Genomic DNA, 115,343 nt, shown 5'->3' on the forward strand with positions numbered 1-115,343 from the left:
CGCAACACTGTCGCCATCAGCGTCTTTTCCCTGAAAATTGTACATGGCTTTTTGGTTAACCGGAACCGTCAGACTACTGAGGGCTGGTCCCTGAAAAACCGGAAGCGTATTGACAACTGCTGCCGAAAACGTAGTTTCCAGATAGAGGGGTACGGTAAGCGCATTAGGCAGATTGCTGAGTTCAGACCGATTGCGAAGTTGCGTGGAAACCGTATACGTTCCCGAGCCCGTTCCACTGTACGTATGCGTAACTTTATAGACATTTAAACTAATCCCGTTCTCAAGCAGGGTTCTGGAATACCGCGGAATTTCCAAATCGCCGGAACCGTCGCCGGTACAAAACGAAATTGGATTACTCTGATCAACAGCCGTTCTACCATATACCTCATCCATGTACACCTGAACCGAAAACTCGAAGGTAAGCGAAGCCGAAACCCGTCTGACCTGAATATACCCCCCGATCAGGTGGGTACCGAATACGGGTAAGGTGCTCAAAACCAGCAAAAGTGTAGTGATCTTTTTCATACGGGCGGGGAAAAGGAAGGATAGGATGATACCAGCAGTTGATCATTTATTTTGAAACGGAGAAGGCAATTTTGTAGTATTACAACTGGCAACTATTCACGATCTTTTACGATTGATATACAATGCTTTATACCCCCGAGCAAACCGCCGGTTTTTCAGCCCATTCATTTCAGCATTTGCTGACGAATCTGGATGATCACGTGCTGACCCTGACGCTCAATCGCCCTGAAAAGAAAAATGCGCTGAACCCCACGCTGCTGAACGAGCTGGCATTTGCACTGGCTTATGCTCACTACGAAAAAGACGTTTGGCTGGTGGTGCTGGCGGCTACGGGCGATGTTTTCTGCGCGGGCATGGATCTGAAAAGCCTGTCGTCCAGCGAGCCAAACCCGCAAACCGTTCCTCGGCCCTCCGGCCCGGTGCGGCTGGGTGAGTTGCTGGCGGGTCTGCATAAACCGTGTATTGCCAGGGTGCAGGGAGCGGTGTATGCCGGCGGTTTTCTGCTGGTGGGCGGCAGTACGCACGTTGTGGCCGTCGATACCGCTGCGTTCAGCTTACCGGAAGTAAAACGCGGTCTGTTTCCGTTTCAGGTCATGGCGGTTCTGCTCGACATCATGCCCGGACGGACAGCTCTGGATCTGTGTCTCCGCGCCCGGACGCTGTCGGCAGCCGAAGCCCGGGAAGTGGGTTTGGTAACGGAAGTCGTTTCGACGGCTCAACTGGACGAAACCGTTCAAAAAGTGGTGAACGAATTGAAACAGTATTCCCCAACGGCGATGCAGTTTGGTTTACGGGCTTATCAACAGCTAAAAAATATTCCTCAAGATCAGCATCAGGCATTTCTGCACGAGCAATTTCAGCAGATTCAACAAACCGCCGATGCGAAGGAAGGCATGGCGGCTTTTTTAGAGAAGCGATTGCCAAGTTGGGGGAAAGAAAAGTAATTTCAAATGCAAAATGAGTAATGAAAAATGTAAAAGTATTTCAAAAGCGCCTGGCAACTTTTACATTTTTCATTACTCATTTTGCATTTGAAATTAACTTTTTACAAATCCGGACAGCCTTCCCGTCGCCGGGTATCAATAATGGCCTGGATTTTCCAACCGCCGTTCAGTTTCACCAGCGTAAAAACATTGACGCCACAGTGACTTTTCTGGCCGTTGAAGTAGAAAACATACGGCGTCCAGGCGATGGCCAGTTCAGCATCGATCCTGACTTCATAGGCCGAAAGCCGCTCGTCGAGTGCCCCCGGTTTCTGTTTGCCAACCGACGCAATAAAGTTGGGAATCGATTCACTCCGCACACTGACCGCCCCCTCTTTGTTTTTAGCAATACTTTGAAGCGATGCTGTGGGCACAAAAACCGCTTTGAAGAGAGTCGTGTCGGCCTTCCGCATTCCGTCGAATAGCTGGGATATGGCGGCACGGACGGCTTTTTCGTCGTCGGACTGCGCCAAAGCGGATAATGAAACCAGGCTGCATACAATCAGTAGTGCTTTTCTCATCGGATAAAGTAGCTGCATTTAACCTAAATATACTGATTCCGAATCATTTCATACAACACACGCGAATCCGCTCACCGCTGTTGTGAAACAAATCCGGTTCAAAGTCCGCTTTTCGAAAGAGATGCCAGGGGTTGATAGGCATTATTCGGCAAAATGGCCTCTGGGGAATGAGGTAACGGATCATAAAAAAGCCGGAAGTTGGAGACAACTTCCGGCTTTACATCCCTACGGATTTGAGTCCGAAGACAGTTATAAGGTGCTAAAATCAAATCCTTCCAAAAACGAAGTCGTAAACTGACCCGACTGGAACTTGGGGTCGTCCATCAGTTTGATGTGGAACGGAATGGTGGTTTTGATGCCTTCGATCACCACTTCCTGCAACGCCCGTTTCATGCGGGTAATGACCTCCTCGCGCGATTGACCCGACACGATGAGCTTCGCGATCATCGAGTCGTAGTTCGGCGGAATGGTGTAGCCACTGTAGACGTGGCTGTCGATCCGAATTCCGTGCCCACCCGGAAAGTGCAGGTTCGTGATCTTGCCCGGTGAAGGCCGAAAACCATTGGCGGGATCTTCCGCATTGATGCGGCATTCCATCGCGTAAATTTTCGGTGTATAGTTTTTTCCGGAAATCGGCGTTCCGGCAGCGACTTTAATTTGCTCCTTAATCAGGTCAAAATCCGTCACTTCTTCCGTTATGGGGTGTTCCACCTGAATCCGGGTGTTCATCTCCATAAAGTAGAAATCGCCGTGTTTGTCCACCAGAAACTCGACCGTTCCGGCGCCTTCATACCCGATGGCCGACGCGCCTTTGATGGCCGCTTCCCCCATTCGTTCCCGCAGTTCGGAACTAACCACCGGCGAAGGCGTTTCTTCGACCAATTTCTGGTGCCGACGCTGAATGGAACAATCGCGCTCCGAGAGATGGCAGACTTTGCCGTATTGATCCCCAACGATCTGGATTTCAATGTGGCGGGGTTCTTCCACGAATTTCTCCAGATACAGGCCGTCGTTGCCAAAGGCAGCCCCGGATTCCATCTTGGCGTCGAGCCAGGCTTTTTCAAATTCCAGCTCGCTTTTGATGATCCGCATCCCGCGACCACCGCCCCCGGCGGTAGCTTTGATGATCACCGGATAGCCAATTCCGGCCGCCAGCCGCTTGCCTTCTTCTACTGACTCCAGCAGTCCTTCCGACCCCGGAATAATCGGCACCCCGGCAGCTTTCATGGTCGCTTTGGCCGTCGCCTTATCGCCCATTGCGTTGATTTGCTCGGCCGTCGCTCCAATGAACTTGATACCGTAATCGGCGCAGATTTGCGAAAACTCCGCATTTTCAGACAGAAAACCGTAGCCCGGATGAATGGCATCGGCACTGGTTACTTCGGCAGCAGAAATAATGCTGGGAATATTCAGATAGGATTGGCGGCTCGGCGGAGGACCGATGCAAACGGCCTCGTCGGCAAACCGCACATGCAGGCTATCGCGGTCGGCGGTCGAATAAACCGCCACCGTCTTGATGCCCATCTCGCGGCACGTCCGGATGATCCGCAACGCAATTTCGCCCCGATTGGCGATTAGGATTTTCTTGAACATATATTTTTGAATGAGCGAATGAGCGAATGAGTGAATGAGTGAATAGCTTCGCCAATTACCTGCATTCTGCGAAGCTATTCACTCATTCACTCATTCGCTCATTCACTCATTGATTAAATAGGTTCGACTAGGAACAACGGTTGATCGTATTCGACCGGCGTAGCGTTTTCGACCAGGACTTTGACAATCCGGCCCGCCACTTCAGACTCGATCTCGTTGAAGAGTTTCATGGCTTCGATGATGCAAACCGTTTTCCCCGGTTTCACCTCGTCGCCTATTTCCACGAATGACGGAGAGTCCGGACCCGCTGAGCGGTAGAAGGTTCCGATCATGGGCGATTTGATGGTCAGGTAGTTGTTCGCTTCTGCTTTGGGAGCCGGAGTGGGCGCAGGGGTCGAAACCGCCTGTGGAGCAGCGGGAGCCGGTTGTTGCAGGACGGGTTGCGCAAGCGGCTGAGCCGAAGAAACCGGAGTCTGACCGTATCGTTTTACGTTCAGTTTCAGCTCGTTGGTTTCAATACTGACCTCATCCAGTCCCGATTGGGCGATGAAATCAATAAGATTCTGAATGTCTTTCGTGTCCATGTTTTTCTAAATGATGAAGGATGAATGATGAGCGATGAATGAAAAGACTGGAAACCATTCATCGTTCATCGTTCTTCATTCATCATTCTTTTTATTTAACTCGTTCTACGTAATCGCGGGTACGGGTATCGACTCGGATTTTGTCACCCTGTTCGATAAACAGCGGTACCATAATGGTGGCACCGGTCGACACGTCTACTTTCTTTTTGGCGCTGTTGGCCGTATCGCCCCGGATTCCCGGTTCTGAATAGGTCACTTCCAATTCCACAAAAGGCGGTAATTCGCACGTCAACGGCGTATCGGTTTCGGCGTTGATCAATATTTCAACTTCCTGGCCTTCTTTCATCAAATCAGCCCCCTCAACAATTTTATCCGTCAGATTGATCTGATCGAACGTTTCATTGTCCATGAAATTATAGCCTGCCTCATCTTTATACAGGAACTGAAATTTCCGGCGTTCTACCCGTACCGGATAAATCGTCACCCCGGCGTTGAACGTATTGTCGAGTACTTTACCCGACGTTAAACTTTTCAGTTTGGTACGGACAAAAGCGCCACCTTTTCCGGGCTTAACATGTTGAAATTCAGTAATCTGGAACAGGTCGTGGTTAAATTGAATAACGAGTCCGTTCCGAATGTCTGCGGTCGTTGCCATGGTTTTGAACTATGATTATACTGATTATACTGATTAACCTGAACCGGACTATGCTAATTTTAATGATTACGCAATTTTTAAATCATAGTTAATCAGTGTAATCCGGGTTCAGACAATCAAATTGCCCACTTCAGGTAAATTGCTCCCCAGGTAAATCCGCCACCAAAAGCGGCCAGAATCAAATTATCGCCCTTGTTCAACTGCGATTCGTAGTCGAACAGGCAAAGCGGGATGGTTGCTGCGGTGGTATTGCCGTATTTATGAATATTGAGCATGACCCGGTCCATGCCCAGGCCCATGCGGTTTGCGGTGGCTTCAATAATGCGTTTGTTCGCCTGATGCGGTACCAGCCAGGCGACATCGCTGCCTTTCAGGTGGTTGCGCTCCATGATTTCGGCGGATACGTCGGCCATATTCTTGACCGCAAATTTAAACACCGACGGTCCGTCCTGGTAGACGTAGTGCCAGCGTTTATCGATGGTCTCGTGGGTGGGTGGGTAACGGCTTCCGCCGGCTTTCTGAACCAGATGGTTCTGGCCGGAACCATCGGAGCGAATGATGGAATCGATGATGCCGTTGTCTTCCGTTGTGGGTTCCAGCAAAACCGCACCGGCACCGTCGCCAAACAACACGCAGGTGGTTCGGTCGGTATAGTCGACAATGGCCGACATTTTATCGGCACCCACCACAACCACTTTCTTGTATTTTCCAGTTTCGATGAACTGAGAACCAATCGTTAGCGCATACAGAAAGCCCGAACAGGCGGCCTGAATATCGAAGCTCCCGACGGCCCGGATGCCGGTCATGTCACAAATCAGATTGGCCGTCGACGGAAAAACGTAATCCGGTGTGGTGGTGGCACAGATCAGCAGTTCAATTTCTGCGGGTTCCGTACCGGTTTTAGCCAGCAGGCCTTCCACGGCTTTGGCCGCCATGTGCGACGTGCCCAGGCCTTCACCTTTCAAGATATGCCGTTCTTTGATACCGGTGCGGCTGGTGATCCATTCGTCACTGGTATCCACCATTTTCTCCAACTCCGCGTTGGTCAGGATGTAGTCCGGTACATAGCCGTATACGCCCGTAATTGCCGCTTTACTGTTCATACTCGGGGGTGCAATCAATTTTACAGACAAGAGAGGATAGACATGAGACAAGAGAATTCGATCGTACTTGTGCCGGAATCTTTTGTCTCATGTCTGTCCTCTTTTGTCTCATTTTAACTTAAAGCCTGTGCGATTTTCGTATAAGCGTTGGATTCTACCTGCTTTTTTGCCAGACTAAGCATATTTTTAATGGCCAACGGCGACGAGATCCCGTGGGCAATAATGACATTTCCATTAACACCCACAATCGGACTACCACCCACTGATTCATAGTTGGTTTTGTCCGTAAACTCGTGGCTCAGGCCCAGTTCTTTGGTCATTTCGTAAATCGACTCGCCCATTTTGAACAGGATATTGCCCGTAAAACCGTCGGTTACGATCACGTCCGCTTTGTCGCGGAAGAAATCGCCCCCTTCCATATTACCGACAAAATTGATTTTCCGGCTGTCTTTCAGCAACTGATACGCGGCCTGGGCAATCAGCGATCCTTTTTGTTCTTCCTCACCGATGTTCATCAATGCCACGCGGGGTTTGTCGATCCCGAACGTGTACTGGGCGTAGATAGAGCCAATTTCGCCAAATTGCAGCAGCATTTCCGGTTTGCAGTCGGCGTTGGCACCAATATCGACAATAACGGCAAAACCGCCACTAAGCTGGGGAACAAAACCGGCAATGGCGGGTCGCATGACGCCTTCGATCGCTTTGATACTGAACAGGGCTCCCACGTGCATGGCACCGGTATTGCCCGCACTGCAAAAGGCATCGACTAACTTGTCACGTAAAAGTTTAAACCCAACTCCGATGCTGGAATTGGGTTTTTGCGAGAGTGCCTTGGTGGGGTGCTCTCCCATTTCAACCACATCTTCCGCATGAACAATTTCCACGCTGGAACCTGCGTACTTATATCGTTGAAGAAGGTCTTCAATTACCCGTTGCTTGCCCACCAATACGATGGTAACGTCACTCGGTAAATCTTTAGCGGCCATCACGACTCCTTCCACAATTGCGTCCGGAGCGAAATCGCCACCCATAGCGTCGACTGCGATTCTCATTGAACCAGGTTTGGGTGCGCTGAATTGGTAAACGAACGTGTAAAAATAGTAGTTGCCCGGCAATAAAAAAGTATTTCACGTTCATCCGGTGCAGATTCCTGTGAAATACTTTTTACCCCCAACCCCGCAAAAGAGGTTTTCGATACGCTGAAAAAAGCCCCTGCGTGGGGTTGGGGGCTAGAATGTCAGGCGGTTGGTGCGTAATTTTCAATCATCACCTTGCCTTTGTAATACAGGTTGCCTTCGAAAACGTGCGCTTTGTGACGAATGTGAATCTCGCCCGTCGTCGCATCGAAAGAGAGCGCCTTCGGGGTCAGTTTATCGTGCGTTCTACGCTTGTCCCGGCGGGTGGTTGAATGTCTGCGTTTGGGATGTGCCATAATTGTATCTTGTCAATTGTCAGTAAGTCTTGCCATTCTCCCACCGCCGGAACGGTTGCTGGAGTGATAACAAATTGTATTAATTATTATTCAGTTTTCGTAATGCTTCCCAACGGGGGTCAACGGGCGGCTCAGGGGTTTCGTCATCGGGCCCCGGAGCGTCCGACCGGTATACCACCTTGCCTTCCTGCTCCTCATCCTCGTCGTTTTCTTCCTGCCGGAACCGGGGATGCAGTTTTTTCATCGGCAACGACAGCACGATAAAATCGAAAAGGTAGCGCGCAATGTTAATTTGCTGCGTCTCCCACAGAATCAGTTCGATTTCGTCGGTCAGTTCCTCCACGCGATCCGAAAATTTCAGAAACAGTTGTTCCTCAATATCAATCGGCTCGTCGAACGGATCCAGGCTGCGGTCACAGATGAGCCCCACCGTTCCCTGGATATGGAAATTCAAGTGAATCATCGACGACGACTTGGTCAGAACCAAATGCGTCTTGAATGACCCGCTTTGAATCAGTTCCTGATCCATGGCCTCGAAAAACGCATCGCCGGATTCAAAGTCAAACTCGTACGATTTGTCTTCAAGACTGCTAATGGGGATGGTGTATTTTTGCAACTCCTTCACTATCGTCTCAAAATAGTCCGCAAAGTTACGAACTATTTCTGAATCCTAAAAGACTAACTATCAATTTACAGTCTCTTTGTTGAGACGGGTGGGGCCGACCGGTGGTAGAGGACGTAACTTTTCATCGAAACCGAAACGGGTTGATAGCCGGCAGCGGTCAATTGCGGATGCTGGGCATCCCGGCACGTCGCGTCAGCCAGGAAATAGGCCGGCTTTTTCGCCAGCGTCGTCATTTCAAGGCGGTGGTAGCGTTGCAGATATGAATGGAGCAAGACACTGGCCATCATTTCCGGGCAAACCCCCAGTCTGGTATTCGACGGAACGACCGATCCGATGGTGTGAACGTCGGCCAGAATGGCCCGGTGGCTTTGGTAGGGCGTTCCGGCAATGCTGATTCCGTAGAGCCCGGAGCCGAGACACGCCATCCAGCCCAGCGCCAGGAAGATCCTCAGACCGGTTTTCGGCAACCGAAACGTGAGTTTTACCAGTTGCGGCCCTATCCACGCTCCTAACCCCAGCGCCATATACGGAAGTGCAGGGACGATGTAATATTCGATCTGTTTGGTGGTAGCCATAATGGGTAGCGTCGAAGCCAGCCCCAAAGCCATATAAAACCGAATTATCCCCGAAAGCGGACGAATCGCTTCCCGTGATTTCAACCAGAACCGGTTCAGAAGCCACAAAACCGCCAGAAGCACCAGGGCCGGTGCCAGGTTGGTCAGCAAAACTTTCACAATGAATGTTCGACCCAAGGAGCCTGAGGTATCACCGTAGACCTCGCGTTTTCCGTTCAGGGCCGCCCACACCTGCTGGTTAAAGTAGGTATGCAGGAAAATCCGGGCCGGTTCATACAGCAACAAGAGCGACAGCAGCAGCGCAAAACCACCGATCAGCAAAAACGTCCAGCGGGTTGCCTTCGCGAGTTCCGGGGTTGGGCGGCAAAATAATCCGTATAGCCCCGGAACCGCCAGCACATGCAGACTCACCGGGCCTTTGGTAAGAAAAGCCGCCAGCAAGGCCAAAATGGCCACCGTAGCCATTAGAAACCATTTTTTGGGATTTTGCCAGCCTTCAATCGTATATTTGACGGTCAGCAGACAGAACAGGCTCATCGTTACGTCCAGGTAATTTTGCGCATAGGTCCACTCTGTGAGCGGAAACGTAAACAGGAGAAAAACCGGTAACCATTCCCAGCGGTACAATGGATGGTCGGTCGGAACGAGTTGCCGCCACAACTGAACCATCAGGACAAGGATCAGTAGAAGCACGACGAAACAATAGACCCGTTCGGTGACGTAAGTATCGCCGAGAAGTCTGAAAAACCAGGACTGGATGTAAAACAACAGGGGAGGATGTTCGTAAAACGTTTCGGTCCGGTTAAACGGCAGCCAGAACGAACTGGCAAAAACCGGCGACCAGAATGACCCTTTTCCGATGGCCATATTACGGGAAAGTGCCGCGTAGGTGAGGCCGTCGGCCCACATGCCTTCGCGCAGCAAACGGCGAAAAACAATAAAAGCACCCCAGGCAACCGTAAAAAGCCAGCCAATCCGGCGATAGGCGACTGTCGTGGGCAATATGGAAACAAAACCAGGCAATGAAACAGGACCCATATAACGCCGAGTGTAAAACCGCATCAAGATACTTTCTAATTCATCTTTTTTCACACCGTTCCCTTATTTCTGCCCGTTAATACCGCTATTTATGGAAATTGTATCCAGAAATCGTTCTTTTTTCATAGTCTACTTCCTTTGCCTGGCAACAGTCAGTGTGTTGATGCTGCTCTATAGCAAGACTGAGCTTATGCAATGGGTGAATGGACACCACGCGCCCCTGGCCGATCTTTTTTTTCAGAATGTCACGTACCTGGGCGATGGCGCCTTCTCCGTTCTGATCATCATCATTCTCCTGTTCCGGTCGTTCCGGTTTGCCCTGATGGGGGCGGCCTCGTTTCTGCTGTCGACCCTGATTACCCGCGTACTGAAGCAGCTCGTTTTCTCGGATTCGTTGCGTCCGTTGAAATATTTCGAACATTCGCCCTGGCAATACCGGATCATCGACGGCCTCGACATTCACAGTTACAACAGTTTTCCGTCGGGCCACTCGACCACTGCTTTTGCGGTTTTTTGTCTGTTAGCCCTGCTCGACGATCGCAAAAGCCGGGGCTGGTTTTTTGCCGCGCTGGCGGTCATCACGGCCTATTCGCGGGTATACCTCTTTCAACACTTTGTGGAAGATGTCTACGTCGGCTCGCTGATCGGCACCGTTTCCTCCATTTTCGTTTTCTGGCTCCTGAGCCGCCACTGGGACCAAAACCCACAAAGCTGGCACGATCGGCGGTTGCGGTTTTAAGCCAAAAAATTGCACATACAAAAATAGTCCCGAAATAATCACATCGAATCGGTAAATAGTTCGATTGTTTGCCTTTTACGTATATACCTGCCTCTGCGGGTTTCAGAAATACCTTGTACATCCAGCTTTCCGATTTGGCAAAACAACCTATTTCCCAAAAAATAGGTTGTACAAATGGGTTTATATCAATAATTATTTGGTATTTATCAAATATTCAGCTTAAAAATAATCTCAGTTATCAACAAAACGTATCTCTTTTCGTAATTTCAGCTTGAAATCCAAGGTTCTCCATTATTATGCTTCAAACGCCATCCATTGCTGATCCAACCACCACAGCCTTAGGTCGGGGTATTCAGCACATTGGTTTCGGCAAGTTGGGCCGCCGACCCCTACCACCTGCTTTGATGGAAGAATGCCGACAGGAGTTGGTGTCAGGCCACGCTGATCCGTTGCAAAAGGGTGCTTTTTTGGGGGCTCTGCTGGCAAAAGGGCCGATGCCGGAAGAACAGTCACTGGAGCAGGTTTTCGGGAAAGGGGCTTTTTTGAACCCAACGTATTTTATCAATAAAGTATGCCCTGATCTGCCCACAAACCTCTTTCCCATTGCCACCAAACTTCTGAAAGGCCATATTCTCCGCGCCAGCGAAGCGCATCAGTTGGGAAACTTTCTGTTTTTGAATGACGATTGTGAAACATTCAAAGGCATGGCTATCAACATTTTGCGTATCCGCATCGAATCCAACGACGAATACAAAGGCTTCTATAATGCCGCTATGGAAACCATCACGCCCGGTTTTCGGCAACTAAGCTGTGTCGATCGTCCGCTGGTTCAACTGGCCGAACCGTTCGATGGCGTGGAGCATACGTACCTGATTACCCCGCTGCTGGCCCATTTTTTCGAACAGCGCGGCTACGGCGCCCTATCAGTCGTTGGCCGAACGCCGGGGCCGAAATATACCCTCAATGCCCACGATCTGTATCTCTACCTGGGGTGTCAGATGTTGCAGAGCAACCACGAAATCAACACGCCACCGGAACCATTCGGCTGGGTGCTCGATCAGAAAGCCCTCTCGCCTGCCCTGAACCGCTGGGTCGACCGCCGTCGGCTCATGCTCAAACGCCCCTTTCTAGCAACGCTCGAAAAAATCCTGAACCCGTGCAGCGCCCGGATTCTGGTAACGCCGGTTTTTCAGGTTCCCTTTCAGATGAAAATGGCGGAACTGGCACTCATGGCCGGTTTTGATGCTGTCATTGTGATGAAACGCGGTCTGGAAGGCAGTCTTTCGCCGTCGACCAGCCGGAGCAGCGGCATTCTGTGCGCCGTCCGAACCGCCCGCGGTCACCTGTTCTACCAGCATTTCGATGCCGACTTGCCCGCCTTTGCCGAATACCGCACAGCCAGTGACGAAATCGTGATGAACCTGCAGGTTAACGACAATGCCCGGCTCATCCGCGATTTCATGAATGAAGGCGAAACCGCCAACGACGACTTCGACAACCGCGTCCGCTTTACGCAGGCCTTGCTAAGCCGGGGCATGGACTGGATCGAAGGGCAACTGGATGGGCGGACCATGAAAGACGTCCGGTTGAGCTAATCAGGTCGATTTGGGCCGAAATACCTTCATAACGTCCGGGTTGGTCGTCAGAAACGGGCCGCCAATCAAATCGATGCAATACGGAATGGCTGGAAAAACCACCGACAGACATTGCTCAATCGCCGTCGGTTTTCCGGGCAAATTCAGCATCAGCGTCTGGTTGCGAATCCCGGCGGTTTGGCGCGACAGAATGGCCGTCGGCACGTATTTCAGACTTTCCTGCCGCATCAGTTCACCAAATCCCGGCATCATTTTCTGACAAACTGCCTCGGTTGCTTCCGGTGTCACGTCGCGCAGTGCCGGGCCGGTACCGCCGGTGGTCACCACCAGACAGCAGCCTTCCGCGTCGGCGAGTTCGATCATCGTGGCTTCCAGTTGGGGTTGCTCGTCGGGAATTACCCGATACACCGGCTCCCAGTCACAAGTCAGGTATTTTGTCAACAAACTCACCACGGCTTTGCCGGGAATGTCTTCGTAAATGCCCGCGCTGGCCCGGTCAGACACATTGATTACACCGATACGAATTGGAGTTGCCATGGAAAGCCTTTTAGAATGATGGCGCAAAGATACGCGCAAGCGCGCGACGGAACGGCTAGTTTCTGTACTTTTGCGAAATCAATCCCAACGCTATGCCCCGAATTCCGTCCCGTTTTATTCCCGTATTGCTGGTTCTGGCCGGAGCGTTGTTCTATTTCCCGTTTCTGGGCCGCGTTCACCTCTTCGACTGGGACGAAATCAATTTTGCCGAGTCGGCGCGGGAAATGATCGTGACGGGCAACTACACCCGGGTTCAGATCAACTTTCAGCCGTTTTGGGAAAAACCACCCCTGTTTTTCTGGCTGCAGGTGCTGGCCATGAAGGCGTTCGGCATCAACGAGTTTGCCGCCCGGTTTCCCAATGCCGTCATGGGTATTGTTACGCTGCTGGTTCTGTATTTCGTGGGAAAAAAGAGTGTCGATGAGCGGTTTGGTCTCCTATGGGCGCTGGCGTATTTCGGTTCCTTAACGCCCCATCTGTATTTCAAATCCGGCATTATCGATCCAACCTTCAACCTGTTTATCTTCCTGAGTGTCTGGCTCATCGCCCAGGCGGTGTCGGCTTACGGCACGTCCAAAGCCACCCGGCTGGCGGCTTTTTCGGGGCTGTTCGTCGGGCTGGCGGTGTTAACCAAAGGCCCCGTGGGCGGTTTGCTGGTCGGTCTGACGTTTCTGATTTACTGGGCCATTCAGCGGTTTCGTCCGATCCTCAGCTTTCTAAACGGTTTGTTGTTTTTTGGTTGCGGGCTGGCCGTAGCCTCGGTCTGGTTTGGTCTGGAACTGGTCAAGAACGGTTTCTGGTTTTTTGAAGAATTTTTCCGCTACCAGATCCGGTTGTTCTCCACGCCCGACGCCGGGCACCAACAGCCGTTTTATTATCATTTTGTGGTGGTTTTGCTAGGCTGTTTTCCCATGTCACTGCTGGCGATTCGCGGTTTTTTTTCGGGTGCTCGTCCAGATTTTAACGGTCCGGCGTTCCGGCGCTGGATGATCATTCTGTTTTGGGTCGTGATGATCTTATTCTCCATCGTCAAAACCAAAATCGTTCACTATTCTTCGATGGCCTGGTTTCCGGTTTCCTACCTGGCCGCTACGGTTTTGTACCAGTATCTGAATGGGGCTTTGAAATGGAACCGCTGGCTAACCATCGGCATTGCCGTCATTGGTGGCGTATTGGCCCTCCTGATTACGGCCTTGCCGCTGGTCGGGATGAATGCCGCTGACCTGATTCCGTACATCAAAGACCGGTTTGCGGCCGCCAACCTGACCGCCCCCGTCGAATGGCAGGGCTGGGAATGGATCATCGGGACGGTTTATGGGCTGATCATTTTGGGGTTGTTAGTGCTGCGGCAAAAACGGCCCGTCGGCAGTGTGGTGACGTTGTTTCTGGCCACACCGGTTTTGTTGTGGTTTGTATTACCGGCGATTGTTCCCAAAATTGAACGGTATACGCAGGGCGCGGTCATTGATTTTTACGAAGCCAAACAGGGGCAGGATGTTTATATCGAACCCATTGGTTACAAAAGCTATGCGCACCTGTTTTATTTCCGGAAACAACCGCCAACCAATCCCAACAGCTACCGGGAAGACTGGCTGATCAACGGCCTAGTCGATAAACCGGCATTTTTCGTCACCCGCAACATCAACATTGATCAATACCGCTATCATCCGAATCTGGAAATTATTCGGGAGGAAGCCGGTTTTGTTTTTCTGCGGAGAAAACCGGCGTTCAAGTAATTGAAGGTCGTAGCCCGTTTTGCCAACAAACGGGTCAGTTTATTACTGCGCAGCAAAAACGATCAGGTGGTTTGATACCGATCTTTCAGGTATTTCACCGAATTCTGCACCATTTGGCCCAGGACTTCCGTGTCAATATCCTCCAGTTTTTGGATGTAAATGCAGCCTTTCCCGGTTTTGTGCTTGCCGAATCGTTGTAACAATGGCTCTTTCTGGTCGAAATCGGAAGCCATGTACAAGGTAATGGCATTGGCACGGGAAGCAAGCCCAATCAGCGGGGCGTCACCTTCATGTCCGCTCTCATATTTGTAATGGTAACTACCGAATCCGACGATGCCCGCGCCCCACATTTTAGGTTCAAGCTCGGTTTGTGCGGTGATGAAGGCAACCAGTTCCGTGCAATCGCTGCGTCGTTTCTCATGTGCAATCGCATTCAGATAAGCGGATACGCTATGCTCGGTTTCCGTTGTTTTATTTTTTGCCATGATCGTCGGTTTATCGCAGTCAGCTACCTTCTAAAAATAGTAAAAACGGCTCATATCGTGCCAGAAAATTGAACGACAGGTTGAATTTATAGTAGCTAAAAGACAGATTCAGCCAGAAATTTTAAAGATGGGCGAAATGCTTTAACTTGTAACTATGAAACAACTCTTCTTCGTGGCAGTTTGGCTTTTGGTGGCTCAGGCCGCGTTTGCCCAACCGACCAACAACACTGGTGCACCGAAGTTGCCCCGCATCGCCATCGCCGGGTTAGGCATCGAATCCAGCACGTTTTCTCCGGCGGTTACCCACGAAGAAGCTTTTCACGCCCGCTACGGCGGGGAGATCTACAACGCTTACCCGTTTATGATGCCGATTTCGCCCCTGCGCAAACAGGCGGTTTGGGTTCCCACCATCGTCGGCAAATCGCTGCCGGGCGGAGCCGTGACGCGGGAAGCCTACGAATCGCTGGTCAGCAAAACGCTGGATTCGCTCAAAAAATACGGCCCCTACGACGGGTTGTATTTTGATATTCACGGAGCCATGAGCGTCAAGGGGCTGGATGACCCTGAAGGCGATTTCATTACCCGAATCCGCAAAGTAATCGGCTATAAAACCCTCATTTCTACGTCGATGGATTTGCACGGCAACGTGTCGTGGCGGCTCGCCCAAAATACGGATTTGATGACCTGTTACCGGATGGCTCCGCACGAGGACGCCATGCAAACCAAAGAACGGGCCGTGGTCAACCTGCTGGAGCGCATCAAAAGCGGCAAGGGAAAACCGGCCTACAAAGCCTGGATTCCGATCCCGATTTTGTTGCCGGGCGAAAAAACGAGTACGCGCATCGAACCCGGCAAAAGTCTGTATCAACAGGTGGCTCCCCTGGCCGACCACCAGACTGGCATTGTCGATGCGGCCATCTGGATTGGTTATGCCTGGGCGGATGAACCCCGTAACCATGCCGTGGTGATGTCGGTCGGTGATGACAAAACCAAGGTTATTCAAACGGCCGAGAAACTGGCGCAGGCGTTCTGGAAAGTCCGGAATCAATTCGATTTCGTTGCCCCGACGGGTAAACTGGAAGACGTTCTAGCCAAAGCCCTGGTCAGTCAGAAGCATCCTTTTTTCATCAGCGATACCGGCGACAACCCGACGGCGGGTGGTGCGGGTGATGTCACCTGGACGCTTACGCAGATTCTGAAGCGTCCGGAATTTCAGCGGGCGGATGGCCCGTCATTGATCTACGCGTCGATTCCCGATCCGGAACTGGTGAAAAAGGCGATGGCTGCGGGCATTGGTGGACAGGTAGAAGGCGTTGCGGGTGCGCGGGTAGATGCCCGGTTTGCGCCACCGGTTCCGCTGAAGGGCACCGTCGAAGCCATTGTAAAAGGCGATATCAACGCAGAAGTTGAGGTGGTCGTGAAAGTAGGCAGCGTGCATGTCATCGTTACCCAAAAACGAAAACCGTATCACAAGGAAATCGACTTCACCCGCTTAGGCCTGAATCCCCGCCAATCGGACATTGTCGTCGTCAAAATCGGTTATCTCGAACCGGAACTGTATGCTATGCAGGCCGACTGGATCATGGCGCTGACACCCGGCGGTGTCGATCAGGATTTGGCGCGATTACCCTACAAACGGATCAAACGACCGATGTTTCCCTTCGATGCCGCGATGAAAACTCCGGATTTGTCGGCGAAACTGGTGCCGTTGTCGGGGGAATGACGGCAGATCCCTTTCCGGTCTAATATTTCACCCCAATTCCCTCAAAATAAGCATCCAGATGCTCCAGATCGCATTCCGATGTGATGGCAGCGACGGACGGACGGGCGATGGTCAAACGGGACGTTTGCTCCGGCTCACAACGGGCATTGGTTCCTACAGCACGAATCGCCAGGGCCACGCAATCACCCAGTTGCCAGCTTTCGCTCTCCAGAACCAGGCGCTTCGCATTGCGCTGGTCGCACAAGGCAAGGCGCCTGGTCGGTCTCTTTTGGCCTTTGCCGTATTGCGCAACGAAAACCGTTTGCAACGGCTCATCGAACTCGCAGGTAATCCGATACAGGCGGTTTTCGTGAAAGACCAGAAATAACGCAGCAATCGTAATTCCCTGCAATTCAACAGTATCAGCTTTGAAAACGCGAATATTCGTGCAGGGCAGGGCAAGCGTTCCCTTGACGACCACCAGCTCCTGTTCCTGAAAACTGGGCTGGTGCAAAGAATCTGGCGTCATGATCCCAATTCGAAACGGCCCCAATCCGACCCCATTCGACTGGCTGTAGAGTGGATACGAAAGGAGAAACAGGAACAGAAGAAGATATTTCATGGATGGCAATTTCGTGGAAACAGGCCAAATCGCAAGAAACCGGGCTTATTTCCCCAACCCCAACTGCAAAAAAGCGGTCAGTTCCATGAGCCAGGCCACGCCCAGGTGAATGATAATACCGCCCCAGATGCTGCGGGTTTGGAGCGCAATGACGCCCAGAATGTAGCCGCCAAAAATGGAGCTGACCGTTTCGCCAGGCGGTTTTCCGAAGTGAATGAAGGCATACGTAATCACCATTGGGAAAACCGCGCCCCGGCCCAAAATCCGCGCCATGCCGATCACCAGAAAACCGCGAAACATCAACTCCGTCGGTACAAAATCCCAGCCGTAGGCCAGTTCATACACCAAAGCCGTTACCCATTCCGGCACGTTGAAAAACTCGTTGGCGTTGGTGTCGCGGTAGGTTGGATACGATTCCAGAAAAGACGGCTGGAAAGATGCGTAGGTAATCAACGGCACCATACACAACAGCAGAACGAAGTAAATTTTCAGCCCTTTCCACTTCGGCCGCATGCCGTAAAACCCGTTCGATTCTTTTTCGACGAAGTTGTAAAATAAAATCAGTGGCAACAAAACCGTCAGCAGCGACTGCCAGTTGCGCAGGCAATAGAACGCAAACTGGTAAATCTGACCGTCAAAAACCGTGTGACTCCAGTCATTGAATCCGTAAAAACCGGCGTACCAGCTATAGATCGTCAGACCCGTCAGACTATACACCCAGAAATCCCGCCGTCGCCAGATGTCCAGCCGCTGGTGAAAGCGCGTCCATAACCACACCCCGGAATAATAGGCAAACGCATACAGCAGAAAATAGAACAGAATCCGGATGTTTTCGCCCCGATACGCGTCGATGTAACTATCCTCAAAATCCAGGTAATAATTGATGCTGATGCAAACCGCCAGAAACACAGCGGCTGCGGCATATAAGTCGGCGCGAAAGTCGGCTTTCAGGTGTTCGCGGAGGGATCGGATCAGGGTACGCATGGTGGTCCAAAGGTGGTGGAAAGCCGCCGGCAAAACAAAGCCGTTCTGGTGGGAAAGTCAGGATGTCCGGATGAATCGGAACGGATGGAACATGAATTGTTCCAGCTACTTTTCCTCGGCTAGCTTGGTCACCATCGCCGGGACTTCTGGTTCACCTTTGAAAAACGCGCCTTTTTTGCCCTGCGTCAGCGCCCAGCGGTGCATCCACGAAATCCCGCCTTTGCCAATGTAACCATCTTTCGAACGGTAGGCTCCGTCGTTCAGGGCTTCTTCCAGCGAAATAAAGGTGTAACCGCTCTGACTCAGCCGTTTCAGTAAATCGCCCATATAAACCGCATTGATCGTGTTGGCGTGCGTCAACAGCGTCTGCGGAATGGGTCGGCCAAAAAGCGAATCCGACTGCGCTTCGTAGTAGCGAACATAGGCCGTCATGTAGTCCAGATACTGCCGACCGACCTCGGCCGCCGACGCGGTATCGCCTTTCAATAGTGCATTGTCGTAGGCGTGGGAAAACAGAAAATCATAATTATCGACTGTTACAGGAGCTTCACGGTAGTTGTGTTGCACAAGAAACCGCTCCAGGGAATCTTTTTTAGCGGGCGTTTCTCCCTTGCGGAGGAACGGATGCCGAAAAAACCGGAACGGTTTTCCGCGTTGTTCCACCAGTGGTTTGACGATTTTCTCCCCGCCCATTACTTCGTCCAGGTAGTCCGGGATCGTAATAACCGTGTAGTCTTTGTGCGAAAACGTATGATTTCCGAGTTCCAGCCCGGCATCGAGCCACAATTTTAGTACATTGACCTGATTTGGATCGGGAGCACCATTGCGGTATAACCACTGAGAAACCACAAACCCGATGGCCGGCACACGGTGCGTCTGAAAATGCCGGACCAGTTTTTGATTCATGATCAGCCGACCGTCGGGGGTTCGGTAATAGCTGGTCACCCCCGGCAGATCATCGACGGTGATCACGATTTTTTTCTGCGCCCAGAGTTGGGAAGTCAGTAACCAAAAACCGATAAAAAGCCGGAAACGCAGCTTGAAAGCCTGATTTGTAGATCCGATTATGATGTTGTTATTCGCCCTTACTTTAACTACCGTTGCCATTCTTGTTCGCATTGTATCGAGCCCTTTATCGAATGTTTTCCAGAAACAACTCACCCAACGCGCTGCCGAACCCCTGTTTGTCTCCTCCGCAACCTATGGCTTTTTGAGCATATTAACAATCCCGTTCTGGTCTGAACTGGAGTTGGCCGAGCTACCCCCCGCATTCTGGTGGGATGTGCTCGTTTTCAACCTGATCGGCGTCCTGGGAAATGTTCTCCTGATCAAAGCCATCCGAACCGGCGAGTTATCCGTTCTCGGCCCGGTCAATGCCTACAAATCCGTCGTCAGCCTGGTGCTCGGCATTCTGTTACTCAACGAAATACCCAGTTGGATGGGTGTGGTGGGCGTTCTGCTGATTGTTGCCGGGAGTTACGTGGTTTTGGGTTCCGGCCAGCGCAGACGCGGTTTCTCGCTGGACATTCTGAAAAAACCGGAAATTCAGTTTCGCCTGATCGCACTGGTTTGCTCCGCCATCGAAGCGGTTTTCATCAAACGCGCCATGCTCTTGTCCACGCCCATGACCACCTTCGTGCTCTGGTGCGTGCTCGGTTTTCTGTTCTCCTTCGGTTGGGTACTGCTGACGTTGCGCAGTCGCTGGAACGAACAGATCCGGGTCTTTTCTACCTACAAAGGGACCTATGCCGCGCTGTTTGTTGCAACGGGACTGATGCAGTTTTCGACCAATACGGCGTTTGGTGGCATGCAGGTTGGGTATGTACTCGCCCTGTTCCAAACCTCGGCCCTGCTCAACGTCCTGTTTGGCTACCAGTTTTTTAAAGAACAGAACATCGTCCAGAAACTCATCGGCGCGGTTATTATGGTGACCGGGGCGGTTTTGATTGTCGTTTTTAACTAGATATAACCCATGAAAGCCGTCCTCTGCCATCAGTATGGCCCGCCCGAAACCCTGACTGTGGAAGAAACCGCGTCGCCGAAAGCATCCCCGGGCAAGTTGGTAATTCAGATGAAAGCCTGCGGGGTGAACTTTCCCGACACCCTGATGATTCAGGGGAAATACCAGTTCAAGCCACCGTTTCCGTTCTCGCCCGGTGGCGAAGTGGCCGGGGTGGTCAAAGAAGTGGGCGAAGGCATCACGCACCTGAAACCGGGTGATAACGTCTTTGCACTCACCGGCTGGGGCGGTTTTGCCGAAGAGGTGCTGGCCGACGGTTTCAAGACCTTTCCGATTCCGCCGGACATGGATTTTGTCACGGCGGCCTCGCTCATGTACACCTACGGCACGTCATACCACGCGCTGAAAGACCGGGCCAACCTCCAACCCGGCGAAACCCTGCTGGTGCTGGGAGCCGCCGGGGGGGTTGGCCTGGCCGCCGTTGAACTGGGCCGGATCATGGGCGCAAAGGTGATTGCGGCCGCTTCGACCGACGAAAAGCTGGAGCTCTGCCGCCAAACCGGCGCGAGCGATACCATCAACTACAGCCGCGAAGGCCTCCGCGAACGACTTAAGGAAATTACCGGCGGCCCCGGCGTCGATGTCGTGTATGATCCTGTTGGTGGTAGCCTCACCGAAGCGGCTTTGCGCTCCGTCAGTTGGCGCGGGCGGTATCTGGTCGTGGGCTTTGCGGCTGGTCAGATTCCGGCTATTCCGCTCAATTTGCCTCTCCTGAAAGGCTGTTCGGTGGTTGGCGTGTTCTGGGGCGCGTTTGCCGAAAAACAACCGAAAGACAATTTTAAAAATGTTCAGGAGTTATTGGCGTTTTATGAACAGGGACAGATGAAGCCCCACATCCAGGCGGAATACCCGCTCGATAAAGTACCGCAGGCGCTAACTGAAATGATGAACCGCCAGGTGATGGGAAAATTAGTCATTACGCCAAAAAACTTTCACCCCTAAATCCCCTAAAGGGGACTTGGACACAGAATTTCCAGATTCAAAAGTCCCCTTTAGGGGATTTAGGGGTGAATCCAGACAGAAAAACAGAGATTATATATTTAACCACTTCACAACATGTCATCCTCCACACTCGACCTATCCGGACTGAATTTTAACCTGACTGAAGAACACCTGGCCGTGCAGGAAGCCGCCCGGGATTTTGCGCAGACCGAACTGCTGCCCGGCGTGATCGAGCGCGACACGGCCGCCAAATTTCCCACCGAACAGGTTCGGCGCATGGGCGAGCTGGGATTTCTGGGCATGATGGTGTCGCCCGACTACGGCGGTGGCGGGATGGATACGGTTTCGTACGTAATTGCGATGGAAGAAATTTCCAAAGTCGATGCCTCGTGTTCCGTTGTTATGTCGGTCAATAACTCGCTGGTTTGCTGGGGATTGGAAGCCTTCGGCACGGAAGAACAAAAACAGAAATACCTGACGCGGCTGGCTGCGGGCGAAATCATCGGGGCATTTTGCCTTTCGGAACCGGAAGCGGGGTCGGATGCAACGTCCCAACACACCACGGCGATCGACCACGGTGGTCATTATATTCTGAACGGCACCAAAAACTGGATTACCAACGGCGGTTCGGCGGGTGCTTACCTGGTGATGGCGCAAACCGATGTAGAAAAAAAACACCGGGGCATTAATTGCCTGATTGTCGAAAAAGGGCTGGACGGTTTCGTCGTCGGGAAAAAAGAAGATAAAATGGGCATCCGGGCGTCTGACACCCATTCGCTGATGTTTACGGATGTACACGTGCCGAAAGAAAACCGGATTGGCGACGACGGTTTTGGTTTCAAATTTGCCATGTCAACCCTGAACGGCGGCCGCATCGGCATTGCCGCCCAGGCCCTCGGCATTGCGTCCGGTGCCTATGAGCTGGCGTTGGCGTATTCGCAGGAACGACAGTCGTTTGGAAAGAAAATCTTTGAGCATCAGGCCATTCAGTTTAAACTCGCCGAAATGGCGACGAAAATCGAAGCCGCCCGCTTGCTGGTCTACAAAGCCGCCCGCTTGAAGGACGAACACAAGGATTATGTGCAGGCAGCGGCCATGGCCAAACTGTTTGCGTCGGATGTCGCGATGTGGGCCACCACCGAAGCCGTCCAGATTCACGGCGGTTATGGCTACGTAAAAGAGTATCACGTGGAGCGGCTGATGCGAGACGCCAAGATCACCCAGATTTATGAAGGTACGTCCGAAATCCAAAAATTAGTAATCGCCCGGGAACTGCTTAAATAGAACTTTTTTACCGTTAGCACAATTTTTTTAAAAAACACGCGCGCTACTTTATTGGTATCGCGCTATTTTTTTTATCTTTTCGCAAGAACGAATGTTGTATTAGATTTGTACAATTTATTAGTTTTGTGCAACTTTGCAATTATTATCATGTAGATACATCACTTTCCCCATATGGAAGACTATAATAAGATTATCGAATCGCTGGGTGTGAAGTTCATCAAGGCCCGCAACATCCGCATTTTACAGCCCATAACCATCAAAAACTATTACGATGTCGAAAATACGTTGACCGTTCTGTATAACGGCGAGGTATCGTTCGGCGAAGAAAAAGTGAAGGTGGAAACCGGCGACATGCTTTTTATTCCGGGCGGCAAGCACATTACCGTGACCTACGGCGACGCTTCGCAACCCAAAACGGTCTCCAACGAAGAATTTATGATTCATCGGGAGCTATATTTTGAAGCCAACCGCGATCCGCAGAAAATCGCCAACATGCCAAACTCCTTCGGCTACGTGTCGTTCGAAGCCAAGGTGTTCGACTCGGTGAACTTCTTCAACTCGCTCGACGTGCCGCCGTTTATCATCAAACGGGAAGATGCGCTGGTGCAGACGATCAACCAGATTCTGGCTGAAGAAATGCTGGATACGGCGGGTAAAGGCCGGATCATCAAGATCAAGACCGAAGAAATTGTTATCGAAGTCATTCGGTACATTCTGAAAAACCGCCTGTTCGTCGAGCAGTTGGTGACCAACAGCACGTATTTCAAAGATCCGCGCCTGATCGACATCTTCGCCTACATCAAAGACAACCTGGGCGGAGACCTGTCGAACAAGGTACTGGCCAACGTGGCCAACGTGTCGGAAGATTACGTCGGGCAGTATTTCAAAATGTTGACCGGGATCAATCCGCAGGATTACATCGAATACCAGCGGATGGAAGCCGCCGTCGGGCTGCTCCGGACGTCGAAGAAAAGCATCCGGGCCATCGGCGCCGAAGTGGGGTACAAAGATACCGCCTATTTCTGCCGCCGGTTCAAGATGATGTTCGGGATTCCGGCCGGTAAAATGCGCCGTCGGGAGTCACTGATGAATGTGTAAAGAAGGAAAAAGGGAAAAAAGGAGGAAAGGAGGAGGGGAAGAAGGGACGAGCGGGATTTAAACCCCTTTTTCCTTTCTTCCCCTCCTCCTTTCTTCCCCTCCTCCTTTCTTCCCTTTCTCTATACCAATTGCCGGTTCATTTCCTGAACCGCAGCCGCAATTTCCGGTAGCAAATCCGGGTTTTTCTCAATGCCGTTGCCCACAACGATGACATCGGCACCGGCTTGCAGAGCCGCCTGAGCCCGTTCTACGGAATTGATTCCTCCCCCGACAATGATGGGCGTATCGACGCAACTGCGTACGGCGGCAATCATCTCCGGTGAAACCGGGCGACGGGCTCCACTGCCGGCGTCCATGTAAATCAACTTCAGGCCGAGCATTTCGCCCGCCATCGCCGTACAGGCCGCAACGCCCGGTTTGTCGTGGGGCAACGGCGTTGTGTTGCTAATATAGGATACGGTGGTTTGCACCCCGCTATCGACCAGCATATAGCCGGTGGGCAGGATTTCCAGACCACTTTTCTTCAAAAGCGGAGCGGCAATCACGTGCTGACCGATCAAAAACTCCGGATTTCGGCCCGAAATCAGCGAAAGCAGCAGAATGGCATCGGCGCTGGGCTCAATATGAAGGCTATTACCGGGGAAGAGAATCGCCGGAATAGGGGTATAGGTTCGAATGGTTTCAATGACTTCGCGGAGAATGAAGTTGGTAATCAGACTACCGCCCACAAAAAAGAAGTCAACCCGGTTTTCAACACTCCGAATCAGCAGGTCCTTAAACGAATCTTGCTCGATCTTATCCGGGTCGAGCAAGACGGCAAATGACTTTTGCCCTGTTTCCTTGCGGCTATTCAGGGTATTTAATACGTTACGGGTACTGGCCTGGTTCTGGTTGTGTGGTTGCATTATTCTGACGTAAACGCGAAATAAAATCAGTAACCTGCTGCCGGGCGAGATTCGTCAGAATAGACGTCACAATCCCGGTGATAGCACCACCGATTGCCGATCGGGCAGGAGCTTCCTCTGCAGCTTTAGCGGCCCGTCGCACATGCGCCCGGGTGCTGCCACCGGCATAGTCATCAGCCTCCTCGTAGTCGTCATCATCGTATTCCAGATCCGGTTTATCAGACTTTGGCAACACAATGCTGGCAACCACATAGACGGCCAGACAAACTCCAGCCACCAACGCCACGGTTTTGCCGACTTCTGCGGCATCCTCTTTTAGTGCCTTGACGTTGGACTCAATCGAACTTTTATACTGCTCGGTGGCTTCCATCAACTCAGCCCGTCGGGCCGAGGTATCTGAAAAGGGCACATTCGTATCCATAAAAAAGAGCGTTCTAAAATTAGTAAAAAAATGGATTGACTTATGATAAAGCTCTCTACTTAGTTAGTATTCGAGGGTAAATAAACGTTTTATTCCTTCATCGGCCCACTCTCGTTGAGCGATTCCCGCGTTTGATCCATCAAATCCTGGATGGTTTCGGCCCGTTCCTCCGCTTTTTTCTCCTGAGCATTTTTAAGCATCGTGTAGGTCATCTTCCGCAGCATCCCCTCCACCGGCCCTTTGGCAAAAGCCCAGATCAGCGTCAGCAGCAGAAAAAAACCGGCCACAATCAGAAATCCCTGATAGCGACTATCCAGTACTTCATTGAGATAAGCCGCTAATAGTGAGAATAGAAAGATGGTTGTGATGGTCGCTAAAAAACCCAGTACAATGCCGTGTACCGCATTCAGGGCAATGTTTTCAACCTGGTTGCGCGTTTCCAGCTTAAATAACTCAATCCGCGCTTCCAGGTACTTAAAGATGCCTTCCCTGATTTCTTCTAATTTCTCTAACATAGCGGTTTGGTAGTAATGACTGCTCTAGTAGTTACCAATTATAGCCTATTTTGTTTGGAAAATTTTCTGGGAGAACCGGTTTTTTAGGCAGTGTCTGTTTATTGGACGAAAAAATACAGAATAGTCATCAGCGCTATTAAAAAAAAACCGCTTCATTCGTGAAGCGGGTGATGTATGAGGGATTCTGTCCTGACGTATGTTGAGCAGAACTACGTCCGTTTCAGTTTTGCTTCGATCGTCTGTTGGGTGTGTGGAACGGCGCGCAGCCGTTCTTTCGGAATCAGCCGGCCGGTATCGATGCAAATGCCGTAGGTTCCGTTTTTGATCCGCACCAAAGCCGATTCCAGTTGCTGAATAAATTTCTGCTGACGGGCCGCCAGTTGACTCAGGTTTTCGCGCTCACTGGTGTCGGCACCGTCTTCCAGCAATTTGGAAGTGCCCGATGTATTATCAGTGCCACTGTCGTTGCGCTTGCTCAGCGTTTCCTTGATGTAATTCAGCTCGTTCCGGGATGCTTCTAACTTCTGGCTAATCAGCACCTCAAACTCTTTTAGCTCCTCCTCCGAGTACCTTTTCTTGTCTTCCTGAACCATAGTACTGATCAGCTAGTTAAGTGGGTGAAAATTTCTCCGTCGATGAAATAACAAAATTACAACTCTATTGATTCTTTTTCAATCAATAGAGCCTACCGTTTAAAAAAAAGTTCAAAAAATAGTCATCGGTAAATACCCGAAAACACCAAGTAATATTTGGTTATCGAACGGCTTGTTTATGACGATGTTTGGTATAAAACAGGTGGCGTAATACATGATTTCGAAACGGAAAATTAGATTAAATCACGAAAAAATAGTTCTTAAGATGCATCGTTATCTTTTTTGGTAAGTTTGCTGTGGCACCACATCAGAATTGCCAACTAAAAAAATAGGAATATGGCTTACATAGAACCAGCCCCCATAAAAGATAAAGAAAACCCGCTCGAATCCATGATGTCGCGGTTCGATGCCGCAGCGCAAATGCTGGGTATTACGGAAGAAATGTACTACATCCTGAAGGTTCCGGCACGTCAGGTCATGGTGGGTTTGCCCATCACGATGGACAACGGATCGATCAAGGTTTTTGAAGGTCACCGCGTCATTCACTCCACCATCCTCGGCCCGTCGAAAGGCGGTATTCGGCTCGATCCGGGCGTTACGCTCGACGAAGTTCGCGCTCTTGCCGCCTGGATGACCTGGAAATGCGCCGTGGTCGATATTCCCTACGGTGGCGCCAAAGGCGGTATTGCCTGCAACCCGCGCGAAATGTCGGCGGGTGAAATTGAACGATTGATTCGGGCCTATACCGTCGCCATGCTCGATGTTTTCGGCCCCGACCGCGACATTCCGGCCCCCGACATGGGAACCGGTCCGCGCGAAATGGCGTGGCTCATGGACGAATATTCGAAATCCCGTGGTATGACCGTCAATGCCGTCGTTACCGGAAAACCGCTCGTGCTGGGCGGTTCGCTGGGCCGGACGGAAGCCACCGGACGCGGGGTGACCGTAGCCGCGCTGTCGGCGATGGACAAACTCCGGATGAACCCCTACCGGTCTTCGGCGGCCATTCAGGGTTTTGGCAATGTCGGTTCGTTTGCGGCCGAGTTGCTGCACGAACGGGGTGTAACGGTGATGGCAATCAGCGATGTGACGGGCGGGTATTACAATAACCGGGGCATCGACATCAGCGCGGCCCTCGCCTACCGCAACGCCAACAAAGGCACCCTCGAAGGATTCAATGGGGCCGAACGCATCACGAACGAAGAACTGCTGGCGTTGCCGGTCGACGTACTGGTACCGGCGGCCAAAGAAGATGTTATTACGGCCGAAAACGCGGATTCGATTCAGGCAAAAATGATCGTGGAAGGCGCCAACGGTCCGACCTCAGCGAGTGCCGACGACATCATCAACGAAAAAGGCATCATGGTGGTGCCCGATATTCTGGCCAATGCAGGGGGGGTTACGGTTTCGTATTTTGAGTGGGTGCAAAACCGCATCGGCTACAAATGGACGCTTGACCGGATCAACCGCCGGGCCGACCGCAACATGAAAGATGCCTTCGACCGCGTGTTCGAGACATCGCAGAAGTACAAGGTTTCGATGCGACTGGCGGCTTACATCGTCGCCATCGACAAGGTAGCCAGCACCTACAAATTCCGGGGGGGCTATTGATTGGCAGGCAGATACGGTTTTCGGATTATGTTTGGTGGCGGCCTCAACTCTCCCCAAATGTAGTCTGAAAACCGTATGGGTATATGGATGGAATGTCGCCAACAAATTGGAGCCAATGCGGTTTGTTTCGTACCTTCACCGCTCTAGCCCATCTTTTTAGACGCAACTGATTTTCCAATCGTATGACCATCCACAAGGAAGGATATCAAATTTTGTTCTGGACAGCCCTGATTCTGTTAGGAGTCAACATTTTATCCATCTTCTACTTGTTTACTGGCAACCAAACCGCCAGTACACTTATTCTCATTGTTAGTCTGGTGTTGTTTTTCCTGGTATTGCAATTTTTCCGGAAACCGCGCCGAACCACGCCCCTGAACGACAAGCACATCATTTCGCCCTGCGACGGCACGGTGGTGGTAATCGAAGAAGTGAACGAACCGGAATACTTTAAAGGACAACGTCGGCAGGTCTCCATCTTTATGTCACCGTTGAATGTGCACATCAATTTCCATCCCGTCACCGGCACCGTCAAATACGTAAAATATTACCCCGGGAAATACTTAGTGGCCTGGCATCCGAAATCGAGCACCGAAAACGAGCGGACTTCCGTCGTCATCAAGGCGAAAAACGGCGCCGAAATTCTCCTCCGCCAGATTGCCGGTGCCTTGGCCCGGCGGATTGTCTGGTATGCCAAAGAAGGGCAGCAGGTTGAGCAGGGCCACGAACTCGGTTTCATCAAGTTCGGTTCCCGCGTCGATTTGTTCCTGCCGCTGGATGCGGAGGTGAAAGTGAAGATTGGCGAGAAGACGAAAGGTGGGGTGACGGTGGTGGCGGATTTGTAAACTTTCCTTTGCATGAATACCATACAGGAAGCCAGACGCTACTTAGATGAAGCCAGAGATATTCTCCGGGAGAAAGCCAACAAAGAAGATGGCTACTACCTGAATACAAAATACGTCAAGATGGCTGGACATACCGCTTACGCGGGTGTTTTAGTAGCTTTGGATGGTTTTCTAGGGAAGAAAGGCAAAGGACGAAAGGATGTGGATTGGTACAAACAGCAACTCGCCCCTTTCGATAAGAAGCTGCGGAATGCGTTCGTCGGAGCTTATTATACGTTGAATTTGTCTATGTCTTATGATGGCAATCCTAGCGTTAGTATAGCAGAAGCTGGTTTAGCTGAGGCTGAAAACGTTATCAACTGGGTTGAAAGCTGGATGGCTGAAGAGTTAAAGATCTCTTGATAGTTTTTTTAAAGCTTGAAAAAACATCTTCACTTTATAATCTTTTTTAATACCTCTTGATGAAGCTTCTTTAAATGAGGAGAAATCTGTTTGTTTATTTTATCTTCTTTCATAGATTTTGCAGCCTTTTGAGCATATGTAACAAAGTTCGCAGTTAAATATTTGCTCTTTGAAGCCTTATTACTACCCTGTTGAATTTTAAATATATAATCGCTATTCCTTATTAAAAGTTTCTTTTTAAAGACGATTTTATTTAACGCTGTAGTTCTCTCAGCTCTCTTCTTTGCCATTCTAACCCTCATCTTCATTCTACGATAATAGCGAGCTAGAGAAGATGATCGAATGAAGCAATTCTTACCATTGAATTCAAAACCTAAATATTGAGCGTTTCTACGTATATTCCCTTCAAAATCTTTAAATGCCCTTAAAGAGCCATCATCCGACAGCTTGATATAAGTAACTTCTGTTTTATCAGTATTAATTTCTAACTTAAGTTGATTAGAAATTTCGCATTTTATCCAATTTTCAATTTCTCTCTGCTGTTGAGTTGAACAGACAACTATTATATCATCACTATAGCGCCTATACAAACCATTTTGCTTTTCGAAAATTTCTTGATATGCCATTTTATCAAAATTTAGCATATATAAATTTGAAAGAAGACCGCTCATTGGTGCACCTTGTGGTATACCTTTACCTTCTTTATTAGGTACTATAAACCCTTTTTTTCTAACTACATCTCTAAATTGCTCAGCCGTACAAAGTCTCTTTATTTTTTCTTGTTTATCTTCAATTTTAAACTCTTCATGTAGGATCTTTCTTGATACTTTAGAATAGCGGGTAATAGATTTAAAAACGTTATAATGATCTTCCGGCAAATTATCTACACCTAAAATATCCTTCCAAGATTTTAACAATAATTTATGATCTAAATTCGTGTAAAAATTACTAATATCAAAGGCCAGTATTACGCATTCACCTTTTTCTTTAACTGCTTCAAATAACTCATGAGCAAAATGGATATTACATTTACCTTTTCCAGATTCATCTTTGAATTTACGATAAGCGAGAATAAATTTTGAGTAGGCTTCTTCTTTTATTTTTTCCTCATAAGCAAGCTCTAAGAGAATATTGTAATAGGAATAAATATGAGCGTCCATGTGTGATGCATACATTACTGATCGTTCTTTCGTATCCTTTTTTCTCTCACCGGAATCTTTATCCTTTTTATAACGAGGGGTAAGAATTATTTTTTCAATGAAAGGATAAAAGTGATGGCCCGCAATCTCTTGTGGATTACTTACTACTTTACATACATTTACTAAATTAGGTTTTTGGTCAAAATGGATGTAACCACGTTTCTTATTAGCGCGAAGCTGCTGAGCTTTTTCAGACCAAATTTTTATAGCTTGATTTAACATACACAGTTAAAGGGTTGGGCCTGGTCGGCGGAACCATTAGCCCTCCCCGCACAACTAATTTTAGAGAAATACTTCACAGTATTTCTCAGACCGCCTTAGATTTAACTTAATAACCACAACTACAATGAAATGGGAATCAATTGTAACTGCTTTAGTGTTCTCTGTCCGGCTCAGCCTTTGTTTCGGCGAACTGAATGAGCTTCTGAACATAGTTCTGGGTGCTGGTAACGTTACCGGCACCAGAACGGTTGTCCCGATTCTAAACACTCTCCCTTCCAGCCTAAATCTAGAAGCAATGCAAATGTATCTTTTAAATTTACTTCACCAAAAATAATTGAGTATTTTTTCTTGTAAAAATACTCAATTATTTATCTCTGTATTTATTACTTCGTTTTCAAGACCCAAAAATCTGAGCAAAAAGCAAAAAAGCCCCCGCCTGACACCAGACGAGGGCTTTCCCATTTTTTCTATTCAAAAATTTACGACGCCGTCTCCGTCTCCACCGCTTCCTGCGCATATTCCTCTACCGGCAAACACGCACAGACCAGATTCCGGTCTCCGTACGCATTATCGATCCGGCTGACACTCGGCCAGAATTTGCGGGCTTTCACGTACGGCAACGGGAACGCAGCTTTTTCGCGGCTGTAAGGGCGGTTCCAATCATCAGCGATGAACACGTTGACCGTGTGGGGGGCGTTTTTGAGAACGTTGTTGGCTTTGTCGGCTTTGCCTTCTTCGACCTCCCGGATTTCGGCCCGGATGCTGATGAGGGCTTCACAAAACCGGTCGAGTTCGTCTTTCGATTCGGATTCCGTCGGCTCGATCATCATTGTGCCCGGCACCGGAAAAGAAACCGTCGGCGCGTGAAAACCGTAGTCCATCAGGCGCTTCGCAATGTCTTCCACTTCAACGCCAAACGCTTTGAACGGCCGGCAATCGACGATCATTTCGTGGGCGCAACGACCATTTTTACCGGTATACAAAATCGGATAATGTTCTTCCAGCTTCGCTTTCAGGTAGTTGGCGTTCACAATGGCGGTTTTGGTCGCATTCGTCAACCCTTCTCCTCCCATCATGGCAATGTAGGCATATGAAATCGTCAGGATGCTGGCTGACCCGTAGGGAGCCGCCGAAACCGCGTGAATCGCCTGATTGCCGCCCGTTTCCACCACGGCATGACCCGGCAGGAAAGGCATCAAATGTTCAACGACCCCAATCGGCCCCATGCCCGGCCCACCACCGCCGTGCGGAATGCAGAACGTCTTGTGCAGGTTCAGGTGACAAACATCGGCACCAATGGCCGCCGGACTCGTCAGGCCCACCTGCGCGTTCATGTTCGCGCCGTCCATGTACACCTGGCCGCCGTGCTCGTGGATGACATCGCAAATTTCTTTGATCGTTTCTTCAAAAACGCCGTGCGTCGATGGATAGGTCACCATCAGACACGACAGGTCGCTGCTGTACTGCTCGGCTTTTGCCCGCAGATCGGCCACGTCGATGTTGCCCCGTTCGTCACACTTCACAATCACGACTTTCATCCCGGCCATCACCGCGCTGGCGGGGTTCGTGCCGTGGGCCGACGACGGAATCAGCGACACATTCCGGTGGCCGTCGTTGCGACTCTCGTGGTAGGCCCGAATCACCATCAGACCGGCGTATTCGCCCTGCGCCCCGGAGTTCGGTTGCAGCGACATGCCGGCAAAACCGGTTATTTCGCTCAGCCATTTGCTCAAATCATCGACCATTTTTTGGTAGCCCATCACCTGATCTTTCGGCGCGAACGGGTGCAATCCACCGAATTCGGGCCAGGTAACCGGAATCATTTCAGCGGTTGCGTTCAGTTTCATCGTACAACTGCCGAGTGAAATCATCGAATGCACCAGCGAAAGGTCTTTTTCTTCCAGTGATTTCAAATACCGCAGCATTTGGTGCTCGGTGTGGTGCGTATTGAACACCGGATGCGTCAGATACGCCGATTGACGGATCAGTCGCTCCGGCCAGTTGATTGCCAGGGTTTCGATGGCGGCATCCATATCGGCGCATATCCCAAAGACATCCAGCAACTGAACCACATCATCAACGGTTTTCACTTCATCAAACGAAACGCAAACCCGTTCGTCGTCCAGATACCGCAGGTTGATTCCCGCCGTCCGGGCCGATTTCCGCAACGATTCCACATCATCCACCTCGACCGTAACGGTATCGAAATAATTCTGCGTCTGAATTTTATAGCCATTCCAGCGTAAAACCGTCACAAACAGCTTGGTCATGCCGTGGATGCGTTCGGCAATGGCCCGAAGCCGTTGCGGACCGTGGTAGACCGCGTAACTGCCCGCCATAACCGCCAGCAGCACCTGTGCCGTACAGATATTGGACGTCGCTTTTTCCCGGCGAATGTGTTGTTCGCGGGTTTGCAATGCCATCCGCAGGGCTGGATTTCCTTCGGCATCGATGGAAACGCCAATAATCCGACCCGGAATCTGCCGTTTGAAGGCATCTTTGGTCGCGAAGAAAGCCGCGTGCGGGCCACCGTAGCCCATCGGAACGCCAAACCGTTGTGAAGAACCCACGACGATATCCGCCCCCATTTCACCCGGAGGGGTCAACAGCGTCAGGCTCAGGAGATCAGCGGCAACGGCCACAAAGATATTTTGCTCATGAGCCGCCGTAATGAGATCGGTATAATCAAACACCTCGCCGTCGGACGCCGGATATTGCAGCAGCATCCCGAATAAATCGTCGGACGTGATGTTTACTTGCCGGTGATCGCCCACCTGAACGGTGATGTTCAGGGGCGTGGCACGGGTTTTGATGACGTCAATGGTCTGCGGATGGCAGCTTTCCGACACAAAAAAGGTCGTAGCATTCTTTTTGGCGACCGGACGCTGGGCATACAGCACGTGCATGGCTTCGGCCGCAGCCGTGCCCTCATCGAGCAGCGACGCATTGGCGATTTCCATCCCGGTCAAATCGATGATGACGGTTTGGAAATTCAGCAGGGCTTCCAGCCGACCCTGGGCAATTTCTGCCTGATACGGTGTGTAGGCAGTATACCAGGCCGGATTTTCCAGTATATTGCGCAGAATGACGTTCGGCGTAATGGTATCGTAGTAGCCCGTACCGATGTAGGATTTATTCAGTTTGTTAAGCTGGGCGAGCTTTTTAAAATCGGCCAGAAACTGATACTCAGATTTGGCTTCGGGCAGATCGAGCGGTTTTTCGAGCCGGATCAGGGCCGGAACCGTCTGGTTGATGAGTTCGTCCACCGAATCGACTCCGATGGTTTTCAAAATGGCATTCGTTTGTGAAACATCCGAGCCGTTGTGACGGTCTTCGAAACGTTCCTGATAGTGTAGGTCGAGCTTCATTACCAGTGAAGTGTGATTGAAAGCGATTGAGATAACCGGGTTAAAGTGCGGTTGCCGAAAGCAATGACATAAATACAAAAATACAAAGAATAAATGAACCCGATTGGTTCCCACCGACGAATCCGGCCACGATTTGATTTTATCCTGTAATTATTAAATTTTCGGGAGCAAAAAGGAATTTTTTACCATGTCTGTACATCCAAAAATATCGGTTATCATGCCGGTTTATAATGGCGAACGATTTCTGGCAGAGGCTATTGACAGCATCTTAAACCAAACCACAACGGATTTTGAAATGATCCTGATCAATGATGGCTCTACCGACGGAACAGGACAGATCATAGCCCGGTATCAGGAGCAGGACCCACGCATTCATGCCATCACCAATAAAAAACCGCTTGGGAAAGCGGGCGATTTAGCCAAAGAAATGGGGATACAACTGGCAAAAGGTGTCTACATTGCCATTATGGATGCCGATGATGTGGCCCGGCCCAACCGGCTGGAGCGGCAGCTTTCTTTTCTGGAAGCGCATCCGGATGTATTCCTGTGTGGTGCCTGGGCCAATTATATTGACACGACCGGAGCGGTTTTTCGGACGTGGAAGCCGGACCTCGATCATGCGCAGATTTGCCGAAACCTGTACTGGAAAAACGCCATCATGCACCCAACCTTTTTCTTCAGAAACGAGCCGTCTTCGGGGCCATTTTACGAAACAAAATATACCTGGTACAACGATTATTACACCCAATTAAAGCTCATTAAACAGGGTAAAAAGCTGGCCAATGTTCCGGAAATTTTACTTTCATACCGCGTTTCCGGTCAGAGTTCTACCCAATCCGGTATTAAAAAGAAAGTGCTGGAATACTTCCAGATTCGGCGGGAAATCGCGCAATACCCCGTTACAAAACCGTCCTTTTCAACCCGCCTGATCGTCTTGGCGCAGTATGTGGCTGTATATTTTTTGCCCGAGAAATGGCTGCTGCGTTTTCATCCTGTTTTCAAAAAAACGATTTGATTTTACGGTCAATCCCGTCTTCCTATGTCTGACTACAACCAAGCCTATCATACTGAAATTGAAACGAACGCCCGCCGGTCAGCCGAAACGATTATTCAGTTGTTAATCAAGCTGTTTAACCCCCGGTCGGTTGCCGACATTGGATGCGGTCGGGGTACGTGGCTGGCCGAATGGCAACGACAGGGCATAAGCCAGATTTTAGGCGTAGACGGCGGGGGGCAGGATGTTTCCCGAGTGTTGATTCCTTCCCGGAATTTTCTTGAATATGACCTGAATACCCCTTTCAATTCCGCCCGGCGATACGACCTGGTTACTTGTATGGAAGTGGTCGAACACCTGAAACCGGCTTCGGCGAGCACGATTGTACAATCGCTTACCGGCCTGTCCGATGTGATTGTTTTTAGTGCCGCCGTGCCCCAACAGGGCGGTTTTAAGCACATCAATGAGCAGTGGCCCGCTTACTGGGCCGAAAAATTCGAGGCTGAGGGGTATGTTTTTACGGACGGCATCCGGTGGCAGTTGATGCCTCATCAGGAAGTGGCGTGGTGGTATCGCCAAAACCTGTTTTTAGCCATCAAAAAAGAGCTTTATGATCAGAAATTCAGCTTTTTGCCGCGTTTTTCACCTGATTTCTACGTGATGCACGAACTGGTTTATAAAACGTATGCCAGTTTGCCCTACCGCCTGTTTTTCACCATTGAGCAGTTTATTTACAATCATTTTCATTCGTTTTACCATACGATCAATCCCACCATCAAGAAATTTTTATCCAAATCATGAATCCACTGGTCCGGCTGGTCTTTTTTAATCCCGTCATGAATTACGCCGTCTGGTCGATTCGTCGCTACATCCGGCGCGTGGCCCAACTGGTGCCCGCCGGTACGACGCTGCTGGATGTCGGCGCGGGCGAATGCCAGTACAAGCCATTTTTTTCGCACGCCCGTTATCTCAGTACCGACTGGTGCGGAACCACCGACCACCACCGGTATTCGGCCGGGATCGACTACATCTGCCCCGCCGATGACTTGCCACTTGATTCGGAACAGGTTGATTTTGTGCTTTGTACCCAGGTTCTGGAACACGTTCGCTATCCGGAGAAAGTCATTCAGGAATTGGGGCGGGTTTTAAAACCGGGCGGTTTGTTGTTTCTGACGGTGCCCCAAAGCTGGGAGGAACACGAGCAACCGTACGATTTCCACCGGTTTACGCAATTTGCGCTACGGGCCTACGCCGATGACCACGGTTTTGACGTAGTGGAAATCCGGCCCCAGGGCGGGCGGTTTCTGGTGATCGGCTTTTTTCTGGCGTGGAGCCTGCCGACCTTGTTTAAAAACACATTCGGGCAACCCGGTTTTCTGTTTGCCGTAGTTGCCTTTTTCCCCCTCAATTTTCTCATCGCTTTGCTCTTTTTCTTGCTCGATCCGCTCGACCGGAAACGCGAGTTTACGATGAATTATGAGTGCATTTTTCGCAAAAAATAACGCTTAAAGCAACCGGCGAACCAGGGCGAAGTAGCCCCTTAAAACCGGGTTTACGATCCAGGTAAGGAGTGGATTTTTGATCTCGGAAAAAACCAGTTCGTCACTGAACCGGTTCCAGATAGCGGCATCGGAAACCGTTCGTTTGGCTTGAACCTGGTTTCGAACCCGCCGGATGTGCTTTCGGTGCTGGACTAAAAACCGGTAGCCTTTTAGTTTTTCGGTAAAAAAGCCCCCGGCTAGTGAATACAGGAGAATGAGTAGTTCGATACCGACGAGTGACGGCCCTAACACCAGCAGGGTTCTGAATTCATAATTTTGCAGGACAACCATCAGCCGGTTTTTCTCCGCGTGATACCATTTGGCAGTGCTTTTGGAGAAATGGTAATCATGATAAATAACAGCTTTTGAAGCGCAAAAATGCCGGTAGTTTTGAAGAAGCCCCCGCCAGCTTACATCCTGATCCTCTGAATAAGCGAAAAAAGCTGAATTGAAACCGCCGACCTGCTGGTAATACAGTTTGGGCATATAAAGGCAGGCACCACTCACGCTGCCGATTTCCGGGTCATGGTCATACACCGGTTTCGGACTCAGGTTGTCTTTGCACCAGCCAAAACCGAGGTAATGCATGGCATTCCCCGCCGTATTCAGCAAATCAGGCTGCCGACGATGTAAAATAACGGGTTGTAGCAAACCCACCTGTACGCCTTTTTGGAGCTGTTCCTGATAACTTGTCTCAAGCAGACTCAGAAAATCCGGCGTCACCTCCGTGTCCGGATTGAGCAGCAGACACGCGTCGGCTCCGGCGGCAAAGGCGTGGGCCATTCCCCGGTTGTTGGCATCACAAAAACCGGTATTACTTTCCTGATAAATAACCTCTACGGATTGGGAAAGGCTCCGCAAAACAGCCGGTGTTCCGTCGCTGGAACCGTTGTCGATAACCAGAATATGAAAACGCGGATGAGTCAGTCGGGCCAGCGACTCAAACAGCGCCGGCAGATACGCCCGGTGATTGTAGGTGACGATGATAATCCAGGTATTCAGCCCAACGATTTGCTCAGTCATTGATCCGGTAAATCTCGATACTGCCCAACTTCCGAACCTGACGCAGACAACGGATTTCGGCGGGCTGGGGTGCGCGGTCAAAGACAAAATACTTTACGTTCAACTTTTTGAGCTTGGGTGAGCAGGGGTCAACGCCAACTGCATAACCGTCCTCAAACGTGTTATTGATCACCGTCGAATCCCGGCCGTCGATGTAGGTGTAATACACCGTGTGGGCATACCGGTTATACGCCGAATCCCGTTTGGCCGTGGGGTCCAGCACCCGCATCGTTTTAAAATCCGGCAGGTTCTTTACGCCACTCAATTGATTGACGCCGGTGGCCGACACCATGTAGGTAATGTACTGGCTTCCAATAACCACCCAGCGGGCTTTGGGTTCCTGTTCATGCAGTTCACGAATGTTTTTATACAGCAAATGATCGGTCAGGGGGGCGAGTCCTTTGGAAACGGGATTGGCTTTGAGACCCGGTAACACAAAAAGAAAAATGGCACTACAGAAAATAACGGTTTGGTAAGGGAATCGCCAAAAAGGCAGCAACAGCACCGAAAGTGCGGCAAAAAAGAGCGTCGGAAGAAAGACCTGATGCGCTTTGAAAAAACCGTTCGAATCGTTGAGGTTTAACACCGCAGCGTAAATCATCAGCGCAACCACACCCCCGATGGCCAGCGCCGATACCAGGCCACTGACTTTGATCGGGTGTTTACGAACATAATCCAGGTACAAGAGCGTCAGAAAGACATTGCCTACCCCGAAAGGTACCTGAGCCCGGCGGGTAGGGCTCAGGTTCAGCAGGGTCATTTTGGCCAGCCAATCCGGAAAGCCCACTTCGATCCAGGCCCAGAAAATGAGGACGAACAACGAAACCGCCATCAGCAGCGGATCAACTTTGCGTGAATAAACGAACAGCAGAATGAGAGAGAGGAAAATAACCGGTGCAAAGGTGATAAAATGCGATAGTTCACAGATATTCAACCACTCTTTTGGGAAACGGGCATCGTCGACCAACCAGCTATAATATTCTGAAAACCAGTTGGCAATGAAGCCGGTCCCACCCGTTTCGCTTCGTTGGCCGGGATACACGGTATGGCTCATCGCATCGATGGATGATTTGGCGTCTCCGTAATACATGTAAAAAATAACGCCTAAAAGGGCAAAAGCGGCCCCAAACGTAAGGAGTTTGGCCGGTAATTTGTCAAACAGCCATTCTTTATGAAATTCGCGCCAGACGTAGCCCACCAGCAGAAATACCAGCAAATACCCCAGTGGAACCTGGTAAGGCGGATACAAGGCCAATGCAAAAGCCGCGAAGGCCCAGACGAATAATAATCCACTGACCAGCAAGGCCTTGACCGACCGACCATAAAACAGATAAATGGAAGCGACAACCAGCAGCGCGCCCGGCAGCAGGTTGGGCAGCAGATAGAACGACCACCGGGCAATTCCGCTGGAAAAAACCAGCCAGAACGCGCCAAAAACCGAAAGCCAGAAGTTGTTGCGGGTCAGCAGCAGCAGCAGTAAGGTCAAAGCCACCAGCGAGCCGATCACTTTGAACTGCCACCACCAGGCAAAGCCCTGTTCGGGACTCAGCAGAAAAAAGCCCCAGTAATCCGGGCGGAAGATACTCACGAAATGGTTTACGGGGTAATAACCTACCAGTGCGGGCCGCTCCCCGCCAATGGCCGGATTCTCCAACGGAAAACCATTCTGAATCTGGGACAGGATGAACGGAGTTGAGACGCCCCACTCATCAATGCGAATAGGGAGTGGTTTGCCGGAAATGAGCCCCCGCCGGGGATCCGACCCGTCCGGAATGACCTGATTCCAGTAGGGAATGGATGAATAATGGATTTTTGCCAGGGTTAGCAGCAGAAAAAGACCGACGCAAATGCCAATAAACCATTTTAGACGCTTATCGAAGACAATGAGTTCAAAGCCTTTGCGACTGGGAATACCGGCGGTAGTGGTTTCAGTTGAAACGACCGATCGGTTTGCTGAGGAATCGATCGGTTGATGATTGGAAACGCTTCGGGTCAGGTTGGGTTGTGAGGTAGCCGGTATTTTCTTCTTTTTTGACATATCCGCAAGGTGATTTTTTTAAAGCTTCTTGTAATTTCCCGGTGGCAGGGTTGCCTGGGATGTAATTTTTACGTCAAATTTGATTGTTTTTCATTCGTCTGCACCATCGTTCCAGGCGTCTGCATATCCATTACTTCCTTCTTCAAAATCGCTATTTCGTGGGTCAATTCTTTGATCGAATGTTGTAATTTAGAATTGACTACCGACAAATGCACCAGGAAACAGATAATGGCAAAAATAGCCATTAAAAAAATGAGCGCGGGGGGATAAAAAACGCCCAATAGCCGGGAGATCTGCGTCAATCCATCGCGCCAAACCGAAAAAACCAGCAAGATGATTGCGCAAACAATCCACACAAAGGAATATTCTTCCCGCAGTTTTCCTCTAACAATAAGCCGGGCAATAAAGGCCATGAAAATCAGGGTGCCAACTATACTAAAAAGCTGAATGGTGATGGGCAGCGATTGCATGAGCTATATTTTTCGTAAACGAATGTAAACAAACAGGGTACCCAACGTCACTTTGAACAGATAATAGACCGATTGAACCCATCCAATGGATGAGGTTCCACCCTGCCGTTCTTCCATCAAAACCGGCACTTCCAGCAGCCGCAGTTTATGCAATCCAAACTGCACGATGGCTTCCGGTTCCGGGTATTCGTCGGGATAATAGCGGTTGACAATCTCAATCGTTTTGCGGTTGAAGGCCCGGAAACCCGACGTACTGTCGTGGACGGTTTTACGGATCAGCAACTGGTTGAGCCAGCGAAAATACCGAATCCCGATGCGCCGGACAAACGACGACTGAAACCCCTGTCGTTCCAAAAACCGGGAGCCGATAACGACGTCGGCCTGGTCATCGAACAGCGGTCGCAGCAGTTTTATCAGCCCTTCGGCGGGATGCTGCCCGTCGCCATCGATCTGAACCGCAATGTCATACCCCTTGCGATACGCATACTTGTAACCGGCCTGCATGCAGCCACCAATGCCGAGGTTCACGGGCAGGTCGAGGTGCAGGCAGTCCAGCGTGCGGACAACGGCCATCGTGTTGTCCGTTGAACAATCATTGACCACCAGCGTATCCAGCGACAGGCCGAACCGGGTTTTCACCCAGTGAATATCATTCACAACCGCAGCAACCGAACGCTGCTCGTTGTAGCACGGAACCACCACCAGCACCCGAAGTGACTTCATTTTCTTTCTTAGGTAGAACGTTGGACGAGTTAAAGCGGGAATCTGCTACACGATTTTCAAAGGTAGCAGGACGTATGATTTGGGTCAAATTATGTGCCATAAATTATCCGATGTTTCCCTATCTTACAGCCGATTAGTCAAACTGAATGAAGCAACTTCTCAAAACCGCCCTTCCCTTTGTCCTGGCAATTTCCCTGCTGACGTATGCGCTGAAGGATATTTCATTCGCCGACATCGGCCGGCAGTTTCAGCAGGCTCACTATGGCTGGATTGCGCTGGTGGCACTGCTGACGGTTTTGATCTACCTGGTGCGGGGAAAACGCTGGCAGCAGCCGTTGCTGGCGCTCGGGTATTTTCCGACGGCTTTCCGGGCCACGGTCGCCACGCTGGCGGGTGTCATTGCCAGTATGATCGTGCCGGGTTCCGGCGAACTAACCCGCTGCGCCACGCTGCAACGGACCGACAATGTACCGTTTTCACAGGGCGTCGGCTCGGTCGTGGCCGAACGAATCATCGACTTAATGATGCTGGGTCTGGTGCTGTTGCTGACCTTTCTGCTCGAAATAAACCGCGTTAGCAGCTATGTGTCCGGCCTGTCGTTCCGCGTACCGGATAAAACCGCCTGGTTTCTGGCGGGCGGACTTTTGGCCTTGCTGGTTTTGGCAGGCGCTGGCATTTGGCGTATGTTACTGATTTACAATATAAAACAACATCCGATCGCTCTCAAAATAGCTAACAGTGTTAAGGGGCTCTGGAAGGGTTTTAACGCCATTCGGCAGCTCCCCAGCCTTTACTTGTTTGTACTTCTAACAGTGTTAAGTCAGTTTTTTTCCTGGCTGAGCACCTATTGGCTTCTGATGGCACTGGACAGCACGCATTCCCTGCCGCCCACCGCAGCCCTGACGATCCTGGCGGTTAGCTCGCTCGGCGGACTGGCGGTGCCCACCCAGGGCGGCATTGGAACCTACCATTTTCTGGTCAGCCGGGTGCTGGTGCTCTACGGTTTTACGCCCGCCGAGGGGGCCGTCGTTGCGACGTTTCTGCATGCCGTGGGCTTCGGAATCAATTTAGTTTTAAGCAGCCTGAGCTTCCTGATCGTTCCGTTTATCCTGGCCAAAAACCGGCAGAAAGGAGCCTGATGAATCGGATGTCAACTGTGAACCGACGCCAACATAATTAACCCACAATTTCGTTTTATCTTTGCACAAGCAGGGAGGACGATTGTCTATTCCTGCTTTTTGATTTGTCATTTTCTTCACAACAACTCAATGAAATATTCGATTTTTAGTGCCGGTTTACTGCTGATTGCGCAGCTTGCCACAGCCCAAACCGCCACCGATTATGCCAATACGATTTCGGCTGCTGATCTCGAAAAACACCTCCGCGTGCTGGCTGCCGACGATATGCAGGGCCGAGAAACCGGTACTGAAGGACAGCGGAAAGCGGCCGATTACATCGCCAAACAGTTTGCGGCCGAAAATCTGCAAGCGATCGTCAAAACCGACGACGGGAAAACCGGCTATTTTCAGCCGTTCAAGCTATACCAGAAAACCTGGGGCGATTTTTATGTCAAGGCCGACGGGAAAACGTACACCTACCCCAAAGATTTTATCGTCAACGGCTTGTTTGGCGTGATGCAGGAAGCGTCGGTAGAAACCGTGTTTGCGGGCTACGGCATTCTGACCGACAAATACAACGACTACGCGAAAATCAATATTCAGGGAAAAGCCGTCGTCATTCTGGAAGGTGAACCCAAAAAGGCCAACGGGAATTACGTGATTTCCAATTCGGACAAAGCCTCGGAATGGAGCAACGACGAGAGTCTGCGGAAAAAAGTCACGATTGCCAAGGACAAGGGTGCCGAACAAATTTTCATCGTTTCGGCCGAATCGCCGGAAGCCTACCGCCGGTTGGTGGCCGAACGCAGTGCGCTCATGGGCCGATTCAATCGCCTGAGCCTCCGCCCTGCCATGGAGAAGATCGGAGCCGTTGGAACGTTCCTGATTACGCAGGACATGGCCGCGGCTGTTCTCAACACAACAACGGCCAAATTGCAGAGCGCAGTGGCCAAAATTAACAAAACCGGCAAGACCAATTCCGGCGCGTTGAAAGGGAAAATCAGCCTGAAAGCCGAGCGGAAAGATGTGCAGTTGGAAAGTAGCAACGTGCTCGGGTTTCTGGAAGGCACCGACAAAAAAGACGAAATCGTGGTTATTTCTTCGCATTACGACCACATCGGCGTCAATCCGGACGGGCAAGTGAACAACGGCGCCAACGACGACGGTTCGGGAACGGTTTCGGTGATTGAAATTGCGCAGGCCTTTGCCAAAGCCAAAGCCGAAGGGCACGGCCCGCGCCGGAGCATGCTGTTTCTGACGGTTTCGGGCGAAGAAAAAGGCTTGCTAGGATCGGAATATTACACCGACATGAATCCTGTTTTGCCGCTGGAAAAAACCGTCTGCGATCTGAACATCGACATGGTGGGCCGCGTCGACGATCTGCACGAAGGCAAATCCGACAACTACATTTATGTCATCGGTTCCGACAAATTATCGTCTGAATTGCACCAGATCAGCGAAGATGCCAACCGGAAATACACCATGATGGAACTGGATTACAAGTACAACGAACCCAGCGATCCGCAACGGATTTATTACCGCTCCGACCACTACAATTTTGCCAAGCATAAAATTCCCATTATTTTTTACTTCAACGGCCTCCACGCCGACTACCACCGCCCCGGCGACGACGTCGAGAAGATCAACTTCACGCTGGCCGAAAAATCCGCCCGGCTGGTGTTTTATACCGCCTGGGAAATTGTGAATCGGGAGAATAAACTGGTGGTGGACAGCAACAAACCGTAACGGTTTTGGACGGTGAGTTTCCCGATCGGGGAGAACATAAAAAAGTTGGCTATCGCAGGATGATCTCTGCCGGTAGCCAACTTTTTCTATTTTTTTGATTCACTTTACCTGCTTATAATGAAGTTGTTTAGGATTGCATAGGAAAAAGAATAATAAATGTAAAATGATGAATGCTAAATGTAAAAATTGTTCTCAATCCAGCATTTTTACATTTTACATTCATCATTTTACATTTATTATTTCCTTTCTTTTTATTCTATTTTGAATGCTAAACAGGTTCAATTACTTCTTGGCGGAAGCAATCAGATCATTGGCCATTTTTACATAATCCGCATTTTTAGCTTCGCTTGCCAGGGCAACTGTTTTCTCGGCGCTGGCAATGGCATTGGCTTTTTCGTTTAATTTCAGTTGAATGCGAGCCTTGAGTAACATCACCCAAAACGCCTTGGGGTTTTGTTCAGTGGCCTTGGTTACCCAGGTAAGCGCCTGTTTTAAATCCCGGTTGGTATCATAATAATAGCTGGCGGCCTCAAAATAGGCCGGCTTATCAGAAGCCAACGAAGTCTCGATGTTCTTGACAATGATCTGGTCAACATCGGCCGTAATGGCTACGGGAACACGGGTTTTATCCCAAATGATTTCCAAAACCGCCGAACTGGACAATATATCGGCGATATTGAGGGTAAAGTTTTCTACTTTGTTAGCCAATGTAGTCGGTTTTACCGACACCCGCAGAACTTCGTTTTCTTGTTTATAGTCGCCCACGTTAGCACCAAGGTTCAGGTCTTTGGAAAGCATGACTTGCCAGGTGGTTTTACCGGGAATGGTGAATAATCCATACGTACCTGCTTTCACGTCTTTGCCTTCGAGTTTGACATCCGATGAAAAGGTGATTTTAGAAGTAGCATTGGCACCGGTCCGCCACACCTTGTCATAGGGAACCAGATCCCCAAAGATGGTCCGTCCTTTCATGGCTGGTCGGGAGTATTCCAGCGTAATATCGCCCAGGGCAAAACTTTGTTTGGTGAGTTGGGCGGGGCTGGCGGCTGGTATTTTCAGTTGGGCCTGAGCGGTTGCGCCCACCGTCAGAGAAATAGCAAGAACGGTTGTGAGAAACTTAAGTGACTTCATGCGAGTGGAATGATGAATGAATAATTGTACGTTTTTATCTTAAAACGCAAAGGTACAAAATATTGGCCCGGTATTCTGGTCATTGGCTTCGGTCCAATCGGCCAATTTTTTTATAGAGGATATATTGACTGCGCGCTGATAAATAACTGTTTAAGCCTATCGCCATTGGAAAGCACCTCTGGCTTATACTCTGTTCGAATAGATCTGATCTGGTATTTTTGGAAAGCACCCTGCTTGAAAACAGAAAAAGGCCACACGATTGTGTGACCTTTTCTTTGTAGCGGGAGCTGGACTCGAACCAGCGACCTTTGGGTTATGAGCCCAACGAGCTACCAACTGCTCCATCCCGCGATGTTGGGACTGCAAAGGTAAGGCGTTTTTCATAAAAAACAATTACCTTTGTGAAAAAATCTGCCCCCTCCCGCTATTTTTTTTAGCCGGAGGGGAGTTTTTTTCTATAGTCATTGGTTGTCAATTACATGGATATTTCAAATGAAACGTACGGCCCGGATCACAAAGCCGGCTATGTCAGCATCATCGGTAAGCCCAATGTCGGCAAATCGACGCTGATGAATCAATTGGTGGGCGAGCGGCTTTCGATCATCACGTCAAAAGCGCAAACCACCCGCCACCGCATCATGGGCATCCTCAACGGGGTGCACGACGGGCAGGAGTTTCAGTTGGTCTATTCGGATACACCCGGTATTATCAAGCCGCAATACCGGTTGCATGAATCGATGATGAGTTTTGTGCGCGGTTCGCTGGAAGACGCCGATGTGATTCTGTTCGTAACCGACATTTTCGAGAAATACGACGAAAATGACGTGATCGAACGGTTGCAGAAAACGCAGACCCCGGTTTTGTTGCTCATCAACAAAATCGATCTGGCGACCCCCGAACAGGTGGAGGAGAAAATTCAGTACTGGAAAGAGAACTTCAAATCCGAAGCCATCATTCCGATTTCCGCCCTCACCGACATCAACATCAAGCATGTCTTTAAAGCCATTGTAAGCCGCCTGCCGGTTCATCCGCCTTATTTCCCGAAAGACGAGTTGACCGACCGGCCCGAACGCTTTTTTGCCTCAGAAATCATTCGCGAGAAGATTTTCCTGAACTATAAAAAAGAGGTTCCCTACAGTTGTGAAGTGATCATCACGGGCTTTAAAGAAAAAGACGACATCATCGTTGTCCAGTCGGAAATCCTGGTTGAGCGGGCTACTCAACGGGCGATTCTACTGGGCGAAGGGGGTAAAATGATTAAAAAAACGGGTATTATGGCCCGTGAGGAACTGGAACGCTTCTTCGGCAAGAAGGTGTTCCTTGAACAATACGTAAAAGTTGAACCCGATTGGCGCACCAAAGAACGGTCGCTGAAGAGGTTTGGGTACGAAGAATAACCGAAGGCCAGCCAACGCGCTCCTTCTTTCCTCTAAAGTGAATCATGGCAAATATTGTAGCAATTGTGGGCCGACCGAATGTCGGTAAATCGACGCTGTTTAATAAATTGGTAGAACAGCGCCAGGCCATTATGGATAACCAGCCGGGCGTGACGCGCGACCGTCATTACGGCTATGCCGACTGGACCGAGAAGTATTTTACCGTCATCGATACCGGCGGTTATGTGGTCGGATCGGATGACGTTTTTGAAGAGTCGATTCGGGAACAGGTCCAGATCGCCATCGACGAAGCGTCCGTGATTTTATTCATGGTCGATACCATGGCCGGATTGACCGACATGGACAAGGATTTTGCCGACGTGCTGCGCCGGTCGAAAAAACCGGTGATCGTGGTTGCCAACAAATCGGAAACCGTTCTGCGCCAGAACTCCGTCGGCGAATTTTACGCGCTGGGTCTGGGTGATCCGTTCCCGATTTCGTCCCTGACGGGAACCGGTACGGGCGATTTGCTGGACGAAGTTGTGAAGCATTTTCCGTCCGATGGCGTCGAAGATCCGAACGCGGGTATTCCGCGCATCGCCATTCTGGGCCGTCCGAACGTTGGGAAATCGTCGTTTCTGAACGTCCTGATCGGCGAAGAACGCAGCATCGTGACGGACATTGCCGGCACCACCCGCGACGCCATCGATACGCGTTACAGAGCATTTGGGAAAGATTTCATTCTGACCGACACCGCCGGGATCCGGCGCAAAGCCAAAGTGAAGGATAACATTGAGTTTTACTCGGTGATGCGCTCGCTGAAGGCCCTGGAAGAGTCGGATGTGGTGATTGTGATGCTGGACGCCACGCGCGGTCTGGAAGCGCAGGATATGAACATTATCGGACAAGCCGTTCGGGCCAAGAAGGGGGTTCTGCTGATGGTGAACAAATGGGACGCCATCGAGAAAGATACCAAAACCGCCGATACGTGGAAAAAAGAGATCGTGCAGCGCATGGCGCCGATCGATTATCTGCCCGTTATTTTTGCTTCGGTCGTAGAAAAACAGCGGATTTTCCAGGTCATGGAAAAAGCGATGGAGGTCTACGAAAACAAGCACAAGAAGATTTCGACCTCGAAACTCAACGAGGCCATGCAGCAGGAAATCATGAACTACCCGCCCCCGGCGACGAAAGGAAAGCTGATCAAAATCAAGTATATGATTCAGTTACCGACGCCGTCGCCCACGTTTGTGTTTTTCTGTAACCTGCCGCAGTACATCAAGGAACCGTATACCCGGTATCTGGAAAACAAACTCCGCGATCACTTCGGGTTCGACGGAGCACCGATAACTATATTTTTCCGGCAAAAATGAGGGGTCCGCAGACAACGGCATCAACTCGAACACGGTATTGGATTGGAGCGCTGCTGGTTTTTCTGGCAGCGTTTTGTTTTGCCTTAAAGGGCATTTTAATCAAAATAGCCTACCAGTATCCGATCGACGCGATTTCGCTGCTGACGCTGCGGATGGTTTTTGCATTGCCGTTTTACGTAGCCATTGCCCTGAATCTGTCACGACGGCTTCCACCGGCCCGTTTATCCATTCAAAACTGGTTAAAGCTGGGTATGCTCGGCCTGACGGGCTACTACATTGCTAGTTTTCTAAATTTTCTGGGTCTGGTTTACATCACGGCCAGTCTGGAGCGAATTCTGCTGTTTGTCTATCCCACGTTTGTGCTGCTGCTCGGCAGCGTGGTATATGGCCGTAAAGTCAACCGGTTGCAGATTCTGGCGGTGCTGCTGACGTATGCCGGGATCATGGTGGCGTTTGCGCCCAACATTAACTCCGGGCAGCAGAAAGACGTGTTTCTGGGAGCGTTCTGGGTCATTCTGAGTGGGCTGGTCTACGCCGTTTATCTAGTGGGCAGCGATACGATGATTGCCCGCGTGGGCGCCCAGCGGTACACCTGCTACGCGATGATTGCGGCCACCCTGGCCATCGTTTTCCATTGCCTGATCGCCAACGGCCTGGATCTGTTCCGGTTTGCCGCTCCGGTGTACGGGCTGGCCCTGCTGATGGCGGTTTTGGTCACCGTGATTCCGACGTTTATGATCGCCGAGGGCATCAAACGCATCGGTTCCGGCAATGCCTCCATTGTCGCCAGCATCGGCCCCATTTTCACCATCGTTCTGGCAACCACGCTTTTAGACGAAACCATCTCGATTTCCCAGCTTTTCGGCACATTGCTGGTATTGCTCGGCGTCTTTCTGATTGGTTGGAAAGGCCGTAAATAACGGACTACCAATTGCATTTGTCTGTTAATTACCTTACCCTGCTTAACTGGTTTTAGACCCTTTTTAAATAGATTAACATATCAATGTTACTAGCATATTTTTTTGCTTATCCCGTATAAATAACTAAATTTCAGTTACTTTACGTACCTAAATAGCACACAGAATCATGACAAAGGAACCGGTAGTTAACGACGAAAAAAAGATTGAGCGGGCCGCTTATGTATTGAAGGCCGTCGCTCATCCGTTGCGCATCAAGATCATCCAGATGTTGAATGAGCACAAAGAATTAAACGTATCAACGATTTATAAGAACCTGAACGCGGAACAGTCGTTGATCTCACACCATCTCATTAATATGCGCGACAAAGGAATTCTTGAAATCCGGCGAAGTGGCAAAAACATTTACTACTTTCTGGTAGACAATTCGATAGCCGAAATTATCGATTGCATTTACCGCAGTAAAATTCTGGCGTAACAAAAAAGGGAAGCGATACTGCTTCCCTTTTTTGTTTTTCAGGAGAACAACTCCCCATCCCGATACGCGGGCACAATGCCCAGGTGTTTATACGCCTTTTCAGTCGCTTCCCGTCCCCGCGACGTTCGTTTTAGATAGCCTTCCTGAATTAAAAACGGTTCGTATACTTCCTCAATCGTTTCGGCCTCATCGCCACAGGCCGTCGCAATGGTCGACAGCCCGACCGGCCCGCCTTTGAATTTATCAATGATCGTCGTCAGAATCCGGTTGTCCATCTCGTCGAGACCATTTTGATCCACATCGAGCGCCCGCAAGGCCATTTCAGCAATCGCAACCGTAATGATTCCTTTCCCTTTTACCTGCGCAAAATCGCGCGTCCGGCGGAGCAGGTTGTTGGCAATCCGGGGCGTTCCGCGACTCCGGCGGGCAATTTCGTAAGCCCCGTCAGCCTCGATGGGCGTTCCCAGAATAGCCGCCGACCGGTTTACAATCGTGGTCAGCAAAGCCGCATCGTAATATTCCAGCCGGGCATTGATCCCAAACCGCGCCCGCAACGGCGACGTCAGCAAACCGGCGCGGGTGGTGGCCCCGATGAGCGTAAACGGGTTCAGCTTGATCTGAACGGTTCGGGCGTTCGGGCCAGAATCGAGCATGATGTCGATTTTGTAATCTTCCATCGCCGAGTACAGGTATTCTTCCACTACGGGGTTGAGCCGGTGAATCTCGTCGATAAACAGCACATCGTTTTCCTGCAAATTGGTCAGCAAACCGGCGAGGTCGCTCGGCTTGTCGAGCACCGGGCCGGAGGTCATTTTGATGCTGGCATTCAGTTCATTGGCAACGATGTAGGAGAGGGTAGTTTTCCCCAAACCCGGAGGGCCGTGGAGCAGTACGTGGTCGAGCGCTTCGCCACGCTGGAGGGCGGCCTGTACGAAAACGCCCAGGTTTTCGAGTATTTTGGCCTGACCCGTAAAGTCTTCGAACGACAGCGGCCGCAAGGCGCGTTCAATCTCCTTTTCGGTGGCCGTCATGCCTTCGTTGGTACCTTTCAAAATGTCTTTCCGCATCGGTATTTGAATGAACGTATTTGTTGTTTATACCTAAAACAGGTCTGTTTATCAAGTACTTATACAGACATTGTTTTCATTCAAATATACAGAACTTTGGGCATATTTCCACTATCGAACCAGCAGAATCGAACCGCGTTTCAGCACTTTGGGCCGCTCCGGATAATAGAGACTTTTGAAGTTTACCGTGTAGGCATACACCATCGACGGATAGGCCTGTCCCCGGTAATTGCCATCCCATTTTTGTTCCGGATCGTTGGAAACAAAGATCACTTCGCCCCAGCGATTAAAGACCCGAAGCTCAAAATCTGTTACGTAAGACGTAAAAACATCCAGCAAATCATTGTTACCGTCGCCGTTCGGCGTAAAGGCATCGGGAATCACGACCCGGGGCTCACACTTGTCTACCACCACCGCCGTATCCAGAGCCGCACAGCCATTGGCGCCCGTTACCCGAACGGCATAACGACCTACTTCCAGAACGGTTATCCGGGGCGTTGTATCGCCGGAATGGGGCCAGAAATACGTCTGCGTGCTGTTTCCCGATACCTGCAAAACCGCCCGGCCCTGATCGCCTACGCACAACGGGACCTCCCGCGTCAGATCGAAAGTCGGTAAAGGTAAAAAAGTCAGCCTCACTTCATCGGTTGCCGTACAGGCGCCGGCTGTCGCGACGACCGAATACGTTCCTGAAGTGGTTGGCTGAATTGATGATGTCGTTGCTCCCGTCGACCATTGGTAAGTTGCCCCCGCCGACGCGGTTACTTCCAACCGGAGGGTTGGCGACGGACACAGGGTCGTGTCGGGACCCAGGCTCACCGTTGGCGGAACCTGAACAAAGACAATCTTGCGGTCGAAGGCCACACAACCACCCTGAGAAGCCGAATAGGTCAGCACGATGGGATTCGGCCCGGCCAGGCTATCGGCGGGGGTGAAACGCCCGGTACTATCGACACCCCGGCCCGTCCAGAATCCGCCCAGGGGCGTCGCGCCACTGAGTGTAAAACTGGGCGAATTAGCGCATATTTCCTGCGGAAGCCCGGCTTCCACGACCGGTTTTGCGTTGAAAGTAACCACCACTTCGTCGGAACCCTGGCAACCCGTGATCGAGTTGCGAACCGTCAGGCGGTAGGGGCCAGCCGTCGTTACATTGATCGAAGGGGTAGTCTGACCACTGTTCCAGAGGTAGACATCACCGGGGGTTTCCACCAGCGTCGACAATTGGACCGTATCGCCAATGCATTTGCCCCGATCAGGCCCCAGGGACACAAAACCGGTGGTGTCGACCGGAACCCGGATGTTGTTCAGCGTATCCAGACAGCCCCCCGTATCGCGGGCCTCAAGGCTATAAACGCCACCGTTGATTCCCGTTAGACCGGAACCGTTGCCCACCACCACGCCATTGGCATCCCGCCAGATAAACTCGGTCGGTCGTCCCCGCACAATCGTAAGTCGAATCGAGCCACTCTGCGGAATCGTACACAAAGCCGTCTGCGGATCGGCCTGAACCTCAATGCTGTTGTTGGATCGCAGCGTTAAGGTCGTGTCGACCGTACAGGCGTTGTCGCTGATAATCCGAACAGTATACTCACCATCGCGAATGCCCTGCAACAGCGCGGTCGTATCACTGAGCGGTTGCCCGCCAGAACTCCATTCAAACCGCCGAACCGTGGCCGATCCAACGCTGAGTCGGATGCTGCCGTCGGTTGTCGTACAGCCCGTAGGCGGAGTCATGAAAGCCGTAACGACCGGTTTTGGCAAAGCGACCACCGCGACGGTATCGGTATTCTCGCAGCCGTTCACATCCCGGACAATGACAGAATACGTTCCGGCCTGGGTAATCGTGGTTTCCCGCTCGGTCGACCCGTTGCTCCACTGGAAGCTGTTCCAGGCGTTGCCCCGGGCGATCAGCGTCAGGGAACTGTTCAGACAGAGCGTGGTGTCGGGACCCAGCGTAAAATTGGGCGGACGGCGCAGAGTCACATTGATGGTATCACTTGAAAAACAGCCCCCGTTGGCCGCAATAACAATAAACCGTCCCGGTGGAATGCCGTTATAGCCCGGCGATCCAGGCACGGTCACGGGCAACGTTCGCTCGTTATACCCTCGTATCAATCGCCCGTTTCGGATCCAGATGTAGACACTGGCTTCCACTTTGGCGTCCAGCGTCACCATATTCTTGCAACTGTCAATGTCTGGCCCCAGATTGATCGGGTCAGGCGTCCGAACAATGGTTACATCCTGCGTAATAACCGTGTCCTTACAAATACCGCCATCAGACCGCATGGTCACGATACGCAGACTGACCGAATACACGCCCGGTTCATTGTAGGTATGCGTAGCCTGCGTGGCCGTTGAGCTAAAGGGCGCACTGTTGTCCCCCCAATTCCAGGTATAATTATCCTTCAATGGCGGACACATGGGCGTCACCGTAAACTGCGTGGGCGAACCGGCGCAGGTGTCAGCGTACGAAAAACCGGGTGAGTTGGACGGTTCGTTGAAGTTGGCGACCATGTTGGGCAAACCCAACTGGCTGGTTGGCCCGTTCAGATTGAGACCATTCGGATCGAAGGTGGCGGGGGCCAGCAACTCATCGTTCGGGTTGTCGATCACCCCCAGACTCGTTCCATCCTTGATGGCCACGTAAATTTTTCCGTCGGAGCCAATTTGCAAGGCTCCATACTGTCGGCTTCGGGTACTGTCGAGCACGGTTTTGGACGCTTCAATGGCGGCCGGGTCCGGATTCGTCAGGTCATAAATCAGAATCTGGGACGCATTGGCCGTATCGCCCTGTAACGAAACGTAGAGTTTCGACCCATCCGGCGAAAACTCCACCCCGTAGGCTTTGGGCGGGGCGGGGCCGATGTTGATGGCTGGCCCGGCCGTCATGACCCCGGTCGAATCGTTGAAGGTAAACACTTCGACGTAGTTGGTGGGTGGACCGGGCACCACCACCGCGATGGGGCGGTTTCCGTTGCCGGTCGTATCCGCCGGACCGATTTTCATGTACCCTTCGCCCTTCGTCGTGGTGTCGTGGGGCATCCCGAGGGCATATTCTTCCGGTCCTTCAACCCCGGCTTTCGTTACGTGATAAACCTTGAACTTGTTGTTGCCGAAGTCGTGGGAAATGACCCAGTAAGTCGTATCGCGGTCGTTCCGCACCGAAGCCAGCCGCTCCGTGGTCAGGGAGTCGACCAGCGTGTTTTTTTCGATAATGGCACCCGTTCCCTGGTTATACCGCATATCGACCACACTGACACTGAGGATCTTTTTGCCGTTGATTTCGGAGGTTGTATACACCCGGTAGAGGTATTCGCAGCCTTTACAGGTGGGTTGTGGCACAATCAGAGCCGATTGGGTCGAGGTCTGACTCCCCTGCAACTGGGCGGTATCCGCCGGGTTGAGCGGTTTCATCAGATTGCCGTTTTTGTCGTAAATCAACACCCCGCCCGTATAAAACAGGAGCTGTCCCTTGGTATTCGAGATTGACGACGACCCTTCGATGGTGTTCAGTTTTCCGTCGTCCAGCGGTGTGGGACTGCCCCCGGAGAAGTCGATCCCGGCATTATTTCCGAAATACCACTTGGCACCTTGTTGTTCCGGTCGCTGTCCGCAGACCTGCACATTGATCCGGTCTTCCACCGAGCAGACTTTCTGTTTATCCGCCTGCGTACCGATCCAGACTTCCACCGAATAACAGCCCGCACTGTCGACCTGAATGGTCTGTGTCGTGTCGCCTTTGGGATACCAGAGAAAACTCGCACCCGCAGGAGCGCCGTTAGGATATGGATCAAGCGTTATTTTCTGACCGTTACAAAGCATGGTGTCTGTCCGCCAGTTCTGAAACTGGGCAGGAGGGATGCCAATTGTAATCGTCGTATCGGTTTGCAATGTCGTCCCGTTTTGCAGTGTTCGGGTCAACGAAACCGTGTAGTCTCCGGGGTTTGTATAGGCATAACTCGGTTTTGCCGCCGTGGACGTGTCCGCAGCGGTAGAGGGGTCGCCAAAATCCCAAACTCGGGAGCGCACATTCGGCACGGTATCTTCAAACATCACGGCGGGGCCATTCTCGCACGATGGATCCGGAATACAAAGCTTGCCGCTCACCTTAATGCCCGACTGCGCCCGGGCCATACCGGCAAACAGCCCCCAACACAGAAGCATCCATCCCAACCGCCGTACCATTCCTGTATAGGTTGTCATTCGCTGCTAATAAAATCAAGTAGGTTGCCGGTTTTCCCAGTGGCTGTGAACATAACAGTGAAGGTCGGCAGTACGTTATTGTAAACGAAACGGCAGCTATAAAAATTTTATAGGACTCCATTCATCCGTTTCATCCGTTACCACTACCTTTATCTAGGCGGTCAAGTGCAATTTTACGGTAAAAAAACGTTTATGTTTTAGTGTTTTCCCGGAACCAGTTTGGCAAGTTGTTTGCACTAAAGATACAGTTATGTTAAAACGTTACCTTCTTATCCTCTTTGGCTTGCTGATCGCCGGAACAGTTTGGGCGCAGGATCCGCAGTTTTCGCAGTTTTATGCGGCTCCCATGTACTTAAACCCGGCTTTTGCCGGTTCGGCCCTGGCGCCACGGGTAACGGTCAACTACCGGAACCAATGGCCCGCCGTGACCAATTACGTGACCTCCATGGTGAGCGTCGATCACTATTTCGACCGCTACAACAGCGGGGTCGGCCTGATGCTGCAAAGCGATAACCAGGGTCAGGGGCGCATCCGTTCCACCGACATTGGCTTGCAATATTCTTACCAGATTCAATTGGCCGAACAAACGTTCGTCCGGCTGGGCGTTCAGGGCTCCTACGTAAACCGCTCGATCAACTGGTTTGGCCTCACCTTTGGCGACCAGTACAACAACGGCGGTTTTACCGGCAATCCCACCACCGACCCCGTGGTTTCCAACGGCTCACCAACGCTTTCTTACCTGGATTTTTCAACCGGCGGTTTGCTGTATTCCGACTGGTACTGGATCGGCGTGGCGGCTCACCACCTGGGGCGGCCCAATCAGGGCGTTTTTGTCCTGAGCGACGAAAGCCGTCTTCCGATGAAGGGGAGCGTCCACGCGGGCCTTCGGATTCCCTTCGCGGGTTTCACCGGCCGGGGCGACGAGTGGGATCGTGAAAAAACAATTTCACCCGCGATCAACTACCGGTATCAGGGCAAGTATGACCAACTGGATCTGGGCGTCTATATGACCTATTCGCCCATAGTGGTCGGGCTTTGGTATCGTGGTTTGCCGTTGAAAAAATACGCCCCGAGTGTCACCAACCGCGAATCACTGATTGTTTTGGCCGGTTTTCGTCAGGACAATTTTTCGATCGGCTACAGTTACGACGCCACCATTTCCTCACTCGGACCAGGCAGCGGGGGTGCCCACGAAATTTCGCTGTCATACACCTTTGAGAATTTCCCTTCGGGCAAACCAAAAAACCGCAAAGCGCGCAAGCAACTTTCCTGCCCGAAATTCTAATCGCTTTGTTTCGTGAAATGCTTGCCTCCTTCCTCTGGTTGAGGGTGGCCGGAATTTCCGTTAGATTATCCATCTTTTCCCAAATAAACTCTATGGTTTATTTTATATGAATTTGTGTTTTTTGCATGACGATTAGGTAGATCACGGATGATCACAAACCGCCTGATCGGGTTCACAATGCAAAAAAGGGGGCTATTCATTTTTATCCTTTCAATCGGAAGCTGGTTTGCCAATCCTACGCAAGCCGTCAGTCAATCTAAAATCTCGTTAGCCGGAGAGTGGCAACTCCGTTTAGACCCCGCCGATCTGGGTTTGCGGGAACATTGGTGGCAGGGAACCTACCCCGATCGGGTGAAGCTACCGGGTTCTTTAACGGAAAATGGAAAGGGCAATGACATTACCCTGCAAACGCCCTGGGTGGGCGACGTCATCGACAGCACGTATTTTTTTGCGGACAGCTATAAAAAATACCGCGAGAATCCCATCAAAATACCGTTCTGGCTCCAGTCCGTCAAGTATTACGCCGGGCCGGCCTGGTATCGACGCCAGATCGAAATTCCCGCCAACTGGGCCAAAAAACGCATGACGCTGAACCTGGAACGCTGCCATTGGGAAACGATGGTGTACGTCAACGGCCAGTTCTGCGGCACCCGCAACTCCCTTGTAGCTCCCCACCAGTTCGATCTGACCAAACACCTGCGACCCGGCAACAATACCATCGCCATTCGGGTCGATAACCGGTATAAACTACACATTGGCCCCAATTCGCACAGCGTTGCCGATCATACGCAAACCAACTGGAACGGGTTGGTCGGTGATTTGTCGTTAACCGCCGAAGCCCCAACGTATATTGAAGACGTTCAGGCGTTTCCGAATCTGGCGACTCAATCGATCAAAGTGGCGCTTATGCTTCACCAGCCCCGGCACCAGGAATTTCAGGGGAAGCTGATTCTACAGGCCCGGAGTATGCAAAAAAATGGCGCGGCCTTGCCGGAATTAACGCAATCCGTTCAGTTCACCAGCGAAGAAACCACGCTGACCCCGACGTATGCCATACCGAATCCACAGCGCTGGGACGAGTTTAACCCTAATCTGTACAAACTGCACGTTCGGCTGGTCAGCGATCAGGGCGAGTTGCTATCGGAACGGGAAGTGACGTTCGGAATGCGCGAAATGAGTACGAGCGGAACGCGGCTGGCCATCAACGGTCGTCCGATTTTTCTGCGGGGCGATGTCGAATGTGCCACCTTCCCGCTGACGGGCTATCCGCCAACGACGGAACCGTACTGGGAAAAAATCATGAAAACCGCCAAAAGTTACGGCCTGAATCACCTGCGCTTTCACTCGTGGTGTCCGCCCGAAGCGGCTTTCGACGTGGCCGACCGGCTTGGCGTCTATCTGTACGTGGAAAGTCCGCTCTGGGCCAACCAGAGTAGCGCCGTCGGTACCGGTGGCGTCATTGATGACTTCATTTACCAGGAGTCGGAACGCATTCTGAAGACGTACGGCAATCACCCGTCGTTTTGCATGATGTCGTACGGCAATGAACCGGCCGGACCCGAGCAAAACGAGTTTCTGGGTCGCTGGGTCGACCACTTCAAACAAAAAGACAACCGCCGGCTTTACACCAGCGGAGCGGGTTGGCCGATGATTCCTGAGAGTCAGTTCCACATCCATTCCGACGCCCGGATTCAGCGGTGGGGCGAGGGCGTGAAAAGCATCATCAACGCGGGAACGCCCAAAACCAGCTACGACTGGCGCGAGATCACCAAAACCGCTACGGCTCCCTACGTCAGCCACGAAATCGGGCAGTGGTGCGTTTATCCAAATTTCAAGGAGATTGCCAAATACACCGGCGTGGTGCGGGCGAAAAATTTTGAGATTTTCAAGGAAACACTCGAAGCCAACGGCATGGGCGATCAGGCCGAGGCCTTTCTGCATTCGTCGGGTCGCTTGCAGACGCTCTGCTACAAAGCCGACATCGAAGCGGCCCTGCGGACGCCCGGTTTTGCCGGTTTTCAGTTGCTGGGGCTGCACGATTTTCCGGGACAGGGAACCGCGCTGGTCGGCGCGCTGGATGTTTTCTGGGAATCCAAAGGCTACACGACGCCCGAGGAATACCGCACGTTTTGCAGCCCAACGGTTTTGCTGGCCCGGATAGAGAAGCTCGTCTACGAGAACAACGAAACGTTACAAGCCGCGGTGGAAATCGCCCATTTCGGCGCGGGCGAGTTGACCAACCAAACCGTGCTCTGGCAGGTGCTCGATGCAGCCGGTAAAGTAAAACGGAGTGGTTCGCTGACCAAAGACAAGATAGCGATTGATAACCTCCAGTCGGTTGGCACGATTCAATTGCCGCTCGCGGGTTTCAAAAAACCGGAGATGCTTACGTTGAAAGTTGCGTTGAAAGGCTCCGAAAGTACGAATTCCTGGAATTTCTGGGTCTATCCGGCGGGCGTCGATGCCGATGCTGCTAGGGGAAAGGTCATCGTGGCCCAGACTTTGACGCCCGATGTCATCAATCAATTGCAGAACGGCGCGAACGTCCTGTTGCTGCCCTACGGACACGTCAAAAAAGGCAAAGGGGCCGAAGTGGAGATTGGGTTTTCGAGTGTTTTCTGGAACACATCCTGGACCAAGGGGCAGGCTCCGCACACGCTTGGGCTGGTTTGCAATCCGGCTCACCCGCTGTTTGCCAGCTTCCCGACCGAAGCCAGCAGCAACTACCAGTGGCAGGATCTGGTCAGTCATTCCCAAACCGTCATTCTGAATGATTTTCCCAAAACGCTTCGTCCGCTGATTCAGCCAATTGATACCTGGTTCGAAAACCGCCGGTTGTCGCTGGCGTTTGAAGGCCGGATTGGCAAGGGAAAACTGCTGGTGTGCAGCATCGATCTGGAAAGTGATCTGGCCAAACGCCCGGCCGCCCGGCAGTTGAAATACAGTCTGCTGAACTACATGAACAGCGGCCAGTTTAAACCCGCGAACGAGCTGGCAATCGATCAGGTAAACCAGTTGTTTCAGGCCGAAACGTCTCTGCTTACGCCCGCTAAAAACGACTAAAATATTTTGACAGACCTCTATTTATGGCTTTGCAGGAAGTAACTGTGTGGGAAGAATCGGTTGTGATTCCCACGTATGGTGTCGGCGCACCCGAAAAAAATCCGATGTTTCTGGAAAAACGGGTGTATCAGGGCAGCAGCGGGGTGGTGTATCCGCACGCCGTGATCGAAAAGATCGACGACCACAAGGAAGACCGGACGTATCAGGCGGTTTTTCTGGAAAACCAGTATCTGAAAATCATGGTGTTGCCCCAGTTGGGCGGACGGATTCAGATGGCGTACGATAAAATCAAAAACCGTCATTTCGTCTATTACAACCAGGTGATCAAACCCGCACTGGTCGGGCTGACGGGGCCGTGGATTTCGGGGGGTATCGAGTTTAACTGGCCGCAGCACCACCGCCCGAGTACGTTTGAGCCGGTGGATTATACGACCGAAGCGCATCCCGACGGTTCCAAAACCGTGTGGGTCAGCGAAGTGGAGCGGATGTTTCACACCAAAGGCATGGCCGGTTTTCGGCTGCATCCTGACAAAGCCTACCTCGAAATTCAGGGCGTGCTGTACAACCGCACGCCCGTTCCGCAGACTTTTTTGTGGTGGACGAATCCGGCCGTCAAAGTGAACGATTACTACCAGTCGGTTTTTCCACCGGATGTCTATGCGGTTTTCGACCACGGAAAACGGGATGTTTCATCGTTTCCGATTGCCACCGGAACCTACTACAAAGTGGATTATTCGCCGGGAACGGACATCTCGCGGTACAAGAACATTCCGGTTCCGACGTCCTACATGGCCGTGGCATCGAAGTATGATTTTATGGGCGGCTACGAACACGACAGCCGGGGCGGTTTACTGCACGTAGCCAGCCACCACCTGTCGCCGGGCAAAAAGCAGTGGACCTGGGGCAACGGCGAGTTTGGCTATGCCTGGGATCGCAACCTGACCGACGAAGACGGGCCGTATATCGAACTGATGACCGGCGTTTTTACGGACAACCAACCCGATTTTTCGTGGATCATGCCCAATGAAGAACGGACGTTTGTGCAGTACTTCATGCCTTACAGCGAAATTGGAATCGTTAAAAATGCCACAAAGGAAGCCGCTGTCAATCTGGAGTTTACGAACGATACCGTTCAGATCAGCGCGTATGCAACCGCCGTTTACGCCGGGGCCGTCATTCGATTAACGAACAACGGAGAGGTGGTTTTTGAACAACGGGTTGACCTTTCGCCGGAAAAACCGTTTCGGCATGAAATACCGCACTCGCTTCTTGCCCCTAAAGTCGTCCGCGACCCCGGCCCTAAAGGGGACTTTTTGCATCCGGAGGATTCTGCGTCCAAGTCCCCTTTAGGGCCGGGGTCGCGGACGACTTTAGGGGCGCATCTCCGTCTGAGTGTAGAAAACGCTGACGGCCTGGAACTGGTTGCTTACCAGCCCGACGAAGAGACGGAGACAACGGTTATTCCGGAACCGGCCCAGGCCGCTCTGGACCCCGCCGAGGTAGAAAACAACGAGCAGTTGTATTTAACGGGTTTGCACATCGAGCAATACCGCCACGCAACCTATGTCGCCACCGATTATTACGAAGAAGCCCTGCGCCGTGACCCCAAGGATGTGCGGTGCAACAACGCCCTGGGGCTTTGGCATATGAAACACGGTCAGTTCGCCAAAGCGGAACCGTATTTCAGGCAAGCCATTCAGACGCTGATCCAGCGCAATCCGAATCCGTACGACGGCGAACCATATTATAACCTCGGCCTGTGTTTGCAGGGGTTGGGGCAGTATGACGAAGCCTTCGACGCGTTTTTCAAAGCCACCTGGAATGCCGCCTGGCAGGACACCAGCTTTCTGGAACTGGCCCGCATCGCCACCCGGCGGAAAACCTACGCCCAGGCCCTCGAACTGGTTGAGCGGTCGCTGGCGCGTAACTGGCACGGGCATTCGGCTCGGCACTTGAAAGTCGCTTTGTTGCGGAAAACCGGGCGAACCCACGAGGCTTTGCAACTCATCGACGACACCCTGGTGATCGACCGGTTTCACTTCGGCTGTCTGTTCGAAAAATCGCTCCTCTTGCAAACCGACGGCGCATCGGCTGCGGCTGCGGCCCAGACGCGGAGCCAGCTTAACGACCTGATGCGCTACAACGTCCATACCTACCTGGACTACGCGCTGGACTACAGCCGGGCCGGTTTATACGACGAAGCCATTCAACTGCTGTCAGAATTGCTGCCAACCGGAAAGGCGGTTTACCCGATGGTGTATTACTTCCTGGCCTTTTTCAACACGCAGTTGGGCCAGACCGAAACCGCTCACGATCATCTCAAAAAAGCCACCGAAGCCAGCCCGGATTTTGTGTTCCCCAACCGGCTGGAGGAACTGACGGTTTTGCAATGGGCGGTTTTTCAAAAACCGGATGATCAGCCGATTAATCACGCCCATGCCTGGTATTTTCTGGGCAATTTCTGGTATGGAAACCGGCAATACACAGAAGCGATCGACGCCTGGGAGCGGTCTGTGAATTTCGATAATACCTTTCCCACCGTGCACCGGAATCTCTCTTTGGCGTATTACAACAAACAGCAACGGGCCGACAAAGCACTGGCGTCTCTGGAAATCGCCTTTGCGCTGGATACCGCCGATGCGCGGGTACTGATGGAATTGGATCAGTTGTATAAGAAGCTGAATTACCCGCATGAAGAACGGCTGGCTTTGCTGGAAAAGCACCTCGATACAACCGAAGAGCGCGATGACCTGTCTTTAGAGCGAATCACGCTGTATAATCAGCTCGGCGCGTATGAAAAAGCGCGCGACTTGCTGGCGACCCGGCAGTTTCATCCGTGGGAGGGGGGCGAAGGCAAAGTGGTGAGCCAGTACCTGATTTGTCACATCGAGCTGGCGAAGCAGGCGTTGCAAAATGCCGAGTATGCCGCAGCCCTTGACCTGCTAACAGCCGCTGAAACCTATCCGGTCAATCTGGGCGAAGGCAAACTGTTCGGGGTGCAGGAACCCGATATTTTCTATTTGAAAGGACTGGCCTACGAAGCGATGGGCGAAACGCAAACCGCCCGATCGTATTTTGAACGGGCATCCGTCGGGCTGGATGCGCCGGTTCAGGCGGTTTTCTACAACGATCAGCAACCGGATAAACTGTTTTATCAGGGATTGGCCTGGAAAAAACTGGGGCAGAACGACCGGGCCGAAAAGCTCTTCAAGACGCTGATTCACTACGGAGAAACCCACCTGAACGACGCCATCAAGATCGACTATTTTGCGGTATCGCTCCCCGATCTGCTGGTGTTTGATGCTGATCTGAACGAGCGAAACCGCATCAGTTGCCTGTATCTGATGGGCTTAGGGCATCTGGGTCTGGGAAATGGTCATGTTGAACAAGCTCTTGCCTGTTTTGATGGCGTTCTCGCCAGTGACCGCAACCACCAGGGCGCGGCTTTGCACCGGAAAATGGTCGATTTTCTACCGGCGCAGGAAGTATCGGGTTAAGATTTTCGGAGTTTGCGGAAGTCGCGCGGAGACACACCCATGACGTGGGCAAAAACCCGGCTGAAGTGGTACGGATCGCTGTATCCGATCTGGTAGGCGACTTCCTTGATGCGCAATTGTGTGTTTTCGAGTAAACGACAGGATTCCTGAATCTTTAAAAAAGTGAAGAAATTGATGGGCGCACTTTGGACCTTGGTCCGGAAAACCGCCGAATAGTGCGACGCCGACATGCCCGCAATCTGCGCCAGGTCTTCCAGCGTCAGGTTCTTGCTCAGGTTCTCTTTCATGAACGCGATGGTTCGGCTAATCGGGTCGTTTTCGGGTTGCGCAAACTGGTTGGGGTTATAAACTGCATTGTTGAACGTGGCCAGAAAGCGCGACAGACTGCTGTTGGCATACACAATATTGTCCATGTTATACGACATTTCAACGTGCGACAGAATGTCGTCGAAAAGTTGAAACCGTTCGGGCTGGGGCGATACGGTTACGGGGGAAAGGTCGGTATCCTGTTTTAAAAATTGCAGAAAATGGTGTGACCGGGAACCGGTAAAATGCAGCCAGTAGATGGTCCAGGGGTTCTGGGCGTCGGTTCCGTAACGGTGCGCCTGATCGGCTGGCAGAATAAACACCTGATTGGGTTTTACGGTGTATTTCCGGTCGTTGAGGACATACCAGCCTTCGCCCTGGATGCAATAGATCAGAATGTGCTGCGGGCTGCCTTTCCGGCGTTCGCGATCGTGGAAAGCGGCTTTCGGATAATAGCCAATATCGGTGATGTACAACGACTCACAAAGCGGATGAACGGCGATCAGTTTTTTTAACTCGCCCGGCAACACATAACTGCGCTGTCCGGCAAAGCCTTCTTTCTTTTTGATCATGTCGCAATATTATCTAGGTATGGGTCAGGAATGGTTTGTAAAAATACGCATCTGTATCGCTTTTTTTCTAAAAAATACCCGAATACTTTAACGAAATCCTTATGGCAAAAACCGGGCTTAACGCCAACTATATTTTTGGAATCGCCTTCATTTCGGCATTGGGCGGTTATCTGTTTGGCTTCGATTTTGCCGTGATTTCGGGTGCGCTTCCGTTTCTGCGGGGTTATTTCGGGCTCACGGCCTGGTGGGAAGGATTTCTGACCGGCTCGCTGGCCCTGGGCTGTATGCTGGGCTGCGTGCTGGCCGGCAACCTCGCCGACCGCTACGGTCGTAAACCCGGCCTGATGGTGGCGGCCCTCATTTTTGCGCTCTCCTCACTGGGCATGGCCTTCTCCTCCACCTTGCCGGTTTTCATCACCATGCGCTTTGTGGCCGGAATCGGAGTCGGGATGGCGTCGACGCTGAGTCCCCTCTACATTGCCGAAATTTCGCCCGCCGAAGTCCGGGGCCGCAACGTTTCCATCAACCAGTTGACCATTGTGATCGGGATTCTGATTACCAATCTGGTGAACTACACGCTGGCCGATAACGGCCCCGATGCCTGGCGCTGGATGTTCGGGCTGGGGGCCGTGCCATCCGCCGGTTTTCTGCTGGGGGTCTTCTGGTTGCCCGAGAGCCCGCGGTGGCTGGTGCAGAAAGGCCGGGTGCAGGAAGGTGAAACGATTTTGCGCCGGATTGGTGGCGAATCCTTTGTGAAACAGACGGTTATTGCCATCAATCGTTCGATGGAAGGGGCCGAAAAACCGTCGTTGTCTATGCTCATGGAGAAGGGCGTTCGCCCGGCGGTGATTGTCGGCATTGGCCTGGCGGTGCTGCAGCAGTTGTGCGGAATCAATGTGGTTTTCAATTATACCTCCACGATTTTCGAGACCGTAGGTGCCAATCTCGACCGGCAGTTGTTCGAAACCGTAGCCATCGGAATCGTCAATCTGGTGTTCACACTGGTGGCCATGTGGCAGGTGGACAAACTGGGCCGCAAACCGCTGATGCTCATCGGAACCCTGGGGCTGGCAGTCCTCTATATCGTGATTGCGGTGCTGTTGAAAACCGGCGCATCGTCGGGTTTGCTGTCCATTTTCGTGCTGCTGGCGATCAGTGTCTACGCGACTTCCCTGGCACCCATCACCTGGGTTTTGATCTCGGAAATTTTCCCCAACCGGGTTCGTGGGCTGGCGTCATCGGTCGCGATTCTGGCGTTATGGGGGGCTTATTTTATTCTGGTTTTCACGTTTCCCATTCTCGCCGAACAATTGGGGACGTACGGACCTTTCGGGCTTTACGCAGTAATCTGCCTCGTCGGATTCTGGTTTGTCCGCCGGAATGTGCGCGAAACGAAAGGAAAAACGCTGGAAGAACTGGAAGATACCTTCATCGCGCATTGATTTCATAAGATTATCCATCTTAATCGAAATTCTCTCTATTGATTTAGGAGCTGAAGCCTTTAATCTTTGTAGTTATGGAATTTAGCAAATAATGATTTGGATTTTACTGTGCCTACCATCCATTCAATCGGCTGTTTCTGACTAAACAACTAAACCCTTAATCCTTTCTTACGTATGAATTATTCTATACGGTGTCTGCAAACAACCCTGGTATTGGTTTGCCTTACACTGACCACATTTGCCCAGAGCCTGATTACGGGCAAGGTGGTTGGGGAGCAAAACGATGGCATACCGGGTGCTACGATTACCATAAAGGGCACCACCCGGGGCACCACAACCGATGCTTCCGGCGGGTTTCAACTGAATGCCAGCCCGAACGAAACGCTCGTATTCAGCTACGTAGGCTACGTGACGCAGGAAGCCATCGTTGGCAACCGCACGAGCCTTACCATCAAAATGCTGACCGACACCCGCAGCCTGGAAGAAGTGGTGGTGGTGGGGTACGGTACGGTAAAAAAGAGTGACCTGACCGGTTCGGTTTCGACCATCAAAGCCGACGCCATCAAGGAAATGCCGGTGGTCTCGGTCGATCAGGCCATTCAGTCACGCGCGCCGGGTGTTCAGGTGACCCAGAGTTCGGCGGCTCCCGGCGGTGGGATTTCCATTCGCGTGCGGGGTGCCAACTCCATCAACAGCGGAAGTGAGCCGCTGTACGTCATCGACGGTTTTCCGATGTATCCCGACAACGGCGCGATGGGAACCGCGGGCAACCGGCAATCGAGCAACGCGATGGCCACCATCAACCCCAACGAAATTGAATCCATCGAAATCCTGAAAGATGCCTCCGCCACCTCGATTTACGGATCGCGGGGTTCGAACGGCGTGGTTTTGATTACGACCAAACGCGGAAAAGAAGGTCAAAGCCGGGTCGATTATGAAGGATCGTACTCATTCCAGCAAATTGCGCGGCCCATCGAGGTGTTGAACGGCAGTGACTACGCCCGGTATCTGAACATTCTGGAACGCAGCCAGGGCGGTAGCCCGCGGTTTACTGACGCTCAGATCAGCCAGATCGGCGAGGGCACCAACTGGCTGAATGCAATCACGCAAACCGGCGCACTGTCTAACCACCAGCTTTCGTTTACCGGCGGAAACAAGGCGATGCGGTATGCTTTTGTCGCCAACTACCTGGATAACAAGGGAATTGTCAAGAATACATTTTTCAAACGGTACGGTTTTCGGCTGAACCTCGACAACGATTTCCTCAACGGTCGGGCCACGCTCAGCAATAGCTGGTCGTATAACCGGACGGGGAGCAGCAACGTGGCCACGGATCGGGGCGGCCCGGGCGGGATCATCATTACGGCCCTGGGCCTGGACCCGACCGTAGCGGTGTATGACCAGAATGGCAATTACAATTACCCGAGCTACGATCAGCGCTTCAACATCAACCCGCTGGCGGAAGCCGTAGAAGGCTACGACCGGGATAACATCAACCGGTTATTCGGGACAACGGCCCTGACGGTCAACATCATCGAAGGACTGAAATTCCGGACCAGTCTGGGCGCCGATGTCGTGAATGCCACCCGCAACACGTTTTACAACAACTATACCTTCACCGGTCGGCAGTATGGCCGGCAACTGGAACGGGCCAACCGCAACGTCAGCAGCATCCTGAACGAAAACATCCTGAGCTACAACAAACAAATCCGGCCGGGCCACAACCTCGACGTAACGCTAGGGTATACTTACCAGCAGGAAAGCAACCTGTTCAACTCGGCGTCGACGCGCGGGCTGCCTTCGGATGATCCGGAGTCGGTTAACATGCAAAACGGCAGCAGACCGCAGATTCCCAATTCCGGGCGTCAGGACTGGACGTTGCAATCGTTGCTGGGCCGGGTGAATTACAACCTGAAAGACCGCTACCTGTTTACGGTCACGTTCCGGCGCGATGGTTCGTCGCGGTTTGGTCCGAGCAACAAATGGGCCACGTTCCCTTCCGCGGCCGTTGGCTGGCGTCTGGTAAATGAAGATTTCTTCCAGAATTCGGCTCTGAAAAATGTGTTTGACGACGTTAAAATCCGGGCCAGCTACGGTTTGACGGGTAATTCACAAATCCCGGTTTACCGGTCGCTGGGCGGTTTGTCGACCTACAATTATGTGTTTGGTGGTGGCCTGGCTGCGGGTTATGGCCCCAACCGGATTGCGAACCCCAACCTGAAATGGGAAAGTACGGCGATGCTGAACCTCGGTCTGGATCTGGCCCTGCTCAACAACCGCCTGTCGATGACCTTCGACGTGTTCAGCAACAAAACCACGGATCTGCTCCTGGATGTTTCCATTCCGCAAAGCACGGGTTTCAGCACCATCATGCTGAACTCCGGAGCGCTGACCAACAAGGGTCTTGAGTTTTCCACGAACTACAAAATCTTCAACAATGCCGCATTCAAATGGGATGTGAGCGGTAATATTTCGGTGTTGCGGAACGAGATCACCGATTTGGGACAGAGCACGCCTTTCTTCGCCAACAGCACCAGCGGCCACCTGGGCGTTTTTGGTAGCTGGGTAGAAGCCGGCAATCCGATTGGTGTCTGGAAGGGCTACAAATACGTTGGCCTGTTTCAGACCGACGACGAAGCCCAGACCTTTGCCGCCCGCGCCGGTTATCCGAAATACGAAGACGTGAACGGCGACGGAAAATACACCGCCGATGATTATGTGGTAATGGGCAATCCGAACCCGAAATTTACCTGGGGACTGAATTCCAGTGTCAAGTTTAAAAACTTCGACTTCTCGATCTTCTTCCGGGGTGTTCACGGCAACGATGTGCGGAACCTGCAACAGTCGGAAATGGGCGATGGGGTTCAGAAAATCAACCAGATTGGCGACATCCTGACGGATTCGTGGACGCCGACCAATACCGGAGCCAGCCGGCCCGTGATCGATGGTCGCCGGGATTTCATCTCTTTCCGCCGGTCGTCGTTCTTCATTCAGGACGGTTCTTTTGTGCGGTTGCAAAACCTGGCGCTGGGCTATAACATTCCGTTGCATACCAAATACATCCGGTCGGCCCGGATCTACGCCAGCGGACAAAATCTGTTCCTGATCACGAAATACAAAGGATTTGACCCGGAAGTGAACAACCAGGGCCAGAACAACCTGAACCGGGGCGATGACTACGACGCCTATCCCCGCGCCCGGATGTTTACGGTGGGTGTCAACCTTGGTCTGTAATTCGCTAACCCTACAATCTTTAAAGAGACATGAACCTGATTATTTCTTCCAAAGTCAAATCCCTGCTGATGCTGTCGGTCCTGGCCACAGGCCTCGGTTGCTCGGATCTCAAGGAAAACCCCGACTTCATCAATCCCGACACGTTTTATAAATCGGCTACGGAACTGGAACTGGGTGTCAACGGTATTTACGACGATCTGAACTCCGGCTATTCCGGCTATTTCTACGACCGCTACGTATTTGAGTGTTTGACAGGCGACCAGATCGGCTGGGAAAAAGGGCCGCTGCAATACAACCTGGGGAACGTCAGCTCGGCCGATGAGTACATTGAGGCTTACTGGTCAATCAGTTACCGTTCCATCAACCGAGCCAATGCGGTGATCGAAACCGCCGATGCGATGAACGACCCGGCCAACGACGCGCTGGTGAAACGCCTGAAGGGTGAAGCGCAGTTTCTGCGGGCGTTCTATTACTACGGTTTGCTGAGTTATTTCGACAATCCTCCGCTGACGACCAAATCGACCAAAGGCATTAGTGAATTGCCGTCGAACGCGGGCGGAAAACGCGCCGTGATCGACCAGATTTACGCCGATGCCAAAGCCGCTGCCGAAGCATTGCCCGCAGCTTATACCGGTGCCAACGCCGGACGGGCAACGAAATGGGCCGCCAAATCGATCCTGATGAAAGCCCAGCTTTGGGATGAAAAATGGGCCGACGCCAAAACCACCGCCGAAGACATTATCAACAACAGCGGTTTGCAGTTGTACGAAAACTTTGGATACAACTTCGATCTGGCCCACGAAAACCAGGGCGAACGGATTTTTGAAGGCCAGGTTTCGGCAGCCGCCAACGCCAGCGAGTGGAATGTGCACTCGGCCCACTTTAACCCGGAAGATTACCCGAGCGAACTGGGTGGAGCGGGCTGGAGCTGGCTGAGTGCCACGCAGGAGTTCCGGGCTTCGTACGACAGCAAGGACAAGCGCATCGATGCCACGTTCATCGAATCGTATCCAACGGGCCGCCTGGGCAAAGTCAATGGGCAATATCCCATTGTGAAATGGAGTCCGACGGCGGATTTCAACCTCTCCCGGTTTGGCGGGATTGTCAAAGCAGATGCCAATCCGGCCGACCCCAGTCAACTGGTTTTTGGCAAAGCGTGGGCGGGTAAGCTGGTGGAACTGGGTATCAACTACAACAATACCGAAAAGAACACCATCTACATTCGTCTGGCCGACATCCTGCTGGGCCATTCCGAAGCCTGCAACGAAAGCAATACGGGCGACAAGTTTATGGGAATCAACAAGGTACGTGCCCGCGCCGGTCTGACGGCCCTGAGCGGTTTGAGCCAATCGGCCTTGCGGGATGCGATTATCAAAGAGCGCGAGCAGGAGTTTGTGTTCGAACAGGTGATGTATCCGGAACTGCGTCGCAAAAGCAAACCGGGCGGACAGCCTGATTACCTGGGTGAGCGAATCAACCACTACATCACGAAATACAAAGTGGGCCGGACCCTCAAACCACGGGATTACGTGCTTCCACTCCCGCTGAAAGAAATGCAGGGAAATCCGAACGTGACGCAAAACCCGGTGTGGCAGTAATAGTTACCCCCAACCCTTTTTTCGCCCCCAACCCCCTAAAGGGGGCTAAAACATCCGGATTTTAAAGTCCCCTTTAGGGGGTTGGGGGCGAAAAAAGGTTGGAGGTGATCAAAAGAGGGCTTTCACGAGCCCTTTTTTGATTTCTGTTTTTTAGCGACCTTGCCTGTATGAAGTACCTATTCCTCTTGCCGGTTTTCCTGTGCATCCTGGCTTGCGAGCAAAAGCCGAAGACGCTGTTTACCACCTTGCCCGCTTCGCAAACCGGCGTCCATTTCCGGAATACCGTTACCGAAAACGACTCCTTTAACCTGGTCGATTATTATTACGTCTACAACGGCGGGGGCGTCGCTGTTGGTGATTTGAACAACGACAACCTGCCGGATTTGTACTTCACCGGCAACCAGGTGGGCGACCGGATGTATTGGAACACCACCAAACCCGGTTCGGATTCGCCCACCTTCGAGGACGTAACGGACAAGGCCGGTATTCAGAAAGGCGGCTGGTCAACAGGGGTGACGATGGCGGATGTGAACGCCGACGGCCTGCTGGATATTTACGTCTGCAAGTCCGGAAATTATGCCGGAAGCCGCCGGAAAAATCAGCTCTACATCAACAAAGGGAATTTTCAGTTTGAAGAAAGCGCCGAACGCTACGGTCTGGCCGACACCAGTTATACCAACCAGGCTACGTTTTTCGACTTCGACAAAGACGGCGATCTGGACGTTTTTCTGCTGACCAGCACCAATCTAATCCGCAATCCGAATCAGGTGACGCCGGTCATTGCCGACGGTTCCGGGTTGGCCAACGACAAACTGTTCCGCAACGATTCGGATGCGTCGGGACCCCGGTTTACGGAGGTGACGAAAGCCGCCGGTATTCTGCACGACGGTTTCGGGCTGGGACTCACAATCGCCGATTTCAACCAGGACGGCTGGGAGGACATTTACGTCGCCAACGACTTTCTGGCGAACGATTTTCTGTATGTCAACAACCAGAACGGGACCTTCAGTGAAGTCAGTAAATCGTATTTCAAGCACCACAGCCAGTTTTCGATGGGCTGCGATGCCGCGGACATCAACAACGACGGTTTGCCGGATCTGGTCGTAGCCGACATGCTGCCCGCCGACAACGAGCAGCGCAAAAAAATGGCGGGACCGGCTAATTATCAGCAATTTGAAAGCATTACCCGCCAGGGCTATCACCCGCAGTTTATGCGGAATATGTTGCAGGTGAACGGCGGAAAAGCCGCCGACGGTCGGATGGTTTTCTCCGAAATCGGGCAGTTCGCCGGGGTTTCGGCCACCGACTGGAGCTGGTCGCCCTTGCTGGCCGATCTGGACAACGACGGCTGGCGGGATTTGGTCATCACGAATGGCTATCTGCGCGACATTACCGATCTGGATTTTGTGTCATTCAACGATTCCTTCGCGCAGGGAAACCGCACACCCGAAGAAATTAATGCGTATCTGCGGCAGGGTGCGCCCAAAATGCCGAGCATCAAAAAAGCCAACCGGTTTTTCCGAAACCGTCGCGATCTGACCTTTGATGATGTGACGGCCAACTGGTTTGGCTCGGAAACCTCCCTGTCGAATGGTTCGGCCTACGCCGATCTGGACCACGACGGTGATCTGGATTTGATTGTCAACAACATCAACCAGGATGCGTATATCCTGCAAAACAATACCGCCAACTCGCATTACCTGCAACTGAAATTACAAGGCCCGAAACAGAACCGGTTCGGACTGGGCGCGGATGTGACACTCTACAGCAACGGGTTGACGCAAACGCATCATCAGGCCGTTACACGGGGGTATCAATCGTCGGTCGATTACATCATTCATTTTGGCCTTGGTACGAATAAAACCGTTGATTCTCTGCGAATTATCTGGTCAGATGGCAAGTCGCAGACGATGAAAAAACCGGGCATCGACCGGCTTTTAACACTGAATTATCAACAAGCTTCAACGACCGTTCGGCAGCCGGAAAACCGTCCGTCAACCTTGATGACGGACATCACCCGAACATCCGGGATTCAGTTTACCCATCAGGAAGAGTCCTATCTGGATTATAATCAGGAACCGCTTTTGCCGCACAAACTCTCGCAACAAGGCCCGAAACTGGCGGCTGGCGATGTCAATGGCGACGGTCTGGAAGATTTGTTCGTGGGCGGTTCGTTCCGGCACTACGGAAAATTGCTGATCCAGACATCGGCGGGGCGGTTTATCGAAAAACCGTATACCGATGAATCGTTGCCGAAAGACGAGGAGGATGTAGGAGCGCTGCTGTTCGATGCGGATGGCGACGGCGACAAGGATCTGTACATCGTCAGCGGTTCTAATGAATATTACGACGGTTCGGAATACTATCAGGACCGGCTGTATCTCAACGACGGAAAAGGCAAGTTTACGGCGGCAACCGACCGACTGCCAGCCATCCGGCACAGCGGCTCGTGCGTGCTGGCGGTGGATGTGGACAAAGACGGTGATCTTGATCTGTTCCGGGGTGGACGACTGAAGGCGTTGCAATATCCGCTGCCCGGTGAGAGCTATTTATTGATCAACGATGGCGGACGGTTTCGGGATGCGACGGACGAATTAGCCCCCACTCTGCGAAATGTCGGTATGGTGACCGATGCGGTCTGGGCCGACATCGACCGGGATTCGTGGCCGGATCTGGTCGTGGTGGGCGAAATGATGCCAATTACGGTTTTCAAAAACAACCGGGGGAAGTTTGCTCAGGTCTCTTTTGACGCGCTAAAGGGTTCGGAAGGGTTCTGGAATTGCATTCGTTCCGGCGATTTTGACCACGACGGCGATCTTGATTTTGTGATTGGCAATCTGGGGTTGAACAGCCGCTACCGGGTGTTGCCCAGCCAGCCCATGCGCGTTTACGCGGGTGATTACGACAATAACGGTCGGCTCGACGCCATTGCCACGTATTATTTAGACGGCATCGAATACCCGATTGCGTCCCGCGACGAGCTGGGTCGGCAGTTGCCGCTCATCAAAAAGCAGTTCACGAATTACGCCCTGTACGCCAAAGCCAAAGTCACCGACCTGCTGACGCCCGAGCGGCAGAAAATCAGTACGGTTTTGCAGGCCTGCTGGCAGCAAAGTGTGTTGCTGGAAAATACTGGCGGCAGTTTCCGCATCAAACCGTTGCCAGCCCTGGCCCAGTGGGCACCCATCCAGAGTTTGCTGGTGGAAGACATCGATCAGGACGGTCATCTCGACGTGCTGGCGGTCGGAAATGCGTATGATGCCGAGTCGGTAGCCGGACAATACGATGCGATGACAGGACTCGTGCTGAAAGGCGATGGTAAAGGCGGTTTTCAGCCGATCCTGTTTCCGCAAAGCGGTTTTCTGGCGGACGGTGACTGCAAATTCATCGTTGGAATCAACAGCCCGACCCAGCGGCTGATTGTGGTGTCGGTCAACAATGGCCCTTTGAAGGTCTTTCAGCCCCGGAAGAAATAAGGCGGAAACCGTAAAATTATCCATGTAAAGCAAAATTTGCTCCATTCCGATTAGGATTATGGCTAACTAAATTTGTGTAGAACCAATACCGCCCAGTTGGGGCCGCGTATGAACACAAAAGTAATCGTCGTCAGTGGAGCCGTGGTGGGAGTAGGCTTGCTGCTCTCGTCCTTTCTGGGCTGGTTCGAGGAGCGCGTCGACTTCAACACCCAGGTTAAACCGCTGCTGAATAAAAACTGCATTGCCTGCCACGGGGGCGTCAAAAAGGCCGGGGGATTTTCCGTCTTGTTTCGGCACGAAGCCGTTGCACCGACGAAATCGGGCAAACCCGCCATCGTGCCCGGTGATGCCGACGCCAGCGAAATGATCCGCCGATTGACGCTGACCGATCACGACGACCGTATGCCGCTGGATGCGCCCCCCCTGAAACCCGAAGAAATTGAAACCCTCCGCAACTGGATCGATCAGGGTGCCGAATGGGGAGATCACTGGGCTTATACCCGCATCGAAAAACCGGAAATTCCTCAAATTGGTACGTTCTGGAGCCGCTTGGGATTAGCCAAAAATGACGAAACCAACTGGGTCAAAAATGAGATTGATCCGTTTATACTCGAAAAACTCCGGGGCCAATCGCTGAAACCGTCACCGGAAACCGACCGCGCCACGCTCATCCGGCGCGTTTCCCTCGACCTGACCGGTTTGCCGCCCACGCAGCAGGAAGTGGCTGATTTTGTGAAGGATCAATCACCAAATGCGTACGAAAAAGTGGTGGACCGGCTTCTGGCTTCACCCGCCTACGGTGAACGCTGGACGGCGCTCTGGCTCGATCTGGCACGGTATGCCGATTCGAAAGGCTACGAAAAAGATACCGAACGAAAAATCTGGCGGTACCGCGACTGGGTCATCAAGGCTTTCAATCAGGATATGCCGTATAACCAGTTCACGATCGAGCAACTGGCGGGAGATTTGCTCCCGAATCCAACGGATGACCAGTTTATTGCGACCGGTTTTCACCGCAACACGATGACCAACGACGAGGGCGGCACGCAGGACGAAGAATTCCGGGTTGCTGCGGTGCTGGATCGGGTAAACACGACCTGGGACGTGTTTCAGGGAACGACGTTTGCCTGTGTGCAGTGCCACAGCCATCCCTACGACCCGTTTGTTCACGATGAATATTACAAGTACCTGGCCTTTTTCAACAACACCCGCGACGAGGACGTTCAGACCGATACACCGACCCTGCGGTTTTTCAAGGATCAGGATTCGGTGAAGGTGGCCGAGTTGAAAAACTGGGTGGCGTCACACACGAAGCAGCCCCAGCCGGTGCAGGAACTGGTGAATTTTGTCCGGCTGACCGAGCCTAAAATCAATTCACACGATTTCGATCAGTACGTCAACGCGTCGCTGCTGGATGCCAAGTTTTTCGGCGTACAGCACGGCGGATCGGCGCGGATCAAAAACGTCAACCTGAACGGAACCAACCGCCTGATTATGGCGATTGGAACAAATGCCGAAAAGGCGGTTTTGACGCTCCATCAGGACAGCCCGACGGGTCCGACGCTGCTGACGATTCCTGTACCCAAAACCGGGAGTCAGTGGCGTGATACCGTGATGATTTATCCAATGCCGACGGTTTCGGGGCGTCATCATGTGTATCTGACGATGGACAGCCCGAAACAACCGAAGGATTGGACGATGATTAAATGGGTGTCGTTTCGGCCTGCTTTGCCGGGAACCTCGGCAACGGTTTTGGGCGAAATAGATCACAAACTTCAGGCGGTGTTGAACGCCAAACCGGAATCGACGCCGGTTTTGTTCGAAGGAAAAGGCGATTTTGCCCGGAAAACGCACGTGTTCGACCGGGGCAACTGGCTCGTAAAAGGAAAACCGGTGCAAGCCGATGTTCCTAAATCACTGCCGCCCTTGCCCACTGATTCAAACGGAAAACCGGTTCCCCGAAACCGCCTGGGACTCGCGCTGTGGATGGTGAATCGGGATCATCCACTAACCGCGCGGGTAGCCGTCAACCGTTTCTGGGAACAGCTTTTCGGAACCGGGCTGGCCGAAACCGTGGAAGATATGGGAACGCAGGGCATTCCGCCCACCCACCGGGAATTGCTGGACTATCTGGCGACTGAATTCATGGAAACCGATCACTGGTCGGTGAAACGCCTGCTGAAACGCATGGTAACATCAGCCACCTACCGTCAGCGTTCGGAGGCTTCGGCAGACTTGGTCGCGAAAGATCCATTCAACCGCTGGCTGGCCCGTGGTCCCCGCGTACGACTAACGGCCGAACAGGTCCGTGACCAGGCGCTGGCAACCAGCGGTTTGCTGAGTTCGAAACGGTTTGGCCCGAGTGTAAAACCGTCGCAACCCGAAGGCATCTGGCAGTCGCCCTACAACGGCGAGAGCTGGAAACTGAGCGAAGGCGAAGACCGCCACCGCCGGGCGTTATACACCTACTGGAAACGAACGTCGCCGTATCCGTCGATGATCACCTTCGACAGTCCAAGCCGGGAGTTTTGTCAGGTCCGGCGCATTCGGACGAACACGCCTTTGCAGGCACTCGTTACCCTAAACGATCCGGTTTTTGTCGAATCGGCTCAGACGCTGGCGGCTATGATGCAGAAACACGGAAAAACCGCCGACCAACAAATTCAGGCCGGTTTTCGGCAAGTCATGCAGCGGAATCCGGCCCCTCAAAAATTGGCTGTGCTAGTGAAGTTGTATCAAAAAGCGGAGACCTATTACCAACAGCATCCCATCGACGCGCAGAAGTTACTGGCCCAGAAAGACGCCACTCCGCAGTTGGCGGCTTTGACGATTACCGCCAATACCATGCTCAACCTGGATGAAGTGATTACCAAAGAATAATATGAAAAAGCTCATCGACGAACTACAACAGGCGGCTGTCCAACGCGAAACCCGGCGGCATTTTTTGCATACGTGTTCCACCGGTTTGGGTGCCATGGCACTGGGTTCCGTCCTGGCTAGCTGTGATTTTTTGGGGAAATCCGACGAGAAAGGTTCCTCCGTAACCAGTGCGCAACCGCTGGGCAACGACGACCGCTCCCCGACGGCGGTGCGTCCGGCGCAGTTTCCGGGAAAAGCCAAACGGGTGATTTACATCCATATGGCGGGTTCGCCCTCGCAACTTGAACTGTTCGATTATAAACCGGAACTGGCGAAATACAACGGCAAAGACTGTCCGCAGGAATTGCTGACGGGAAAGAAATTTGCCTTCATCCGGGGCGTTCCCAAAATGCTGGGGCCGCAGGGGAAGTTTGCCCAACACGGTCAGTCGGGAGCCTGGGTTTCCGATTATTTGCCACATTTGCAGGGTATGGTGGACGAAATTACGTTTCTGAAAGCCATGCACACCGACCAGTTCAACCACGCTCCGGCACAGTTACTGATGCACACGGGAGCCGCCCGGTTGGGACGCCCCAGTATGGGTTCGTGGGTGACCTACGGTTTGGGAACGGAAAATGACAATTTACCCGGTTACATCGTGCTGGCGTCCGGGGGCAAACAACCCGATGCCGGGAAGTCGGTCTGGGGCAGCGGTTTTCTGCCGTCGGTGTATCAGGGCGTTCAGTGCCGGACGGAAGGCGACCCGGTTTTGTACGTTTCTAACCCGGATGGGATGTCGCGGGATATGCGGAAAAACACCATCGATGCCATTTCGGAAATCAATCAGCAACAATACAACGACGTAAAAGATCCGGAAATTCTGACCCGCATTGCGCAGTATGAACTGGCGTTCCGGATGCAGATGTCGGTGCCGGATGCGATGGATATCAAAGGCGAACCGCAGTACATGCTCGATCTGTACGGCGTTGACCCGAACAAAGGCTCGTTTGCCCGGAACTGTTTGCTGGCCCGGCGGCTGGTGGAGCGCGGGGTGCGTTTTGTACAGTTGTTCGACTGGGGCTGGGATTCACACGGTACGGACACGAGTACGGCCATCGATCTGGGACTCCACGACAAATGCCGGCAATCGGATCAGGCCGTAGCAGCTCTGCTCCAGGATCTGAAACAGCGCGGTTTACTGGACGACACGCTCGTGGTCTGGGGTGGCGAATTTGGCCGGACGCCGATGCAGGAAAACCGCGATGGTCAGACATTGCCGTTCATGGGCCGCGATCATCACCTGGATGCGTTTACGGTCTGGATGGCGGGTGGTGGCGTCAAACGCGGTTTTTCGTTCGGCGAAACAGATGACATCGGCTATTACGGCGTGAAGGATCAGGTACACGTCCACGATTTACAGGCGACGATTCTTCATTTGCTGGGGTTCAATCACGAAAAACTCACGTACCAGTTCCAGGGTCGCCCTTTCCGCCTGACCGATGTGGCCGGAAAGGTGGTAAAACCTATTCTGGCGTAAGTTCCGGGGTCGGGCTACGGGCTTCGTCTTTCACCACCAGTTGCACGGTATACCGGCTTTTCTGTTCCAGCAACAGCTTTTTATGGACCAAAACCCGGTCGATGGTTTTCTCGTCGTAGTGCCGAATGGTGATAAGTTCCAGCCCCTCGTTGTAGGTAATCCGAAAGTTTTCCTGCAAATGGGGCATCAGACGGGCCAACCGCTCCGGCCGGTGGTCGACCACGACGGAAAAGCTGATGGCGGTATTTTGCATCAGGTTAATTTTCACGCCATATTCCGCAAAATGCCCGAAAATTTTACTCAGATTTTCTTCCGCAATAAACGAAAAGTCTTTCGGATGTAATGAAATCAGCGTCTGGTTCATCTTGAAAATGAACGACGGAACGGGCAGGTGCTTCTCAAAATGGCCAATGACCGTTCCGGGCTCCTGCGGTTGTAGAAACGACCGGACGTACAACGGAATGTTCTTATTCTGCAACGGTTTGATGGTTTTCGGGTGAATAACCGTCGCGCCGTAATAGGCCAGTTCGATGGCATCCTGATAGGTCAACTGGTCGATTTTGACGGTTTCGTCGAACCATTTCGGATCGGCGTTCAAAACGCCCGGCACATCTTTCCAGATCGTAACGCGCTCAGCATTCAGGCAATAGGCAAAAATAGCCGCTGTATAATCCGAACCATCCCGGCCCAGGGTCGTGGTGTAGCCTTCGCCTGTGTTGCCAATAAACCCCTGCGTGATCATAACGCTGGTTTCGATCAGATCGGCGAGGGTGTCCGTAATGTGTTCACCGGTTCGCTCCCAGTCTACCTTGCCTTCGCGGTAGGTATCATCCGTTCGGATCAACCGCCGGGCATCCACCCAGTAGGAGTCCAAACCGGATTGGTTCAGGTGGGCATTGAGAATGCGGGTCGAGAGCAGTTCACCAAAGGAAACCAGTTGGTCGTATACTTTATCCGCATTGGGTTCCGGCTCCTCGGCAAGCAGGGTTTCTACGTCGGAAAACAGCTCGTAGACGCCTTCAAAAGGTTCGCGGTTATCACCAGCCAAGTTATCGATCACTTGTTCGTGACGCGCCCGGACGTGCTGCCAGATCGTGTCTTTGGCCGCTTCCCGGCCAAGATAGGCCCAGGTCAGCTTCTCCAGTTCATTCGTGGTTTCACCCATTGCCGACACCACCACCACCAGTTGCTTCGGTGGCTGCTGTTGAATGATTCCGGCCACGTTGCGAATTCCCTGCGCATCTTTCACCGATGCCCCGCCGAATTTAAATACCTGCATTGTTACAAAGTAGAAATGAATATGAACGTGGCCGGATTACCGCTGCGATTGAAGAGAGGAGGCCGGTTGTTTTCCGCACCCATCCATCGGTTCAATCGCACTGGTAACCCGGCCACGTTGCTGAGTAAGGGTTATCGGTTAAGCAGTAATGATGCGCTCGGCATAGGTTAGTTCCCGGACGGCATCGGCAATTCCTTTCGGATCGAAACCACATTCGCGGTGAAGGTCGATCTGTTCGCCGTGTTCGATCACCGCGTCCGGAATGCCCAGCCGCTTCACGCGGGCCACGTAGCCGTGGTCGGTCATGAATTCGATCACCGCACTGCCAAAACCGCCCATCACGCAGCCGTCTTCAACGGTGACTACTTTGTCGTAACGCTGGAATACTTCGTGCAGCATCACTTCGTCGAGCGGTTTTACAAACCGCATATCGTAGTGGGCCGGGTGAATCATCTCGGTTTCGAGGAGATCACAGGCGGTTGTCACGTAGTTTCCGATGGGGCCAATGGTCAGAATGGCGACGCCTTTTCCGTCCCGGATTTTGCGGCCTTTTCCCACTTCGATCTGCTCGAGGGGAGTCCGCCAGTTGGGCATCACGCCTTCGCCCCGCGGATAACGGATGGTAAAAGCCTGTTTTCCCTGTTGAATGGTATCCGACTGGGCCGTAAACATCAGGTTGCGCAGTTCCTGCTCATTCATCGGGCTGGCCACAATCATGTTTGGAATGCAGCGCATAAACGACAAATCGTAGGCTCCGTGGTGCGTTGGCCCATCGGCACCGGCAAAACCGGCCCGGTCGAGGCAGAAAATAACCGGCAGTTCCTGAATGCAGACGTCATGAATCACCTGATCGTAGGCCCGCTGCATGAACGTGGAGTAGATATTGCAGAAAACCACCTGTCCCTGCGTGGCCATGCCCGCCGAAAAGGTAACGGCATGTTGTTCGGCAATACCGACATCGAAAGCCCGGTCCGGGATGGCTTTCATCATGATATTGAGCGACGACCCCGACGGCATGGCGGGCGTTACGCCCACAATTTTCTCGTTCACTTCGGCCAGTTCAACCAGCGTGTTCCCGAAAACATCCTGGTATTTAGGCGGTTGTGGTTTGTCGTAGACTTTCTTTTTGATTTCGCCCGTTACCTTGTCGAACAAACCCGGCGCGTGCCACTTGGTCTGGTCTTTTTCGGCAGGGCCGTATCCTTTGCCTTTTACCGTCAGACAGTGTAGCAGTTTGGGGCCGGGAATGTCTTTCAGGTCGTTCATTACGCTCACCAGATGATCGATGTCGTGGCCGTCGATGGGGCCAAAATACCGCAGGTTCAACGATTCGAACAGGTTGCTCTGGTGAAGCAGCGACGCTTTCAGGCCCGTTTCAATTTTAGAAACAATGTCCTGTGCGCTTTTCCCGAAATTGCTCATCTTGCCCAACAAATTCCAGACTTCGTCCTTCATTTTGTTGTAGGTCGGCGAGGTGGTAATGTCCGTCAGGTATTCGCGCAATGCACCCACATTAGGGTCGATGGACATGCAGTTGTCATTCAGCACAATGAGCAGATCGGCTTCGGTTGCGCCGGCGTGGTTCATGCCTTCAAAAGCCAAACCGGCCGTCATCGCACCGTCGCCAATGACAGCGATGTGATGACGTTTGGGATGGTTTTGTAGCTGCGAGGCAACCGCCATACCCAGGGCCGCCGAAATCGACGTTGAAGAGTGGCCAACGCCAAAAGAATCATATGGGCTTTCCTTCCGTTTCGGAAAACCGGAGAGCCCTTTATAAAACCGATTGGTATGAAAAGTATCCCGTCGTCCGGTCAGAATTTTGTGGCCATACGCCTGATGCCCGACGTCCCAGACCAATTGATCATCCGGTGTGTTGAAAACGTAATGCAGGGCTACCGTCAATTCGACAACGCCCAGACTGGCCCCAAAGTGGCCTCCATATACCGATACATTATCGACAATGAATTGCCGTAGCTCGGCACAGACTTGTGGAAGATCGGTTTGATTCAGATTACGGAGGTCGTCCGGACTGTCAATCTTGGCGAGTAGCCTGCCGGGTGTGATCAACATAGTAGGTTGGATGCTATAGAATGTTTTTCATAAACTACGTGTGGTAACAAACTGTTTCACAGCGTTCATTCATGAAATGAGTATCAGGCAAAAGTACAAAAAAAATACAAACTGCACAGTGATTGCCCAGATTCCGGACAAATGGCTTACAGAATTGATACAGGGTCAAAAAGCACGCTAAAATCGGGTTCCAGCGTGCTTTCAACTAAAGTTTATCGAACAGTATGTATTCTTTCCCTCTAAAAACCGTCACCGAAAATTCGCGAGAAAAATACAATTTAGATTCTATCCACGCTGGCTCGCCCGGAAAAGTTTCTGTTTCTCTTCACGAGTCAGGCTTTCATAACCGGAACGGGATATTTTATCCAGAATCGCGTCAATTTCGTCCTGATCCGGCATCGCAACCGCCGAAGGAGACGACGGAGCCGCGTAAGCTCCGGTGCTCAGGCTGGCACTACTGCGCTGACGGTAAGACACTTTAACCGGCGGTTTTTTCCGAAACAGGCTTTGCCAGCCGTCCATCACCCAATAAATGGGTTGCCCCAGATCCGTTCCATTCTGAAGCATTTTGATGAACAGAAATCCGACCAAAGCGCCCCCCAAATGGGAAAGATCGCCCCCGGCATTCGGACCAATGGACCGGGCCAGCGACAGAACAATGTAGAAGAAGGCAATGTATTTGATCCGAACCGGACCAAAAAACAGCAGATGAAACGTATAGTTCGGCAGCAGTGTCGACGCTCCGACTGCCACGGAAAAAGCCGCAGCCGACGCGCCCAGCATCCGGGAGTCGCCCACCTGCTCCTGAAAATAGGGGAGGAGGTTGTAGATAGCCATATAGGCCAGACCGCCCGCCAAACCGCCCAGCATATAGAGCGCCACCAGCCGGCGATTCCCCAGGTATTCGTCGATCAACCGGCCAAACCAGTACAGGAAGAGCATGTTGAACAGAATGTGAAAGACGTCTTCGTGGGTGAAGAAGTACGTAATCATCGTCCACGGCTTCGTGATGAAGGTTCCCAGGGCAGCCGGTAACCGCAGTTGATCGACAATCAGATTGTAGACTCCCGACATTTCTGCCAGCGTCAGAATGACTTTCAGGATCAACAGCAGCAGAAAGACAATGGTATTAACAAGAATCAACTGCACCAACGTGTTGTTGGGCTTGTTGAATTCGCTCCGGAAGTCATCTAACAGTCCACTCATTACTCAATAAAAATTATTTCGTTGCTTCCCCCAATATTTCACCAATATAAAAGCAAACAGCATACCGCCAATATGAGCAAAATGCGCCACATTGTCGGACTGTGCCCGATAAATGCCCGAATACAATTCATACGCACCATAAAACGCCACCAGGTATTTCGCCTTGATGGGTATCGGTGGAAATAAAAGGAAAAGTTCGGTATTTGGGAATAATAATCCAAATGCCATCAAGATTCCAAAAATCGCTCCCGACGCCCCAACCATCGGTACCGCCAATTGCTGCTCATAATACGTTTGAATCAGTTGCACGGCCCCTCTTCGATACGCCGGGTCCGTTGGGTTGTCTTCAAACACGCGTAAAAAATTATCCCCCTGACTCAACAGGCCCCGATCCGACAAAAATAACTCCAGCGACTCGGGCGTTGGGTTGCTTTGAAAAACAGCCACTGCATCTCGTAACTGGCTGGCTTCAAAATAGTTTATGCCCAGAAATAATAATCCGGCTCCAACGCCGGTAATAAAGTAAAAAATCGTAAACCGTTTGCTCCCCCAAACCTGCTCAAGCATCGGGCCAAAGAAAAATAAACCCAGCATATTACTGAAAATGTGCCCAAAATCAGCATGCAGAAACATGTAGGTTACAAACTGGTGGGGTGCAAAGGCCGGTGAAAGAAACGAATAGAGTCCAAACGTACTGATCAGATCGATTCCCAACGCTTTTACAATAAACAAACCAACATTAATGAGCAACAGCGTCCTGACGACCGGCGTAAGATTCATAAAATTGTAACGTTTTCTTGCATAATAACCATATCAGGACCGAAATAATCCCGCTAATTTATCTAACGCCAATACCGTCGTAATCGGTTCACCACCGGGCGTATAGGATGGGTTTGATGACGCAATTAATTGATCGACCAGAGCCCGTTGTTCCGGTTCGGCCAGTTGCTTCTGGTGCCGCGCAGCCGACCGCCGGGCCAGCGAACGGGCAAGGACTTCGGCCCGCTCCAGTTTCAACCGCCCCGTATCTTCGCGGAGTTGCGCCAGCAGGTTGGCAAACAGTTCTTCTTCATTCTCGCCTACCGAAAGCGCCGGAACGCCCCGGATCATAAAGGCATTCTGCCCGATTTCGTCGAACAGAAATCCCAGACTCGTCAAATCGTCGCGCAGTTCGAGTGCCAGGTTGTAATCGACCGGCATCACCGTCACCGTTTTCGGAAACAGCAGTTGCTGCGACACGCCGTTGCGCTTGGTCAGTGCGGCCTGGTATTGATCATACAACACCCGTTCGTAGGCCCGGCGCTGGTCGATCACCAGCATACCGGCCTGAACAGACGTTACCAGATAGCGGTTGTGTACCTGAAGAATGGGACCAGCCCCTTCCAGAGCAACCGCTGACGTAATGAGTTTGTTCACCCGACTTCCCAGCGTTACCGACTCGATTTCGGCCTGCGAATCGGCTGATGCGTTGTTTTCAAACAGATTCTGCGCTTCAGTCGCCGGGGTTTCATTGGTTTCCAGCCCTTCAAACAACGCCTGCCAATTGGCGGCCGACTTGCGTGGAAAGTCAAAACTGGTGGCCGCTTTGTGTTCAGCCGGTTCGGTCGACCAGGCGGGTGACATTGGTCGCAGGGGCGACCGGCTTTGAGCATCCGACTGGCCACTTCCGTTTCCCACTTGTACTTCAGACGTACGACGGGGGGCCGGGGTCACAGGCAGGAAGTTCACATTGGAATCAAAATCGAGCGAAGGGGTCAAATTATAGACGCCAACGGCCTTCCGAACAGCCGCCATGACGATGGCATACACCGAGCGTTCATCGTCGAACTTGATTTCGGTTTTGGTAGGATGGATGTTGATGTCGATGTGCGACGGGTCAATTTCGATAAACAGGACGTAGAAAGGATGAAAACCGTCCTGAATCGTTCCTTCATAGGCACCCACGACGGCATGATGCAGGTAGTTGTGCTTGACGAAGCGCGAATTGACAAAGAAAAACTGTTCTCCCCGCGTTTTGCGGGCAAATTCGGGTTTGCCGATATACCCCCGGACGTTCACATACGGCGTTTCTTCTTCGCAGAAAGCCAGTTGTTCGCGGTATTGCTTTCCAAATAAATCGACAATCCGGCGGCTCAGCTTTCCGGCCTGCAGGTTGTAGACTTCCGAATCGTTGTGATACAGTGAAAAGGCCACCTCCGGATGGGCCAGCGCGACACGCTGGAATTCATCCAGAATATGCCGCATTTCTACCGAGTTGGTTTTCAGGAAATTGCGCCGGGCCGGCACATTAAAGAATAAGTTTTTTACCAGAATATTCGTTCCCGGCAAACACGAAACCGTCTCCTGGGTTTTCAGTTCGGAGCCTTCCATCCGGATAAGCGTTCCCAACTCGTCGTTGGTGCGGGATGCGTCGGACCGTCTGGTGCGCAGTTCAACCTGGGCAATGGCGGCAATGGATGCCAGGGCTTCGCCCCGAAAACCCATCGTTCGGATGCGAAACAGATCGTCGGACGAACGGATTTTTGAGGTAGCGTGCCGTTCAAAGCTCATCCGGGCATCGGTTTCCGACATCCCAATGCCATCATCTATAATCTGAATCAGTGTTTTCCCGGCGTCCCGTATAATAATTTGTACGGTTTTTGCTTGGGCATCTACTGAGTTTTCCAGTAATTCTTTGACCACTGATGCCGGGCGTTGCACCACTTCCCCTGCCGCAATCTGATTGGCAATCGAATCCGGTAACAGTTGAATAATATTCAACATTTTGTATTTATCTACTATTTCAAATCCTTAATGGAAGAACAAATTACTATTTTTCCACGACATACGGAAAAGCAATCAGACCAGCTTTTGTAATTTAGTAAATCTTTTTTTTTGAATGTTTGTTATAGAAATAATTCAAGAGTAATTTTGAATATAAGCAGAAACCAAACGTTTCTTTCTTTGAATACAGTACAATAGAAATAGGGGTTTTAATACCTTGCGTTCCGTTAAAAGTGGCACCCTTTTACCCAAATACCGAGATGAAGAAGGTCAAATTGAACATGATTTTGCACTGGGTTGTTTTCTTCCCCATTATTCTGCCTTTATGTATGATTTTTGGCGCTTTTCAGGGAGCGATTCAGATGGCAGACAAAGTGCTCAACCAGTTTTGGTCTGATGTAGCACCCACCGTTGAATAAACGATTTGTAAACCCCATTTTCCGGCTCGAAGACCGGTTTTTCTTCGTCCAAATAGCTACGCCATTTTAACGAATTGTAGGATGATTCTACGTTGGCCTTTCCGCTGACCGAAGTGATCAATAAATGAAATCCAGGTTTTTATCCTTGTAATCTTCCGGATCAAGCGCTAAAAACTCTTCCCAAAATGGACTGTTTGGAACCCCGGCTTTACAGATCAGGGGTTCTTTTTTGATGGGATGAACAAAATAAAGCCGTCTGGCATGTAAATTGATGCTGCTGTCCTGATTTGGCCGCGGGAAGCCGTACTTGATGTCTCCCCGAATCGGACAGCCCATACTCGCCAATTGCACCCGAATCTGGTGCGGCCGACCCGTAATCGGATTGACTTCCAGCAAATAATGATCGTTGATTTTTCCGAGTAACCGGTACGTCAATTCGGCCTTTTGCGAACCCGGCACTTCGTCGTCATAGGCTTTTACGGTATTCGTCGCTTCGTCTTTGAGCAGAAAATGGGTCAGCCGGCCTTTCTCCTCCCGGGGTTTTCGCCCCACCACAGCCCAATAGGTTTTCTGAACCTGCCGTTTCCGGAAGATTTCGTTCATCCGTTCCAGCGCCTTCGACGTCCGGGCAAACACCACCAGCCCACTCACGGGCCGGTCGAGCCGGTGAACGGTTCCCAGAAACACATCGCCGGGTTTATCGTATTTTTTCTTGATGTAACTTTTTATCATATCAAGCAGTGGCACATCGCGGGTTTTATCCGCCTGCACCAACACACCCGGCTCTTTATTGACCACAATCAGGTGGTTATCTTCGTAGACAACGACGTATTTCTGTTTCATTCGTTTGGAACGGTTTTTCAAACCGTCTTTTGTGCTTTCCTGATAAGCCGGGCTTCATGGGCCGACCGTTCGTTCGGCTAGTAGGCTTCTTCTTTACTCGGAAACTCACGGTCTTTCACATCGTCGACATAATGCCCGATGGCCTGCGTAATCACGCCGTGTAGATCGGCATACCGACGCAGGAAACGCGGTTTGAATTCTTTGTTAATGCCCAGCAGGTCGTGCAACACCAGAATCTGGCCATCAGCATCCGGCCCGGCCCCAATGCCGATCGTCGGAATGGTCAGACTTTCTGAAACCTGTTTGGTTAAGGTGGCCGGAATTTTCTCCAGAACGACGGCAAAGCAGCCAATGTCTTCCAGCATTTTCGCGTCTTCCAACAGTTTTTGGGCTTCGGTTTCTTCCTTCGCCCGAACGGCATAGGTCCCGAATTTATAGATCGACTGCGGGGTCAAACCCAGGTGACCCATCACGGGAACGCCCGCGCTCAGAACCCGGATAATCGACTCCCGAACCTCCAGACCGCCTTCCATTTTCACCGAATGCGCACCCGATTCTTTCATGATCCGGATGGCCGACCGCAGGGCTTCCGATGAATTCCCCTGGTAGGAACCAAACGGCAAATCGACCACGACCAGCGCCCGCTTCACGGCCCGAACCACCGAGGTAGCGTGGTAGATCATCTGGTCCAGCGTAATCGGCAGGGTCGTTTCGTGGCCAGCCATCACGTTGGAGGCCGAATCACCCACCAGGATGATTTCGACACCGGCGGCATCAACCAATCGCGCCAGTGAATAGTCATAGGCAGTCAATGCCGAAATTTTCTCTCCCTTGCTTTTCAGCTCCTGAATAACATGGGTAGTGATCCGTTTGATGTCGGGGTTATGAACAGACATTCCTTAGGTAAACCGTTTATAATAGTCAGTGAGCAGGATTTAGCAGGCAATCTACGGGTATTCGTAGGTAATAAAACCACGATGACGGCAAAATGATTCTACAGCGGGTAAACGGTTTGCAGTTTACGTTAAAATCAACGGTCGATCAGCCAGGATTCGGGGTTCATCCGGCTGGTGCTTTTCCAGACCTGGAACTGCACTTCCGCCACGCCATCCTTGTCGGTGGCCACCACGCCAATCACTTCGCGGGCTTTGACGCGCTGCCCCACCTGCACCGATACGCTTTTCAGTTTGGCGTAAACCGTGTAATAATCCCCGTGCTGAACGGCCACGATGTTGTGCATTCCGGTTACGTAGGTCGTATACTGAACAATCCCGTCATAAACCGCCCTCACCACCTCGCCGGGACTGGTCTGAATATCGATGCCGGGGTTATCCTGCATGACGCCTTTCAAAACCGGGTGCGGTTTTACGCCGTAATGATCCGAAATGAAGCCCCGCGTGACGGGCCAGGGCAGCCGGTTTTTGGAAGAAGCAAAAGAAGACGCCAGAGCCGCTTCTTCGTCATTTAGCAAATTATTTCGGCGCTCATCGGGCTTGCGGGCGGTTCGTTCCGACGCTTCTGCGGCCGATTCGGTGGCCTTTGGTTCAACGGCTTTCGGTTCAGCCGTCTCCGGTTCGTCCGATTCTGCTGCGGCAGCGGCCCGTTCAGCTTTGGCTTTAGCTGCGGCTACCGCAGCGGCTTTTTCACGGGCAATGCGCTCGCGTTCGGCTTTTAAGCGGGCCAGACGCGCCAGGCGTTCCCGCTCTTCCCGTTCGCGAATCTCCCGGCGAATCATTTCCGTAATGGCCGATTCCAGCCGGTTGACGGCCTTGCGACTTTCGGCCAGTTCGGTCCGCAAGTCCTGTTCTTTCTCACTCAGTTCCTCGGCAACCCGGTTTTTCTCATCCTTCAGCCCTTCCAGACGCTTCGATTCGTTGACCTGCACGGCCAGTGTCCCTTGCTGCTGTTTCTTTTTACGCTCGACGTCCTGCTGCTTTGTAAGCATCTCCTGCCGTACTTTCTCCATCTGCCGCACCTGTCCCTGCCGGGCTTCAGAATATTGCTGGAGGTATTTGTACCGCGCCACCAGTTGATTAAAGTTTTCGGCTGAAAACAGAAAGCCCAGCGGATTGACCTGCTGCCGGCGTTTGTCGGCGGCATAAATCATTTCACCGTATTCCTTTTTGAGTTTTTCCAGGTTGTTCTGCAACTGGTTGGAAGTCCGGCGCAGTTCCTGAATTTCGGACGTCATCAGCTTGACATCTTCCGTCAGCAGGTTGATCTGTTTGGATTGGGCCGCAATTTCCTGATTCAGCGCTTTCAGTTGGCCGAGGGTCGCCTGTTTCTGCGAAGAAGTTTTTTTCAGAATCGTCCGGATCTGCGAGACCTTCTCGATGTTCTGCTTTTTCTCTTTTTCTAACTGCTGACGACTCCGCTGCTGGGCCATTACGCTCCCGCCAGCCAGCCAGCATAGGGTAAGCACAAGGATCAATTCCCTCCAATCGGTAGCCCGAACCACTCTGTACTTCATAAGCATCTTGCAATACCGGGGCAGTTACGGTCTCCGCTGGTATTTTGGCGGAATGCTGAACGGAAAGCCCGGATTTTTATCGGTAAGCTCTACTTTATTGTGTCGTATTCGTAAGACGGTCTGGTATGGTTGACCGTCGTTTTTGGATTTGTAATCGACGGTTACCAGACTGGTGTACGGAAACAGAAAATTATTCAATACCGTGAAGTCTTCATAATCCAATGTCAGCGAATTCTTGGTGGGTTGCTCCACCACCAGCAGTTTTTTCAGCTTCCGGTTTTCTTCTCCAATGTAGTTGTCGACCATCACCTTGCCTTCGCGCTGCCGCAACAGGAGGTAGTCCTTCTCGTTTTTAACCCGTTGGGCCGGTTCCTGGGGCAGTGGCAGATTTCCGATCAGCAGCGACTGGATCAGCCCGAAAGTGAGGTTGAAATTAAACCGCTGACTCAATGACGCGTAATCATACACAGAATATTCGCGGTGAATGCGATCCATAATCACCACGGAATCTTTCGTAATCAGCGCCCGTGCGACTTCAACCCCAACACCCGACACCGACAACCAGATCAGGCTGTCTTTATCAATACGGAGGTTTACGTTGGCGTTGTTGATATCCTGGTCTTTGCTTTTGAACGAAACCTTCGATTTGGCCGTCAGGTAAGCGAAATCAACCTGGTCGACGGTTGCCTTGGGGTCAACGGAAGACACGACCGGGGCGATGGCAATCGTATCGGTACGGATTGGGGTTTGGGCTTGCACGGAAACCGTATCGGCTGTGGGCGAAGGAGGGGCGTTGCGGAACAGTCTCCGCCGACGACATCCTTCCGATGTACACAGCATGATGACGCACAAAAGTCCAATAAGGTATTTACTCATAAATTTTTCCGGTTGCAATTTTCTTGTCCAACCGCTCGGTCGTTTCGCCTTTTAGTTTGGCCCGTTTCCACTGTTCAATTGCCTTGTCGTGCTCGCCAAGCTGGTACAACACGTCTCCGTAGTGTTCGATAATCGTCCCACTCACGTTCGGATCGGCCTGAATGGCTTTTTCGAGGAATGTCCGGGCCTTGACGTAGTCTTTCATGACGTACAAAACCCAGGCGTAGGTGTCCAGATAGGTCGCGTTAGTCTGGTTTTTTTCAACCAGTCGCTCCGACATTTGCAGTGCCAGCGGCAATTTTTCTTTCCGCAGGGACAAAAAATAGCTGTAGTTATTCAAAACGTGATCGTTGTCCGGGTCTTCTTTCAACACCAGTTCGTAGGCTTCGTCCGACTTCTGGTGGTCGCCCATGCCGTTGTAGACATCGCCCAACTGCGCATTCACGCTTTTCATCAGCTCGGCGTTGGTGGCCGAAAGCCGCCGGGTTTCCTCGTAGGCTTCAATGGCTTCTTTATACCGTTTCTTGAAATAGTTAGCGGATCCGTTAAACGCCCAGATGACGCCCTGATTCGGGAATAATTCCAGCGCCTGTTCGGAGTGAACCAACATGCTGTCCATCTGATTCAGTTCACCGTCGAGTTGCAGAATGGCCCCCCAGACTTCATATGTGGCTTTGTCCAGACGGGCGGCTTTGACGTAATAATCCCGGGCCTCGGCTTTTTTACCCTGTTGCACCAGCAAGTCGGCATAAATGGCCTGTGAACGGGCGTCTTTGGGATGAGCCGTTGCCAGTTCTCTGGCCAGTTTCACGGCACTCTGTCTCGCTTTTTCGTCTTTACCAACCACGCCGATGTAACTTGATAAAATCCGCGCTTTAATATCGGCTTCCAGGTTCGGATTCGAAAAGACCTTGTCAAGTTCCTGGCTGCATTTTTCCAAATCACCCTGCTTGCGGTACAGATCGGCCAGCATGACGTGGGCCTGGGGCAAATCCGTGTTGACTTTCAACGCCCGCTGGAGCCAGTCCACCGCCTGATCGTTCCGGTCGTTGGCAATCAGCAATTCTGCCCCTTCGAGCAGGTAGTCGGTTTCACCGGGTTCAGAAGCCACCAGTTTTTCAGCTTCCTGAATGGCTTTTTCCACTTTATTCTGCTTCAGGTAAATCCGCTGTTTCTGCCGGATGATTTCTTCGTTCAGGCCGGTGGCCTTCTCAACCTTGTCGTACATGTCGAGGGCCTTGTCCGGTTTTTCGTCGAACAGGTAAATGGCCGCCAGTTCAACGCCGTATTCGATGTTATCGGGGCTTTTTTTGATCAGCTCTTCATACAGATTTTCGGCGTCGGCGTAGCGTTTCTGCTTCACCAGCAGTTCGGCTAGTTGCAGCACATAGTATTTATTGGTGCCTTTATCCAACTGAACGGCTTTCTGGGCGAAAGGAAGGGCCTCTTCCGGCTTGCTCAGTTTCATCAGGGCCGTTGCGGCTGCGTAGTTGGCTGCCGGGTTTTCGGGATCAAGCTGGATAACTTTCTGGAATTGCGGTACTGCTTTGGCCGGTTCGTCCATCATCATGAACTTCATCCCTTCCGTAAACAGGGATTCCTCCACGCCCCGAACGCCCTCTTTCGGCTTCTGCTGTTCCTTTTCCTTGGATTTACGTTGTGCCTCAGCGGGTGTGATGCTCCACACCATCAGGCAACCGATACCGGCAACCAGCCATTTCCGCCAATTGGGTTTTACCAGATAGTGCATCTGTATGAGTTACTTAAATGAATTGAACGACTCTGAATGCCCACCGGGCTCTCCTGTTCAAACGTGTCAGGCACAGTCTCTATTGCAACCGGATGCAACCATTGGTCACAATATGCAAAGGTAGTGGAAAACCGTCAGAACCTTTGACCAGGAAGGGATTGAATAATGAGAAATGTAAAATGATGAATGTAGAATGTAAAAATGTGCGGCTAAGGAACACTTTTACATTCTACATTCATCATTTTACATTTATCATTAAAAACTTTTCACCCCATCCGCGTCGTAAACCGATCCACGGTTTCATGGGGATGAATTTCCAGCACATTGGCGAGCACCAGCAAGACCAGGGTTCGGGAGGCCATTTTGCGGGGAATATTGGCAATGTTGGCGAAGAGATCGACGGTAATGCTCTGGTTGCGATCCAGATGCTGCATCAGGGTCTGCTCTTTGTCGCCATACGTAAACCGCACCGCCCGCTCGGCGGTTTCGCCTTTCATAATTTCGCGCACCTCCTTGCTGGCCTGAACGGCCTTGTCGTCAACCCGAATGTAGGCCCGCCGGAAATCGTTGAGCGGATCGTCTACGTAATGTGGTTTTCGCTCGCTCTCCGGAACCGTAATCACCAGCACTTCCCGCTCGTTGGCGAGCAGCACACGTTCCATGGAATAGGTGATGGTGGGTGTACAATACCGTTCAATGGCGCGTTCCAGCAGGTATTCGTCTTCGTCGACGTGTTTGAGGCCCTGGATACTTTTGTCGTCGCCGATGCCAATGAGCAGTTTTCCGCCTTCGGTGTTGGCAAACGCCACAATTTCGCGAATAATCCGTTCGGGGTGATTGGACTTTAATTTGAATTCGAGATGCGTTCCCTCACCCTGTCTAACCAGTTCCTTGAGCGCCCTGTAGTCCATCCGTCAGTCGGCTGTGTAGGTATCAGGAAGGATGTCAGCCCCTCCCTTGCTTTTAAATATAACCGTTTTAACCCATACGAACCAAAAGGTTGAACAACTATTTTACCGGAAATTGCCGTAATTTTGTCCGTTGTTCTCAGTATTAACCATTTAAACTAGTTGGCGGTTTTACCTTTTGGCAGGATCTGATCTAGTAACGAAAAAATGCTGGTAAACGTTGTTATCGTCCTGGTTACGTTTGTGGGAATGGAAGGGGTGGCGTGGTGGACACACAAATACATCATGCACGGTTTTATGTGGCGCTGGCATCATTCGCACCACAACCACCATGCCGGCTTTCTGGAACGCAATGATCTGTTCAGTGTGGTTTTCAGTCTGGCGGCTGTCGGAACGGTGGTGGTGGGTTTCGAAGTCGACTCGCTCTGGTTTCTGGCACCAATTGGCATTGGTGTGACCTTATACGGTATTTTTTATTTTATTTTCCACGATGTTATTGTCCACCGGCGGATCAAAATCCGGTTCAGCACCCGAAATTCGTACCTGAAGCGAATCATCCGGGCGCACTACATTCACCACAAGGTTCACAAGCGCCAGGGAGCCGAAGCATTCGGTTTTTTGTATGCGCCGAAGAAATACCGGAATCGCTGATTTCCCGCAAATGGCAAAACCCATAAAGTCACAACGTTCGCGCTGCACCTTTATGGGCCAAATTCATGGAAACAACCGGCTAATACTCGTCTTCGTTGAAGAAGAAATCGTCCTTGGTTGGGTAATCAGGCCATATTTCCTCGATACTCTCGTAGGGCTGACCGTCGTCCTCCAACTCCTGCAGGTTTTCAACTACTTCTAAGGGAGCGCCAGAGCGGATCGAGTAATCGATCAACTCATCTTTGGTAGCCGGCCAGGGGGCATCTTCCAGATAGGATGCCAATTCGAGTGTCCAATACATACGCGTTGCTGCTAAAATATGACGACTGATTGTCGTAAAATTGTGCAAAAGTAAAAAAATATGAATATCCTATACATGTCGCTGAAAATTCTTTCAGAAACGGTACGGATGCCGTTCAGGCCATTTAACCGAATCCCGGCTGAAAATGTTTGTATTCTTTCGTCAAACTTCTTCTTTTTCTAACCGTCTATTAATCAATGAACATTGAAATTTGCGCGTTTTCCCTGGAGTCCTGCCTGATTGCACAGGCCAACGGTGCCACCCGGATCGAGTTGTGTGGGGGAGCAGGGGAGGGCGGCACCACGCCGAGCTACGGCCTGATCGAATTGGCCCGCCAGCAGGTAACGATTGCCCTTTACGTTATGATACGTCCCCGTGGAGGAGATTTCTTATACAACGCCACCGAATTGGCCGTTATGCGCCGGGATATTGAAGCCGCGAAGCAAGCCGGTGCCGACGGCGTGGTGCTGGGCCTGTTGAAAGCCGATGGAACCATCGATGAAGAAAAAACCGCCGAACTCATTCGTTTGGCCCACCCGCTGGCGGTTACGTTTCACCGGGCGTTCGACCTGACGCTCGATCCGGCAGAAGCCCTGGAAGCGGTTATTCGAACGGGTGCGAAACGCATTCTGACTTCGGGGCAGCAAGCCAGCGCGGAAGCCGGTATTCCGCTTCTCCGGCAATTGGTTCAACAGGCAGACGATCGGATTGAAATTATGGCCGGAGCGGGCGTCACGGCCACCAATGCCGCCCACCTGGCCGCAACGGGCGTTCACGCACTCCACCTGACGGGCAAGCAGGTGATGGATAGTGGCATGGAATACCGGAAGCCCGGTGTTCCGATGGCCTCCGTGGCTCTGGGAGAATACGAATGGCTCAGCACGAGCCGTGAAGTTGTCCGGGCGGTGGTAGAAGCTACAAAAACTATTTCGCGGAGTTGAGCGGAGAAAAAAAGAGTTAAGCAGAGGTTATATTTTTCTCCGCTTAACTCTTTTTTTCTCCGTTCAACTCCGCGAAATAACTCAAATTTCTTTTTACCAGAAATACCCGTATAAAAGCACAATAATCGCCAGCACAACGGCGGCACCGATGGCGAAGCTGGAAGAGGTTTTGAACATGCTGCTGTCAATCTCCAGCCCTTTGTCACTGGGTTTCTGAAGTCCCAGCACCACCATCACCGCAACACAGATCAGGAAGACAAACCCCATCGTATCGAGAAACGGAATGGTGTAGATTCCATCCGGGTTCGGGACGGCAAAACCGGTTGAGGCCAGAAATTCCAGATCCACCAGACCGGGCAACATATACTTGAAAAACAGCGACAACAGGAACCCGCCCACAATGGCGAACAAGGCCCCGGCCGAGTTGGTTTTTTTCCAGAAGAAACCCATGATAAAGGCGGCAAAAACGCCCGGCGACACCAGCCCCGTCATTTCCTGGATGAACTGAAAACCGCCTTTTTTGTCGATTCCCATAAACGGCGAAATGAAAATGGCCATCAGCATCGACACCCAGATGGCAATTCGACCCACCCGAACCAGTTTCTTCTCGCTGGCATCCGGTGCAATGTATTTCTTGAAAATGTCAAGCGTGAAAATCGTAGAAATCGAGTTGGCTTTCCCGGCCAGAGACGCCACGACCGCAGCCGTCAGGGCGGCAAATGAAAGTCCTTTCAGACCGGCGGGCAGCAAATTGAGCAAAACCGGATAGGCATGATCTTTATTCACCTCGCCCGTAGCATCCAGCATTTCCTGTTGAAATAAGCCCTGCTGATAGAGCGTGTAGGCAGCAATCCCCGGCAAAACCACGATAATCGGCATCAGGAGTTTCAGGAAAGCCGCAAACAGGATCCCTTCCCGGGCGGTTTTCAAATCGGCACCCAGCGCGCGTTGCGTAATGTACTGGTTACAACCCCAGTAGTTTAGGTTCACAATCCACATCCCGCCGATCAGCACCGTTAGACCGGGCAATGACGCGTAGTGCGGATGGCCTTTCGGGAAGATCATGTGAAAATGGTCTTCTGATTTCGCCAGCATGTGGTTGAAGCCATTCAGTATGCCGGTGGTACCATTCTCCGAGGAAACCAGATTGACCGCCAGATAGGTGGTGGCCAGCCCGCCCAGAATGAGAAAAAACACCTGAATAACGTCCGTATAGCCAATGACTTTCATCCCGCCCAGGGTGATGATGACTGCAAAAACGGCCAGCGCGAACATACAGAACGTAAAATTGAGTCCCGAAATGGTGGAAACTGCCAGCGCGCCCAAAAACAGAATCGACGTCAGGTTGACCAGGATATAGAGAAACAGCCAGAAAATGGCCATGATCATGGCAACAGTGTTGTTATACCGTTTGGTCAGGAACTGCGGCATCGTAAAGATCCGGTTCTTGAGGTAAATCGGCATAAAAAAGACGGCGACCACAATCAGCGTAGCGGCAGCCATCCATTCATAAGTAGCAATGGCCAATCCCATCGCAAAACCGTCACCAGAGGCTCCGATGAACTGTTCCGCCGAAATGTTGGAGGCAATCAGCGACGAACCGATGGCCCACCAGGTCAATGACCCTTCGGCCAGAAAAAAATCGGTAGAGGAGGTTTCTTTGGTCTTTTTTCGTTGGTAAATCCAGTAGCCGTACGACGCTACAATGATGAAATAAATGAAGAAAACAACGTAATCGAGAGTCTGTAATTTTTGCATGACGGCAACTGTAAGCGGGGAAGAAATAAGCTTAGGATTATTACGACTCGAAAGATAATAATTTACAGAACATATTCTTGCCAATCTTCGTCTCTCGCGTAGATTATTGTTGTAAAGCGATATTCGCCAGAATAATCAGATTTTGATGGTCTCCGGCACGATTTTCCGCAACCGGGGATTGGTTTTGAAGCGATGGGCCACAGTCAGCCGGTAGTTTCCGGTATGGATGGTGTAATTGTAAATGGGTGTTATGACCGACACCGAGCCATTGACCCAGCCGAGCGTTACACACCACAGATTGCTGTTGTAGCCCGCAACGACCCTGAAAAGGAGATCCGGACGCAGTGTGCTGTACGTCAATTTACCGGACTCAAAGGTCTCTTTGCTGAAGGTGGCATTCAAATTGGTCGTCAGCGAACCCGTGGCAAACCAGTGCTGTCGGTAGACGTACGTGTAGGCATAGCCCGCACCGGGGCCAAATTTCACAAACCGCATTCGACGCACATCGGCTTCCGGGAAAACCGGCCGCAAAACGGAAGGATACAGCGCACTATCGCCCCGCATCATGCCGTAATACAATTGAAAACCCGCCAGAAACGTACCTGCCGATTTTTTCTGCCACTCATTTTGCACCAGAGCCGCCCGAAACGAAAACCGCCGAAAATTAAACACCCGCCGAATCGATGCGCCCACCAAATAAATACCCAGATCGGGACGCTGATAGTATTGATCGGGGTTGGGCGACGCGTTGCCCCGGGGGGCGAGGTAGTACCCTTCATAAAATTGCCCAAATCCGTCGACAACCCATTTTCGCATATAAAGGTGCGTTTGGAGGTCAATGTCGCGGGTTTTGCCTTTTCCTTTGTTATTCAGAAACGAAAGGCCATACGCCAGGTTCAGCGTCAGGGCGTTGAAAGTGGCACCAATGCCTAAGTCCAGCGACGAATTGGGCTTGAAACGCAGCGTAGGACTCGGAATAACCGGGGTTGACAGAACAAACGAGGTGTATTTTTGGGAAAGATACAGCCGGCCGGTCAGTTTCCCAGGGAACGTCTTTACATACGTCGAGTCCAGCCCACGGCCCAGGAGGTTTTGTGCCAGCCCCGGCAAAACCGTCCCGATTACCAGACAGACAACTGGAAAAACGAAAGGAAACGCCCGGTTCATGGAGCTGACAAACCCACGATTACCCTCCAAACGTCGCTTCATCGGGAAAAGGTGGTGTCAATTTTGTGGCGGCTCAATTCTTCCTGCCATTCCGAACGGAGGGTTTGCTTCTGGGCTTCAAAATCTCTGCGGCCAAACATTTTCATCCGGTATTTTCCAAGATCGCGCTGCAATAGCAAGTGGTTTTTCAGGCCGCGGGAAGTTCGGGTCGAGTCCGGTTCCTGAATCTGCCGAATGCGTCGTTTATTATTGCCAAAGATTAAATCCGTCAGACTGATTTCCACCAGAAAAGCCGCTTTCTTGTTGAGTGTGTAATCGCCGTTCAGATGCAGATACGACAGGTTGCTGGACAAATTCAGATCCGGCATCAGAATTCGGTTTTCGTGGAGCAAAAACTGGGCTTCCACGTCTTCAAAATAGATGTGGCTCGTCTTGGACTTCGGCAAAAACCGCAGGGCTTGCTGAATGGGCTGGACTTCGATGAGTTCCATTTGCCGGATCGAGGCTTTGGTGTACGCCGTTATCTTCTTGATATCCGGCAAAAAATCGTTGTTCAATTCCGTCCGGAGCGACATGGCACAATCTACATTACCACGGATATTCTCGCTCTTCAGCACATCGATTCTCATCTCCTCTGCCGCCCGAAAAAGCAGGTGGAGATCCATTTTCTGGAGCGTTACATTGAGCGTTACCGGAAACCCTTCCGGACGCCCCAGTTTCATCAAGCCGTGGGAACCCAGCCGCCCGCCAAAAACATTCATCGTGAGCCGTTCCAGTTGCGCGGTTTCGTCTTTGATGACGGTTTTCAGACCAAAGTCGTCGCCTTTCAGCGTTTGGTAATCCAGCTTGCGGGCTTTCACTTCCACATCGAACTGGTAATCGTTCAACGCGGATTTTTTTTGCTGCGAAACCGGCCTTTTGTAAGTAGCCTGCATACTGTTCAATCCAGACAATAAACCCACCAGACGTTGCAGATCCAGCCGTTCATACGACAGGCTCAAGGCCGCATAGGGCGCCTGAATCCCATCCGGGGTCAATTGAAAGTGACCCAGTCCGGCGATCGATCCGCCCAGGGTGGTGCGGCAACGAAGCTGCGGAACCCGAACCCGTTCTCCTTTTTTGTGAACCACGAACGACATATCGCTCAAATCTTCCCGAGACGGCAACCGAATGCGATCAATCCGAATGACGGCGGAGTACTCGGTGCCGAACAACAGCCCGGCCAGCAAACTATCGGTTGAAGTCGGTATTTTGGGAGGACCCGACCGCCGGGCTGACGGGGGGAGCGGTTTTGAGAAATCCAGTTCCTGCCAATGCGCAGCCAGTTTGGTCCGAACCGGGTACGTAGTCCGATTGCCACCCAGAGCATACCGGAGCAGATTGGTTATTTCACCGTTAATTTTGAAAAACCGGCCATCCAGTTTCCCCACCACTTCCCGAATCCGAAGCATGTTGTTTTCCGGAATAAAGTGAATATCTGCATTGAGCGCCGTACACCGACCCGACGGTTTTGGAAAATGAAGGCAACCATCTTTAACGCGAAGCGTCCCTTTCCAGAACGGTTCATTGGGGGCGGGTTTAACCACAGTGGAATACAGCAGCGGACTGCGAACGGCCAGGTTGATGGCGGCCGTTCCGGAATAAAGCGAGTCGCCGGGCCAGTTCATCAGTTGGGCCAGTTGTTGCAGCGACAATTTCCCCTGAATGGTGGCATCGGCGACCGGCGACACCAGATTGGCCAGCGTACCGCGCACCACGAGCGTATCGTCGCCCGATTGAACCCGAAACTGCTGAAGCGTCAGTTTGGTGGTTTCGCGGGCGTTCCGGGCGCCGTTGTTCCAGTTTCCCCGCACCTGCACGGTTTGAAAAACCACCGGCGTTTTGGGCCAGTGGTAATTTTGAGCCTGGAGTTGAAAGCTGATGTCATTGTGGGGCCGCACCGTCGTGCTGCTCTGTCCGCTCATTCGAAACCGGAAAGCGACTTTCCCCTTCATGTCGGCATCACCGGCATACCGTTTGAGCGAGTCCGGTAATAATGCCGCCAGAAATTCGTGAGCCGGTTGCAGTCCGTTCAAACCGATGTTCAGATCCATGCCCTGGTTTTCGGGGAGTTTCCGGTGACTGCCCGTCAGATGAATGGGCGACCCGTTGACCAGAAGCTGGCTTTGGCTGAACGTTCCGGTTTTGGTCGTCGGGTTATATTCATACCGGACATTGGCCGTGAAAGCCTGCGCCCGAAACAGCATCAGGTTCCGGTTTTTAATAAAGTCGATGGCGCCCTCGACGGTTCCCTGCAATTGCAGCGTCGGGTGGTTAAGGTGTCCATTTAGATCGGCATTCCGGATGGTCATCGAAAACGCATTCTTTTTGTAGTCATTTTCAACGATCACCGTGGCGTCTTCGATCCGGATTTCGGGAATGGCAATCGAATGCGTGTGACTGGTGTCCGACCGGGTTTCGGCTTTCCAGACCAGCCCGGTTTTTTGCCCGGTCGAGTCAACCCGCTGGTGATACCGAACGCCTTTCAGCAAGATCTTCTTCACCGTCCGGCTTTCCCGGAAAATGTCAGAGAGCCTGATCACCAGATTGGCCTGATCGACGCCCACAATTTCCATTGGTTGTGGGCCCTGGTTGTCGTGAATCGACACATCGTTGAGTTGGATCGCCAGATTTGGAAAGTGACTGAGCAACGAAAAATTTACGCCAAAATCGGCCAGACGCTGTTCGGTGTGGCTGGCAAATTCATTGCGAACGGCCAGAATGACTTTTTCTTTGTAGACGGTTGTCAGCAAAAGTGGAATCAGCAAGCCCACCACCAGCAGAACGCCAGCCAGAGCGGCTCCTATTTTTATCCAGTGAGAAAACCTCGCCATGCTTTTACAGACAGATCGTTGAGCAATCGAATCCGGCAAAATAGCCGGTTTTAACTAAACACCCATCAACGGCACACTGTTCGACCCTACAGAATGATCGTCCGATTCTGGTGAATGAAAACGCGGTCGTTGAAAACCAGTTTCAGCGCCTGCGACAGCACGATTTTTTCCACGTCTTTTCCTTCCGTAGACATATCGGCCGCCGTGTGCCGGTGGTCGACTTCCTTGATGTTTTGGGCAATAATCGGGCCTTCATCCAGATCGTTGTTCACGAAGTGAGCGGTGGCTCCGATGATTTTGACGCCCCGTTCATACGCCTGCCGATACGGATTGGCGCCCATGAAGGCCGGCAAAAACGAGTGGTGAATGTTGACAATCCGGTTCGGAAACTTTTTCACAAACGTCGGCGTCAACACCCGCATGTATTTGGCCAGCACGATGTATTCCGGTTCATAAATCGACAGGGTCCGGGTGATGGCCTCCTCGTGTTCTTCCCGGGTTTTGTGCTCGTGGGTTACATAGTGAAACGGAATACCGAACTTGCTGACCAGCGGCTGGAGTGTGTTGTAGTTGCTGACCACCGCCAGAATATCGGCATCGAGTTCATTAAAAGCATACCGAATCAGCAGTTCGGCCAAACAATGGTGCTCCTTTGTAACAAAAACAATAATATTTTTCTTTTTTTTGGGATTAATACGGAGATTGATGCCCGGTGGTAAGGTCTGTTGTAAGTTATCAGACAAAACGGATGAATCATAGTTACCTTCGAACTCGGTACGCATAAAAAACTGCCGGTCGGGGCTTACATATTCGTCGTTTCGGATGATATTCAGATTGTAATGCGCCAGTACGCCGGTGACGCGGTGAATGAGTCCCGTGCTATCGGGGCCGTCCATTAACAGAATGTGACGTGTTTCGGTTGACATGAACGAATTGATAATTTGAAAGTTAGTGTAAAAGTAGTAAAATCACCTCGCGAATCGCCTTTCCCGACTGAATAAGGCAGGCTAGCCACCCTAACAAATTGTATGGCATTGGAATCGATGTTCTCTGCATCTAAGCGAAAATTACTAATTGAAGTGGCCTGGGAAGTTTGTAACCAGGTCGGCGGTATCTATACCGTAATCCGGTCGAAGGTACCGTCGATGGTCGAGAAATGGGATAATGACTACATCCTGCTGGGCCCGTATTTTCCACAACGGGCCGCCGTTGAATTTGAACCGATTACGCACGACGACGGCACCGAAATCGGCCGTGTCGTGCTGAACATGCGCTCGCGGGGGCTGGATGTTCAATATGGTCACTGGCTCATCACGGGCAAACCGCGCGTGGTTCTTTTCGGTATTGCAAGCCTTGGAACGGCCATCGACCAAGTGAAATTCCAGCTTTGGGAACGTCACCAGATTTCGACACTGGGTGTCGAAGACCTGGTCAATCAGGTAGTTGGCTTCGGTGAACTGGTGCGCATTTTCCTGACCGAACTGGCCGCTGAAAGTGCTAAGCACGTCGATATCGTGGTTCATTTTCACGAGTGGATGGCCAGCAGCGGTTTGCCAGATTTGCGGAAAGACAATGTGAAGGTCGCAACGGTTTTCACCACCCACGCCACCATGCTCGGTCGCTATCTGGCCCAGAATGAATCCGGTTTTTACGGAAAACTTCCCTTTTTCGACTGGCAGCGCGAAGCCAAACACTACAACATCGAGGCTCAGGCAACGATTGAGCGGCTTTCAGCCCAGCTTTCCCACGTTTTCACAACCGTCAGCGACGTTACGGCCCGCGAGTGTGAAGTGTTTCTAGGCCGCGTTCCCGACCTGATTCTGCCCAACGGTTTGAATATCGTCCGGTTTACGGCGGTTCACGAATTCCAGAATCTGCACGTCAAGTTCAAGGAGCGGATTCATGAGTTTATCATGGGCCACTTCTTCCAGAGTTATTCATTCGATCTGGAAAAAACACTGTATTTTTTCACATCAGGCCGGTTTGAGTTCAGCAACAAAGGCTACGACATAACGCTCGAAGCACTCGCCCGGCTGAACTGGAAAATGCGGGAAGCCAATATGGATATGACCGTTGTCATGTTCATGATTACCAAGCAACCCTTCAAGTCCATCAATCCCGACGTCTTGCACAGCCGGGCACTGCTGGACGAGATTCAGGAAACTTGTAAAGCCATTGAAAATCAACTCGGTGATAAGTTATTTTTGAATGCGGCTTCCGGCGAAGACATCAATTTGCCGGACTTGAATCAGTTTGTGGATGAATACTGGCGGCTCCGGCTCCGACGAACCATTCAGAGCTTCAAGACCAAGCAACTGCCGCCGTTTTTGACGCACGATCTGGTTGAAGAAGATGATATGGTGCGGTTTATCCGGCAGGTTCAGTTGGTCAACAATGCCCACGACCGGGTGAAAGTCGTTTACCACCCCGACTTCATTTCCTCCACCAATCCGCTTTTCGGGCTCGATTACGGCCAGTTTGTGCGGGGGTGTCACCTGGGCGTTTTTCCGAGCTACTACGAACCGTGGGGCTACACGCCCCTGGAATGCGTGGTGCGGGGCATTCCGACCGTCACCAGCGACCTGTCCGGTTTTGGTGATTTCATCATGCAGATCATGCGGGATTATGAAAATCGGGGTATTTACGTCGTGAACCGGAAAACGCAAACCTTCAACGAAGCCGCCGATCAGCTTGCCAACATCATGTTCCGCTTCGTCCGGCTTTCACAACGCGACCGAATTACCCAGCGGAACCGCGTCGAAAACATTGCCGAAGTCTTCGACTGGACCAACCTCCGTTCGTATTACGACACCGCCCACGATCTGGCTTTAAAGCGTAGAAAACCGTGATAGAGAAGTTAGAGAAAAGACAAGAGAGGAAAGACTGAATTACCACTAAAAGACAAAAGACGAAAGAATTCCACAGCGGTTTCCTTTCGTCTCTTGTCTTTATTCTTTACTCTATCGTCTATCTCAATATTGACTCAGTTCTTTATTGAACTCACTCAGTATCTGTTCCTTCATCGCAATTTTCCGTTTTTGCGTGTTCATTTTGCTCATCATCATTTTGTCCGCATCCTCGTTGCCGGGACGCCCCATGGTATCCATGCTGCTCATCGACATGGCCAGGTCGCTTTTTTCGCGACGAACGAGATACTCCAGTTCCCGAACTTTCGTGCGTATCTGCTCGGAGCGGCTTTTCAGTTCGAAGGCCGGGTATTTGCGGCTGATGACGCGTTCGAGATAATTTAACTCGAAGATTTTATCGCACGACGACCGGAAACGCTCGGAAACCGCTTTATCGACCAGTTTGAATGGAATCTTGATTTCTTTCCACTGGTTCAACAGTTCTTTGGCCCGATCGGCAGCGGCCGGAATGTTCGACTGTTTCGCCAGTTTTTCGGCTTCGTCGGCCATTTTCATTTGCTGCTCCACGCGTGGGTCAATCCGAACTTTCGGCTGAATTCCGCGCGCCAGGTTGTAGCGGTCGAAGATGGTTTTGGTGGCCCGGCGGTATTTTTTGAGGATTTTTCCGGATTTCTTGATCGGCACTTCGCCCACCTCTTTCCAGTCGTTGTTCAGATTCCGAACGAGGTGATAGGCTTCCGTCAGCACTTTCATGTACCGTTCTTCGGCGACATTAGCCCGTTCGAGGGCTTCACCTTCCAGACCGTCGCGTTTGAAGGGGCGGCTGCGGTCGGCTTCGTAAATGCTCCGAACGGCCCGTTCGGCCTGCCAGATCAGGTTATCATAGCGATCCATGCGCTCCTGAATCACCTTGTTCTGTTCATTGAAGAATTCGCGCCGACGCTGAAAAAAGCCATCGAGGGTATCGCTAAAACGCGTCTCGATGGTTTCGTCCAGTTCTTTATCGACCGGCCCGGTTTTTATCCACTTTAACTTGATCTCCTGTAATTTCTCCGCCGTTTCGCGCCATTCCGTGCTGTCGGCGACCTGTTCGGCTTCCGCCAGCAAAGCGTGCTTGATTTCGAGATTTTTAAGTTGGTTCGTCCGAATCAGTTCGACCAGGACTTCTTCCTGTTCATCGAGCCGGTTCAGCAGCGGAATGAAGTTACCAATCGCGTCGAAACTCAGTAATTTTTTCCGCAGTTGAACGAGTTTAGTCAGGTACGACCCCTTGTTCTGAGCCTCCTCAACTTCCTGCTCTAACTGGTTTACTTTGTTTTCGGCAATTGTAAACCTATTTTTGAAATAATCGAGCGCTTCCTGTTCTGTGCGTTTCACTTCACCGATTTGTCGGTCCGGATAGCTGAGGTAGCTCGATAAGAATACCTTTCCGTCTTTGACGTAACCGTATTCGTCTACCAATTGAGCTTGTTCCATTATTTTACTCTTTAAGACTAAGCTATGGGTTTAATTGTTGATATTTGCCACCTAAAAAAGTAATCAAACCAATGAGTCAGGAAACGATCATTTTTTCCATGGCGGGTGTCAGTAAAATTATTCCGCCAAACCGACAAATCCTAAAGAATATCTACCTTTCCTTTTTTTACGGTGCAAAAATTGGCGTTTTAGGCTTGAACGGTTCCGGTAAATCGACGCTATTGCGCATCATTGCCGGTATTGACAAGAATTTCCAGGGTGACGTTGTGTTTTCTCCGGGCTATTCAGTAGGCATGCTGGAGCAGGAGCCGAAGCTCGATCCGACCAAAACCGTGAAAGAAGTGGTGGAGGAGGGCGTGCAGGAAACGGTGGATCTGCTGAAAGAATTCGATCAGATTAATGAAGCGTTCGGCGATCCCGACGCTGATTTTGATAAGTTAATTGCCAGACAGGGCGAGGTGCAGGAGAAACTCGACCACCTGAATGCCTGGGAACTGGATAATCGGCTCGAAAAAGCCATGGATGCCCTGCGTTGTCCGCCTTCCGATGCGAAAGTGGCGAATTTATCGGGCGGGGAAAAACGCCGGGTGGCACTCTGCCGCCTGTTGCTCCAACAACCCGATGTCTTGCTGCTGGATGAACCGACCAACCACCTCGACGCCGAATCAGTGCTGTGGCTCGAAGAACACTTGCGCCAGTATGCCGGAACCGTCATCGCCGTAACGCACGACCGGTATTTTCTGGATAACGTCGCGGGCTGGATTCTGGAGTTGGACCGGGGCGAAGGCATTCCCTGGAAAGGCAATTATTCGTCATGGCTCGACCAGAAGCAAACCCGCTTAGCCAAAGAAGAAAAGCAGGAATCGAAGCGCCAAAAGACCTTGCAGCGCGAACTGGAATGGGTCCGGATGGCGCCCAAAGCCCGTCAGGCCAAGTCGAAAGCGCGGTTGGGTGCCTACGAAAAGCTGCTGAGTGAAGACAACCGCCAGAAAGAAGACAAGCTGGAAATCTTTATTCCAGCGGGGCCTCGTCTGGGGTCCAAGGTCATTGAAGCGCACGACGTTGCCAAGGCATTCGGTGACCGGTTGCTGTTCGAACACCTTGATTTTCAGTTGCCACAAGGCGGTATTGTCGGTATTATTGGCCCGAACGGTGCCGGTAAGACGACCTTGTTTAAACTCATCACCGGAAAAGAACAACCCCAAAACGGCACGTTCGAAGTGGGCGAAACCGTGAAGTGGGCGTACGTCGATCAGGAACACGACGGACTGGAAAGTGACAAGACGGTTTTTCAGACCATCGCGGGCGGCAACGAATGGGTAATTCTGGGCGGCAAGCAAGTGAATGCCCGCGCTTACGTCAGCCGATTCAATTTTACGGGTTCCGATCAGGAAAAGAAAATTGCCAACCTGTCGGGCGGGGAGCGCAACCGCGTTCACCTGGCCATGATGCTGAAGGAAGGTGCCAATCTGCTGCTGCTCGATGAACCGACCAACGACCTGGACATCAACACGCTGCGGGCCTTGGAAGAAGGGCTGGAAAACTTCGCCGGTTGCGCCGTCGTCATTTCCCACGACCGCTGGTTTCTCGACCGCGTGGCCACGCACATTCTGGCGTTTGAAGGCGATTCGCAGGTCTACTGGTTTGAAGGCAATTTCTCCGAATACGAAGAAAACCGAAAAAAACGGCTGGGCGGTGATGCCACGCCGAAGCGGATTAAATATAAGAAACTGGTTTAGGATTGGAAACCTGTCAGGTCTTGTAGACCTGACAGGTTGAAATTTTGGCATCACTGCATATGTACGGCTATTTCAACGGCTCCATTCTCCCTGTCGAGCAAATCGCTTTCGGCATCACCGACCTCGGCTTGCTGCGCGGCTTCGGGTTGTTCGATTATTTCCGGACCTACAACGGACGCCCGTTTCAGTGGGACTGGTATTGGGAGCGTTTCGCGAATTCAGCCACCAAAATGCATTTGCCGGTTCCGATTCAGAAGGATGAAGCCTACCGGGTGGTGATGGAGTTGGTCGATAAAAGCAGTCTGCCGGACGTTGCTATACGCTTCGTGATGACGGGCGGTTACAGCCCCGACAGCATCAGTGTGGTCAATCCCAACCTGGTAATGATTACGGAGGAAATCCATCCGACCCCACTCAGCCAGTTTGAAGAGGGTATCAAGGTGATTCTGGACGACTACGTCCGCGAGATGGCCGAGGTTAAAAGTACGGATTACAAGCGCGTCATTCTGCTCGCCCAGGCCATCCGGTCGGCGCGGGCGTCGGATGTGTTATACCACAAAAACGGTGAGATAAGCGAACTGAGTCGCAGCAACTTCTTTATTTTCAAAGGCGACCGGCTGATTACACCGAACCGCCACATTCTGCACGGCATCACCCGCCGAACCGTCATGAACCTGGCGCAGAACGATTTTCAGGTGGAAGAGCGGCCGGTTTTGCTCTCCGATCTCTACGACGCCGACGAAGCCTTTACGACCAGTTCGACCAAGAAAGTATTGCCCATCGTTCAGATTGGCGAACTGACCATTGCCGACGGAAAACCGGGCAAACGGACGTTATTTTTACTGGAAGAGTTTAATGAATTGGTGAAGAATTGGTAAGTCAGGCCGGTTCTGACACCGGTTTTCAAAACCTGACAGGTGTCAGAACCGGCCTGACGCTCAGCTTACCGCTCATTGTGCAGTTTAAACGGTTCTACATCCGTCAGCCACGACAGCCATTTGCCCTGCGCTTTCATCACTTGCTCGATCACATCACGAACCGCTCCACGGCCACCCGCCACGGGCGAGATGTAGTCGCAGACCGCTTTGATCTCGTCAGCCGCATCCGCCGGGCAGGTGCTCAGCAACGCGGGACGCGAGAGCACCTGAAAATCCGGAATGTCGTCACCCATGTACAACACTTCGGCTTCGTTGATCTGGTCGCGGTTCAAATACCCCAGGTAGGCATAGATTTTCTGCTCCGTGGGGCCGCCCATGAAGATGTCTTTAATCTTCAAAAATTCCAGTCGCTTCCGAACCCCCACCTGGCTTCCGGCGGAAAGGACAGCCACCCGGTAGCCGGCATTTACCGCCCGCTCGATGGCATAACCGTCGCGGATGTTGAACGTCCGGAATTGTTCCCCCGACTCCAGGGCGTTCACACTGCCATCCGTCATGACACCGTCGACGTCGAAAATAAAGGTAGCTATTTGTCTAAATCGTTCCTGTAAAGCATCCATACTGATACGGTTAATGAGACTACTGATGGGAACACGGATTAAACGGACGAAAGTACGCGTTCAATCGGTTTAATTTCCATTTACTCCGATTTTCTTATAGTTTCGGGAATGCCAATGAATGCAGATAATTTGAATGGATTTCAGTAAACTGGCGGCTCAGTACCAGGAAAGCCTTTTCCGAACGATCATTCCTTTTTGGACCAAACACAGCCGCGATACCCTCTGCGGTGGGTATTTTAATGCGCTTACCGATCAGGGGGAAGCCTTCGATACCGACAAAGTCATCAAACTTCAGGCGCAACAAATCTGGGCCTTTGCTTTTTTATACAACCAGGTCGATGCCATTCCGTTGTGGCTCGATCTGGCCCGACACGGTGCTGATTTTTTGCTGAATCACGGGCAGCACGAAAACCGCTGGCTGGGCGTGGTCGATCGGCGGGGGCGGGCGGTGACACCAGCCACGACTATTGAACCGGATTGCTCGGCAGCGATGGCATTTGCCCAATTGTATACGGCAACCAACGACGCGAAATTTGCAGACATCGCCCGGCAAACCATGCTCTCCGTGATCACCCATCGTCTGGAGCAACGGGAGCAATGGGAAATCAAACTGGGCGGTTTTCGGGAATTTAAACACCTCGGCGAACCGATGCTGCTTCTGAAAGCCTTGCTGGAAACCCGTTCGTTGCTGGATACGGATTTGTATAAACAGGCGTATGAAGCGGTTTTGAGCGAAATTCAAAACGAGTTTTTTGACAAACGCATCACGGTTTTGCGGGAGCAGGTGTTGCCGGGCGGTTCCTTTTGCGACAGCACAGCCGGACGGCGACTCCACGGCGGTTATGGCTTCGAAACCGCAAATTACCTGCTGGATGCCGCTGATCTGACTGGTAACCGGCGACTGGCCCAGCAAGCCGTTCAGATGGCGCTTCATCTGGCTGATATTTGCTGGGATGAACCGGCCGGCGGTTTTTTTCAGTATGCCGATTTGAAAGAACGACCGAGTGTATACAGTGAATGGGACCGGAAACTGTGGTGGATTCATTCCGAAGCCCTGTCGGTTTTTTCGAGAGGCTACGTCCGTACCCGGCAAAATGATTGCCTCAAGTGGTTTCGAAAGGTACACGACTATGCCTGGCTACACTTTCCGGACAAGGTAAACAAGGAATGGTTCGGCGTTCTTGATCGAAAAGGGGAGCCGGTGTCGACGTTGAAAGCCACGCCCGAAAAAGGGTGTTACCACCTCATCAAAGGCTTGTACGAAACCTGGCGGGCTCTGGAACAAAGTGCCGCCATTTCGGACAAACCCCGCATGGAAACCCGGCTGGGTCGCCCATTGATCTAAGTCAGTTTTAACGCCGGGTTTGAATCCCATCCGACAACATTCGGTACAGTTGCAACAGCTCCGGTCTGTCCGATAAATAAGCCCGATGCAGGCTCAGCGTATTCACATCACCGCGCCGGGCCGGGCCGGTTTGCACCTCGGCCGGATGCCGGGCATCGAGTGCTTTCTGAACGGTTTCTTCAATCAGCGGTTTCAATAAATCAAACTCCAGGTTCTCGGAATCGGTCAGGTCTTTGGCAATGCCGAAGAGGTAATTGGTAAAATTACAGGCAAACACCGCGGCTATGTGCAGCACCTTTCGCTCGTGCGAATTGACCAGATAAACAATCTGGCTCAGCTCCTGCCCCAGCGCAATGAGCTGCTTTTCTGTAGCCTGATCGCTGGCTTCAATGCAGAGCGGAATGGTTTCAAATGGCAGGGGGTTGATGCCTTTACTAAACGTTTGAAGCGGGTAAAAAACACCCGTCCGAACCGGTACGTCGCTGTAAATGTCCATCAATTGGCGCAGACTTTCCAGCGATTTGCTGCCAGACGTGTGAACCACCAGCGCTTTTTCGGGCAACACCAACTGGGCGGTCACTTCTTCCATAGCATCGTCCGGAATGGCCAGAATAAACAGTTCGGACTCACTTTCGGCAAAGTTCAAATCAGGATTTAACCGGGCGTCATACAGCATCGAAATGAGTCGCCGGGCATTTTTTTCGTCGCGGCTATAAACCTCACAAATAACATTACCGGCATTTTCGAATGCCATTGCCAAATGCCAGGCCAAATTTCCGGCACCAATAAAGGAGAGCTTCATCCAATCCGTTCGGTTTTAAGTATACCAATCTAAAAAAACAGTAACCATCTCATTATCAGTTAACAGTGTTAGATAGTAAGACTTTACCAATCCCGCCATTAACCTTCATTTTAAATACAAGGAGGGCAATGGACTCTAATGAAATACAGAAAATTCAATTAACCTAACGCCGTTAGATGCACACACAAATATAATAAACACAAAAGAACACCCCGATCAAGTGGTTTTCTGATCGGGGTGTTCTTTCATTTCCCGAATGACTTCAGGCGATGCCGCTTTACACTTTCGGCTCCCAGCCCTTTTCGTAATCGCGGCTCCAGAGTTTTTGGGCCTCTTTATCCCCAATAATGTGGCCGTTTTTGGGGTCAATTTTCAGATCCCGGCCCACGCGCCAGGCGATGTTGCCCAACTGCATCGCCACTACACTTTTATACCCCAGTTCGACATCGCAGTTCGGACGGCGGTTGTTCTTGATCGCGTCCAGAAAATCGGCAACGTGGAGATTGTCCATGCCCAGACTGGGGCTGGCCGTGTTGCGTCCCTGCACATCGCCTTCGCCATCACCGACAGATTTGATCTCCTTCACAAGCTTGCCGTCCAGATCATAGACTTTGTAACTATCCCCACCGGTGTCTAGACTGCCGTTTTCGCCGTAGAAAATAATGCCGCGATCCAGTCCTTCGATTTTCCGGCCGTTCGAGCTTCGGGATTCCCACATCAGCGATACGCGACCGGGATAATCCATCGTAATAACCTGCGTATCGGGTGTTTCCCAATCATCCTTGAATTCGTAGCGACCACCCACGGAGGTGACGCGCGTCGGAAAATCGACGTTCAATCCCCAGCGGGCCACATCGACCTCGTGGGTGCCGTTGTTCAGTGCTTCGCCGGTTCCCCAGTGCCAGAACCAGTGCCAGTCATAGTGAATCAGTCCTTCCTTGTAGGGCATCCGCGGGGCTGGCCCTTGCCACAGTTCATAATCCAACCAGGACGGAACCGTGCCCGGTTTCAAAACCGTGGCTTTGCGCTTGTTTGTGTACCAGGCTTTCGCCAGATACACGCGTCCGATAATCCCTTTGTGCAACTGCTGAATCCCTTCCGTCAAAACCGGTGCCGACCGCCGTTGGGCGCCCATCTGCACCACTTTGCTGTACTTGCGGGCGGCTGCAATCGCCAGCTCGCCTTCGTGCGGATTGTGGCTGAGCGGTTTTTCAACGTATACGTGCTTGCCGGCCTGACAACCCATGATCGTCAGCGGAGCATGCCAATGGTCAGGTGTGGCAATGTAAATCGCATCGATCGATTTGTCCTCCATCACTTTCCGGCAGTCTTTTTCGGATTTGGGATTTGCCGTCGATTTGACCTTTTTGATGGTAGCGATGGCCTTCGGAATGGTGCGTTCGTCCACATCACAAACCGTGGCCACTTCGGCGTTTTTCTGTCCGGCAATGGTGCCGCCCATGCTGTTTCCCCGGCTGTTGACGCCAATCGTAGCCACCCGAACCAGCTCGTTGGCCCCGATGATGCGGTTATAGCTTTTGGCACTGAATCCGAAAGCCGTTCCGCCGACGGCCAGGCTGGCCGAACCGGCGGCTATTTTCTTGATAAACTCGCGTCTTTTTTCCATACGAAGACCTTATAACTCTTTGATTTTGATATTTTTAAACGAAACCTCACCGCCATGTTCCTGCAACAGAATATGGCCTTTTTCAACCGTTCCAAAGGCGGGTTCGGCTTTGTTGAACTTACTCAGCGCAACCGCATCCGTGAACGCCTGACTGCCGCGCGTAAATTCCAGAATCTTCACGCCATTCAGCCAGTGTTCCACTTTTCTGTCTTTGGAAACGATCCGCACGGTATTCCACTGACCCGGTTCGCGGGTCTTTTTCAGGGCCGCATTGGGCGGTATCACATCGTAAAACGAACCCGTCAGGTGGTTTTCCTTCTTGTTGTCTTCCGCCAGTTTATCATCCAGAAGCTGGTATTCCATGCCCAGATTGCCGCCTTTATCGTATTTCGTGTAAAAATACTTGACGCCACTATTGCCAGTCGGTTCGATATTGTAATCGAACCTCAGATCAAAATCCGAATACTGGTTTTCGCTGACAATATCCCCGCCTTTACCGCCTTTTTTGGCCGTGAATGTACCGTCTTTGATTTCCCAACCCGCCGGAACCGGATTTCCCGAAGGGGTTTTCCAGCCCGCCGAACTCGTGCCGTCGAACAGCAAAACCCAACCTTCTTTTTTCTCTTTCGCAGTCAAGGTATTGGCTTTCTGCGCAAAAACCGCCGTTGGCACCGCTATCAGGCACACTAAAAGCAATCGTATGGTTTGAACTTTCATGAGGTTAATAGCCGGGGTTTTGCTTGATTTTATCCGGATTCGATTGAATAACCGACAACGGAATCGGAAACAGCAGCATGTTGTCGCTCCAGGAAGCCGGGTTGAATCCGTTCTGTTCTTTTTGCTCCTGCGACATCACGATTTTGGCCCGTTCCGTTCTGACCAGATCGAACCACCGGTGATTCTCGAAGGCTAACTCGACCCGACGCTCTTTTTCGATCGCCAGCAAGAACGCTTCACTGGAGGTAAAAGGCGGATAATCAGCCAGTATACTTGCCGAACCGCCGGTGCTGTTCCGGGCGCGCTGGCGGATTTTGTTGAGGTAAACGAGGGCGGTTTCGGGCTGCTTGCCCTGCCGAACGAGCGCTTCAGCGTAGAGCAAATACACGTCGGCCAGCCGCAGTTCGATCCAGTTGTTATCGTTATCGGAGCCCGCAAACGAGACGTCGTAATATTTCCGGACGTATTTTTCGTTCACCGTGTTGCCACCCGGCACCGCCACGTAGTTATCGCTCATGGATATGGTTTTCCGCGGATCACCGGTTTCGTAAGCTGCCGACATCGATGGCGTTGGCGCATTAAAACCGCTTTTGTCGCCGATCAGAACCACTTCCCGGTTCGAAAACCGGGGCGCAAAATCATTATTCCAGGGGCTTCCCGTCGTGGTTCCGCCTTTTTTGTACTGAATCTCGAACAACGATTCGGCACTGTTTTCATTCTTCACATCGAACAGCGCCTTGTAATCCGAAACCAGCGAATAGGTCGGAATGCTGATCACTTCCAGCGCTTTGGCTTCCGCCAGGGCGTAATGCGATGCGCCTTTTTTCAGAGGATAACCGGCCATGGTCATATACACTTTCGCCAGCAGCCCTTTCGCTCCACCCACCGTGACGCGTCCTTTATCGACGGCTGCGTACGAAACCGGCAGATTCGCTTCGGCGAACTTCAGATCCTCCACGATAAAGTCATACATTTCCTGCGTCGACGTGCGCCCGACGGCGTAGGCTTCCGAGACGGACAACTGCTTGTCGACTTTCGGCACATCGCCGTAAACGCGAACCAGCCAGAAATACATCAGCGCCCGAACGAATTTGGCCTCCGCCTTATACTGTTCTTTCAGTTTTGGATCTTTGAACGGCACGGCGTCGATTTTATCCAGCACGATGTTGCACCGCAGAATAGTGTTGTAGACGTTGTTCCAGAAATTCAGAACAAACGTATTGTCGGACAACATCACATCCCCGAAATTGTCGATGGACGTCATGTTTTTGGAGTCGCCCGGCACCCAGGAAAAGGTGGTGTTGTCCGAACGAACCTCGCCCATGTAGATAAAAAGCTGGTTGTAGACATTCCGCAGCGACGCATAAGGCGACATAACCGCCTGATTCATATCCTGTTCAGTTTTGTAGAATACGCCCGCGTTCATGTCCGAAATGGGCTGGAGGTCGATAAACTCCTCCTTGCAGGAGAAAGAAACCGCAATGAGCAGGACAAGTATGAGAATTCGTTTCATGTTCCAGAAGTTTGACGATCAGGTAATTAAAAACTTACGTTAAGACCAGCGATGATGGTGCGGGCGGCCGGGTAGCCCAGGTAATCACCGCCCCGCGACAAACCGTCGCCCTGGCTGCTCGTTTCCGGATCGAAGCCCGGATATTTTGTGAAGGTGTACAGGTTTTGCCCCGTCACGTAAACCCGTAAGCCCTTGACGTGCAGGCGCTGGGTGAGGGCCGGTGCAAAATTGTAGCCCAGCGACACATTCCGGATACGCAGGAACGAGCCGTCTTCTACCCAGTAGCTGGACGGTTCTTTTTGCAAGCCTTTCGGATCGCGGTTGGCCCGCAGAATGTCGCCCGATCCCGGGTCACTTTCCGACCGCCAGCGATCAATCAACTTGGTCCGTCCGTTCCGGTCGCCGTGGTAAATACCGACCATCCGGTTGAAGAAACTAAACAGTTTGGCACCCTGCGAACCGGTCAACTGCACATTCAGGTCGAAGCGGTTATACGAAAAATCATTGCTGAAACCGTACATAAACTTCGGCTGGTTGTTGCCCAGATAGGTTTTGTCGGCCGCACTGATCACGCCGTCTTTGTTGATGTCGACATAGCGCGGATCGCCGGGGTGGTCGTTCGCCAAATGGGGCGCGGCATCCAGTTCCGACTGGTTTTTGAAAACGCCGTCGTACTGGTAGCCGTAGAAGGTGGCAATCGGCTGGCCGATTGTCGTAATAAAGGTATTGTTGGCATTGGGCGCACCGGCATAAATCGGCAGTCGATCCGGCCCCAGCGCCAGCACTTTGTTTCTGTTGAAGGAAATGTTGAAATCCGTCGACCATTTCAGTTTGCCGATCAGGTTTCGGGTTCGCACCAGGTATTCCATGCCTTTGTTTTCCACCTGCCCGATGTTCTGAAGCTGCGTGGCATAACCGGTCAGCGTCGGAACCGGCACGTTCAGCAGCAGATCCACCGACCGGCTGTTGTAGAAATCAGCTTCCACCTGAATCCGTCCGTTCAGTAATCCCAGATCAAAACCGAGGTTCCATTGCCGGGTTTTCTCCCAGCCCAGATCGGGGTTCGGGTAGTTGATCGGATTGACCGAGTTGACCAGGCTATTGTTCAGAATGTAATAATTGGAACTGGTGCGGGCAATGGCGTCGTAATTTCCGATGCGGTTATTGCCGACCAGCCCCCAGCTCGCCCGCAGTTTCAGGTCCGTAATTTGCCGGATGTCCTGCATGAACGGTTCGCTGCTCACCCGCCAGCCGACGGAAAGCGATGGAAACGTGCCCCATTTGTTGTTGGCCCCGAACTTGGACGAACCATCGGTCCGGATACTGGCCGTCAGCAGGTATTTTTCATCGTACGCGTACGTAAACCGACCCAAATACGAAATCAGCGAGTTGCGAAATTCCGTGTTGGTTCCGCCCACGATTTGCCCGGCATTCAGGGTCCGGATCACGTCGTTCGGGAAATTCTGGGCCATCACCTGTGTGTATTCGCCGAAGGTTTTCTGGGCCGTATAACCGGCCAACAGACCAATGGCGTGCTTGTTGAACAGGGTTTTGTTGTAATTCAACGTATGCTCGATCAGCCAGTTGCGATCCAGCCAGGTTTCATTCCGGGCGTCGGCGGTTTTGGGCGCGCGCGAACCGTCGGTGTCGACAAACGAAGGGCGGTAATACTTCAACCGCTTGTTTTCCAGCGATCCGTTCAAGCTAATCCGGTATCTCAAACCTTCGATGATTTCATACTGCCCGTAGACCGAGGCAATGAGTCCGTTTCTGGTCGTAAAATTGGTTATGTTTTCGGCAATCCCGACCGGGTTGGCAACGTCGCCCGCCCAGATTTCCGGATTCCGAACCTGCGAACCGTAGGTGCCATCGGCGTTTCTGAGCGGATAAATCGGGGGCAGATAAACCGCATAGGCCAGCGGGCTGTCTTTTCCGTCATCGACGTTGTTGTTCTCCGAATAATACGCGCTGATGGTGGTGCCGATTTCCAGTTTTTTGCTGATGTTCGACGTAATGTTCGCGCGCAAATTGTACCGTTTGAAGTCGGTTTTGATCTGAATACCTTCCTGATTCGTATACCCTGCGGAAATGGCATACCGGGTTTTCTCAACGCCCCCGGTTACGGAAAGCTCGTGCCGCTGCGTTGGGGCAATCCGGAAGATTTGATCCTGCCAGTTGATGTCCGCAAACTGGCTCGGATCATTGAAACGTTCGGGAATGACGTAAAAACCGGAGTTGGTATATTTTTCGCGGACGGAATTGGGATCATTGATGGTATGCGGGGCATTGCCGGGCATCGGCGCCCGATCCAGCCAGGCCTGGTTGTGGCCATCTTTAAAAAACTCGATGTATTCGCGGGTGTTCATCACGTCCATTTTTCTGGCGACTTGCTGAATCCCGTAAAAAGCGTTGTAAGAGATGGTTGGAGCGCCGATGCTCCCTTTTTTCGTGGTAACAATAATAACGCCATTGGAGCCCCGCGACCCGTAAATGGCGGTAGAAGAGGCATCTTTCAACACCTGAATGCTTTCAATATCGGAGGGGTTCACCAGCGAAAACGCACTGCCTTCAATCGGATAACCGTCGATGACGTAGAGGGGCGTATTCCCCGCCGTAATCGAACCCGTTCCCCGAACCCGAACCGACAGGCCTTCGCCACCCGGAGCGCCGTTGATCTGCTGCACCTGCACGCCCGCCATCTGGCCCACCAGCGCTTCGCCGTACGAAACCGCTGCCTTGTTTTTGAATTTGTCCGCCGAAATGGTGGCAATCGCGCCCGTTAGATCGGCCTTTTTCTGCGTGCCATAGCCTACGACGACCACTTCGCTCAGCGTTTTGTCATCGGACTTCAGCGTGATCGTAAACGTGGTCTGGCTGTTGACCTCAACTTCCTGATTCACAAACCCAACGTAGGAAAAC

89 protein-coding genes and 1 tRNA gene (2 of these 90 cut by a window edge) are annotated in these 115,343 nt (G+C 51.8%); 37 read left to right on the plus strand and 53 right to left on the minus strand.

Features of this window, described 5'->3' with window-relative positions:
* Window positions 1-525, minus strand: partial view of a T9SS type A sorting domain-containing protein gene (locus tag DUE52_RS18375; RefSeq protein WP_114407498.1) — the start only. 588 nt of this gene lie to the left of the window's left edge; only the first 525 of its 1,113 coding nucleotides appear in the window; the start codon lies at window positions 523-525; its stop codon lies off the left edge, out of view.
* 122 nt (window positions 526-647) lie between these two features.
* Between DUE52_RS18375 and DUE52_RS18380 the strand changes: the two genes are divergently transcribed.
* Window positions 648-1,469, plus strand: a complete 822-nt coding sequence (locus DUE52_RS18380) for an enoyl-CoA hydratase-related protein (protein ID WP_114407499.1) — start codon at window positions 648-650, stop codon at window positions 1,467-1,469.
* Between the two features lie 101 nt (window positions 1,470-1,570).
* Here DUE52_RS18380 and DUE52_RS18385 read toward each other — a convergent pair whose 3' ends face one another.
* From DUE52_RS18385 to DUE52_RS18425, 9 genes are all read right to left on the minus strand, one after another.
* Window positions 1,571-2,029, minus strand: coding sequence for a nuclear transport factor 2 family protein (locus DUE52_RS18385; protein ID WP_114407500.1), 459 nt, complete (start codon window positions 2,027-2,029; stop codon window positions 1,571-1,573).
* 249 nt (window positions 2,030-2,278) lie between these two features.
* Entirely contained in the window at window positions 2,279-3,622 is a 1,344-nt protein-coding gene (gene accC / locus DUE52_RS18390; RefSeq protein ID WP_114407501.1) for an acetyl-CoA carboxylase biotin carboxylase subunit, read from the minus strand.
* Window positions 3,623-3,735: 113 nt separating this feature from the next.
* Complete coding sequence (gene accB / locus DUE52_RS18395; RefSeq protein WP_114407502.1) at window positions 3,736-4,206, minus strand: acetyl-CoA carboxylase biotin carboxyl carrier protein; 471 nt, start codon at window positions 4,204-4,206, stop codon at window positions 3,736-3,738.
* A gap of 91 nt (window positions 4,207-4,297) precedes the next feature.
* A complete protein-coding gene (gene efp, locus DUE52_RS18400; RefSeq protein ID WP_114407503.1) occupies window positions 4,298-4,861 on the minus strand; it encodes an elongation factor P in 564 nt (187 codons plus the stop codon).
* Window positions 4,862-4,977: 116 nt separating this feature from the next.
* Window positions 4,978-5,964: a beta-ketoacyl-ACP synthase III gene (locus DUE52_RS18405; RefSeq protein WP_114407504.1), complete on the minus strand. Its 987-nt coding sequence runs from the start codon at window positions 5,962-5,964 to the stop codon at window positions 4,978-4,980.
* A 113-nt stretch (window positions 5,965-6,077) separates the two neighbouring features.
* Window positions 6,078-7,016 (minus strand): phosphate acyltransferase PlsX, encoded by a 939-nt coding sequence (plsX, locus tag DUE52_RS18410; RefSeq protein ID WP_114407612.1) that lies wholly within the window; start codon window positions 7,014-7,016, stop codon window positions 6,078-6,080.
* Between the two features lie 185 nt (window positions 7,017-7,201).
* Complete coding sequence (gene rpmF, locus DUE52_RS18415; RefSeq protein WP_114407505.1) at window positions 7,202-7,396, minus strand: 50S ribosomal protein L32; 195 nt, start codon at window positions 7,394-7,396, stop codon at window positions 7,202-7,204.
* A gap of 79 nt (window positions 7,397-7,475) precedes the next feature.
* Window positions 7,476-8,021, minus strand: a complete 546-nt coding sequence (locus DUE52_RS18420) for a YceD family protein (protein WP_114407506.1) — start codon at window positions 8,019-8,021, stop codon at window positions 7,476-7,478.
* Between the two features lie 65 nt (window positions 8,022-8,086).
* Entirely contained in the window at window positions 8,087-9,598 is a 1,512-nt protein-coding gene (locus DUE52_RS18425; RefSeq protein ID WP_165840970.1) for a glycosyltransferase family 39 protein, read from the minus strand.
* Between the two features lie 226 nt (window positions 9,599-9,824).
* Between DUE52_RS18425 and DUE52_RS18430 the strand changes: the two genes are divergently transcribed.
* On the plus strand, window positions 9,825-10,373 hold the full coding sequence (locus DUE52_RS18430; RefSeq protein ID WP_229312219.1) for a phosphatase PAP2 family protein: 549 nt from the start codon (window positions 9,825-9,827) through the stop codon (window positions 10,371-10,373).
* Between the two features lie 296 nt (window positions 10,374-10,669).
* Entirely contained in the window at window positions 10,670-11,968 is a 1,299-nt protein-coding gene (locus DUE52_RS18435; RefSeq protein ID WP_114407509.1) for an anthranilate phosphoribosyltransferase, read from the plus strand.
* Here DUE52_RS18435 and mog read toward each other — a convergent pair whose 3' ends face one another.
* Window positions 11,969-12,505 carry a molybdopterin adenylyltransferase gene (mog, locus tag DUE52_RS18440; RefSeq protein ID WP_114407510.1) on the minus strand — a complete coding sequence of 179 codons (537 nt, stop codon included), beginning with the start codon at window positions 12,503-12,505 and terminating at the stop codon, window positions 11,969-11,971.
* A gap of 92 nt (window positions 12,506-12,597) precedes the next feature.
* Between mog and DUE52_RS18445 the strand changes: the two genes are divergently transcribed.
* A complete protein-coding gene (locus DUE52_RS18445; protein WP_114407511.1) occupies window positions 12,598-14,241 on the plus strand; it encodes an ArnT family glycosyltransferase in 1,644 nt (547 codons plus the stop codon).
* 62 nt (window positions 14,242-14,303) lie between these two features.
* Here DUE52_RS18445 and DUE52_RS18450 read toward each other — a convergent pair whose 3' ends face one another.
* Window positions 14,304-14,726 (minus strand): DUF1801 domain-containing protein, encoded by a 423-nt coding sequence (locus tag DUE52_RS18450; protein ID WP_114407512.1) that lies wholly within the window; start codon window positions 14,724-14,726, stop codon window positions 14,304-14,306.
* Window positions 14,727-14,880: 154 nt separating this feature from the next.
* Here DUE52_RS18450 and DUE52_RS18455 point away from each other — a divergent pair, with 154 nt between their 5' ends.
* Window positions 14,881-16,449: a M81 family metallopeptidase gene (locus tag DUE52_RS18455; RefSeq protein ID WP_114407513.1), complete on the plus strand. Its 1,569-nt coding sequence runs from the start codon at window positions 14,881-14,883 to the stop codon at window positions 16,447-16,449.
* Window positions 16,450-16,468: 19 nt separating this feature from the next.
* Here the strand turns inward: DUE52_RS18455 and DUE52_RS18460 are convergent, their stop codons facing one another.
* From DUE52_RS18460 to DUE52_RS18470, 3 genes are all read right to left on the minus strand, one after another.
* A complete protein-coding gene (locus DUE52_RS18460) occupies window positions 16,469-17,050 on the minus strand; it encodes a hypothetical protein (protein WP_114407514.1) in 582 nt (193 codons plus the stop codon).
* A gap of 45 nt (window positions 17,051-17,095) precedes the next feature.
* Complete coding sequence (locus tag DUE52_RS18465) at window positions 17,096-18,034, minus strand: CPBP family intramembrane glutamic endopeptidase (RefSeq protein WP_114407613.1); 939 nt, start codon at window positions 18,032-18,034, stop codon at window positions 17,096-17,098.
* A 105-nt stretch (window positions 18,035-18,139) separates the two neighbouring features.
* Entirely contained in the window at window positions 18,140-19,141 is a 1,002-nt protein-coding gene (locus DUE52_RS18470) for a polysaccharide deacetylase family protein (RefSeq protein WP_114407515.1), read from the minus strand.
* Between DUE52_RS18470 and DUE52_RS18475 the strand changes: the two genes are divergently transcribed.
* The 4 genes from DUE52_RS18475 (at window position 19,104) to DUE52_RS18490 (ending at window position 23,378) form a co-directional block, all read left to right on the plus strand.
* The gene (locus DUE52_RS18475) at window positions 19,104-19,997 is read left to right on the plus strand and encodes a DMT family transporter (RefSeq protein WP_114407516.1); all 894 of its coding nucleotides are present in this window, start codon (window positions 19,104-19,106) and stop codon (window positions 19,995-19,997) included. The two genes, DUE52_RS18470 and DUE52_RS18475, sit on opposite strands and share 38 nt — an antisense overlap.
* A gap of 9 nt (window positions 19,998-20,006) precedes the next feature.
* Window positions 20,007-20,996, plus strand: a complete 990-nt coding sequence (locus tag DUE52_RS18480) for an NADPH:quinone oxidoreductase family protein (protein WP_114407517.1) — start codon at window positions 20,007-20,009, stop codon at window positions 20,994-20,996.
* Between the two features lie 144 nt (window positions 20,997-21,140).
* A complete protein-coding gene (locus DUE52_RS18485) occupies window positions 21,141-22,280 on the plus strand; it encodes an acyl-CoA dehydrogenase (RefSeq protein ID WP_170315704.1) in 1,140 nt (379 codons plus the stop codon).
* Between the two features lie 171 nt (window positions 22,281-22,451).
* Window positions 22,452-23,378: an AraC family transcriptional regulator gene (locus DUE52_RS18490; protein ID WP_114407519.1), complete on the plus strand. Its 927-nt coding sequence runs from the start codon at window positions 22,452-22,454 to the stop codon at window positions 23,376-23,378.
* 119 nt (window positions 23,379-23,497) lie between these two features.
* On the opposite strand, the gene DUE52_RS18495 is transcribed toward DUE52_RS18490, so the two are convergent.
* From DUE52_RS18495 to DUE52_RS18510, 4 genes are all read right to left on the minus strand, one after another.
* Complete coding sequence (locus DUE52_RS18495) at window positions 23,498-24,283, minus strand: phosphoglycerol geranylgeranyltransferase (RefSeq protein ID WP_114407520.1); 786 nt, start codon at window positions 24,281-24,283, stop codon at window positions 23,498-23,500.
* Complete coding sequence (locus tag DUE52_RS18500; RefSeq protein WP_114407521.1) at window positions 24,246-24,704, minus strand: hypothetical protein; 459 nt, start codon at window positions 24,702-24,704, stop codon at window positions 24,246-24,248. Before DUE52_RS18500 ends, DUE52_RS18495 begins: the two co-directional genes overlap by 38 nt.
* Before the next feature lie 89 nt (window positions 24,705-24,793).
* Entirely contained in the window at window positions 24,794-25,219 is a 426-nt protein-coding gene (locus DUE52_RS18505) for a phage holin family protein (RefSeq protein ID WP_114407522.1), read from the minus strand.
* A 209-nt stretch (window positions 25,220-25,428) separates the two neighbouring features.
* Complete coding sequence (locus tag DUE52_RS18510; protein ID WP_114407523.1) at window positions 25,429-25,812, minus strand: TraR/DksA family transcriptional regulator; 384 nt, start codon at window positions 25,810-25,812, stop codon at window positions 25,429-25,431.
* 336 nt (window positions 25,813-26,148) lie between these two features.
* On the opposite strand from DUE52_RS18510, the gene DUE52_RS18515 reads away from it, so the two are divergent.
* From DUE52_RS18515 to DUE52_RS18525, 3 genes are all read left to right on the plus strand, one after another.
* On the plus strand, window positions 26,149-27,423 hold the full coding sequence (locus DUE52_RS18515) for a Glu/Leu/Phe/Val family dehydrogenase (protein ID WP_170315702.1): 1,275 nt from the start codon (window positions 26,149-26,151) through the stop codon (window positions 27,421-27,423).
* A 182-nt stretch (window positions 27,424-27,605) separates the two neighbouring features.
* Complete coding sequence (locus DUE52_RS18520; protein ID WP_114407524.1) at window positions 27,606-28,265, plus strand: phosphatidylserine decarboxylase family protein; 660 nt, start codon at window positions 27,606-27,608, stop codon at window positions 28,263-28,265.
* 12 nt (window positions 28,266-28,277) lie between these two features.
* Window positions 28,278-28,667: a DUF5618 family protein gene (locus DUE52_RS18525; RefSeq protein ID WP_114407525.1), complete on the plus strand. Its 390-nt coding sequence runs from the start codon at window positions 28,278-28,280 to the stop codon at window positions 28,665-28,667.
* Window positions 28,668-28,696: 29 nt separating this feature from the next.
* On the opposite strand, the gene drt2 is transcribed toward DUE52_RS18525, so the two are convergent.
* Window positions 28,697-30,088 carry an antiviral reverse transcriptase Drt2 gene (gene drt2, locus DUE52_RS18530; protein ID WP_114407526.1) on the minus strand — a complete coding sequence of 464 codons (1,392 nt, stop codon included), beginning with the start codon at window positions 30,086-30,088 and terminating at the stop codon, window positions 28,697-28,699.
* Between the two features lie 479 nt (window positions 30,089-30,567).
* Window positions 30,568-33,456: an aminomethyl-transferring glycine dehydrogenase gene (gcvP, locus tag DUE52_RS18540; protein WP_114407528.1), complete on the minus strand. Its 2,889-nt coding sequence runs from the start codon at window positions 33,454-33,456 to the stop codon at window positions 30,568-30,570.
* A gap of 187 nt (window positions 33,457-33,643) precedes the next feature.
* On the opposite strand from gcvP, the gene DUE52_RS18545 reads away from it, so the two are divergent.
* The 3 genes from DUE52_RS18545 to DUE52_RS18555 are packed head-to-tail and all read left to right on the plus strand — an operon-like array spanning window position 33,644 to window position 35,952.
* A complete protein-coding gene (locus DUE52_RS18545) occupies window positions 33,644-34,471 on the plus strand; it encodes a glycosyltransferase family 2 protein (protein ID WP_114407529.1) in 828 nt (275 codons plus the stop codon).
* Window positions 34,472-34,495: 24 nt separating this feature from the next.
* Window positions 34,496-35,251: a methyltransferase domain-containing protein gene (locus tag DUE52_RS18550; RefSeq protein WP_114407530.1), complete on the plus strand. Its 756-nt coding sequence runs from the start codon at window positions 34,496-34,498 to the stop codon at window positions 35,249-35,251.
* On the plus strand, window positions 35,248-35,952 hold the full coding sequence (locus DUE52_RS18555) for a class I SAM-dependent methyltransferase (protein ID WP_114407531.1): 705 nt from the start codon (window positions 35,248-35,250) through the stop codon (window positions 35,950-35,952). Before DUE52_RS18550 ends, DUE52_RS18555 begins: the two co-directional genes overlap by 4 nt.
* A gap of 3 nt (window positions 35,953-35,955) precedes the next feature.
* On the opposite strand, the gene DUE52_RS18560 is transcribed toward DUE52_RS18555, so the two are convergent.
* From DUE52_RS18560 to DUE52_RS18575, 4 genes are all read right to left on the minus strand, one after another.
* Window positions 35,956-37,014: a glycosyltransferase family 2 protein gene (locus tag DUE52_RS18560; RefSeq protein ID WP_114407532.1), complete on the minus strand. Its 1,059-nt coding sequence runs from the start codon at window positions 37,012-37,014 to the stop codon at window positions 35,956-35,958.
* Window positions 37,007-39,091: a DUF7657 domain-containing protein gene (locus tag DUE52_RS18565; RefSeq protein ID WP_114407533.1), complete on the minus strand. Its 2,085-nt coding sequence runs from the start codon at window positions 39,089-39,091 to the stop codon at window positions 37,007-37,009. Before DUE52_RS18565 ends, DUE52_RS18560 begins: the two co-directional genes overlap by 8 nt.
* A 68-nt stretch (window positions 39,092-39,159) precedes the next feature.
* Window positions 39,160-39,561, minus strand: coding sequence for a DUF2304 domain-containing protein (locus tag DUE52_RS18570; RefSeq protein WP_114407534.1), 402 nt, complete (start codon window positions 39,559-39,561; stop codon window positions 39,160-39,162).
* A gap of 3 nt (window positions 39,562-39,564) precedes the next feature.
* Window positions 39,565-40,284 (minus strand): glycosyltransferase family 2 protein, encoded by a 720-nt coding sequence (locus DUE52_RS18575; protein ID WP_114407535.1) that lies wholly within the window; start codon window positions 40,282-40,284, stop codon window positions 39,565-39,567.
* 146 nt (window positions 40,285-40,430) lie between these two features.
* Here DUE52_RS18575 and DUE52_RS18580 point away from each other — a divergent pair, with 146 nt between their 5' ends.
* Window positions 40,431-41,423: a lysylphosphatidylglycerol synthase transmembrane domain-containing protein gene (locus tag DUE52_RS18580; protein WP_114407536.1), complete on the plus strand. Its 993-nt coding sequence runs from the start codon at window positions 40,431-40,433 to the stop codon at window positions 41,421-41,423.
* Between the two features lie 129 nt (window positions 41,424-41,552).
* Window positions 41,553-43,148, plus strand: coding sequence for a M28 family peptidase (locus DUE52_RS18585; RefSeq protein ID WP_114407537.1), 1,596 nt, complete (start codon window positions 41,553-41,555; stop codon window positions 43,146-43,148).
* 282 nt (window positions 43,149-43,430) lie between these two features.
* Here DUE52_RS18585 and DUE52_RS18590 read toward each other — a convergent pair whose 3' ends face one another.
* Together DUE52_RS18590 and DUE52_RS18595 are read right to left on the minus strand one after the other, a co-directional pair.
* On the minus strand, window positions 43,431-44,279 hold the full coding sequence (locus tag DUE52_RS18590; RefSeq protein ID WP_114407538.1) for a DUF2911 domain-containing protein: 849 nt from the start codon (window positions 44,277-44,279) through the stop codon (window positions 43,431-43,433).
* Between the two features lie 278 nt (window positions 44,280-44,557).
* A tRNA-Met gene (locus DUE52_RS18595) sits at window positions 44,558-44,630 on the minus strand.
* Between the two features lie 128 nt (window positions 44,631-44,758).
* On the opposite strand from DUE52_RS18595, the gene era reads away from it, so the two are divergent.
* The 4 genes from era (at window position 44,759) to DUE52_RS18615 (ending at window position 48,423) form a co-directional block, all read left to right on the plus strand.
* Window positions 44,759-45,676 (plus strand): GTPase Era, encoded by a 918-nt coding sequence (gene era, locus DUE52_RS18600; RefSeq protein ID WP_114407539.1) that lies wholly within the window; start codon window positions 44,759-44,761, stop codon window positions 45,674-45,676.
* A gap of 44 nt (window positions 45,677-45,720) precedes the next feature.
* Window positions 45,721-47,028 carry a ribosome biogenesis GTPase Der gene (gene der / locus DUE52_RS18605; protein WP_114407540.1) on the plus strand — a complete coding sequence of 436 codons (1,308 nt, stop codon included), beginning with the start codon at window positions 45,721-45,723 and terminating at the stop codon, window positions 47,026-47,028.
* Complete coding sequence (locus DUE52_RS18610) at window positions 47,025-47,948, plus strand: DMT family transporter (protein ID WP_114407541.1); 924 nt, start codon at window positions 47,025-47,027, stop codon at window positions 47,946-47,948. Before der ends, DUE52_RS18610 begins: the two co-directional genes overlap by 4 nt.
* 166 nt (window positions 47,949-48,114) lie before the next feature.
* Entirely contained in the window at window positions 48,115-48,423 is a 309-nt protein-coding gene (locus DUE52_RS18615; RefSeq protein WP_114407542.1) for an ArsR/SmtB family transcription factor, read from the plus strand.
* Window positions 48,424-48,461: 38 nt separating this feature from the next.
* Here DUE52_RS18615 and ruvB read toward each other — a convergent pair whose 3' ends face one another.
* Together ruvB and DUE52_RS18625 are read right to left on the minus strand one after the other, a co-directional pair.
* On the minus strand, window positions 48,462-49,490 hold the full coding sequence (ruvB, locus tag DUE52_RS18620) for a Holliday junction branch migration DNA helicase RuvB (protein ID WP_114407543.1): 1,029 nt from the start codon (window positions 49,488-49,490) through the stop codon (window positions 48,462-48,464).
* Window positions 49,491-49,601: 111 nt separating this feature from the next.
* Window positions 49,602-53,693, minus strand: coding sequence for a PKD domain-containing protein (locus tag DUE52_RS18625; RefSeq protein WP_114407544.1), 4,092 nt, complete (start codon window positions 53,691-53,693; stop codon window positions 49,602-49,604).
* A gap of 250 nt (window positions 53,694-53,943) precedes the next feature.
* Here DUE52_RS18625 and DUE52_RS18630 point away from each other — a divergent pair, with 250 nt between their 5' ends.
* The 3 genes from DUE52_RS18630 to DUE52_RS18640 all read left to right on the plus strand — a co-directional run bounded on the left by DUE52_RS18630 (window position 53,944) and on the right by DUE52_RS18640 (window position 61,538).
* Window positions 53,944-54,978 (plus strand): PorP/SprF family type IX secretion system membrane protein, encoded by a 1,035-nt coding sequence (locus tag DUE52_RS18630; RefSeq protein WP_114407545.1) that lies wholly within the window; start codon window positions 53,944-53,946, stop codon window positions 54,976-54,978.
* Between the two features lie 147 nt (window positions 54,979-55,125).
* Entirely contained in the window at window positions 55,126-58,041 is a 2,916-nt protein-coding gene (locus DUE52_RS18635; RefSeq protein WP_222930294.1) for a DUF8487 domain-containing protein, read from the plus strand.
* A gap of 23 nt (window positions 58,042-58,064) precedes the next feature.
* Complete coding sequence (locus tag DUE52_RS18640; RefSeq protein WP_114407547.1) at window positions 58,065-61,538, plus strand: DUF5107 domain-containing protein; 3,474 nt, start codon at window positions 58,065-58,067, stop codon at window positions 61,536-61,538.
* Here the strand turns inward: DUE52_RS18640 and DUE52_RS18645 are convergent.
* On the minus strand, window positions 61,535-62,416 hold the full coding sequence (locus DUE52_RS18645) for an AraC family transcriptional regulator (protein ID WP_114407548.1): 882 nt from the start codon (window positions 62,414-62,416) through the stop codon (window positions 61,535-61,537). The two genes, DUE52_RS18640 and DUE52_RS18645, sit on opposite strands and share 4 nt — an antisense overlap.
* A 101-nt stretch (window positions 62,417-62,517) precedes the next feature.
* On the opposite strand from DUE52_RS18645, the gene DUE52_RS18650 reads away from it, so the two are divergent.
* The 6 genes from DUE52_RS18650 (at window position 62,518) to DUE52_RS18675 (ending at window position 76,562) form a co-directional block, all read left to right on the plus strand.
* Window positions 62,518-63,858, plus strand: coding sequence for a sugar porter family MFS transporter (locus DUE52_RS18650; RefSeq protein WP_114407549.1), 1,341 nt, complete (start codon window positions 62,518-62,520; stop codon window positions 63,856-63,858).
* Between the two features lie 174 nt (window positions 63,859-64,032).
* Complete coding sequence (locus DUE52_RS18655; protein WP_114407550.1) at window positions 64,033-67,092, plus strand: SusC/RagA family TonB-linked outer membrane protein; 3,060 nt, start codon at window positions 64,033-64,035, stop codon at window positions 67,090-67,092.
* 29 nt (window positions 67,093-67,121) lie between these two features.
* Entirely contained in the window at window positions 67,122-68,690 is a 1,569-nt protein-coding gene (locus tag DUE52_RS18660) for a RagB/SusD family nutrient uptake outer membrane protein (RefSeq protein ID WP_114407551.1), read from the plus strand.
* 167 nt (window positions 68,691-68,857) lie between these two features.
* Window positions 68,858-72,166, plus strand: a complete 3,309-nt coding sequence (locus DUE52_RS18665) for a VCBS repeat-containing protein (RefSeq protein WP_114407552.1) — start codon at window positions 68,858-68,860, stop codon at window positions 72,164-72,166.
* A 108-nt stretch (window positions 72,167-72,274) separates the two neighbouring features.
* Window positions 72,275-75,046, plus strand: a complete 2,772-nt coding sequence (locus DUE52_RS18670) for a DUF1553 domain-containing protein (RefSeq protein ID WP_114407553.1) — start codon at window positions 72,275-72,277, stop codon at window positions 75,044-75,046.
* Between the two features lies 1 nt (window position 75,047).
* Window positions 75,048-76,562: a DUF1501 domain-containing protein gene (locus DUE52_RS18675; protein WP_114407554.1), complete on the plus strand. Its 1,515-nt coding sequence runs from the start codon at window positions 75,048-75,050 to the stop codon at window positions 76,560-76,562.
* Here the strand turns inward: DUE52_RS18675 and DUE52_RS18680 are convergent.
* The 5 genes from DUE52_RS18680 to mutL all read right to left on the minus strand — a co-directional run bounded on the left by DUE52_RS18680 (window position 76,549) and on the right by mutL (window position 83,883).
* A complete protein-coding gene (locus tag DUE52_RS18680; protein WP_114407555.1) occupies window positions 76,549-77,841 on the minus strand; it encodes an aspartate kinase in 1,293 nt (430 codons plus the stop codon). The two genes, DUE52_RS18675 and DUE52_RS18680, sit on opposite strands and share 14 nt — an antisense overlap.
* A 138-nt stretch (window positions 77,842-77,979) precedes the next feature.
* Window positions 77,980-79,914 carry a 1-deoxy-D-xylulose-5-phosphate synthase gene (gene dxs / locus DUE52_RS18685; RefSeq protein WP_114407556.1) on the minus strand — a complete coding sequence of 645 codons (1,935 nt, stop codon included), beginning with the start codon at window positions 79,912-79,914 and terminating at the stop codon, window positions 77,980-77,982.
* Window positions 79,915-80,199: 285 nt separating this feature from the next.
* Complete coding sequence (locus DUE52_RS18690) at window positions 80,200-81,120, minus strand: rhomboid family intramembrane serine protease (protein WP_114407557.1); 921 nt, start codon at window positions 81,118-81,120, stop codon at window positions 80,200-80,202.
* Window positions 81,121-81,123: 3 nt separating this feature from the next.
* Window positions 81,124-81,900, minus strand: coding sequence for a rhomboid family intramembrane serine protease (locus DUE52_RS18695; RefSeq protein ID WP_114407558.1), 777 nt, complete (start codon window positions 81,898-81,900; stop codon window positions 81,124-81,126).
* Window positions 81,901-81,933: 33 nt separating this feature from the next.
* Complete coding sequence (gene mutL, locus DUE52_RS18700) at window positions 81,934-83,883, minus strand: DNA mismatch repair endonuclease MutL (RefSeq protein WP_114407559.1); 1,950 nt, start codon at window positions 83,881-83,883, stop codon at window positions 81,934-81,936.
* A gap of 260 nt (window positions 83,884-84,143) precedes the next feature.
* On the opposite strand from mutL, the gene DUE52_RS32455 reads away from it, so the two are divergent.
* A complete protein-coding gene (locus tag DUE52_RS32455) occupies window positions 84,144-84,302 on the plus strand; it encodes a hypothetical protein (protein ID WP_165840968.1) in 159 nt (52 codons plus the stop codon).
* A gap of 117 nt (window positions 84,303-84,419) precedes the next feature.
* Here the strand turns inward: DUE52_RS32455 and DUE52_RS18705 are convergent, their stop codons facing one another.
* The 6 genes from DUE52_RS18705 to DUE52_RS18730 all read right to left on the minus strand — a co-directional run bounded on the left by DUE52_RS18705 (window position 84,420) and on the right by DUE52_RS18730 (window position 91,152).
* Window positions 84,420-85,145: an RluA family pseudouridine synthase gene (locus DUE52_RS18705; protein ID WP_114407560.1), complete on the minus strand. Its 726-nt coding sequence runs from the start codon at window positions 85,143-85,145 to the stop codon at window positions 84,420-84,422.
* 77 nt (window positions 85,146-85,222) lie between these two features.
* A complete protein-coding gene (panB, locus tag DUE52_RS18710; protein WP_114407561.1) occupies window positions 85,223-86,041 on the minus strand; it encodes a 3-methyl-2-oxobutanoate hydroxymethyltransferase in 819 nt (272 codons plus the stop codon).
* A 134-nt stretch (window positions 86,042-86,175) separates the two neighbouring features.
* A complete protein-coding gene (locus DUE52_RS18715; protein ID WP_310587817.1) occupies window positions 86,176-87,567 on the minus strand; it encodes a murein hydrolase activator EnvC family protein in 1,392 nt (463 codons plus the stop codon).
* Between the two features lie 72 nt (window positions 87,568-87,639).
* Complete coding sequence (lolB1, locus tag DUE52_RS18720; RefSeq protein WP_114407563.1) at window positions 87,640-88,491, minus strand: lipoprotein insertase outer membrane protein LolB1; 852 nt, start codon at window positions 88,489-88,491, stop codon at window positions 87,640-87,642.
* Window positions 88,484-90,241, minus strand: coding sequence for a tetratricopeptide repeat protein (locus tag DUE52_RS18725; RefSeq protein ID WP_114407564.1), 1,758 nt, complete (start codon window positions 90,239-90,241; stop codon window positions 88,484-88,486). Before DUE52_RS18725 ends, lolB1 begins: the two co-directional genes overlap by 8 nt.
* A 266-nt stretch (window positions 90,242-90,507) precedes the next feature.
* Window positions 90,508-91,152 carry an AlbA family DNA-binding domain-containing protein gene (locus DUE52_RS18730; RefSeq protein WP_114407565.1) on the minus strand — a complete coding sequence of 215 codons (645 nt, stop codon included), beginning with the start codon at window positions 91,150-91,152 and terminating at the stop codon, window positions 90,508-90,510.
* Window positions 91,153-91,356: 204 nt separating this feature from the next.
* On the opposite strand from DUE52_RS18730, the gene DUE52_RS18735 reads away from it, so the two are divergent.
* A complete protein-coding gene (locus DUE52_RS18735) occupies window positions 91,357-91,800 on the plus strand; it encodes a sterol desaturase family protein (protein WP_114407566.1) in 444 nt (147 codons plus the stop codon).
* A gap of 79 nt (window positions 91,801-91,879) precedes the next feature.
* Here the strand turns inward: DUE52_RS18735 and DUE52_RS18740 are convergent, their stop codons facing one another.
* Window positions 91,880-92,101: a DUF2795 domain-containing protein gene (locus DUE52_RS18740; protein WP_009284883.1), complete on the minus strand. Its 222-nt coding sequence runs from the start codon at window positions 92,099-92,101 to the stop codon at window positions 91,880-91,882.
* Between the two features lie 197 nt (window positions 92,102-92,298).
* Here DUE52_RS18740 and DUE52_RS18745 point away from each other — a divergent pair, with 197 nt between their 5' ends.
* Window positions 92,299-93,042, plus strand: a complete 744-nt coding sequence (locus DUE52_RS18745; protein WP_114407567.1) for a copper homeostasis protein CutC — start codon at window positions 92,299-92,301, stop codon at window positions 93,040-93,042.
* 93 nt (window positions 93,043-93,135) lie between these two features.
* On the opposite strand, the gene DUE52_RS18750 is transcribed toward DUE52_RS18745, so the two are convergent.
* The 4 genes from DUE52_RS18750 to purU form a co-directional block, all read right to left on the minus strand.
* Window positions 93,136-94,800: a sodium/sugar symporter gene (locus DUE52_RS18750; protein ID WP_114407568.1), complete on the minus strand. Its 1,665-nt coding sequence runs from the start codon at window positions 94,798-94,800 to the stop codon at window positions 93,136-93,138.
* Window positions 94,801-94,935: 135 nt separating this feature from the next.
* The gene (locus DUE52_RS18755) at window positions 94,936-96,009 is read right to left on the minus strand and encodes a DUF4421 domain-containing protein (protein WP_114407569.1); all 1,074 of its coding nucleotides are present in this window, start codon (window positions 96,007-96,009) and stop codon (window positions 94,936-94,938) included.
* The gene (locus DUE52_RS18760) at window positions 96,006-98,840 is read right to left on the minus strand and encodes an AsmA family protein (RefSeq protein WP_114407570.1); all 2,835 of its coding nucleotides are present in this window, start codon (window positions 98,838-98,840) and stop codon (window positions 96,006-96,008) included. The genes DUE52_RS18755 and DUE52_RS18760 overlap by 4 nt, the downstream gene beginning before the upstream one ends.
* Window positions 98,841-98,926: 86 nt before the next feature.
* Window positions 98,927-99,766, minus strand: coding sequence for a formyltetrahydrofolate deformylase (gene purU / locus DUE52_RS18765; protein ID WP_114407571.1), 840 nt, complete (start codon window positions 99,764-99,766; stop codon window positions 98,927-98,929).
* A gap of 108 nt (window positions 99,767-99,874) precedes the next feature.
* Between purU and DUE52_RS18770 the strand changes: the two genes are divergently transcribed.
* Entirely contained in the window at window positions 99,875-101,689 is a 1,815-nt protein-coding gene (locus DUE52_RS18770) for a glycosyltransferase (RefSeq protein ID WP_114407615.1), read from the plus strand.
* Window positions 101,690-101,812: 123 nt separating this feature from the next.
* On the opposite strand, the gene DUE52_RS18775 is transcribed toward DUE52_RS18770, so the two are convergent.
* Entirely contained in the window at window positions 101,813-103,183 is a 1,371-nt protein-coding gene (locus tag DUE52_RS18775; protein WP_114407572.1) for a DUF349 domain-containing protein, read from the minus strand.
* A gap of 71 nt (window positions 103,184-103,254) precedes the next feature.
* Between DUE52_RS18775 and ettA the strand changes: the two genes are divergently transcribed.
* Together ettA and DUE52_RS18785 are read left to right on the plus strand one after the other, a co-directional pair.
* On the plus strand, window positions 103,255-104,922 hold the full coding sequence (gene ettA, locus DUE52_RS18780; protein ID WP_114407573.1) for an energy-dependent translational throttle protein EttA: 1,668 nt from the start codon (window positions 103,255-103,257) through the stop codon (window positions 104,920-104,922).
* A gap of 53 nt (window positions 104,923-104,975) precedes the next feature.
* The gene (locus tag DUE52_RS18785) at window positions 104,976-105,800 is read left to right on the plus strand and encodes an aminotransferase class IV (RefSeq protein WP_114407616.1); all 825 of its coding nucleotides are present in this window, start codon (window positions 104,976-104,978) and stop codon (window positions 105,798-105,800) included.
* A gap of 65 nt (window positions 105,801-105,865) precedes the next feature.
* Here DUE52_RS18785 and DUE52_RS18790 read toward each other — a convergent pair whose 3' ends face one another.
* Window positions 105,866-106,420: a KdsC family phosphatase gene (locus tag DUE52_RS18790; protein ID WP_114407574.1), complete on the minus strand. Its 555-nt coding sequence runs from the start codon at window positions 106,418-106,420 to the stop codon at window positions 105,866-105,868.
* A gap of 133 nt (window positions 106,421-106,553) precedes the next feature.
* On the opposite strand from DUE52_RS18790, the gene DUE52_RS18795 reads away from it, so the two are divergent.
* Window positions 106,554-107,765 (plus strand): AGE family epimerase/isomerase, encoded by a 1,212-nt coding sequence (locus tag DUE52_RS18795; RefSeq protein WP_114407575.1) that lies wholly within the window; start codon window positions 106,554-106,556, stop codon window positions 107,763-107,765.
* Between the two features lie 7 nt (window positions 107,766-107,772).
* On the opposite strand, the gene DUE52_RS18800 is transcribed toward DUE52_RS18795, so the two are convergent.
* From DUE52_RS18800 to DUE52_RS18820, 5 genes are all read right to left on the minus strand, one after another.
* Entirely contained in the window at window positions 107,773-108,567 is a 795-nt protein-coding gene (locus DUE52_RS18800) for a Rossmann-like and DUF2520 domain-containing protein (RefSeq protein WP_114407576.1), read from the minus strand.
* A gap of 277 nt (window positions 108,568-108,844) precedes the next feature.
* A complete protein-coding gene (locus tag DUE52_RS18805) occupies window positions 108,845-110,194 on the minus strand; it encodes a Gfo/Idh/MocA family protein (RefSeq protein WP_114407577.1) in 1,350 nt (449 codons plus the stop codon).
* Between the two features lie 9 nt (window positions 110,195-110,203).
* Entirely contained in the window at window positions 110,204-110,911 is a 708-nt protein-coding gene (locus tag DUE52_RS18810) for a 3-keto-disaccharide hydrolase (protein ID WP_114407578.1), read from the minus strand.
* A gap of 4 nt (window positions 110,912-110,915) precedes the next feature.
* Window positions 110,916-112,424 carry a RagB/SusD family nutrient uptake outer membrane protein gene (locus tag DUE52_RS18815; RefSeq protein ID WP_114407579.1) on the minus strand — a complete coding sequence of 503 codons (1,509 nt, stop codon included), beginning with the start codon at window positions 112,422-112,424 and terminating at the stop codon, window positions 110,916-110,918.
* A gap of 26 nt (window positions 112,425-112,450) precedes the next feature.
* On the minus strand, window positions 112,451-115,343 hold the 3' portion of the coding sequence (locus tag DUE52_RS18820) for a SusC/RagA family TonB-linked outer membrane protein (protein WP_229312221.1). The gene runs 536 nt beyond the window's last position; 2,893 of the gene's 3,429 nt are visible here — the last part of the coding sequence; its start codon lies beyond the right edge, outside the window; its stop codon occupies window positions 112,451-112,453.

It is taken from the genome of Larkinella punicea (assembly GCF_003334855.1).
GTDB classification, from domain to species: domain Bacteria; phylum Bacteroidota; class Bacteroidia; order Cytophagales; family Spirosomataceae; genus Larkinella; species Larkinella punicea.

Coding starts and splice junctions, on each gene's coding strand:
- DUE52_RS18380 (WP_114407499.1), top strand. CDS start 648: ATGCTTTATACCCCCGAGCAAACCGCCGGTTTTTCAGCCCATTCATTT.
- DUE52_RS18385 (WP_114407500.1), bottom strand. CDS start 2,029: ATGAGAAAAGCACTACTGATTGTATGCAGCCTGGTTTCATTATCCGCT.
- accC (WP_114407501.1), bottom strand. CDS start 3,622: ATGTTCAAGAAAATCCTAATCGCCAATCGGGGCGAAATTGCGTTGCGG.
- accB (WP_114407502.1), bottom strand. CDS start 4,206: ATGGACACGAAAGACATTCAGAATCTTATTGATTTCATCGCCCAATCG.
- efp (WP_114407503.1), bottom strand. CDS start 4,861: ATGGCAACGACCGCAGACATTCGGAACGGACTCGTTATTCAATTTAAC.
- DUE52_RS18405 (WP_114407504.1), bottom strand. CDS start 5,964: ATGAACAGTAAAGCGGCAATTACGGGCGTATACGGCTATGTACCGGAC.
- plsX (WP_114407612.1), bottom strand. CDS start 7,016: ATGAGAATCGCAGTCGACGCTATGGGTGGCGATTTCGCTCCGGACGCA.
- rpmF (WP_114407505.1), bottom strand. CDS start 7,396: ATGGCACATCCCAAACGCAGACATTCAACCACCCGCCGGGACAAGCGT.
- DUE52_RS18430 (WP_229312219.1), top strand. CDS start 9,825: ATGCAATGGGTGAATGGACACCACGCGCCCCTGGCCGATCTTTTTTTT.
- DUE52_RS18435 (WP_114407509.1), top strand. CDS start 10,670: ATGCTTCAAACGCCATCCATTGCTGATCCAACCACCACAGCCTTAGGT.
- mog (WP_114407510.1), bottom strand. CDS start 12,505: ATGGCAACTCCAATTCGTATCGGTGTAATCAATGTGTCTGACCGGGCC.
- DUE52_RS18445 (WP_114407511.1), top strand. CDS start 12,598: ATGCCCCGAATTCCGTCCCGTTTTATTCCCGTATTGCTGGTTCTGGCC.
- DUE52_RS18450 (WP_114407512.1), bottom strand. CDS start 14,726: ATGGCAAAAAATAAAACAACGGAAACCGAGCATAGCGTATCCGCTTAT.
- DUE52_RS18455 (WP_114407513.1), top strand. CDS start 14,881: ATGAAACAACTCTTCTTCGTGGCAGTTTGGCTTTTGGTGGCTCAGGCC.
- DUE52_RS18460 (WP_114407514.1), bottom strand. CDS start 17,050: ATGAAATATCTTCTTCTGTTCCTGTTTCTCCTTTCGTATCCACTCTAC.
- DUE52_RS18465 (WP_114407613.1), bottom strand. CDS start 18,034: ATGCGTACCCTGATCCGATCCCTCCGCGAACACCTGAAAGCCGACTTT.
- DUE52_RS18475 (WP_114407516.1), top strand. CDS start 19,104: ATGTTGTTATTCGCCCTTACTTTAACTACCGTTGCCATTCTTGTTCGC.
- DUE52_RS18470 (WP_114407515.1), bottom strand. CDS start 19,141: ATGGCAACGGTAGTTAAAGTAAGGGCGAATAACAACATCATAATCGGA.
- DUE52_RS18480 (WP_114407517.1), top strand. CDS start 20,007: ATGAAAGCCGTCCTCTGCCATCAGTATGGCCCGCCCGAAACCCTGACT.
- DUE52_RS18490 (WP_114407519.1), top strand. CDS start 22,452: ATGGAAGACTATAATAAGATTATCGAATCGCTGGGTGTGAAGTTCATC.
- DUE52_RS18495 (WP_114407520.1), bottom strand. CDS start 24,283: ATGCAACCACACAACCAGAACCAGGCCAGTACCCGTAACGTATTAAAT.
- DUE52_RS18500 (WP_114407521.1), bottom strand. CDS start 24,704: ATGGATACGAATGTGCCCTTTTCAGATACCTCGGCCCGACGGGCTGAG.
- DUE52_RS18505 (WP_114407522.1), bottom strand. CDS start 25,219: ATGTTAGAGAAATTAGAAGAAATCAGGGAAGGCATCTTTAAGTACCTG.
- DUE52_RS18510 (WP_114407523.1), bottom strand. CDS start 25,812: ATGGTTCAGGAAGACAAGAAAAGGTACTCGGAGGAGGAGCTAAAAGAG.
- DUE52_RS18515 (WP_170315702.1), top strand. CDS start 26,149: ATGGCTTACATAGAACCAGCCCCCATAAAAGATAAAGAAAACCCGCTC.
- DUE52_RS18520 (WP_114407524.1), top strand. CDS start 27,606: ATGACCATCCACAAGGAAGGATATCAAATTTTGTTCTGGACAGCCCTG.
- DUE52_RS18525 (WP_114407525.1), top strand. CDS start 28,278: ATGAATACCATACAGGAAGCCAGACGCTACTTAGATGAAGCCAGAGAT.
- drt2 (WP_114407526.1), bottom strand. CDS start 30,088: ATGTTAAATCAAGCTATAAAAATTTGGTCTGAAAAAGCTCAGCAGCTT.
- gcvP (WP_114407528.1), bottom strand. CDS start 33,456: ATGAAGCTCGACCTACACTATCAGGAACGTTTCGAAGACCGTCACAAC.
- DUE52_RS18545 (WP_114407529.1), top strand. CDS start 33,644: ATGTCTGTACATCCAAAAATATCGGTTATCATGCCGGTTTATAATGGC.
- DUE52_RS18550 (WP_114407530.1), top strand. CDS start 34,496: ATGTCTGACTACAACCAAGCCTATCATACTGAAATTGAAACGAACGCC.
- DUE52_RS18555 (WP_114407531.1), top strand. CDS start 35,248: ATGAATCCACTGGTCCGGCTGGTCTTTTTTAATCCCGTCATGAATTAC.
- DUE52_RS18560 (WP_114407532.1), bottom strand. CDS start 37,014: ATGACTGAGCAAATCGTTGGGCTGAATACCTGGATTATCATCGTCACC.
- DUE52_RS18565 (WP_114407533.1), bottom strand. CDS start 39,091: ATGTCAAAAAAGAAGAAAATACCGGCTACCTCACAACCCAACCTGACC.
- DUE52_RS18570 (WP_114407534.1), bottom strand. CDS start 39,561: ATGCAATCGCTGCCCATCACCATTCAGCTTTTTAGTATAGTTGGCACC.
- DUE52_RS18575 (WP_114407535.1), bottom strand. CDS start 40,284: ATGAAGTCACTTCGGGTGCTGGTGGTGGTTCCGTGCTACAACGAGCAG.
- DUE52_RS18580 (WP_114407536.1), top strand. CDS start 40,431: ATGAAGCAACTTCTCAAAACCGCCCTTCCCTTTGTCCTGGCAATTTCC.
- DUE52_RS18585 (WP_114407537.1), top strand. CDS start 41,553: ATGAAATATTCGATTTTTAGTGCCGGTTTACTGCTGATTGCGCAGCTT.
- DUE52_RS18590 (WP_114407538.1), bottom strand. CDS start 44,279: ATGAAGTCACTTAAGTTTCTCACAACCGTTCTTGCTATTTCTCTGACG.
- era (WP_114407539.1), top strand. CDS start 44,759: ATGGATATTTCAAATGAAACGTACGGCCCGGATCACAAAGCCGGCTAT.
- der (WP_114407540.1), top strand. CDS start 45,721: ATGGCAAATATTGTAGCAATTGTGGGCCGACCGAATGTCGGTAAATCG.
- DUE52_RS18610 (WP_114407541.1), top strand. CDS start 47,025: ATGAGGGGTCCGCAGACAACGGCATCAACTCGAACACGGTATTGGATT.
- DUE52_RS18615 (WP_114407542.1), top strand. CDS start 48,115: ATGACAAAGGAACCGGTAGTTAACGACGAAAAAAAGATTGAGCGGGCC.
- ruvB (WP_114407543.1), bottom strand. CDS start 49,490: ATGCGGAAAGACATTTTGAAAGGTACCAACGAAGGCATGACGGCCACC.
- DUE52_RS18625 (WP_114407544.1), bottom strand. CDS start 53,693: ATGACAACCTATACAGGAATGGTACGGCGGTTGGGATGGATGCTTCTG.
- DUE52_RS18630 (WP_114407545.1), top strand. CDS start 53,944: ATGTTAAAACGTTACCTTCTTATCCTCTTTGGCTTGCTGATCGCCGGA.
- DUE52_RS18635 (WP_222930294.1), top strand. CDS start 55,126: ATGATCACAAACCGCCTGATCGGGTTCACAATGCAAAAAAGGGGGCTA.
- DUE52_RS18640 (WP_114407547.1), top strand. CDS start 58,065: ATGGCTTTGCAGGAAGTAACTGTGTGGGAAGAATCGGTTGTGATTCCC.
- DUE52_RS18645 (WP_114407548.1), bottom strand. CDS start 62,416: ATGATCAAAAAGAAAGAAGGCTTTGCCGGACAGCGCAGTTATGTGTTG.
- DUE52_RS18650 (WP_114407549.1), top strand. CDS start 62,518: ATGGCAAAAACCGGGCTTAACGCCAACTATATTTTTGGAATCGCCTTC.
- DUE52_RS18655 (WP_114407550.1), top strand. CDS start 64,033: ATGAATTATTCTATACGGTGTCTGCAAACAACCCTGGTATTGGTTTGC.
- DUE52_RS18660 (WP_114407551.1), top strand. CDS start 67,122: ATGAACCTGATTATTTCTTCCAAAGTCAAATCCCTGCTGATGCTGTCG.
- DUE52_RS18665 (WP_114407552.1), top strand. CDS start 68,858: ATGAAGTACCTATTCCTCTTGCCGGTTTTCCTGTGCATCCTGGCTTGC.
- DUE52_RS18670 (WP_114407553.1), top strand. CDS start 72,275: ATGAACACAAAAGTAATCGTCGTCAGTGGAGCCGTGGTGGGAGTAGGC.
- DUE52_RS18675 (WP_114407554.1), top strand. CDS start 75,048: ATGAAAAAGCTCATCGACGAACTACAACAGGCGGCTGTCCAACGCGAA.
- DUE52_RS18680 (WP_114407555.1), bottom strand. CDS start 77,841: ATGCAGGTATTTAAATTCGGCGGGGCATCGGTGAAAGATGCGCAGGGA.
- dxs (WP_114407556.1), bottom strand. CDS start 79,914: ATGTTGATCACACCCGGCAGGCTACTCGCCAAGATTGACAGTCCGGAC.
- DUE52_RS18690 (WP_114407557.1), bottom strand. CDS start 81,120: ATGAGTGGACTGTTAGATGACTTCCGGAGCGAATTCAACAAGCCCAAC.
- DUE52_RS18695 (WP_114407558.1), bottom strand. CDS start 81,900: ATGAATCTTACGCCGGTCGTCAGGACGCTGTTGCTCATTAATGTTGGT.
- mutL (WP_114407559.1), bottom strand. CDS start 83,883: ATGTTGAATATTATTCAACTGTTACCGGATTCGATTGCCAATCAGATT.
- DUE52_RS32455 (WP_165840968.1), top strand. CDS start 84,144: ATGAAGAAGGTCAAATTGAACATGATTTTGCACTGGGTTGTTTTCTTC.
- DUE52_RS18705 (WP_114407560.1), bottom strand. CDS start 85,145: ATGAAACAGAAATACGTCGTTGTCTACGAAGATAACCACCTGATTGTG.
- panB (WP_114407561.1), bottom strand. CDS start 86,041: ATGTCTGTTCATAACCCCGACATCAAACGGATCACTACCCATGTTATT.
- lolB1 (WP_114407563.1), bottom strand. CDS start 88,491: ATGAGTAAATACCTTATTGGACTTTTGTGCGTCATCATGCTGTGTACA.
- DUE52_RS18725 (WP_114407564.1), bottom strand. CDS start 90,241: ATGCACTATCTGGTAAAACCCAATTGGCGGAAATGGCTGGTTGCCGGT.
- DUE52_RS18730 (WP_114407565.1), bottom strand. CDS start 91,152: ATGGACTACAGGGCGCTCAAGGAACTGGTTAGACAGGGTGAGGGAACG.
- DUE52_RS18735 (WP_114407566.1), top strand. CDS start 91,357: ATGCTGGTAAACGTTGTTATCGTCCTGGTTACGTTTGTGGGAATGGAA.
- DUE52_RS18740 (WP_009284883.1), bottom strand. CDS start 92,101: ATGTATTGGACACTCGAATTGGCATCCTATCTGGAAGATGCCCCCTGG.
- DUE52_RS18745 (WP_114407567.1), top strand. CDS start 92,299: ATGAACATTGAAATTTGCGCGTTTTCCCTGGAGTCCTGCCTGATTGCA.
- DUE52_RS18750 (WP_114407568.1), bottom strand. CDS start 94,800: ATGCAAAAATTACAGACTCTCGATTACGTTGTTTTCTTCATTTATTTC.
- DUE52_RS18755 (WP_114407569.1), bottom strand. CDS start 96,009: ATGAAGCGACGTTTGGAGGGTAATCGTGGGTTTGTCAGCTCCATGAAC.
- DUE52_RS18760 (WP_114407570.1), bottom strand. CDS start 98,840: ATGGCGAGGTTTTCTCACTGGATAAAAATAGGAGCCGCTCTGGCTGGC.
- purU (WP_114407571.1), bottom strand. CDS start 99,766: ATGTCAACCGAAACACGTCACATTCTGTTAATGGACGGCCCCGATAGC.
- DUE52_RS18775 (WP_114407572.1), bottom strand. CDS start 103,183: ATGGAACAAGCTCAATTGGTAGACGAATACGGTTACGTCAAAGACGGA.
- ettA (WP_114407573.1), top strand. CDS start 103,255: ATGAGTCAGGAAACGATCATTTTTTCCATGGCGGGTGTCAGTAAAATT.
- DUE52_RS18790 (WP_114407574.1), bottom strand. CDS start 106,420: ATGGATGCTTTACAGGAACGATTTAGACAAATAGCTACCTTTATTTTC.
- DUE52_RS18795 (WP_114407575.1), top strand. CDS start 106,554: ATGGATTTCAGTAAACTGGCGGCTCAGTACCAGGAAAGCCTTTTCCGA.
- DUE52_RS18800 (WP_114407576.1), bottom strand. CDS start 108,567: ATGAAGCTCTCCTTTATTGGTGCCGGAAATTTGGCCTGGCATTTGGCA.
- DUE52_RS18805 (WP_114407577.1), bottom strand. CDS start 110,194: ATGGAAAAAAGACGCGAGTTTATCAAGAAAATAGCCGCCGGTTCGGCC.
- DUE52_RS18810 (WP_114407578.1), bottom strand. CDS start 110,911: ATGAAAGTTCAAACCATACGATTGCTTTTAGTGTGCCTGATAGCGGTG.
- DUE52_RS18815 (WP_114407579.1), bottom strand. CDS start 112,424: ATGAAACGAATTCTCATACTTGTCCTGCTCATTGCGGTTTCTTTCTCC.